The organism is Kitasatospora sp. NPDC005748 (assembly GCF_040630735.1).
Taxonomy (GTDB): Bacteria; Actinomycetota; Actinomycetes; order Streptomycetales; family Streptomycetaceae; genus Kitasatospora.
Map to the genome: position 1 here is coordinate 56,865 of NZ_JBEXYD010000002.1, position 113,322 is coordinate 170,186.

Consider the following 113,322-nt stretch of genomic DNA (forward strand, 5'->3'; position numbering starts at 1 on the left):
TACCGCCGGGCGGTTCGGTACGGGCCGCCGGCTCGTCGGCCGCGCAGCCCGGCTGCCCGGCCGGTCCGGCGGGGGGCGTGGGGAAGCCCGGATGGTCGAGCACCGAGAGCCCGCGGGGGCGACGGGGATCGCCCGGCTCGGAGGCTGTCGACGACGGGTGGGACTCAGTCATGCCGCCACTCCTGACGCGGTGGTACGTGTCATGCGGATCCCCCAGGTACGGCCGATGGGAGCGAGCACGGCCAAAGGGCGTGATTCGCCTCGATTCGCTACTACTCGTCATTGATCGACAGCAATGCCACCACTTCTACACAGGCCATTCGGGGCATGTCCAGATCCATGACGACGCGGGTGGCCGGTTCTCCGTCCCGCCGGGCCCGGCCGGGGCCCGCTCCGTTCGTGCGCGCCCCTGCCGGGCCCGCGGGCATGGAGCGCCGGAGAACGGGCAGAACCGTCAGGACGGCTCTCGCGGCCGTCCGGATCGTATGCTTTCGCCGCCCGTCGGCCGGGTCGGCCGGAAGTCACTCACTCGTACGGTGGAACCAACCGCGCCCGGGCGGCGTCCATCCGGTCGCATACGGGATTCTCGTTCCAAGGGCTGTTCGCATCGCGGCTCTTTCATGTCGTGCTCCACACCGTGCTCCATCCCCGCCACGCCGTTCGCCAAGCCCACCGGCCCGGTACGGGCCCGTGCGGCGTTTCCCCGGCCGCCGGCCGGCGGGGCCGGAGCGACCCGAGCGGTCACGGAAAGGAACGAGCGCCATGCGCGAGAACTCAAGGAGCCGGTCGACAGTCCGTTCCGTCCGGTTGGCCGCGGCCCTGGCCGCCGCGGTCGACCACCGCTGGCCGGTGGTGCCCGGCACGCTGCTGGTCGGCGGCCACTGTTCGTGCGGGGACGCGGACTGCTCCGTCCCCGGAGCCCACCCGCACGACCCGTCGCTGCTGGCGGCCACCACCGACGCCCGGATGGTGCGGTGGTGGTGGGAGCGGCAGAGTCCGGACGCGCCGGTGCTCGCGGCGACCGGCGGGACGGTCTCGGCGGTCAGCCTGCCCGCGGCGGCCGGTGCCCGGGCGCTCGCCTACCTCGCGGCGCTGCGGCTGCCGCTGGGGCCGGTCCTGTCGATGCCCGGCCGCTACGCGATGCTCGTCGCCCCCTACTCGCTGGAGGCGCTCGGCGAGATGCTCGCCCAACTTCCTTGGGTTCCGGGGTCGTTGCGCTACCACGGCTCGGGCGGCTTCCTGGCGCTGCCGCCGGGCGGCGGCTCGGGCGGCGGGGTGCGCTGGGTGCTGCCGCCGCGTCCGGCGGCCGACGGCGGCGTGTGGCTGCCCGAGGTCGGGCCGCTGCTGGGGGAGTTGGTCGACGCGACGGTCCAGCTGGACAGCGGGCGCTCGGCGTACTGACGGGGCTTCCGCGCCTCGTCCGGCCCCTGTCGTTCGGCCCCCGTGGCCGGTGCGGCGGGGGCCGGTGCGTCGGTCGCGGCCGGGCCGGCGGGCCGATCGGCCGGGGTACTGATCGGGCACGGTCCATCCGTCGGAGCGGGTCGGGGCCGGAAAACAAAAGATCCGGCCGCTGGCGACGGGGGATGCACCAGCGACCGGACTCTTTAGACAGTAACAAGGATCCGCGCCCGCGCCAATTTCCAAGAGCCCCTGCCCGCCCGGAAATTGCCGTACCGGCGGCCAATGTGACGCGTATCACCCGGATCCGAGTCCCCTTTAGTTCAAAGTGACCTGACGGTTCACCAGGTTGGCGCGGGCCCGCCGCTCCTCGCCGGTCAGCGGCGCCGGGTCGGCCAGCGTCGCGGCGAGCCGCTCGGCGAACTCCGCGGCCGGCTTCTCGCAGTCGGTGGCGGTCATGGCGAGCGGCAGGTCCCAGACCGGGACGGTCAGGCCGTGCGCACGGAAGGAGCCGACCAGCCGGGTGTCCGGGCCGAGCGAGGACAGGTCGGCGGCGGTGAGCCGGGCCAGCGCGTCCAGCAGCTCCTCCTCCGGCACGGTCATCACCCAGCGCAGGTGGTTCTTGTCCGGGGTGCCGCACCAGTACGCGGAGTCCACGCCGGTGAGCTTCTCGGTCGGGATCGCCGAGGCGTTGGCGCGCTCCAGGGAGGCGGCCACCTCGCCGGTGGCGGTCTCGGCGTCCTCCAGCCAGAACTCGAAGCCGGTGTGCACGGCGGGCGTGAACTCGGCCGTGGCGTCCAGCAGGTCCTGCAGGCGGCGGCCGCCCGGCACGGTCCGGCGGGCCGGGACGGGCGAGCCGGGCTCGGCGGCCAGCGCCAGCTCCAGGGCGTCCGCCAGGTCACGGCTCAGGTCACCGGAGGCGGACTGGGTCTGCAGGCCGAGCAGGATCGAACCGTCCTGGCGGCGCAGCGCCGGCCAGGCCAGCGGCAGCACGGTGGCCAGGGTCACGGACGGGACGTCACCGTTGGCGGCCTCGGCCACCCCGGCGGCCAGCGTCAACGGCACGGTCGCGGCCGGGACCAGCTCGCGCAGCGCCACCCAGTCGGCCTCGCCGGACAGCCCCTCGAACGGGCGGTGCACCAGCTCCTGCACGGCGTGCGAGGCCTCCCGGCCGTGGCAGGCCTTGTACCGGCGGCCCGAACCGCAGGGGCAGTTCTCGCGGGCCCCGACCACGGGGATCTCGCCCGTGACGGCGGTGGTGGACTGGCTGCGCTGCGGCGCCTTCTTGGCGGCCTTCTTGCCCATGGTGCGGCTCTCCCGGTGGCGGTTTCGGTGTGCTCCGGGCAGCCTACTGACGTTCCCCCGGCCCGTGGGCACGCGCCGGGGCGGGGAGTACCCCGTGGGGGCGACGCCCGGACCGCCGTGGGCGGCGCCCCGCGGAGGCCCCACCGGGCCCCGCTCCGACGGCCGCGGGCGACGCTCAGGCGCTCCGGGCGTCACCGCCGGTGCGCCGGGCGTGCCGGGCCCGGGCGGGCAGGGCGGCCCAGACCGTGACCTCGCCGGGCGCGTCGCGCACGCCCCAGTCGCTGGACAGCTGGTCGACGATGCTCAGCCCGCGGCCGCCGCGCGAGGTCAGCGACGGACTGGCGGGGGACGGCCGGGTCTGCGCGCCGCCGTCCGTCACCTCCAGGGTGAGGACCCCGTCCGCGTGCAGCTGCCAGCGGACCAGCACCCCGCCGTTGCCCTCGCCCTCGTCCGGGTGGGCCTGCGGCCGGGCCTGTCCCGCGTCCCGGCTCCTGGCGTGGACGGCCGGGCCGCCCGTCACGGGAGCGCCGGCCGGCTCGGCCGGACCGGAGGGAACGCCGACGAGGATCTGGTCGACGATCTCGGCCCGGGCGCTGCGTCCGAGCACGGGCAGCGGGCCGAGCGGCCGTGCGTAACGACATGCATTGCTCAGCAGTTCGGAAAGGATCAGAACAACATCATCGATGACCGGTTCCGGAATCTCCCGGTCACGTAGATCTCGACGCAGTCGGCGCCGTGCGACCCCGACACTCGATGGGCCGTGCGGCACTGCCATGGTCGATGAAGTCGGCACTTCACGCGCCACCATCAACGCCACCCCCGGACCTCCTTCAGCGTATGCCGAGGGATGGATGCCCCTTGGTAATGGGTCGGAAACGACCGTACGGCGATCCCGCGCGGACATTTCAAGCCGGGCGACGCACGGTGCGCTGCAGGTGATTCCCCGCTCACCCTCTGTTGTGAGAACGCATGATTTCCGTCAGAAAACGGCGGATGAAGGTTTGAGCCCTACCCAAGCGATCGCGGTCCGCCGGGGCGGAAGTGCCGGGTGATTCCGGAGCGGGGCGCGCGGCCACCGGGTCTCGGGGGGCCGGAAATAGCCGGAGAAACCCGTGGGGCGCGAGGGACGGCGTTCCGCGGCGGACCGGTTCAGCGGCCGAGCTGGGCCAGGACCTCCGCCGGGCGGTTGGTGATGATCCCCGAGACCCCGAGCTCCAGGCAGAGCTCGACGTCGGCCGGCTCGTCCACGGTCCAGACGTGCACCTGGTGGCCGAGCTCCCGCAGCCGGGTCACCAGCCGGGGCCGGGCCCGCACCAGGTCGATGCCCGGGCCGGCGATCCGGGCCCCGCCGGGCAGCGAGGCGCCCGGGCGCAGCCGGCCCTGCAGGGGCAGCGTCCGCTCGAACAGGAAGACCCGCGGGTACTCCGGCGCGGCGGCGGCCACCCTGGTCAGCGCCAGCGAGGAGAAGCTCATGATCCGGGCCTGCGGGCGGTCGCCCTCCGGCGCCCCGCCGATCTTGAACCGGTCGAGCATCCGCAGCAGCTCGGACTCCACCCGGCCCCGGAAACGGACCGGGTGCTTGGTCTCGATCGCCAGGTCCACCGGGCGCCCGCAGTCGGTGACCAGCTCCAGCAGGCTCTCCAGCCGCAGGACGCCGCGCAGGTCCGGGTCCGCGCTCGGCTCCCCCGTCTTCCAGGCGCCGAAGTCGTGCGCCTCCAGCTCGGCCAGCGTCATCGAGGAGACCGTGCCGCGGCCGTCCGAGACCCGGCCGATCCGGCGGTCGTGCACGCAGACCAGATGCCCGTCGGCCGTCACCCGGACGTCGCACTCGACCGCGTCCGCGCCCTCGTCGAGCGCCCGGCGGTAGGCCGCGAGCGTGTGCTCGGGCAGGGCGTGCGAGGAACCGCGGTGGGCGATCACCTGGACGGGCCGCGTGGTGCGCGCCGCCGCCGGGGAGAGGTCAGGGCTGGTCACGCCGTCCACGATAGGCGGCGGAAGTGACACCCGGGCGAAGACGGCCCCAACCTGCGGGGCCGTCTTCGCCCGCGCGCCTCGTCGTCCGCCCTTCCCGGCGGGCGGTCGCGGGCCCGACCGGGCCCGCGGGCGTCAGGCGGCGGGGGTCCGGCGGGTGAGCGGGGTGAGCGCCCAGGTGACCAGGGCCGGCACCAGGAAGCCGAACAGGGACGCCGAGGTCCACTCCTGGGGCGTGAAGTGCAGGGCCTCCTGCACGGAGGTCCAGAAGTCCGTCCACCAGCCGGCGATCGCGGTCGGCGCGATCAGCTGGTAGACGGCGAAGCCGAGCGCCCAGGGCAGCAGCATCAGCCAGCGGGACGGGGCGTCGGCGGCGAGGTTCCAGCCGCGCCGGCCGGCGCCGAGGAAGTAGTCGACCGCCAGTACCGCGAACATCGGCACGAACACCGAGCCGATCAGACCGAGGAAGGCGTAGTAGGAGTCGGTGAACTCGGTGATCTGCAGCGCCAGCACGGTGATCAGCAGGCCGGTCGCGCCGGTCAGTACCCGGCGGTCCACCTTCGGCAGCAGGTTGTGGACCGACATCGCGGTCGAGTACACGTTGGCGAAGGACTGGTCGGTCTCGCGCAGCACCAGCACCAGCAGGAAGAACCAGCCGGCCCAGACGCCCAGGAACGAGTCGAAGATCCGGGAGGCGTCGCCGTCGGCCTGCAGCAGCGCGAACAGGCCGAGCACGTAGCACCAGACCTGGGCGACGGTGTAGCCGGAGAAGCTGCCCCAGAACGCGGAGCGGGCGGTGCGGGAGTGCCGGGTGTAGTCGGCGGCCAGCGGGACGAAGGAGATCGACACCGCGATCATCGCGTCGGTGGCCCGGAGGAAGCCGTGCCAGTTGCCCGCGCCCGGGTCGGACACGCCGCCCCGGCCCAGCTGGACGGTGAAGTAGACCATCGCCACCGCGACCGCCGCGGCGACGAAGCGGCGCAGCACCGCGATCGCGCCGAGCGGCCAGATGGTCAGCGCGGTGGTCACCGCGCCCGCCAGGACGACGAAGAGCCAGCGGTAGCCGTCGGTGTGCGCCACCGTCTGCGCGCCCATCGCGATGACCAGCAGCTCGTACACGCCCCAGCCGATGCACTGGACGATGTTCAGCACCGTCGGCACGTAGGAGAGCTTCGTCCCGAACAGTCCGCGCAGGTTGGCCATCGCCGGCGCGCCGGTCCGGGCCCCGATCAGCGCGGCCACGCCGAGCATCGCGGTGCCGACCACGGTGCCGACCACGATCGCGGTGACCGCGGCGGCCAGCGACAGCTCGCTGCCGGGTGCGCCGAGCACGGTGGCGGCGGTGGTGAAGCCGATCAGGCTGACGCCGAGGTTCATCCAGAGCGCGAAGTGGTCCCGGAAGCGGAGCGTGCGCGGCGGCTCGGTGTCGAGGACGAACGGGGCCTCGACCCGGTCCGCCCGGTCCGGACGGTCCAGGACGGCGGTGCCCGCTCCGGTGGAACCGGCCGCCCCGCCGGTGGCGTCGCAGGGATCGGTCGCGGACGATTCGGGGAAACCCTTGGACGCGGGCGCGCCCGAAGAAGAGGATGGCGAAGCAGGCGGCATGGCCGATACTCCCTACGCCGGCATTACCCGGACAGGTTCCGGCGGTCTGCGCCCCCTCGACGGTCCGTCCACGGAGCTCGTGGCGTACGGTCGACCGGCGCACTCTCAGCCTGGTGGGTCCAAGCTCCCGCGTGTCAGTTTGGAGCGACAGGCTAACCGGCGCGGGAGTGAACGCCAAGGCCAGGCGTCCGGCGGTCCGCATCGCGGGACGCCGCGGGGCGGCCTCGCACGGGGTCCCGGGGGGCCGTCGCGGGGGCCTGCCTGGGGGCCGTTGTCGGGCCGGGCTAAGGATTCTTATGACTTCTTCAGAGGGGTCCTTACGGCAATCGAATCGAGTGTGCGAAAAACTATGGTTGTTGGTCCTGTCAGCTATGGAGGTCGTCCGTGAGCACCGAGCGCGAGGTTGGGCCCACCGGGCCACAGGGGGAGCAGCCCTCCGACGGCCAGGGGGTAGTGGGTCCCGCTCCTGACGGTCGGGCGCAGGTGGCGCCCGGTCCCGTCCAGGCGGCGCCCGAGGCGGACCGGACCGTGACGGACACCGGCGCCGGGGCGCCCGCCGCTCCGGCCGCGCCCGCGTCCGGCGGGTTCACGCCGACGCTGGCGTTCAGCAAGGTCGGCGCCCCGGACCCGGCGCCCGCCGTGCCCGCCGAGCCGGTGGCGGCTCCGGCCGCCGAGGCCCGGTACATCGACGCACCTCCGCCCGTCCTGCCGCCGGCCCCGGCCGCGCCGGCCGCCCCGGTGGCCGCGCCGGTCACCAACCCGTACGCCACACCGGGCGCCCCGGTCGCGGCGGCGTCCCACGACCCGTACGGGGCTCCGGCCGCGCCGGCGCCGCACCACCCGTTCGGCGCCGGCCAGCCGCTCGGCGGCTGGGGCGGCCACGAGGCCCCGCCCGGTGGCCCCGCCGCCCCCGGCGGCCCGGGCTACCCCGGCGGGCCGCTCGGCTACCCGGCCGAGTACCCCGGCACCCCCGGGCCCGGCGGCCCGCGCAAGAAGCGCGGCGGGCTGATCGCGCTGATCGCCGCCGTCGCCCTGGTCGCCGGTGTGGCGGGCGGGGCGCTCGGCGTCGCCGTCGCGGACCGCAACGACAACGGCATCAGCGCGGCGGACGACCACCGGAGCACCACCGTCCAGGCCAGCACCCAGAAGAACGAGCCCGCCCCCGGCTCGGTGGCCGGCATCGCGCAGAAGGCGCTGCCCAGCGTCGTCACCATCAAGGCGCAGGGCAACGGCGAGTCCGGCACCGGTACCGGTTTCGTCTTCGACACCGAGGGCCACATCCTCACCAACAACCACGTCGTCGCGCCCGCCTCCAACGGCGGCAAACTGACCGTCAAGTTCGCCGACGGCACCTCCTACAGCGCCTCGGTGCTCGGCCGCGCCGAGGGCTACGACGTCGCCGTGGTGAAGCTCGACAACCCGCCCAAGGACAAGCTGACGCCGCTTCCGCTGGCCGACTCCGACAAGGTCAACGTCGGTGACTCCACGATCGCCATCGGCGCGCCGTACGGCCTGGAGTCCACCGTCACCACCGGCATCATCAGCGCCAAGGACCGCCCGGTCGCCTCCGGCGACGAGACCGGCGCGCAGTCCTCGTACATGAACGCGCTGCAGACCGACGCCTCCATCAACCCCGGCAACTCCGGCGGCCCGCTGCTGGACGCCGGCGGCGCGGTGATGGGCATCAACTCCGCGATCCAGTCCAACGCCTCGGCCAACGGCCGGGCCGGCAGCATCGGCCTGGGCTTCGCCATCCCGATCAACCAGGCCAAGTGGGTCGCCGAGACGCTGATCAAGACCGGCAAGCCGGTCTACGCCAAGCTGGACGTCCTGCGCAACGACGACTACAAGGGCGACGGCGCGCAGATCCAGACCCGCGACATCCAGGGCACCCCGGCCGTCACCCCCGGCGGCGCCGCCGACAAGGCCGGCCTCAAGCCCGGCGACGTCATCACCAAGCTCGGCGGCAGCCCGATCGAGAACGGCCCGGCCCTGGTCAGCAAGATCTGGACGCACAAGCCCGGCGAGACCGTCGACGTCGAGTACACCCGCAACGGCCAGACCAGCACCACCAAGGTCACCCTCGCCGAGCGCGTGGGCGACTGACCCCCACCCCGAAACCGGTGCACCGAACCCCGCCGGACCCGTTAGGCTGACCTCCGCCTGGAGAGCTGCCCGAGCGGCCTAAGGGAACAGTCTTGAAAACTGTCGTGCGGTGACCCCGCACCGTGGGTTCGAATCCCACGCTCTCCGCTGGTTGGAGAACCACCTGCTCAGGGCGGGTGCCGACGTCGAGTCGGCACCCGCCTTCTGCGTTTCCGGGGGTGGAATTCACCTGAACGGGGGGTTTGGGGTGGGGGTGTGCTCGTGAGGGGGTGAGGGGTTCGTGTGTCGGGCGTAAGGGGCGGACTGCCCTGGGCCCGGCGAGGAGAGACTGATGGCCTGGTACCCCGGCGCTGAGAAGCTGGAGCTTCAGCCCGAGTCGGACGACCAGCCGGCGATCGTGCCGACGCAGGTGATCTTCCACAGCATCGCGGCGCCGTGGGCGCCGCGCCGAATCTACGAGTACTGGCGGGACTCGACCAATCTGGAGTCGCACTTCGGGGTCGGATACGACGGCAGTGTGGGTCAGTTCATCGGGACGGAGACCCGGGCGGACGCCAACATGAGGGCCAACCGCAGGGCGGACGGCACGGGGGCGGTGAGCGTCGAGTCGGCCAGCAACGACCAGAACACCGATCCGTGGACGGACGCGCAGGTCGCCGCCCTCGTCGCGCTCGGAGTCTGGCTGCACGGGCGGCACGGGATCCCAGTGCGGGCCTGCCGGAGCGCGAAGGACCCGGGCTTCGGCTTCCACCGGCTCTTCCCGGAGTGGTCGGACGGCGGTACGTCGTGCCCCGGGGACGCCCGGGTGCGGCAGTTCTACGACGTCGTGCTGCCCGGGATCGCCGCCGCCGCGGGCGGCGGTCCGTTGCCGCCGCCGCCCCGGTCCGACACCGCGCCGGTCCGCCGGCGGGTGACGATCAACGGCCTGGAGTACGGCTACGGCGCGCACGGGCCGCAGGTCCGCGAGGTGGGCGAGGCGCTGGTGGCGGCCGGGCACGGTGCGCACTACACGACCGGTCCGGACGAGGACTGGCGGGACGCAGACACCCTCAACTACCAGGACTACCAGCGCAGTCTGGGGTACTCGGGCAGTGACGCGGACGGCGTCCCGGGCGAGCAGTCGCTGCGCCGGCTGCTCGGCCGGCTGCCCTCGCCGCGCCGCGTCTCGCTGGCCCACGTCGTCGCGGCGGCCCGGACCGACCCGGGCGCCGAGCAGGGCCACCAGACCTACGGCGGCGAGGTCCGGATCGTCGAACAGGCGCTGGTCGACGAAGGGTTCCTGGAGCAGCGCTGGGTGGACGGCTCGCTGGGCAGCACGACGGTGCAGGCGTACGCGGCCTTCCAGCGCAGCCTCGGCTACGCGGGCTCGGACGCCAACGGCATCCCCGGTCAGCGGAGTCTGCGGGAGCTGGGGCAGCGGCGGGGGTTCGACGTGACGGACTGACGGGCGGACGGACTGTCGCGCGGACGGCCGGACGGCCGGGCCGGGGTGCCCGACCCGGCCGTGGGCGCCGGTGCTTGACCATGACACGGTGTGAGGCTCTGCACTGGAGGCATCATGTTCAACATCGGAGACTTCGCCAAGCACGGCCGGGTGTCGGTCCGGATGCTGCGCCACTACGACGCGATCGGGTTGCTGCACCCGGCCCGGGTCGACCCGGTCAGCGGCTACCGCTCCTACGAGGCCGCCCAGCTCGCCCGGCTCAACCGCGTCATCGCCCTCAAGGACCTCGGCTTCACCCTGCAGCAGGTGCGGGCTGTCCTGGACGAGCGGGTGGACGCGGCCGAGCTGCGCGGGATGCTGCGTCTGCGGCAGGCCGAACTGGCCGCCGCGATGGCGGCGGACGCCCAGCGGCTGGCCCGGGTCGAGGCGAGGCTCCGGACGATCGAGAGCGAGGGAACCATGCCTGCACAGGACGTCGTGGTGAAGCGGGTGCCGTCGGTCCGGGTGGCGGAGCTGAGCGCCGTCGCGGCCGGCTACGAGCCGGAGGACATCGGACCGGTGATCGGGCCGCTGTTCCAGGAGCTCTGCCGACGGCTGGCGGAGGCCGGGGTGGCGGAGGCCGGGCCGTCCGTGGCCCGCTACGAGGACATCCCGGAGGGGGACGGCGCGGTGCTGATCCGGGTGGCGGTGCCGGTCGGGGCGACGGTCTCAGGCGCTGCGGAGCACGGCTTCGAGGTGGTCGACCTGCCGGAGATCCCGGAGGCGGCGACCATCGTGCACCGGGGGTCGATGGACGACGCGCTGGGCGCCTTCCAGACGCTGGCCCGGTTCATCGACGAGAACGGCTACCGCTCCACGGGCTACGCGAGGGAGCTGTACCTGGAGTGTCCGGACGCGCCGGCGGACTGGGTGACGGAGTTCCAGGAGCCGGTGGTCCGCCTGTAGCCAGGCGAGGAGGGGAGGGGAGGGGAGGGGAGCGGGCGCGGCGGGGCCGTCGGCGGCCTTGCCCTCGACCTGGTCGAGGCCCCTACGGTCGGCGGCCATGGCCACCGACACCGGCACCACGCCCGCCGACCCACCCGCGACGGACACCGGCACCACGCCCGCCGACCCACCCGCCCGGGCCGCGCTCCCGGGCCCGTACCTGCTCTGGCTGGCCGGCACCCAGGCCGGTCTGCTCGGCGACGCCGCGCTGTACCTCGCCCTGGGCTGGGCGGCCTCCGCGCACGGCGGGGGCGCGGCAGGCCTGGTGCTGACCGCGATCACGCTGCCCCGCACCGTCCTGGTCCTGCTGGGCGGCGCGGTGGCGGACCGGTTCGGTGCCCGCCGGGTGATGCTCGCCGGGGACGCGGTGATGCTGGTCGCCGCCCTGGCCCTCGCGGCCGCCGCGGCTGTCTGGGGCACGCCGCTCCGGCTGCTGCTCCTGGCGGCTGCCGTGATCGGCACCGTCGACGCGTTCTACCTCCCGGCGAGCGGATCGATGCCCTGCCGTCTGGTGGGCGCGGCGCAGCTGCCGCGGGCCCTCGCGCTGCGGCAGGCCGGCGGGCAGACCGCCGCCCTGCTGGGCGCACCGCTCGGCGGTGTCCTGGTCGCGGCGGGCGGCCTGCCGGGGGCGGCCCTGGGGGACGCGGCGAGTTTCGGGGTGCTCCTCCTGGTGCTACTGAGGATCCGGCCGGTGGAGCCGGCGGCGGCGCGGCCGACCGACCGGGAGGCGGCGGGGTGCGGACCGTCCGCGCCGGGGCTGCTGCGCGAGGCGGCGGCCGGGGTCCGGCTGGCCCTGGCGGATCCGCTGCTGCGCGCCGCGCTGCTGCTCACCGGTGCCGCGGCCGGGGCGCTGCTGCCGGTGGTCCCGCTCCTCGCGCCGCTGCTCGCCCGGGCCCACGGCTGGGGCGCCTGGTCGGCCGGGCTGTCGGCCGGTGGACAGGGGGCCGGGGTGCTCGCGGTGGCGGGGCTGGTCTCCTGGCGGGGCGGCCTGCGCAGGGCAGGAGCCGGGGCGGCGGCCGGGCTCTGCGTGGCCTCGGTGGGGACCGCGGTGCTGGCCTGGGCGTCCGCACCGGCCACGGCGGTGGCGGGCAGCGTGCTGGCCGGGGCGGGGTCGGGGCTGTTCGCCTGCCACCTCGGACCGCTGGTGCTCCGCGGTGCCCCGGTCGGCCATCTCGCCCGGGTCCAGGCTCTGTTGACGCTGGTCCAGAGTGCGGCGCTGGTGCTGTCCACCGGACTGCTCGGTCTCCTCGCCGAGGTGGCCGGCGCCAGGTGGCCGACGACGCTCTGCGCGCTCGCCGCCGGCGGGGCGGGGCTGGCGGCCTGGGCGTCCCCCGCACTGCGCCGGGTCTGAGCCGCGGCCCGCGCCGTCGCTTCGTGGACCGAGGGCCGAGAACCGGACAGGGGTGGGCCGGAGCGGCGTACTTGCCGGTCGTGCGGTGGCGGGGCAGAGTGCGGGCAGAGGCGATGGGCGGCGTACGGCTCGATCTCCTACGACTCGGCGGCGTGCGGCGCGACCGCGTACGACCGGCGGCGTGAGGCCGGGGCGGCGTGTGCCGGGCGGCGATCGGAGGCGGCGATGAGTGATCTGACGGACCGACTGGCGACGGGGCTCCCGGGTGGGGCCCTGGTGGTGGACCCGGACGTGATGGCCGCCTACAGCCACGACATGGCGGGCTTCTGCGCGGCCGGCAACCCCGCTGTGGTGGTCTTCCCGGAGACGGTCGAGCAGGTGCAGCACGTCCTGCGGACCGCCACCGAGCTGCGCGTACCGGTGGTGCCGCAGGGCGCCCGGACCGGGCTCTCCGGCGCGGCCAACGCGGTGGACGGCTGCATCGTGCTGTCGATGGTGAAGATGAACCGCATCCTGGAGGTCGATCCGGTGAACCGGATCGCGGTGGTGGAGCCGGGCGTGGTGAACGCGGAACTTTCCAGGGCGGCCGGAGAGGTGGGGCTGGCCTACCCGCCGGACCCGTCCAGCTGGGAGTCCTGCACCATCGGGGGCAACATCGGTACCGGCGCGGGCGGGCTCTGCTGCGTCAAGTACGGCGTGACCAGTGAGTACGTGCTGGGCCTCGACGTGGTGCTGGCGGACGGGCGGCTGCTGTCCACCGGTCGTCGGACGGCCAAGGGGGTGGCGGGCTACGACCTGACCAGGCTGCTGGTCGGTTCGGAGGGCACGCTGGGCGTGGTGGTGGGCGCCGTGGTGGCGTTGCGGCCCGCTCCGGCACCGCAGTTGGCGCTGGCCGCGGAGTTCCCGAGCGCGGACACGGCGGGCGCGGCGGTCTGCGAGGTGATGGCGCGCGGCCTCACGCCGTCGTTGATGGAGCTGATGGACATGGTCTCCGTGCGGGCGGTCAACGAGCTGGGGCAGATGGGGCTGCCGGAGTCGACCCAGGCCCTGCTGCTGGTGGCCTTCGACGGGCCGGACCCGGCGGCCGAGCTCGCGGTGGTGGGCGCGATCTGCCGGGCGGCGGGCGCGACCGAGGTGGTGCCGGCCGAGGACCAGGCGGAGTCCGAACTGCTGCTGCAGGCACGCCGGCTGGCCCTGCCCGCGATGGACCGGCTGGGGACCACGATGATCGACGACGTGGCGGTGCCGCGCTCGCGGCTGGCCGAGATGCTGAACGGCGTCGCCGCGATCGCCGAGCGGCACGCGCTGACCATCGGGGTGGTCAGCCACGCGGGCGACGGCAACACCCATCCGATCGTCATCTTCGACGCGGACGATCCGGAGGAGTCGGCCCGGGCGCAGCGTTCCTTCGACGAGATCATGGCGCTGGGGCTGGAGTTGGGCGGCACGATCACCGGGGAGCACGGGGTCGGGCTGCTGAAGCGGGAGTGGCTGGCACGCGAGCTGGGGCCGGTGGCGCTGGAACTGCAGCAGCAGCTGAAGGCGGTCTTCGATCCGCTGGGCATTCTCAACCCCGGCAAGGCGGTCTGATAATCAGCCCTGAGCGTCTTTCCAGGGCCTTCGGCCGCCGCATTCCCATGAGCTAAGTAGGATGGTGGGATAGTCGCAGGATGGCTGGATATATCGACAAGGTCGAATGGCCCTCCGCAAAGGGGGCGCGTTCGCCTATGTCGTGCGCCAGGGTGGTGCGCCTGGTTCTTCGTGTGCTCCCTGCGCGCCGCTCCCAAACGTCGCGCCAGGCGCCACCGTTCGGGCGAAATGCCAGGTGAGTGCCGGTGTGTCGGCGCACTGTCCGCTGGAGCGCTCGTTATTCACTGTCGCCCTGGATATCACGCTAACGGGCGAAAACGGGGGCGCTAGGTGGTGCTTTGTCGATTTGTTGCGGAAGTCTGTCTCTCGGCGTCGCAGCCCGCAGGGGTTCGTCTGGCCGACGAACTCCCGCACACAATGCACGATTTACAGCTTTCTTGGAGGCTCTCATGGTTCGCACTCGCCACCGCCGGCTGGCCGGTCTGCTGGTCGCGGCCCCGCTTGCGGCCGGTCTGCTGCTGGCGGGCGCCGGCGCCGCCGCCGCCGACAACGGCGCGCTGGCCAACGACGGTTCCAACAGTGGGGTGGTGTCCAACGTCGGCACGGGCAACGTCTTCGGCTCCGTCGACGGCAACTACGTGTCCACCCAGCAGACGGCCACCGGGTCCGGTGCCTCGAACCAGGCCAACACCCTCGCGGTGAAGGACAACTCGGGCACCATCCTGGCCGGTCAGTCCAACAAGAACGTCAACATCGTCTTTGCACCGGTCTTCAACTGACGGGAACGGGTGCCACCGCCGGCGGGGGCGCCGGAGGTGGGTGACCGCGAGTGGGTCGAGCGCTCGCGGTGGGGCTCGAAGTGAGACAACTCGATGCAGGGAACCGGGTAGCGGAAAGGGTCACCGCAAGCCGGCCTCGTGGGCGGTGCCGTCGATCGGCACCGCCCACGAGTGCGTTCACGCACCCAGCCCGGAAGGCGCGGCCCCGGAGCGCCGTGCCCCGGAGCGCCGTGCCCCGGAGCGCCGGACGGAGCGCGGCCGCCACCCATGCGCGCCGGAAGCCGCCTGCGGCCGGCTCGCGCCGGTCCCTACGCCCGCTCCCGACGAGGGCGCGCACCGAGCGGTCACCCGTCGGCGGTACGGTTGCGCTCCGACAGCGCACCGCGCGCCCGGGGCCCCGACGGCCCCGCCGGCGAGGGGCTGCGTCCGCGGCAACCGGAAGGAAGGGCGCGATGGCAGCGGAGGAGGAGGGCCTGAGCGGCCCGGGCGAGGCCAGGCCTGCCCCGGGATCGGAATCGAGGCCCGAGCCGAGGCCCGCGCCCAGGTCCGTACCCGAGCTGTTGCTCGGCCGCCCGCCGATGGCCCGCCCGCTGCCGTCCTTCGACGCCGAGTCGGCACCGGCCGAGCCCGGCCTGCTCTTCGCCGAGTGGCTGGCGACCGCGCTCGCGGCCGGTGTGCTGGACCCGCAGGTGGCCACGCTCTCCACGGTGGACGCCGACGGTCTGCCGGACGCCCGGGTGCTGGTGCTGCGCGATGTCGACGCCTCCGGCACCGGCTGGGTCTTCTCGGCCGCCGCGGACAGCCCCAAGGGCCGCCAGCTCGCCGATCACCCGGCCGCCGCGCTCACCCTCTACTGGCCGCCGCTGGGCCGTCAGGTCCGGGTCCGCGGCACGGTCGAGCGGGCCGCCGACCAGGTCGCGGCCGCCGAGTTCGCCACCCGCTCCCCGGCCGCCCGGGTCGGTGCGCTGGTCGGCCGGCAGAGTGAGCCGCTGGCCTCGCTGGCCGAGTACGACGAGGCGGAGGCGGTCGCCCGCCGCCGGCTGGAGACGACTCCGGACACCGTCGCGGCCGGGCACGCCGTCTACACGCTCTGGGCGCACGAGGTGGAGTACTGGCAGGGCGACGCCAACCGCCGCCACGTCCGGCTGCGCTACACCCGGACGGGCCCGGTCCGCACCCCGGAGTGGTCGCGGACCCTGCTCTGGCCGTAACGGACGCCCGACGGGGCCCCTCCGTGCAGGAGGCTGCCCCGTCACTCCGCCCCCCGTCATCGCCGCCCGGTGAGCGTGGCCCCCACGCTGGCGGCCACCACGCAGCCGATACCGGCCAGCTGCACCGCGCCGAGCAGCTGGCCCAGCACCACCAGGCCGACCAGCGCGCTGACCGCCGGCTCCAGGCTGACCAGGACGCTGAACACCCGCTGCGGCATCCGTCGCAGCGCGGTCATCTCCAGCGCGTACGGGATCACCGGCAGCAGCAGCGAGACCCCGGCCACCGCGAGCAGCAGGGTCAGCGGCGAGGCACCGGGCGCGGTCAGCCCGTTCCAGGCCTGGCCGAGTCCGAACGGCGCCAGGGTCAGGGCGCCGACCGTCATCGACACCGCCAGCCCCTGGAACCCCTGGAACGCGGCGCCGACCTTGTCCGTGAACAGGATGTACGCCGCGTAGCAGGCGGCCGCGCCGAAGGCGTAGGCCAGGCCGACCGGGTCGAGCGACGATCCGCCGCCGCCCTCGCCGAGCAGCGTCAGCAGGGCCACTCCGCCGGCCGCGAGCAGCGCCCAGACCAGATGGCTGGTCCGGCGGGCGAAGATCAGCGCGACCGCGAGCGGGCCGAGGAACTCGATCGTCGCGGCGGTGCCCATCGGCAGCCGGTCGATCGCTCCGGCGAAGAGGAGCGTCATCCCGGCGGACGCCACCCCGAGCAGACCGGCGGCGGCGAGGTCGCGCGGCCGCCGGCCCCGCAGCCTGGGGCGGGTGACGGCGAGCAGGATCACCGCCGCGAACCCGAGCCGCAGGAAGGTCGTGCCGCTCACCCCGAGCGGGTCGAAGAGCGGCTTGGACAGCGCGATGCCGAGCTGCACCAGGAACATCGCGGCCAGACACAGGAACGGCGCCGGGATTCGCTCCGGGCGCCGCACGAGCTTCGAGTACCGCCGGCCGGACGGCTCGGCGGGTCGCCTGCCCGGTGACAGCCCTTGGCCCGGGGCCCCGCCTCGTCGCCAACCACCGCGCTCGCCGGCGGGCTCGCCCTTGGGGGCGGGCGGCATGGCAAGGGCCTCGGCGACGGCGGCGGCCGGCGTCGGGGAGGTGGTTTGGCCGGTGTGGGACGTGGGCATAGTCGCGAGTTTGCCGTAAGGAGTGACTTGGGGGCAAGCTCGTTACCAAAATGCGGACGGATGCGGACGGGTGCGTCCGAAAGGGTGAGCTTCGCGAGAGCGTGCGGCGCGGTTGCCGTATTCGCCCGATGGCCCGTCAGTATCAAGGCGGGGTGCGCTATCTCCGCCCCGCGGCCCTGGCCGCCGCCTCCCTCGTGCTCCTGCTCGCGATCGACGGGGCAGGCGTGAGCGCCGGGGCGACCGCTCCGGTGGCCGCCGCGGCACCCCGCATCCGGGCCACCGTCCTGCCCGACCGGTCCGGCCCGCCCGCCCAGCGGGTCCGCGACCTCTACAGCGGCGCGGCCTTCGACGCCTGCACCGCACCCCCGCTCGACACCCTCCGGGCCTGGCGCGGCACCTCGCCCTACGGCGCGGTCGGCATCTACACCAGCGGGTCCCAGCGCGGCTGCGCGCAGCCGGGGCTCACCGCCGACTGGGTCCGCCAGGCGCGGGCGATGGGCTGGCGATTCCTCCCCGTCCACGTCGGGCTGCAGGCGCCGTGCAGCGAACTCAAGGGCAAGCCGCAGCGGATCGACCCGGCCCGCGCGGCCCAGCAGGGGCGGGCCGAAGCGGCCGAGGCGGTCCGCGGCCTCACGGCCGTCGGACTCGGCAAGGGCAGCCCGGTGTTCCTGGACATCGAGTCGTACCCGATGCAGGACCCGGCCTGTGGCCAGGCCGTCGTCGACTTCGCGCTCGGCTGGACCCAGGGGCTGCACGCGGTCGGCTACCGGTCCGGCTTCTACTCCAGCCTCGACTCCGGCGTCGCCGACCTCGCCGCGGCCGCCCGCGCGGGCAGCTCCCCGCTGCCCGACACGCTCTGGTACGCCCGCTGGGACGACCACGCGGACACCGCCGACAGTGGCGCCCTCACCTCCGACCTCTGGGCCGACCGCCAGCGCGTCCACCAGTACCGGGGCAACGTGACGGAGACGTACGGCGGCGCCACGCTCACCGTCGACCGCAACCAGGTGGACGCGCCGCTGGCGGGCTGACGGGCCGGGCACCCGGGCCGGATAGGGTGTCCCGTCGATCGGCCGCACGGAGGGGGACGGGCATGTCGGAGGGTCAGGGGCACTACGCCGGAGCGGGTGGGCAGGGCGCGATCCCACCGCCCGGGCCGTACCCGCAGAGCGGCCCGAACCCGTACGCCCAGCCGCAGCCGCAGCCGCAGCCGCAGCCGTACCCGCAGCCGCAGCCGTACCCGCAGCCGTACAGCCCGGCCGCCGGCCCGTACGGGCACCCCCAGTCGTACCCCCAGCCCCAGCCCCAGCCGTACGCCGGGCCGAACCCGTACGCCCAGCCGCTCCCACCGCAACCAGCGCCCGCCGGGCTCGCCGCACCCGCCGCCGCGTCCTTCGACGGCGGCTTCCCCGGCCCCCGGCCGCGCCGCAGCCGGATCGCCGTGCTGCTGCAGTTCACCCTCCAGTGGATCTACGCACCGGTCTGGATCGCCGCCCTGGTCGCCCTGTTCGCGATCCTGCTCTGGACCGGTGCCAGCGGCCCGTCCGGCCCCGAGTCCGACTCCTGGCTGAAGGTCAACCGCACCTTCGTCCCGCCGCGCCGCCTCAAGGCCGAGCTCACCGGCCGCCCGGAGGACTGGGAGCGGTACGTCGGCCCGATCCTGGAGCGCCGGATCCGGCTCGCCGAGGCGGGGTACGCCGCCGGTGACGGCGACGTCGAGGCCGACTTCGGCCGCACCGTCGGGGTCAAGCTGGCGGTCCGCCTCTACCGGGGGCTGGGCGCGGCCGGGGTGGTCCGGCTCGCGGAGCGCTACGGCTGGCAGGGCGTGCCCGCCGGCGGCGACCTGGCGCGTGTCCGGCTGAGCCGCCGGTACCCCGCCCCGCCCCGGGTGTCCGCACCCGGCCCGCAGGATCCGCCGGCCGCCCCGGGCACGCCGTGGGGCGCCCGGCCGGGCCGGTCCGCGTTCCTGCTGCCGTTCATGCTCGTGCTGCAGATCGCCTACGTCCCCGTCTGCGGGGTGCTCAGCCTGCTGGCCTTCTGGGTGAAGCACCCCGAGCCCGACTACTGGGACCGCTGGGGCGCCCGCTGGGCGGTCGGGCCGCGCGCCTTCCGGGCGGAGTTCACGGGCAGCGCCGCCGCCTGGGACCGCCACGTCCGCCGCATCGTCGCGCGCGAGGTCCGCCCGGGCAACGGCAAGGGCGCCGAGGCGCCCCGGCGGATCCGGGTCAACCTCGCGACCTATCGCGGCGCGGGCGCCCAGCACGTCCTGCGGGTCGCCGCCGAGCAGGGGTACGTCCTGGACCCGGCCTACCTGCCGGACCCCGGGGTCTGCGTCCGCCTGTACCGCCCCGACCGGCAGGTCTGACCGGTCGCTGCCCTCGCCCCCCCCGCGCGGGTACGGCTCACCCGCCGGCCCCGCCCGGCCACCCGGTGCGGTTCCGCGGCTCGGGCCGGCGGGCGCGCCTCAGTCCCGGAGGCCGAGGGAGAGCCAGCCGCGCCCGTCGCAGTCCCGGCAGGTCTCCGGGATGTGCCCGGTACCCGAGCGGTCGGCCCGGACGCCCAGCCGCGCCCGTGTCCGCACCCCGTCGGAACAGCACGGGCACGGCACGCGGAACCCGGCCGGCTCGGGCTGTACCCGGCGATCGTCATGACTGTCGCTCATGCCGCCCAGTATCGCGTGCCGCTGTCGGTGCGACCGGCCGCGGCAGTGTCAGTGCGGCCCGCTACAACAGGGCTGACCGATCGACCCGATCACGGAGGACTCATGGGCACCTGGGGCAGCGGCAACTTCGACAGCGACGCGGCCGCCGATCACCTCGGCGAGTTCACGGCCCGGCTGATCGGCGAGGTCGAGCAGGCGATGGCCGGTGACCGGGTCGAGCTGGAGGCGGACGAGTACTGGGGCACGGCCGTCCCGTGCAACCTCGAACTGCTCCACCTGATCGCCTCCCGCCACTACGTCGGCGCCGGTCTGCCCGCCGCGGCCACGATCGAGGGCTGGAAGGCGGACTTCATGGCGGTCTGGGAGCAGAGCATCGACGGGCTGGAGCCCGCCCCCGGGCACAAGGAGGAGCGGCGGGCCGTCCTGCTGCGGACCTTCGACGACCTGGCGGCCCTGGCCCGCGAGCGCGAGCGGGACGGACTGGCCCCGTAGCGTCACGGGCGGCGGGCACGGCCCGAGGACCCCGCCCACGGCCGACGCGGCCCGAGGACGCCGCCCCCGGCCGACGCGGCGAATCCGTGACCCGTGCAACGGTGCCGGAATGCTGACAGCGGGCAGGTGGAGAGGCACAATCGGGCTCGACTGCCGCTATTACCGCCCAGTAGCCGTCCGGTGACCGTCGCAGTCGCCGCCGCAGTGCCGCCCGGTCAAGGAGGACCCGTGTTCAGCACGATGCAGGACGTCCCGCTCACCGTCGCCAGGATCCTGGAGCACGGGTCGACCATCCACGGGCGGTCGACCGTCACGACCTGGGACGGCACCGGCCCGGTCGTCCGGACGTACGCGGAGGTCGGCGCGCGCGCCGCGCGGCTCGCCCACGCGCTGCGGGACGAGCTCGGGGTGACCGGGGACGACCGGGTGGCCACGCTGATGTGGAACAACGCCGAGCACCTGGAGGCGTACCTCGCGGCGCCGTCCATGGGAGCGGTGCTGCACACGCTCAACCTGCGGCTCCCGCCGGGCCAGCTGTCGTTCATCGTCAACCACGCCGCCGACCGCGTGATCATCGTCAACGGCACCGTGCTCCCGCTGTTGGCGGCCGTCCTGCCGGAACTCGCCCCCACCCTCAAGCACATCGTGGTCAGCGGCCCCGGGGACCGGTCCGTGCTGGCCGGTTTCACCGGCGCCGTGCACGACTACGAGGACCTGATCGCCGGACGGCCCACCACGTTCCCGTGGCGGACCGACATCGACGAGCGCCAGGCCGCCGTGCTCTGCTACACCTCCGGCACCACCGGTGACCCGAAGGGCGTGCTCTACAGCCACCGCTCGGTCTACCTGCACGCCCTCCAGGTCAACACCGGCGACAACTTCGCCTTCACCCCGCGCGACATCGCGCTGCCGGTCGTCCCGATGTTCCACGTCAACGCCTGGGGCATCCCGCACGGCGCCTTCATGTCCGGTGCCGGCATGCTGATGCCGGACCGCTTCCTCCAGCCGAAGCCGCTGGCCGAGATGATCGCCCGGGTGCGGCCCACGGTGAGCGCCGCGGTGCCGACGATCTGGAGCGGTCTGCTCGACGAGCTGGACGCGGGCGACTACGACACCTCCAGCCTGCGCATGGTGGTCATCGGCGGCTCCGCCTGCCCGCCCGCCCTGATGAAGGCCTTCGACGAGCGGCACGGCATCCGGGTCGTGCACGCCTGGGGGATGACCGAGACCTCGCCGCTCGGCGCCTTCGCCCAGGCCCCCGGCGGCCTCACCCCCGAGGAGGAGTGGCCGTACCGGGTCACCCAGGGCGTCTTCCCGGCCTCCGTCGAGGCCCGGCTGACCGGTCCGGGCGGCGAGCGGATGCCGCACGACGGCGTCTCGGCGGGCGAGTTGGAGGTGCGCGGGCCGTGGATCGCCGGCGCGTACTACGGCGGCGCCGGCCACGACCCGGAGCGCCCCGACGACAAGTTCTCCGAGGACGGCTGGCTGCGCACCGGCGATGTGGGCACCATCACCCCGGACGGCTACCTGACCCTGACCGACCGCGCCAAGGACGTCATCAAGTCCGGCGGCGAGTGGATCTCCTCGGTGGACCTGGAGAACCACCTGATGGCCCACCCGGAGGTGGCCGAAGCCGCCGTGGTCGCCGTCCCGGACGAGAAGTGGGGTGAGCGCCCGCTGGCCACCGTGGTGCTGCGGCCGGGCGCCACGGCCGGACTGCGGGAGCTGCGCGCGTTCCTGGCCGAGCGGATCGCCTCCTGGCAGCTGCCGGAGCGCTGGGCGATCGTCGACGCGGTGCCGAAGACCTCGGTCGGCAAGTTCGACAAGAAGGTCATCCGGGCCGGCTACGCGGCCGACGAGCTGGACGTCACGGTGCTCGGCAAGGAGTAGCGGACAGCGGCGGGAACAGCCGGGTCCGGGGGCCGGCCACCACGGGTGGCCGGCCCCCGGTCGTGTCAGCCGGCGGCCGCGACGCCCGCCTCGCCCATCGCGCCGATCCGCCCGAGCAGGTCGACGATCCGGGACTGGACGTCGGCGCTGGTGGAGCGCTCGGCGAGGAACAGCACCGTCTCGCCGGTGCGCAGCCGGGGCAGTTCCCGCGGGTCGAGGTCGACCGAGGTGTAGACGACCAGCGGGGTGCGGTGCAGCCGGTCGTTGGTGCGCAGCCAGTCCAGCAGGCCGACCCGGCGGCGGCGGATCTGGAAGAGGTCCATCACCACCAGGTTCGGCTGCACGCTGCTGGCGCGGGCGACGGCGTCGGTCTCGTCCACCGCGTGCTCGACGTGCATGCCGCGCCGCTCCAGGCTGCTGATCATGGCGGCGGCGATGTCCGGATCGCCCTCGACCAGCAGCACCCGGGGGGCGTGGTTCTCGCCGTCGCGGGGGGCGAGGGCGCGCAGCAGCACGGCGGGGTCGGCGCCGTACGCGGCGTCCCGGGTGGCCTGGCCGAGGCCCGCGGTGACCAGGACCGGGACCCTGCTGTTGAGGGCGGCGGTGCGCAGCGACTGCAGGGCGGTCCGGGTGATCGGGCCGGTCAGCGGGTCGACGAAGAGCGCGGCGGGGAAACCGGCGATCTGGGCGTCCACCTCTTCGCGGGAGCGGACGATCACCGGCCGGTAGCCGCGGTCCTGCAGGGCCTGCCGGGTGGCCGGGTCCGGCTCGGGCCAGACCAGCAGCCGGCGCGGGCCGCCGTCCCCGGCCGGGACGGGGCGTGCGGGGTGCTCGACGGGGTCGTCGTGACCGGCGGCGGGCAGTTCGGCCATCGGACGCGGCGCCGTCCTGGCCTCGGGCGCGGCGGGCAGCTGCGGTGCGGCGGCCGGGGCGGCCTGGAAGGCCTCGGCCGGTCCGGCCGGAACGCCCGTACCGGAGCCGCCCGGAGCACCGGGGGCGCCGAGCGGGCGCGGCGGAGCGAGCTCGGCCAGGCCGGTGCCGACCGGCTGCGGGCCGTCCGGGCCGGTCGTGGCCGGTCCGTCCGAGCCGGCGGCGGGCAGCGCGGGCCGGGCGAGCTCCAGGGCGCCGGGAGCGCCCTCGGCCGATCCGTGCGCCGACGGCGGCTGCGCGGCGGCCTCCCGGGCCTCGGTGTCGGGGCCGGGCGGAACGGCCAGCCGGCGGCGCCGGCCGGTGGGCGGGGCGGCGGGCGGCTGGGGCGGGGCCGGCGCGGGACCGGCGGGCAGCGCGTGCTCCAGGCCGGGGTAGACCGGGGCGGACTCGGGCATGCCGGGCAGCGCGAACCCGCCGGACGAGTCCTCGTTGGCCGGCAGCGCGCGGCGCCGCCGGGGCGGCTTCGGATCCTCCGCGCCGTCGCCCTCCGCGCCTGGCCGGCCGAAGGCCTCGGCACCGGCCGGAACGCCCGCGGCCGGGCCGACCGGTACGCCGGTCGCCGGGGTGCCGCCGGCCGGCGTACCGGCGGCGGGGGTGTCGGCCGGAGCCGGTGGGGCGGGGTCGGCGGGTGCGGTGCCGGGCCCGAGCGCGAACGGGCCGCGCGGCGCCGCCGGAGCGGCCGCGGCGGGCTCCTCCGGGAGGCCGTCGACCGGCACCGCGTACGCCGTGCCGGACCGGCCGTCGTCCTTGCCCCACGGGTCGCTCGGCTGGGCGGTGGTGGCGCCCACGCCCTGGCGCCCGTACGCGGGGTCGTTGCCGGTGCCGTTCCACTGCTCGGGGACGGCCCGCTCGACCCGTGCCGGGGCGTTCGGCCAACGGTCGGCGGCGGCCGCCGCGTCGGCCTCGGGCACGGCCTCGGGTTCGGCCGCCGGCCGGCCCCGGCGCCCGCGCCGCTCGGCCACCGGCGGCTGCGCCGGCTCCTCGTTCACGGCCTGCTCCGGTCCGGGCGCCGGGTCGGACGCCCCGGCGGGTGCCGGGCCGTCGGCCGGTGCCTTCTCGGTGTCGTCCTCGGGGCGCCGGGCCGCGGGCAGCTGCGGGATGCCCGGCAGGTCGGGCAGCACCGCGCTGTCGCTCTCCTTGGGCCGGTCCGACCGGCCCTCGGCCGAGGCGCGTTCGGCGGCGGCCTTCGCCGCGACCGGGTCCAGCGGCAGCTCGACGACGTACGTGGTGCCGGCCTTGCCGGGCAGCTCGTGCGGCTGGAGCACGCCGCCGTGGCGCTCGACCACCGTGCGGGCTATCGGCAGGTGGACGGGGCTGCCGCCGCGTCCGGGGCCGCGGATCTCCACCCGGGCGACGTCGCCGCGCTGGGCGGCCGCGAGCACCACCATCGGGGCGTCGCCCTCGGCCGGGGCCGGCGCGGCCGTCCCGGCGGGGTTCAGCCCGGGGGAGCCGACGGCGGGCGGGGCGTCGAGCGAGAGCGCCACCCCGCTGACGTCGGCGACCAGGTGGGCCAGCGCCTGGGCGAGCCGCTCCCGGTCGGCGATCACCTCGACGGCGGCGGCGTGCACGGAGAACCGCACCCGACCCGCGCCGACCAGCTCGCCCGCGTGCTCGACGGCCTTGCGGATCACCTTGTCCAGGCCGACCGGCACCCGGTCGGCGGCGGGCCTCGCGCCGTCCTTGTCGTCGGCCGGGCCGCCGGCCGCGTTCTCGGCCTCGGAACGCTGGTGGGCCAGGACGCCGTCGATCAGCTTGCCGAACCGCCGGCACTCGTCGGCCAGCCGTCGCAGCGTCCAGTTGGCCTCCGGCCAGAGCTGGCCGGCCGGGTCGGCGGCGAGCGCGTCGATCCGCCGGTGCAGCGCGGTCAGGGCGCCGCCCAGCTCGCTCTCCAGGACGGCGGTGAGGTGTTCGTTGCGGGCGACGAGGGCCAGCTCGCGGCTGCGGTCGGTGAAGGTCATCACCGCGCCGACGAGCTGGTCGCCGTCGCGCACCGGGGCGGTGGTGAGGTCGACGGTGACCGGACGGCCGTCCTTGCGCCAGAGCACGGTGCCGCGCACCCGGTGCTTGCGCCCGGAGGTCAGGGTGTCCAGCAGCGCGGACTCCTCCAGCGCCAGCGGGGTGCCGTCGGCCCGGGAGTGCTGGATCAGCGGGTGCAGCTCACGCCCGCCCAGCTCGCTCGCCCGGTACTCCAGGATGTGCGCGGCGGCCGGGTTGACCAGCACGCAGCGGCCTTCGAGGTCCACGCCCAGCACGCCCTCGGCGGCGGCCCGCAGGATCATCTCGGTCTGCTTGTGTTGACGGCGCAGCTCCGCCTCGACGCCGAGCCGGCTGGAGAGGTCGCGGACCAGCAGCAGGAGCAGGTCGCTGCCGGAGGGCCGGGAGCCCTCGTGGTACGGGTCGTAGGGGACGAGCGGGGAGAGCGCGTAGCCCCGCCCCTCGCTCGCGCCGTCGTCGGCGAAGTCGTTGCCCGAGACCTCGACCGGGAACGTGCTGCCGTCGGTACGGCGGGCGGTCATCCGGACCGGGCGGTCGAGGGCGTCGTCCTCGCGCGGTTTCGGCCGCATCGAGCCGGGGATCCGGCTCGGGTCGAACTCCGGCAGCAGGTCCAGTACGCCCATGCCGACCAGTGAGGTGCCGGGTGTCTGGAGCGCCTGGACCGCTGCGCTGTTGGCATCGACGACCGTGCCGTTGCTGTTCACCAGCAACAACGCGTCGGGCAGGGCGTCGAGTATGGCGGCGAGGCGAGCAGCGCCTCGGATCGGCCTGCTGCTCACGTCGACAGGTCTCCTCGGCTCAGGGCAGCTCCTCCGGAGAAGGCAGTATCTCATTCTTCTTTGCGGCGGGGACGACCCGCCTAGTAACGTTGGCGGTGGTTGGTGCCGGGCCCTCGGGTTGTGGCATCATCACTGGCACACGGAGCGAGTCCGCCACGCGGGCGCGATCCATGTGGGGAGGCTTCGCCTAGTCCGGTCTATGGCGCCGCACTGCTAATGCGGTTTGGGTCTTAAAGCCCATCGAGGGTTCAAATCCCTCAGCCTCCGCCAGCCGGGAGCCCCGTCGACGATCACGTCGGCGGGGCTTCTCGCATGTCCGGGGCCCGGTCGGGGCCGGGCCGGACGCCGAGCGCGCCCGGTCGCGGAGGGCCGGGGGATCGGGCCGCCGCCCGGTCGTTCCGGGGCCCGGATCAATCGATTTCGCCCCGCGTCGCAGGTCATGTAATGTTGTCCCCGCAACGCCCCGCTGGCACGTTCACCAGGGCGAGCGCTCATAGCTCAACGGATAGAGCACTTGACTACGGATCAAGAGGTTGCAGGTTCGAATCCTGCTGAGCGCACCAAACCTTCGCAAGACCGGGTTCCGCCCGGCACTTGCGCTCATAGCTCAACGGATAGAGCACTTGACTACGGATCAAGAGGTTGCAGGTTCGAATCCTGCTGAGCGCACCAGCGAGAAGCCCCCGGCCACCGGCCGGGGGCTTCTCCGTTTTCCGGGCGCGTGTCGGCCGTCGGTCCCCGCGCGGCCCGGGCGCTCGGCCCGGCTCCGAATCGCCCGGCCGTCCGCCGCGGCCGGACTGCGGGCTCCGGGCTCCGGGTTCCGGTTTCCGGGTTCCGGGCGGCCGGGCCGAGGGCGCCACGGCCGGGCTCGGACGGCTGCCGGTGGAGCCCCCCGGCGAAGCCGGCCCCGTGGTCGAACGGTCGCGAAGTCGCTGGCGGCGTGGATAGGTGCGGGCGCCGGCTCCGCCGAGCGCACCGATCGTTCGCGCTGATCGTTCGCGCTGATCGTTCGCACCGGTGATGCGCAACGGGAGCGCTCGACGCACGGTCAGGTACCGGTCCGCGGCGCCCGATCGGAATCCCCCGGATTCCCCGCGATTCGCCGCTAATGGATGAAATCCACTCCCTTCGGGTACATCCTTTCCTGTCGGTCGGATGACCGCCGAACGGGTGGGACCCGGCCGATAGCGCAGGTGTCGCAGTATGACCGGCCCAGGATCGTGATTCCGTTTTGTCAGATCTTGTGCCCAGACTGCCCGGCCACCCCGGCAGCCGATACCGAAGGAGAGCCGGATGAGCCGACAGTCCCCCCGCGATGCCGCCCTGTCCGCCCCGGCCCCGGCCCGGCCCGCGTACCGGACGGGAGGAATGCGGCGGCCGCGTCTGGTGGCGGCCGGTGCCTCGGCGGCTCTGGCGGCCGCGCTGCTGATCGGCTGGAACCCGCCCACCTCCGCCGCCCAGCAGTCCCCCGACACCTGGTCGGGGGACCGGGGTGCCGTCCTTCCCTCCGGCCTCACCGTCCACATCGATTTCTCCGCCGCCCCGGGATTCGACGTCGCGGCCGAGCCGGGGGAATTGGCCGAGCGGTTCGGCGGCGGTCGGGCGGCCGCCCTCTATGCGGACGGACTGCGGCCCGGAGATCCCGCGCAGACCTTCCGGATCACCGACAACCGTCCGCAGACGGACGGTTCCTGGCGCACGGTCGGAACACTCGGCATCGCCTTTTCCCGGCCGGTCCGCAATCCCCGCCTGCACGTCAGTGGACTCTCCGCCGTCGCCACCGGAAAGGGCGGGGCCACCGGCACCGTCTCGCGTCTGTCGCTCACCGGTGGCTCACCAGGCGCACCCGCCCTGGTCAACCGGACCGACTGGCCGGGCTGGACGGTCGACGGCAACAGCCTGGCCCCCGCCGGCGCGGGCGGCGCCGCCGACGCCGGATCCGCCGCCGAGGGCAGCCTGGAGCTGGCCGGGACCTTCCGCACCGCCGTCTTCCGGGTCGAGCAGCGCTCCACCGCCCGGGCCGGCTCCACCGCCGCGCCCGCGCCGGCGCCGCTCCTCCAGGCCTACACCGTCACCCTGGACGAGGGCGTCGGCACCGCCCCGCAGGGCTACGACAACGCCTCCCACCTGCTCTCCGACCTCTTCCTCGGAGCGGACGCCGGCGGCGCCGCCCGGCTCGGCCGGCGGGCCGCCACCACCGGCACGACCCCGCTGGTGCCGCCCGCCACCCCGGCCGGGGGCACGGACGCGGCCGGCGAGCCGCTGGTCCAGCTCGACCACGGCGCCGGCCGGCGCAGCGTCTTCTCCAGCCCGGCACCGCCCCGGCTCCAGCCCGGGCGCGGCGAGTACCAGGGCGGCGACCCGGCCGTCGGCTATCCGGCCGAGGCCGCGATCGGCCGGTACTACCGGGTCACCGTCCCGGTCGCGGTGGGTGGCGCCCCCGCCACCCTGGCCGGCTGGGTCGACTTCGACCGCAATGGCCGGTTCGACCCCGCCGAGCGGGTGCAGACCGAGGTCCCGGCCACGGCGGACAGCGCGACCCTGGAGTGGACCGTCCCCGCGAACGCGTCGTCGGGGGAGACCTGGGCCCGGCTGCGGATCGGCCGCGACGCGGCCCAGTTGGTGTCGGCCGGCGGCTTCGCCGACTCAGGCCAGGTCTCGGACCAGCGGATCAGGTTGACGGTCGGCGCCGCCCGGCCGGAGATCGCCACCCCGATCGACGGCACCGTCGTCGCGGACGCCCGCCCGCAGGTGCGCGGTGAGGGGGCGGTGGCCGGAGCGACGGTCGAGGTGCGCGACGGGGAGGCGGTGGTCTGCAAGACCCGGGTCGAGAAGGGCGGTGACTGGTCCTGCCGGCCGAGCGGGCCGCTGACCGCGGGCGCGCACACCCTCACCCCGGTCGAGACCACCAGTGGCGGGCTGGTGCTGCGCGGCGATCCGGTCCGGGTCACCGTGAAGACCGCTCCGCCCACGGCTCCCGTGCTCACCCTCCCCGAATACACCAACGACCCCGGCCTCCAGCTGACCGGCACGGGGGAGCCGGGCAGCACCGTCTCGGTCACCGACCGGCCGCCCGGGGCACGAGGCGCCGCCGGCGGCGGTGCGGGCGGCGAGCTGTGCAGCACGGCGGTGCGGTCCGACGGCGGGTGGTCCTGCCTGCCGGTGGAGAACCTGCCGGACGGGCGCCACCAGCTGACGCCGAACGCCGTCGACGCCGCCGGGAACCGGACGCCGGGCCAGGTCTTCACGCTGTTCGTCGACACCGTGCCGCCGGACCGGCCGGTGCTGACCACGCCGACGGCGGGCGAGACGGTCCGGGTGGCGCGCCCGAAGCTGGGCGGCCGGGCCGAGCCTGGGGCCCGGGTGATCGTCACCGCCCGGGCCGGCAGCTCGGCCTCGGCGGAGCGGATCGTGGCCTGCGGTGCCACCGCCGCCGTCGACGGCAGCTGGACCTGCGCGGCCAACCGTGACCTGACGGACGGCGAGCAGTGGCTGGTCGTCACGGCGACCGACCTGGCGGGCAACGGGACGGCGGCGGACGCGGTCACCGTCCGGGTCGCGGCGGCCGTCCCGCCCGCGCCGGGGACGCCGTCCCCTTCGGTGGCCTCGCCGTCGCCCTCGGCACCGGCGTCCACCCCTGCGGCGGCGTCGACCGCCCCGGCGGTTCCGGTGCCCGGCGCGCCGTCACCGTCCGCGCCGTCACCGTCCGCTCCCTCACCATCCGCTCCCTCGCCGTCCGTTCCCTTGGCGTCGGGGCCGGCGGTCGCGGTGCCGTCGCCGGTGGTGCCGTCCTCCGCGCCCGCCGTGGTGGCGCCGTCCGCGTCCGCGGCGGCTCCGGCTCCGGCGGCGGCTCCCACACCGCCCGGGCCCGCCGTCTCGCCGTCGGCCGACCGGCCTGCGGCGACGGCCCCCGCCGTGCCCGTGCCGACGGTCTCGCCGTCGGTGCCCGCCCCGCCGAGCCCGTCCGTCCCCGCTGCCCCGACCGCCTCCGCCACCGAGGCCGTCCCGGAGCCCGTCCTGCCCGGGTTGCTGCCGATCGTCGTCCCGCCCGCCGCCGGGACGGTGCCCCCGGCCAGTGCGAGTGCGAGCCCGAGCGCCGGACCGGCCCCGAGCCCGAGTGCCGGGGCGTCCGCCTCCGGTGCGACCGGCACGGCCATCCCGGCAGCCCCGGCGCCGCCGACCTCACCGGCCGCTTCGGCAACTCCAGCCACGCCGGCCGCCCCGTCGACCGCCCCCACCGCGGCCGTCCCCACAGCCGCCGCCACCGCCACCCCGACCGCCGGGGTCGCGCCGGCGGTGCACGCCGGGCAGGTCTCGCCCGAGACCTCCCGGGCTCTGGCCGCACCCCCGGCCGAGCAGTCCGCGGAGCCCTCCCCGGAGAGCGGGGCGACGCAGGCGCAACCCGCGTCCGACCACTCCCGGTCGGAGGGCTGGCGCGCTGGGCTCGCAGGTCTCCTGCTGCTGCTCACCGGGGTCGGCCTGATCACCCGCCGGGTCTTCGCCCGAGGCCCCGGCGCCCGACGACGCTGAACCGCTCCGACCATCCGCTCATGTGCCTGCGCGTCAGATCGGCTACGGATGATTCGTCAGTAAATGTCGACACGCTCTATCGCAAATGTCGCATTTGATGACGTATGAACTTAGCCTGACTCTGGCACTGCCCGTCAGATCCGGGCCGCCCGTTGCGCGACACACCGAACCCGAGGATCCGTGCATGGACGTCACCCGCGATTCTTCGCCGCGACCCGACAATCTGCCCAAGGCGTTGCCGCCGACCCTGCGGGAACGTTCCGCCTCCGGCTCCAGCCCGATGGCGAGGGCGCCCAAGACGGGCAAACCCGTCGACAACGGGCCGGCGACCACACCGCTGGCGGTCGTCCCCGGTCCGGCGGTCACGCCGGTCGACCTGCGCGACCCGCTGGAGACGGCGGTCCTGGAGGCGGTGGAGCTGCCGGAGGCCACCCCGCCCGGCGCAGTCACCGCGACCACCTCCCGCCGGCCCCCGCGCGCCGACCAGGCGCTGCGCGAGCACGGAGCCGCGGTGCTGCCCGGCTGGATCGCGCTGCTGGCGCTGCTGGCGGGGGTGACCGCCGTCGTGCTGGTCCTGCTGAACGACGGCGTCATCCCGTCCTGGGAGGCGCTGCCCGATCTGCGCGGTGCCGCCGCCCGGGCCAGCGGCGGGGCGGAGGTGACGGTGCGGTCCGGCATCGCGGTCAGCGCGGCCGGTCTGCTGATCGTCCTCGCGCTGGCCGGGCTGCTGGCCAACGCGGGCGGTGAGACCCGGGTGCTCAGCCGCTGGGGCCGCTACCGCGGCACCGTCCGGCGCACCGGTCTGGTCTGGGTCAACCCGCTGCTGCGCCGGCGCCGGGTGGACGTGCGGCTGCGGCACTGGCGCAGCGAGCCGGTCAAGGTGGTCGACCGGACCGGTACGCCGATCGTCGTGCGGCTGCTGATCGTCTGGCGGGTCAAGGACACCGCCCGGGCGCTGCTGGCGATCGAGGACCACGAGCACTACCTGCGCGAGCAGGTGCAGGCGGTGCTGACCCGGACGGCGTCCATGCTGCCGTGCGACAGCAACGCGGCCCCCGGCCCGGCGCTGCGCGACGGCCAGTGGTTCGCCGACGAGCTGACCAGGGCGCTGGCCGCCGAGGTCGCCCCGGCCGGGCTGGAGGTCTACTCGGCGCAGCCGCTCGCGCTGGACTACGCGCCCGAGGTCGCCGAGTCGATGCGCCGGCGCCGGCTGGCCGACCTGGACGCGGGCCTGCGCACGGTGCTGGTGGACGACGCGGTCGAGGCGGCGGCGCTCGCCGTCCGCCGGCTGGAGCGCGCGACCGCGCACGAGCTGGACGAGGCCGCCCGCAGCGCTCTGATGGAGCAGTTGCTGGTCGCCTTCGTCGCCCCGGCCGGAGTGGCCGCTTCGGTACCGTCCCCGGCCGCCCGGGCCGGGCGGAAGGAAGGACGACCGGCATGAGGATAGCCATCGGCACGGAGAGCGGTTTCGAGACCGACGTCGAGGCCGAGTTCGAAGCCGACTTCGAAGCCGAGTTCGAGGCGGAGTTCGCCGGTGCCGGCGCCGCGCTGATCGGTTTCGAGGAGACGCTCGGCAGCATCCCCGCCGTGGCGGGCTGCGGCTGCCCGAACTGCGCGGCCCGGCCGCGCACCGCCCGCCCGGCGGCCGGGACGTCCGGTGGCGCGCGAATACACCGCGCCGTGCGGACCACTTGCCTGGCCACCACCGTGCTGGCGGGAGCCGGCGTGGTCGGTCTGACGGCCGGTGCCGGGTCCGCGCACGCCGCGCCCGGCAAGCAGGGCTGGGACGGCTCGAAGTACTGGTTCAAGGCCGCGAACGGCACCTGGCGCTGGACCGGCCACTACGACGTCTACGCCGCCCGTACCGGCGCGTCCGGCGCGTCCGGCGCGTCCGGGGGATCCGGGGGATCCGGCAAGGCGGCCGTCTCCAACGGCGCCGCGTCCACGCCGGCGCCCACCTCGTCGAGCGGGTCGTCCTCGGGTCCGCGGCAGGGCTGGGACGGCTCGAAGTACTGGTTCAAGAACGGCAGCGGCGAGTGGCGGTACACCAGCCACTACGACATCTACCTCAGCCGCACCAGCGGGACCGGCGGCGGGTCGGACCCGGCGCCCGACCGGCCGGCCGCCGGGAGCGGGCCGTCCTCCCGCAGCACGCAGTCGGCGATCGACTACGCACTCGCCCAGCTCGGCAAGCCCTACGTCTGGGGCGGTGACGGCCCGTCGGGCTTCGACTGCTCGGGGCTGGTCCAGCAGGCCTTTCGGCGCAGCGGCATCAGCCTGCCGCGGGTGGCGGACGACCAGTACGCGGCCACCACCCCGATCACCGCCGGACAGCTGCACCGCGGTGACCTGCTGTTCTGGTCGGACAGCGGCCGGGCCTCCGGGATCCACCACGTGGGGATCTACCTCGGCGGCGGGAAGTTCGTCGAGGCGCCCCGGCCGGGGAGGACGGTGCGGGTCTCCACCCTCAGCAGCGGCTTCTACCCGACCCATTTCGGGCGCCCGTAACGGCGCGTCCGGCGCGGCGGCCCCCGAGCGGATCGATTCCGCCGGGGGCCGCCGCGCGCCGGGGTCAGGCGGAGGCGGCGTCCAGCAGGGCGAGCTGCTCCGCAGTGAGGCGCAGCGAGGCGGCGGCGAGCAGCGGCGGCAGCTGCTCGACCCGGCGGGCGCTGGCGATCGGCGCGGCGACCGTCGGGCGGGTGGTCAGCCAGGCCAGGGCCACCGTGGCGATCTCCGCCTCGTGCTCGGCGGCGACGGTGTCCAGCGCCTCCAGCACCTTGGGGCCGCGTGGGTCGGCCAGGTAGCGGGAGGCGCCCTCGGAGCGGGCGCTGGCCACCTCGCCGCCGCCGAGCCGGTACTTGCCGGTCAGGAAGCCGGAGGCGAGGGCGTAGTAGGGCACCGTGGCCAGGCCGTGCGCGGCGACCACGTCGGCGAGCGGGCCCTCGAAGGTGGCGCGGGAGACCAGGTTGTAGTGCGGCTGGACGGCGACGTACGCGGCCAGGCCCTCGCGCTCGGAGAAGGCCAGCGCCTCGGCGAGCCGCTCGGCGCCGATGTTGGAGGCGGCGATCTCGCGGACCTTGCCCTCCTTCACCAGCTCGTCCAGGGCGGTGATGAACTCCTCCACCGGGGTGTCGTCGTCCTGGTGGGTGTAGTAGAGGTCGATGTGCTCGATGCCGAGCCGGCGCAGTGAGCCCTCGACCGAGGACTTGATGGTGGCCGCGCCCAGGCCGCGCGCCTCGGGGTGGAGGCCGACCTTGGTGGCGATCACCAGGTCGTCGCGGTTGCCGCGGCTGCGCAGCCAGTCGCCGATGATGCTCTCGGACTCGCCGCCGGTGTTGCCGGGCACCCAGGAGGAGTAGGTGTCGGCGGTGTCGACGAAGTTGCCGCCGGCGGCGGTGTAGGCGTCCAGGACGGCGAACGACTGCTGTTCGTCGGCCGTCCAGCCGAAGACGTTGCCACCCAGGGAGAGGGGGTGGACGGCGAGGTCGGAGGTGCCGAGCCGGACCCGGCCGGGGGCGTCACTGTGGATTCCGGTCATGACCCGAGTCAACCGGATCGCCCGGACCGGCATTCCGTGGTCGCGGCAGAGTTCACGTACCTGTCGTACTCGCCCCGCCCCGCCCCGCCCGGGCCGGCGGGCGGGGCGGGGCGCCGGAGGAGGGTCCGGGGTGTCGGCGGGGTCGGCGGATTCGTTAGAGTCCGTGCCATGGCTGACAACGACTACGACCCCGCCGGCAACACCCAGATGTTCCGGGCGTTCGTCGACGAGACCCCGGCACCCCAGGCTCCGGGCTCCGTCTCCACCTATGGCAGCAGCAGCGGCGGCAACCGGACCGGTCTGATCGCCGTGATCGCCGTCGTCGCGCTGGTCGTGGTGGGCGCCGTCATCTGGCTGGCTGTCAAGTAATCCGTCCGACGGAGTGCCTGGCGGGCCGGTACGCCCTGCTGCCCCGACGGGGCCTCAGCAGGGCTTCCGCCAGGCGTCCAGCTCCAACTTCTTCTGCATAGAGCTGAGGCCCAGCGACTTGGTCCGGGCACAGAACTTCTCCGTGCCGAGCTTGTACTCGACGTGGAAGACCGCCTTGCCCGCCTGGATGAAGGGTGAGAGCCGGGCGCACTCGTCGAACTGCGCGCACTCCTCGTTCACGGCGAAGTCGAAGTCGGGCAGCAGGGCGGGGATCTGGTCCAGGTCGTTCTTCAGGCCGATCGCCATGCCGCGCTCATGGGCGAGCGAGGCCAGCATGCGGTTGTACCGCAGCTGGTCCTCGGCGGTCAGCGGGAAGCCGCTGTTCTGGTTGTAGGCCTCGATGGTGTCCGGTTCGACGGCGTCGAAGCCCTTGCTCCGGCACATGTCGAATCGGGCCGCCATCAGCGGCTTCAGCTGGTCCAGCTTGCGGATGTCGAACCACTTCTCGCCCTTCCAGCCGTTGCCGGAGCCCTGGAGGGCCTTGGTGAAGGCGGCGGCGTCGGGGCGGAAGTCCTCCCAGGAGCCGGCGTTGATGTAGCAGATCACCTTCCGGCCCTTGGCGTGCAGGGCGGCGACCACGGCGGCGTCGGTCTCGAAGCCGTCCACGTCGTAGACCGGGACGTCCACCGACTGGTCGACCGCGCCGCCGAGTTGCCACTGCCAGGCGAGGCCGGGGGTGGGCTGCCAGCGGGCGCCGGCGGGCTGCGCCGGCGTGCCCGGGGTGCCGGGCACCGAGGGGGTGCCCGGGGCCGGCGGCGTGCCCGGTGTTCCCGGGTCGCTCGGCGTGCCCGGGGTGGTCGCGGGCGCCGGGGTGCCGGGGGCGCTCGGTGTCCCGGGGTCGGTCGTCGCGGGTGCGGACGGGGTGCCCGGGACGGGTGCGGCGGTGGCCGCGGGCGGCTGGGAGCCGGTGGCGTCGGCCGAGGTGTCGTCCTCGTCCTCCTGGCCCGAGCTGCTGCACGAGGTCAGCACCAGGGCGGTGGTCAGGGCGAGGGCGGCCAGCAGGGGCCGGGTGGGACGGGTCACGGTACTCGAACTCCGGGTGGGGTCAGGTCGGTTCGGTGACAGCCAGGGCGTGCGGCAGGGTGCTCCAGGGGTTCTCCCCGGCGCCCGGGACCGCGCAGCCGACGCCGGCCCGGCGGGCGGTGATCAGCGCGGCGGCCTCCCCGGCCTCCTCGGCGGGGACGTCGTACACCAGGTGGCAGAACCGGGCGGCGGCGTGCCGGCCGGTCCAGACCGGCAGGGTCATCGCGCGGTACGCCTCCCAGTCCCCCTCGAAGGTGACGAGCAGGTCGGCGAGTCCGACCTCGGCGTAGCCGGGATCGGGGTGGTCGCCGTGGCCGAACACCACGGTCGCGCAACCGGCGGCGCGGGCCGCGGTGGCGAGCCGCCGGTAGTGCGCCAGCGCACCCGGGTGGGTGGCGACCTGGTCGAGGTAGACGCCGGTGATGCCGTGCCGCTGACGGTACGTCAGGATGTCGTCGACCACGGCGGCGTGGGGTCGTCGGCCGTAGTCGGTGTCGGCGTAGCCGAGCAGCGGGAGGCCCGCCTTGCGCAGCTCGTCGGCGGCCTCGGCGAAGACGTTGTCGGGGACGGCGCCGGGGCCGTCGGCCAGGTTCAGCACGACGGCGGCGATCCGGCCCGGGTCGGCGGCGGCGACCGCCTGCCAGGCCGCCGGGTCCACCGCGGGGTGGACGTACAGCGGCACCAGCAGGCGGCCGTCGACAGGGCTCGCGCCGGTCATCCGGTGACCAGGGGATCGGTGCTGAGCCAGAGGTCGCGCAGGGTGTCGGCGAGGTCCGTCTCCGGGTGCCAGCCGAGCTCCCGGGCGGCGGCCGAGACCTCGGCCTGCTGCCAGGAGACGGCGGCCGAGCGCTCGGAGCCGGCGCCGCTCTCGTCGATCCGGCCGGTGAACCCGGCCGCGGCGGCCAGGCCGTCCGCGATCGCCCGGACCGGCTTCGCCCGCCCGGAGGCGAGGTTGAGCACCCGGGGCAGCGGGTGCTCGGCGGCGACGGCCAGGCCGACCGCGCGGGCGACGTCCCGGGCGTCGACGAAGTCGCGGTGGGCCGAGAGGTCCCCGACCTCCACCACGCCGTCGGCGCCCTGCGGCGCGGCCCGGCGCAGCTCGGCGGCGAGCCGGCCGGGCAGCGAGCCGGCCGGTGCGCCCGGTCCGACCGGGTTGAACACCCGCAGCACCACGGCGTCCAGCGGCGAGCCGGCCACCGCGAGGGAGCCGGCCAGCTTGGTCGCGCCGTAGACGCCGACCGGGCGGGCGTCGGCGTCCTCGGCGAGGGAGCTGCCGGGCTCGCAGACGCCGTACTCGCCGGCCGAGCCGATGTGCACCAGCCGGGCCTTCGGCGCGCCCTGGGCCAGGGCCTCGCAGAGCACGGCCGGGCCGCGCGCGTTGACCTCGGCGAGCGTGACCGCGCTGCCGGACACCGCGCCGGCGAAGTTCACCACCGCGTCCGGGGCGAGCGCGGCCAGCTCCTCGCCGAGCGGACCGGCCTGCGCGGTGGCGAGGTCCAGGCGCAGGTCGTGGTCGGGCCGCCGCCCGGCGGTCAGCACGGTGGCTCCGGGCAGTGACCGCAGGACGGTGGCGGCGTGCCGGCCGAGGAAGCCGTCCACGCCGAGCAGCAGGATTCTCACGCGGCCCGTCCGTCGTTCTCGGGGCCCGTCGCGGCGGAGGCCGTCGGCTGCCCGTCGGCGGCGTCCGCCGCGGTGCGGGCGGCCGGGACCGCCGCTCCCGGGCCGTTCGGCACGGCGTACAGGCCCTCGGGCTCGCCCGGGAGCAGCACCGAGCGGTTGAGCGCGAACTCGGCGTTGGCCCGGTCGTAGTCGTCCGGGCGGCCGATGTCGAGCCAGTAGCCGCCGAACTCGTAGGCGGCCGGCGGGGTCTGCGCGGCGAGCAGGTCGAGCACCAGCTCGTCGAAGCCCAGCGGCAGGCCCGGGGTGTAGGCGGCGAGCGCCGAGCGCGACACGCCGTAGACACCCATCGAGACCCGGTAGTCGATGGTCGGCTTCTCCTGGAAGCCGGTGATCGAGCCGGACTCGGTGGTCAGCACACCGAAGTCGATCCTGACCTGGCGGGCGTAGGTGGCGATGGTGAGCGGCGCCCCGGAGGACTCGTGGTGCTTGAGCACCCCGGCGAAGTCCAGGTCGGTGAGGATGTCGCCGTTCATCACCAGGAAGTGCTCGGGCAGCCGGTCCTGCATGGTGAGCAGCGGGCCCATGGTGCCGAGCGGGCTGTCCTCGACGGCGTAGCCGACCCGGAGCCCCCACTGGGAGCCGTTGCCGACGTAGGCGCGGATGATGTGGCCGAGGTGGCCGATGGCCAGGGTGACGGAGGTGAAGCCCGCCGCGGCGAGCTGGCGCATCACGATCTCCAGGATCGCGTGCTGGTCGCCGATCGGGACGAGCGGCTTGGGGAGGGCGGTGGTGTAGGGACGAAGGCGAACGCCCTTGCCACCGGCCAGGATCACTGCGTGCATGGTGTTTCCCCCACGGAAGTATGGTGCGACAGGAGCCTTGTGGTTGCCGGTGCTGCCAGTGAGGTGCGGCAGGTCAGACGTTGTAGATGTCGGTCTTGTAGCGCGCCAGGTTGGCGGGGTCACGGAAGAACTCGATGGTCTGCTCAAGGCCCTGCTCCAGGGAGAACTCCGGGGCCCAGCCGGTGGCCGTGCGCAGCCGGGTCGCGTCGGCGACCAGGCGCATCACCTCGGAGTTGGCCGGACGGATGCGCTGCTCGTCCTCCTTCACCGTGAGGTCGGCGCCCATCAGCTTGCCGATCAGGACGACCAGGTCGCCGACCGAGATCTCGCCGCCGGTGCCGGCGTTGAAGGTCCTGCCGACCACGGTCTCGGCCGGGGCGGTGCCGACCGTGCGGAAGGCGTTGGCGGTGTCCTTCACGAAGGTGAAGTCACGGGTCGGGCGCAGGTCGCCCAGGGTGATCTCGCGCTCGCCGGCGGCCACCTGGGCGATCACGGTGGGGATGACAGCGCGCATCGACTGGCGCGGGCCGAAGGTGTTGAACGGGCGCAGCGTGACGACCGGGGTCTCGAAGCTCGCGTAGTAGCTGTCGGCGAGCCGGTCCCCGCCGGCCTTGGAGGCGGCGTACGGGGACTGGGTGTTGATCGGGTGGTCCTCGGTGATCGGCACGGTCTGCGCGGTCCCGTAGGTCTCGCTGGTGGAGGTGTGCACCAGGCGCGGCACGTCGAGGTGGCGCACCGCCTCCAGCACGTTGAGGGTGCCGGTGACGTTGGTGTCGACGTAGGAGTGCGGAGCCCGGTAGGAGTACGGGATCGCGATCAGGGCGGCCAGGTGGTAGACCGCCTCGGTGCCCTTGACCAGGCCGGTGACGGAGCCCGGGTCCCGGACGTCGCCGAGGACGATCTCGACGGAGTCCAGCACCTCCTTGGGGAGGGTCTCCAGCCATCCGAAGGAGGAGAAGGAGTTGTACTGCACCATGGCGCGGACCTGATGGCCGTCCGCGACCAGGGTCTCGACGAGGTGGGAGCCGATGAAGCCCTCGGCTCCGGTAACGGCGACGTTGCTCATCCGGTAGATCGCTTTCTGCTCTGGTACGGGTGGGGACGGCTGGGCGCGGAACGGTGGTGACCCAGCACTGGTGGTTCAGCGGTGCCTGGTGGTGCGGCCGAGCACGGGCCCGGCGATGGCGGTGAGGACCGCGGCCGCGGCCCCGCAGCCGATCAGCTGCAGGACGGTCGGGTCGACACCGGTCAGCAGTCCGGCGCACTCGGCGCCCGCGGCTGCCAGACAGATCAGGGCGGTGCTCCAGCTGAACCCGAAGGCGTTCAGCAGCAGCGCCAGCCAGAGGGAGCCGCCGAGCAGCAGCAGCGCACCGAGCTCCGGGACCCCGAGCGCCGGGGCGCCGGGCCAGAGCACGGTGGCGGCGGCGTCCAGCGCGGCCACGGTGGTGAGGTAGATGAACAGGCAGCCGAGCAGCACGCCGGCGGTGCGGCGGGCGAACGCGGCCGGGGTGTGGCTGGTCCGCAGCCCGGCCACGGCCATCGCCCGGTAGCGGAACAGCAGCCACTCGGCGAGCCCGAGGCTGAGCGTCAGCGCGATCATGGCCGGCCCCGTCGGGCTGGCGGACGCGCCTTCCGCGGCCCCGGTGCGGACCGCCTGGTGGACGGTCGTGCCGAGGCCGGCGATCATGGTGAGGGTGCCGACGGCCAGGCCGAACAGCAGGTGCGGCACCTCCTTGCGGAGCGGGAGCCTGAGCACCGTGGTGTCCTGCTCGCTGCGCAGACAGCGGACGACCTCCCGGCCGGCCAGGCCCACCGCGAGCGCGAGCGAGGCCAGCAGCACGACCGTCCGGACGAGTTGCGGCACGTCCACGGCCAGCACCACGCCGGCCCCGATCGCCGACGGTGCCAGTGCCACCAGCAGGAACTTCTCCCGCCCGAGCACCAGCAGGACGGTGGCCGCCGCCAGGTAGCCGGACTGCCCGGCGGCGAAGCAGAGCGCACCGAGCGGACCGCCGATCACGTACCCGGCAACGGCGGCGACCAGTGCGCCCAGCGGTGCGCCGACCGCCAGGCAGACGCCGGCCGCACGCCGCCGGCCGCGGCCCAGCCAGGCGTACGAGCGGTGCGCCAGCGCCTGGTTCCACGACCAGCTGACCAGGGTGGCGACGGAGAGCGCGAGCATCCCCGAGGGGAGGCCGAAGCGCATCCGGGTGGCCGCGAACAGGTTGGCGCCGAGCAGGTAGCCGAGGCCGGGCAGGGCGAACACCAGGCCGCGCACGACGCACCGCCAGGGGTCGGCCCGCCAGGGGTTGGCGAACTCGGAGCTCGGGCCCGGGTAGCGGCGCTCGACCTTCTCGAACAGCTCCTCGGCGACGGTGAACGCGTCGGGGCGGCCGTACAGCAGCCCGGCCTGCTCGTCGGAGAGGCCGTCGGACTCCAGGAAGGCCGCGATCTCGTAGGGGTGGACGGCGTCGGCGCAGACGTCGGCGAGCCGCTCGGCGAGCTCGTCCAGCGGGTCCGGGGAGAGCTCCAGCTGCTCCTCGGGCTCGGGGACGGGCCGCTGCGCGGGCAGTACGGGCCGGCGGCGCCCCCTCGGGAGGGTGCGCAGCTGTACGGTCTGCTCGGGCCAGTCGGGGCCGGCCTCGTCGGGCACCAGGCGGAGCGGGCCGCTCATGCGCCCACCTCGCTTCGCTCGGCAGCCGCTTCGCGGGACGCGCAGCTTGTGATGGTTCGCTCCCTGCGGTCGTTCACGCGCCCACCTCGCTTCGCTCGGCAGCCGCTTCGCGGGACGCGCAGCTTGTGATGGTTCGCTCCCTGCGGTCGTTCACGCGCCGACCTCGCTGCGTTCGGCGGCCGCTTCGAGGGGCACCGGGTCGTCCCAGTCCGCGTCGGACGCGCCGTCGGTGACGGCGACGACGCCGTTCGGCAGCCAGCGGGAGGTGCCCAGCAGCTCGGTGTAGATGCCGCGGAAGCCGTCGATGTTCTGGCGGAGCGTGAACTGCTCGATCACCCGCAGCCGGGCCTGCTCGCCGAGCCGGGCCCGGCGCTCCGGGTCGCGCAGCAGCTCGACGGCGGCGGCCGCCATCGGTTCGGGTTCGCGCGGCGGGACGACCAGACCGGTGTCGCCGACGGCCTCGCGCACGCCGCCCACGTCGGTCGAGACCGTGGAGCGGCCGCAGGACATCGCTTCGATCAGGGTGAACGGGAAGCCCTCGCTGATGCTGGAGAGCATCACCACGTTCCCCGCCGCGTACGCGTCGGTGATGTCCGCGACGCGGCCTTCGAAGGCCACCGAGTCGGCGACGCCGAGCTCGGCGGCCAGGGCTATGCAGCGGTCGCGGTAGGCCTCGCCGCCCTTGGGCGTGCCGCCGAACAGCCGCAGCCGCGCGTCGGGTATCTCGTCGCGGACGATGGCGAAGGCGCGGATCAGCGTCTCCAGGTCCTTGATCGGGTCGACCCGGCCGGCCCAGCTGAGGGTGGGCGTCTCGGGCTCCGGCCCGGCGGGCGGGAAGGCCGCCGGGTCCACGCCGTTGTAGACGGTCCGGATGTGCGCGGACGGCGTGCCGCCGCGCTCCTCCCAGCGCCGGTTGTACCGGTTGCCGGGGGTGACCAGCGCGGCCCGCCGGTAGCTCTCCTCGGCGAGCATCCGGTAGAAGCCCAGCAGCAGCGCCTTGACCGGCCAGCGGTAGGGGCCGGTGCGGTAGCCGAGGTAGCGCTCGCGCAGGTAGATGCCGTGCTCGGTGAGGAGAAACGGTACGCCGTACTGCTGCGAGGCGATCAGCCCGGGCAGGGTGGCGAGGCCGCCGCTCGCCGCGTGCGCGACGCCGTCCTGGGGCGGCTCGACCGACAGCGGGCGCAGCGCGTGCTCCAGCAGGTCGGTGGCGTTGAGCGCGTCGTGCAGGGTGGGCCGGGAGACGCCGGTGGAGAGGTAGTCGCGGGTCCAGACGTGCTGGAGGGTGCGCAGGGCGCGCTCGCTGCGCAGCGCCGGGCTGAGCAGCCCGCGCCGGGCGAGGTCGGCGAAGCCGTACAGCTCGGTGCCGAAGTGGGTGGTGTAGACGGGGTCCAGGATGGAGTGCAGGAAGCGCTCGTACGCGTTGAGGAAGCGGCGCATCTCGCGGCCGCGGGGTGCTCTGCCGTCGGCGGCAGGGCCCCAGAGCGGTGCGGTCGTGACGGACCGCACGTTGGCGGGCAGCTCCCAGGCCAGCGGTTCGTGGCCGGTCCCGGTGACGGCGATGACGTCGAAGTCGACGTCCGGCATGCCCTGGACGAGCTGGTCGCACCAGACGCTCACGCCGCCGTGCTGGTGCGGGTACGTCCCCTCGGTGAGCAGGGTGACGCGCATTCCTGTCCCCCCTCCTGTCCTTGCGTCAAGCGGCCGGCCTGGACGGCCGGGCCCGGTGGCCGGTGGTGGGGCGGGCCGTCGCCCGTCCCACCACCGGTGTCACCTGTTAGCGGGTGCCGGACTGGCCGGCGGTCTTCTTGGTCGGGTCGGCCTTCCCCCCGGAGGCCTTGCCGGTCTGGGCGCCGCCCTTGGCGTTGCCCTTGGTGCTGCTCTTGCCGGCCGTGACGCCCTTGCCCGGCACCGGGACCCCGCTACCGGGGACCAGCGTCGGGGCGTCGGTCCGGGCGGTGTCGCCCGGACCGGCCGGGACGGCGTCGGCGGTGCCCTGGGGCACGACCTTCTTGTCGGCCGGCGCCGGAGCGGTCAGCGTCTTGGCGGTGTTCGGCGCGGCGGCCGGAGCCGCCGGGGTGACCGCCGCGGCCAGCTTGAGCTGGACGCTGCTCTGGAGCGCTCCGGGCTTCACCCAGCCGGACAGCGTACCGGCGTAGGCGGTGCCGAACGCACCCGAGCCGATCGCGAGCTTCTGGGTGGTGCCGGTCGGCATGGTGGCCTGCACCTGGACGCCGGCCGGAGCGCTCACCGTGACGGTGTCGCCGACCCGGTAGGCGGTGACCTGGCCGGCGGTGAGCGCCGCGTTCCAGGCCGCGCGGCGCTGGAACTCGGCGCCGAGGTCCTTCTGCGCCAGGTTCACGATCGGCGCGTTGTCGGCGTGCAGCGCGCGGTAGGTGGAGAGGACCTTCTCCAGCACCGGGTAGACGATCCGGTCCTCGGACAGGTTCGACTGGTGGATGAAGTGCGGTCGCGGGTCGTTGCTCAGCACGTGGCCGAGGTCGATCCGGGCCTCCAGCGGCACGATGTACGACTGGTAGCCGGTGTTCACGTCCAGCGGCGTCGGCAGGCAGGTGGAGTTGGCGTTGTTCTCGCAGACCCCGCTGCCGCCGTTGGCCACGCTGGTGTAGATCCAGTTGTACTCGTCCGTCTCCTCCTTCGCCGTGGCGGCGTTGTAGAAGACGTTCATCGGGTACCGCGGCACGGTCAGCACCGACGAGCCGACGGCCCGCTGGCCGGTCTCGCGGGAGGCGTCGCTGGCCGTCCACTTCACGCCGTTGGCGACCAGCGAGGGAGCCAGGTACGGGTTGTCGCTGGTCTCCTGCGGAGCGGTCAGCAGGCCCGAGTGCTCACCGGTGACCAGCTCGGTCTTGTCGATGTGCAGGTTGCGCGCCGCGGCCCAGTCGATGTTGTTCTTGATCTGGGACGTGATGGTGGCCTGGTCGACCCAGACGGTGTTTCCGGCGGTGTCCTTGGTGCACTTCCACGGCACCACCGAGACGTCCTGGAGGCAGCCCAGGTACGGGTGGGTGTAGGTGTGGTTGACCCACCGGTAGCTGGTCTGGTCGGCGACCATCTGGTCCACCACCGGGTCGGTGGTGACGGAGTGGTCGGCCTTCCAGTCCTCGCTGCCGCCGCCGTTGAACACCATGTCCATGGTGAAGTTGTTGGCGGTCTGCCACTGCTTGGCGTACTGCGCGTCGGCGACCGTCATCCGGATCGGGTCGGCCGTCTCCGGGGTGCCGGGCGGGCAGGTGACGTCACCGGGGGTGCACTTCAGCACGGTGTCCCAGCGGTCGTCCGCCAGGAAGACGTCGTCCACGTGGGCCGCGAAGTAGTTGCGGTCGTAGCCGAGGTGGACGCCCTGGGTTATCCAGTCGACTATGCCGCGCGCCAGCAGGCGGTACTGCTGCTGGTACTGGTTGTAGACGAAGGTGACGACCAGCTCCTTGCGGCCGTCGTGGCTGTACTCGCCGACCAGCGAGCCCTTGGTGGTGGTGCCCGGGATGGTCGTCTCGACCAGCGGGGTGAAGCTCGCACCGGCCGGCAGGGTGGTCAGCGGGGTGGCGAGGAAGCCGTAGCTCTCGCCGACCGCCGGGTCGTTGTCCTCGAACGGGACGCTGCCCTTGAGGTAGCCGAACGGACCCGCGAGACCGGCCGTGGAGACCTGGCCCTGGAAGCCGTCGAGGCTGCCCATGTAACCCGGGTCGGCGGCGTAGTTCAGGCCGACCTCCGGCCTGGCGTAGGTGTACGCGTCGACCTGGCGCACGCCGAACGCCGCCTCGTAGGCGGCGATCGCGGCCATCTCGGCGGAGCCGGCCGCGAACGGGTTGTCGTTGGGCAGCACGATGCCCTGGAACTTGCCGCGCGGCTGGCCGTTGAGGCTGTCGCTGAGGAAGGCCGCATTGATCACCGGGCGTCCGGCGTCGTTGAGGTCGACCAACTTGTACGGGGTGCCCTGGCTCTTCAGCTCGGCCGCGATGGCCGCCGAGGCGGGGCCGCCGTCGCTGATCACCAGGACCGTGAGGTCGATCCTGGGTGCTGCGGTGGCACCGTGTGCGAGGGATGACTGCAGGCCGCCGGCCAGCAGGACTGCTGCCGCGCAGGCGGCAACTCTTCGGGTCGCTCGACCCATGTGTGTTCCTCCCCTGGGCAGGGCGCTTTCGCTGCTCGACGCTCGCCTGCCCGGTCGCTGTTCGCGGGCAGCAGGCTGCCCGGCGCCCATCCTGGTGGAGACTCCGCACCGATTGGGACCAAATGGGCAGGAGTGCAGCGAATCTGTTACCAACGTTCATGGCGATGCCATGAAGGCGCTGATTGTGACCGGAAGAGCGCCTGTTGCGCAAATAATGAATTGAGAATTAAAAACGGCGCCGGAGCGTTACCGCTGGTCACCGACCGTGCGGTGATGACATGTATGCCGCGCCCTACACTGGCGGCGTTGCGCATGACACTCTTGCACATCCCCCTGTTCCGTCGGGCAGGTTCATGCAATATCGCGTCGGGTTGTGCCACGGCACCGCTCGAATATCCAATGGAGGCCGCCGCGTGACCGAGCAGCAGACCGAGACCGCCGCAATCGAGGCCCTGCGGAATGCCGTGGGGACGTCGGTGGAGGGCGACCGGGACGGTGCCCGGGAAGAGGTCCCGGAGCCCGCTCCGGAAGCCGCCCAGCAGGCCCGGAGCCTCGGCCTGCGGGGCGCCGTCAACGCCCGCGATCTCGGTGGCTACCGGACGGCCGACGGACGGGTGCTGAAGCACGGCGCCGTGCTGCGCAGCGACGGCCTCAACCGCCTCACCGACGAGGACCTCGACCTGCTCGCGGCGCTCGGCCTGCGCCAGGTCGTCGACCTGCGCAGCCTCGACGAGGTCCGCGAGGCCGGCCCCGACCGGGTCCGCGGCCTGCCGGTGGCCGTGATCGCGGCCGCCGAACTGTCCGCCGCGCCCATCACCGTCGAGCGCACCGCCCCGGACGGCGTGACCCTGCACCACCTGCCGGTCTTCGCCGCGGATTTCGACATCTACGTCGCGCTGCGCGACGCCCTGGCCGACCGCAGCCCGGAGAAGCAGCGCGCCCTGCTCGGTGACGGCCGGGCCGCCGCGATGATGACCGGCCTCTACCGGTGGTTCGTGACCGACCCGGTGGCCCGCGAGCGGTTCGCCACCGTGCTGCGCCTGCTGGCCGCGCCGGACGGCGCACCGCTGCTGTTCCACTGTTCGGCCGGCAAGGACCGCACCGGGTGGACGGCGGCCGTCCTGCTCACCGCCCTCGGGGTGGACCGCGAGACGGTCTTCGCCGACTACCTGCTGACCAACGAGCGCTCCGCCGCGATCGTCGAGACCATCGTGGACAGCTTCGGCACCCGCGGCCTGATGCAGGAGCCGGAGCTGCTGCTCCCGGTGTTCCGGGCGGAGCGCGACTACCTGGAGGCGGCCTTCGAGGAGGTCGAGGCCGGCTGGCCCGACTTCGCGTCGTTCTGGCGGGACGGCCTGGGCCTGGACGACGCCGTGCTGGCGGGCCTGCGGGCCAACCTGCTCGTACCCTGAGTCGCCCCGGCCCGGCCCGGGCCCCGGCTCACCCCTCGCTGATCAGGCCCTCGCGCAGCTGTGTGAGGGTCCTGGTCAGCAGTCGGGAGACATGCATCTGGGAGATGCCGATCTCCTCGCCGATCTGCGACTGGGTGAGGTTGCCGAAGAACCGCAGCATGATGATCCGGCGCTCGCGCGGCGGGAGCTTGGCCAGCAGCGGCTTCAGCGACTCGCGGTACTCCACGCCCTCCAGCGCGAGGTCCTCGTAGCCGAGCCGCTCGGCCAGCGGGCCGTCGCCGTCCTCCTCGCCGGGGCTGGAGTCCAGGGAGCTGGCGGTGTAGGCGTTGCCCACCGCGAGCCCCTCGACCACGTCCTCCTCGCTGACGCCGAGGCAGACGGCCAGCTCGGCGACGGTGGGGGAGCGGTCCAGCTTCTGGGCCAGGTCGTCACCGGCCTTGGTGAGCGCCAGCCGCAGCTCCTGCAGTCGCCGGGGCACCCGGACCGACCAGCTGGTGTCCCGGAAGAAGCGCTTGATCTCGCCGACCACCGTCGGCATCGCGAAGGTGGGGAACTCCACCCCGCGGTTCGGGTCGAACCGGTCGATCGCCTTGATCAGGCCGATCGTGCCGACCTGGACGATGTCCTCCATCGGCTCGTTGCGGCTGCGGAAGCGCGCGGAGGCGTACCGCACCAGCGGCAGGTTGAGCTCGATCAGGGTGTCACGGACGTAGGTGTGCTCGGCGCTGTCGGCCTCCAGGGCGGCGAGCCGCTGGAAGAGCGAGCGCGAGAGCGTCCGGGTGTCCAGCCCGGGGCCCGGCGGCGCCTGCGGCGCGACGACGGCCGTCGCGGCCGGCGCGGGGTCGATCTCGGCGACGGACGGTGCGTCCGGGCCCCGCTGGAGCGGGATCCGGTCGACGGCGACCGCGGTGCCATGGGCCTGACCAGCGTGGATCTCCGCAGTGCCCAGGTCTCCGGACATGCACCCACCCCCTTGTGACTGACAGTTGAACGGATTCCGTCGCGCGGTGGTTCCCGAGGACGCCCTCCCCCTGCATACCGGAACACAGTCCCCGGCAAACCCGAAGGTCGCAAGACGTCACGCGGCGGTAACGCGCAGCAATCCCGGGCGGGCCCAGTGGTTCGCGGTGTTCTGTCCGTGATTGTGACGGTCAGTCTTCCCAGGAATTGCCGGTCCGAAGCCTGGTCAGGATCCGCGAGAGCAGGCGGCTGACGTGCATCTGCGACATCCCCAGCTCGGTGCTGATCTGGGACTGCGTCAGGTTGGCGAAGAACCGCAGCATGACGATCCGCCGCTCCCGCTCGGGCAGCTGGACCAGCAGGTGGCGGACCATGTCCCGGTGTTCGACCTCCGCCAGCGCCGAGTCCTCGTAGCCGAGCCGGTCCAGCAGGGCGAGCCCGCCCTCGTGCTCCTGGGCCGCCTCCAGGGAGGCCGCGTTGTAGGCCCGGCCGGCGTCCAGGCAGGCCCGGACGTCCTCCTCCGGGATGCGCAGGCTGGCGGCGATCTCGGGCACCTTGGGGGCCCGTCCGTGCACCACCGTCAGCTCCTCCATCGCGCCGCTGACCTGGACCCAGAGCTCCTGGAGCCGGCGCGGGACGTGCATGGTGCGGACGTTGTCGCGGAAGTAGCGCTTGATCTCGCCCAGGATGGTCGGCAGCGCGTAGGTCGGGAACTGCACGCCGCGGTTCGGGTCGAACCGGTCGATCGCGTTGATCAGGCCGATCGTGCCGACCTGGACGACGTCCTCCATCGGCTCGCTGCGGCTGCGGAAGCGGGTGGCCGCGTAGCGCACCAGCGGGATGTTGACCTCGATCAGCGCCGCCCGGACCCGCTCCCGCTCGGGGGCGTCCGGGGGCAGTTCGGCGAGCCGCTCGAACAGCACCCGGGTGAGCGTCCGGACGTCCACCACCGGGCGGCCGCCGGGGCCGCGCAGGCCGTCCGGGCGGAGCTCGCCGGCCGGGCCGATGACGGTGGCCAGGACCTCGTCCCCGGGCGGGGGCGCCGGGCGACCGGCGTCCGGTGCGGCGGCCTGGGCCTGGGCCTGGGCCGGGGCCTGCGCCTGGGTCGGGGCCTGGGTCTGCACCTGGGTCGGGGCCTGGGCCTGCGCCGGGGCCTGGGCCTGCGTCGGGGCCTGGGCCTGCGTCGGGGCCTGGGCGGTGGTCGGTCCGGCGGTCTGGACGACGGACTGGACGACGGTCTCCGCGGTGATCTGCCCGGCGGCTTGACCGGTGCCGGTGTCCGGCGCACTCCCTGGTGTCCGCACGGACACGTCACCCCTCCCAAAGTCGACAAACGGTGGGACTTGCGGATCGGGTGTCGCGGCTCGATTCACCACCTCGCCGTGTCCGGCAAAACCGGTCATAGCATCACAAGCCGGGCGCAGGTCGGGCAAGTACCGAGGGGAGGTGTGTTGGTGCGGCGCCGGTGCGCCACCCGGCCCCCCGGGTGGCGCGGCGCCGGGGGCGGTTTCCGGACAGCGCAAGGCGCCCCGCCCGGGACCCGGGCGGGGCGCCTGCGGCCGTCCGGGGGACGGTCCGGGGTCAGACCTCGATGTCGGCGATCACCCAGGTGGCGAACTCCCGCCACTGACCGGCCGCGGCCTGGTGGGCCGGGTGGGTGAGGTAGGCCTGCAGCGCCGCACGGTCCTCGACCAGGCTGTTGATCGCGTAGTCGTGGGCGATGTCGCGCTCGGTGGTGTTCCAGCCGCACTCCCACTCGCGCAGCTCGGGGATGACCGGGCCGAGCGCCTCGAAGGCCTCGGCGCCGGCGAGCGCCCGCTCGTCGTCCTTGCTGACGCCTTCGTTGAGCTTGAACAGGACCAGGTGCCGGATCACGATGCCGCTCCTCGCGGACGGGGGACTGAGGGTCCCGCACACCGTAGCCGGAGCCGCCGGGGCCGGAGGACCACCCCCTGGTCCGCTACTTCACCAGCCCGGTCATGAAGGTGCCGACCGCTTTGGCGGCGTTCGAGATGCCCTCGAACCCCAGCTGGACCAGCTCGGCCGCGCGGGCGGGCGAGGTGATGATCGTGTAGAGCACGAAGATGAGCAGGAGGACCATGCCGATCTTCTTCGCCTGCGCCATCCGGTGACCTTCCTCCCTGCTGTGGGCCGCCGCCATTCGGTCCCCGAGCGGCCCTCTGCAGAGCGCAGCTTATCCACCGGACGGCCCATCAAGTGTGCGACGCGTTCACCCGGCGGGACGAAGGTCCCCGGGAGTGGGGCCTTTCTCCGGGTGCCCGGGCGCGGACCGTCGCGCAGGATGGGTGGTGTGCCGCGGATCTGGCAGGAATCCCCCGGCACGTGGATCCGGAGCTCCCCGCTGTGGGACCGGTCGCCGCGACTTCCCCCCGACGCGGCGCCGGTTGTGGGAACTCCGCCGGGGGAGCGGTTGGTCCCCCGAGCCGCTCCCCCTCCAGGCTCCGTACTCGCCGGGCGTTGGTGGTCATCGGCCCCGGGTGCGGAGCCCTTCCGCGCCCGAGGGTGCGCGGGAACGACGAGGGCCCCGACCGTCTCCGGTCGGGGCCCTCGTGCTGCTGGCGGTAGCGGTGGGATTCGAACCCACGGTGAAGTTGCCCCCACACACGCTGAGCACCCCCGTTCGGCGGGGTCCACCAGGGTTCCGACCCCAGGTGGGAGAGCCGTCGTTGGGGTGCGGTGAACCTCGGTGAACGGGGGTGAATGAGAGCAGAACTGAGACCAATTAGCCGACCTCGATGCGCCCGGCGACGGCATAGCCTGCCGGACTGTGCCGAATATTGCCGGAGTCTGCCGGATGGCGTAGCGTCAGCTTCGGCCGCCGACGCTCAGTGGGCGGATAGTCACAGCATCGAGGGGTGGGCAAATGGGTACCCAGGGCCCTTCCCGGCACCTGCGCTGGGACGATCGGGGGCTCGGCACAAAGAAGCGTGTCGCACTCTGGCTCTCCCGCGAGGTCGGCGAGGGGAACGTGTTCAGCACGGCTCAGCTGCGTGAAGCGTTTCCTGGCGTGGCTCAGGTTGACCGGAGGATCCGCGACCTTCGCAACGACGGGTGGGTGCTCGACACCAACCGCTCGGACCCGTCACTGCATGTCAACGAGATGCGATTTGTCGCTGCCGGGCTGCCGGTATGGGAGTCGGCTGGACGACTCCCGAGGCGTGGATCAGAGATGCGCGACGAGGTGCTCAAGCGTGATGGTTTCGCGTGTACGCACTGTGGCCTATCGGCCGCCGAAGCCCCTTCCAGCGCGCCTGTCGAAGTGATGCTTGAGGTTGCCCACATCACGTCCTTGGCGGATGGGGGAGGGGTCGGCGTCGAGAACATGATCACGCTCTGCGCCAACTGCCACCGACTCCTTGATAGCGCCGAGTCGCTGGCCGCTGATGCTGTCTTGCAGCGCGTCGATGATCTTTCTGCTGCTGAGCGCTCGCTTCTGCTGGCCTGGATGGTGTTGGACCAGCGACCGTTCTCGCCAGTCGAACGAGTATGGGCCACGTATCGCCGGCTTCAGCCTGCCGAACGCGAGGCCGTTGCAAGACGTGTCGCCGAGACCGTACGCGACCAGGTCCCGCTCTACGGCGCCTGACGCGATCAAGAGACTCCGCCGGGCCCCGCGCGCCTTCCACAGCTACAGCGGGGACCGACGGTTGCCACCCAATCCCTAACAAGAAAGGTGACGTCCCCATGATGACTCACCGCCCTGCCGTGTGGCAGGACCGGGGCTGGCCTGTGCCCCAGATCCTCGTCATCATCGTGGTGTTGGGGCTGCAGTCCGGCCTCAGCGCGACCCAGATCCAGGGCCTCGTTAGTACCGTCGTCACTGCCCTGGTCGCGCTTGGAGCGGCATCTGCCCTCCGCCGGCAGGTGATCTAGGGAAGCTCTCCAACGCGCCCCGCAGGTGCTCCAGCCTGCGGGGCGCATCTCCGTTGCGTCGAGCTATTGGGTGAGAGCCTCGCCGATCGACTGCGTCGAGTCCACGATGACCATGGCACCGGCTGCGGATGGCTTGGCATCCTTCCCTGGCTTGTTGGCGTAGCCGATCGTGGGGACACCGGCCGCGTTCCCGGCCTTGACGTCGCGGGCCGCACCGCAGATGAGGACGCAGTGTTCCGAAAGGAACTGCTCGTGGCCGTGGATATCTGGGATGGGCGCCTGCATGACGCTCGTCATACTGCTGGAACGATCCTCCTCCTGCTCGGCGTCCCTAAGCGCATGGCGATGGACATCATGGGGTGGTCCAGCACCGCGATATCGCATCGGTACCAGCACGTGACGGCCCGGACCCGGGCGGGACGTGGCGATGCAGATCGGCGGCCTCATCTGGAGGGTGGCTCGGGACTCGACTGGTTGGGCGAAGTACACCCCTGGTAGCCGCAGCTCCGGTCACACTGTGCCCACGAGTAGAGAGGGGGTAGAGGGCGGTTGTGGCAACGTACATCATCAGGGGGACGTCGGAGGGCGAGGCAGACTGTGACAGGTGCCAGAAGCCTGTTCGGCGTCCCATCGTCTTGGAGGCTGCGGATCGCGCCGGCAACTCGCTGGGTCACCGATCGCATGTAGGCCCAGACTGTGCGGCCAGGTGGACCGGGAAGGCCCGGAAGGCCGTCGAGGCGGCAGCCGAGTGGGCCGATGAGAAACGCCGTGAAGAGCACCGTCGTGCCGCCCAAGCCGATGCAGATCGGCGCCGCAGTGACCGTCTCGAACGTCAGTGGTCGGAGAGGTACGGTGCCGAAGATACGTTCGAAGTAGCTGAGCTGATCGGACGGGATTGGTCAGTGGTCTGGGGTGAGTTCAATGCCTGGGCAGAAGAACAGCCTTAGACGCGCTGCCGTGGCCCCGGCTCGCGGTGGCTGCCTCCCGGCTGAATGAGACCAAAACTGAGACCGGCACGACGAAGGGCCCCGACCGTCTCCGGTCGGGGCCCTCGTGCTGCTGGCGGTAGCGGTGGGATTCGAACCCACGGTGAAGTTGCCCCCACACACGCTTTCGAGGCGTGCTCCTTTGGCCGCTCGGACACGCTACCGAGGGGAACTCTACCGGACGGGTGGCGAGGTCACGAAATCCGTATCCGGCCGGCGGCCGGCGGCCGCGTTCAGCGGTGGTTCTCGAAGAACGCGCGGAGCTGCTCGCCGCACTCGTCGGCGAGGACGCCCGGGATCACCTCGGGGCGGTGGTTGAGCCGGCGGTCGCGCATCACGTCGAAGAGCGAGCCGGCGGCGCCGGCCTTCTCGTCGAGGGCGCCGTAGACCACCCGGTCGATCCGGGAGAGCACGAGGGCGCCCGCGCACATGGTGCAGGGCTCCAGGGTGACGACGAGGGTGCAGCCGACGAGCCGCCACTCCCCGAGCGCGGCGGCGGCCTCCCGGACGGCGACCACCTCGGCGTGGGCGGTCGGGTCGCCGACCGCCTCGCGCGCGTTGTGGCCGCGTCCGATCACCTCGCCGTCCGGGCCCAGGACGAGCGCCCCGACCGGGACGTCCCCGGTGGCCGGCGCCAGGGCGGCCTCGGCGATGGCGAGGCGCATCGGCGCCGCCCAGCGGTCGCGGACCGGGTCGGGGCGGACGGGGGCGGGGAGCGGGGCTATCTGGCGGGTGGACGCGGACTGCATGGCATCCAGTGTCCGGCATCCGGCGAGGGGCACCGGCCCGTTACCGGACGGCCTCCAGGACCTCGCCGCAGCCGAGGGCCTCGGCGATCTCCTCCAGGGCGTCGCCCGGCACCGCGCCCTCGCCGCTGAGGGCGAGCAGCTCCTCGGCCGGCAGCCCGAACTCGGTGAGCAGGTGGGCGTCGCCGAGCGGGCCGACCGGGACGCCGCCGCGGGCGTCCGCGTCGCCGTCCTCGTCCTCCTGCCCGGTTGAGGCCTGCGCCTCCTCGTCCTCCAGCTCGGCGACCAGGTTGTCGAGGTCGCCGAACTCGCTCTCGCCGGCCTGGTCGACCAGCTCGTCGGTGAGGACGGAGCCGTAGCTGCTGCGGGCGGCGGCGGCGCCGTCCGACACGAAGATCCGCGGGTCCTCCTCACCGTCGACCCGGACGATGGCGAACCAGACGTCCTCCTGTTCGATGAAGACCAGGACGCTGTCGTCGTCCTGGGCGGCTTCGCGGGCCAGATCGGCCAGGTCCGCCAGGGTTTCGACGTCGTCGAGCTCCGTCTCGCTCACATCCCACCCGTCCTCGGTGCGAGCAAGCACTGCAGCGAAGTACGCCACCAGGGACACTCCCAAGATCATCGGTCTCGGCTCGGCGCTCCGGGCAACGCGGAATCTGGCCGCCCCCGCGCCAGAGGCGGCCCGCTGTTCGGACCGTCCCCTCGGAATCGTGACAGAAAGCCCGGCTTTGCGGGGAGTGTTCGGCAGCGCGTCTTTGCAGGTCGTGTCGGAAGGGCCGGCCCGGAGCCGGTGAACGGGCGCCGGGTGCGCCGGGTGCGCGCCGTCGGATCCCCGTGGGCGCGCCGCGGGCCCGTCAGAACCGGAAGGTTCGCATCCGCATCGCTTCGCGCATCCGGCGCTCCTTGGTGCGCCGGGGCTGGACCCGCTCCCGCAGTTCGCGCGCCTCGGCCAGTTCGCGCAGGAACACCGTCCGCCGTTTGCGGCGCTCCGCCTCGGTCTCCGGGTGGTCCGGGGGCAGGCCCGAGCGCCCGCCCGACGGGCCCGTGGACCCGTCCGCCGAGCCGTCCCCGTTCTTCGGGTTGCTCGTCATAGGACCTGACTTTCCCAGATCGGCCGGATTGATACCACAGGAGGACGTTCCGCCCCGACATTCGCGGTGCGTCACGGCGCGTCATCGCTGGGTGACCGCGGTCGGCTCCGCGCCGGGACGCGGCGCCGGCCCGGTGGGCCACCGGGTGGCGTACGGGCGTCCGGGGCCGGGCTAACCTCGACGTATGCGGATCCACGTCGTCGACCACCCCCTGGTCGCCCACAAGCTCTCCACCCTGCGCGACGAGCGCACCGACTCGCCGACCTTCCGTCGCCTGACCGACGAGCTGGTGACCCTCCTCGCGTACGAGGCGACGAGGGACGTCCGCACCGAGGAGGTGGAGATCACCACCCCCGTGGCGGTCACCACCGGAACCCGGCTGAGCTACCCCCGGCCGCTGGTCGTCCCGATCCTGCGGGCCGGCCTGGGCATGCTGGACGGGATGACCCGGCTGCTGCCGACCGCCGAGGTGGGCTTCCTCGGCATGGTGCGCAACGAGGAGACCCTGGAGGCCTCCACCTACGCCACCCGGATGCCGGACGACCTCTCCGGCCGCCAGGTCTACGTGCTCGACCCGATGCTGGCCACCGGCGGCACGCTGGTCGCCGCGATCAGGATGCTGATCGAGCGGGGCGCCACCGACGTCACCGCCGTGGTGCTGCTGGCCGCGCCCGAGGGCGTCGCGGTGATGGAGAAGGAACTGGCCGGGCTGCCCGTCACCGTGGTGACCGCCGCCGTCGACGAGCGGCTGAACGAGAACGGCTACATCGTCCCGGGCCTCGGCGACGCGGGCGACCGCCTGTACGGCACCGCGGGCTGAGCCCGCGCGCGCCACGAATGGACGAACGGAGCCCCCCGGCGGTGCCGGGGGGCTCCGTTGTGCCCGGGGGCCGGCTCAGCAGCTGCCGGTGGTGCTCGGGGTCGGGGTGGGTTTGGTCGCCAGGGCCAGCGCGGCGGCGGCCTGGGTCTCGTCCAGCAGGGCGTTGTAGCTGTCGCCGATCACGAAGTCGACGGTGGTGTCGGTCCGGGCGTCCGCCGTGGTGAGGGCCCCGGCGATCTGGGAGCCGAGCAGGGTGGACGCCCCGGCGCCGGCCGGGCCGGCGACCACCTGGGCGGTGCCGGGCACCTTCTTGTCCAGCTCGGCGGGCGCGTTGCCGACCTTGCCGATGGTGAAGCCGCGCTTCTTCAGCTCCTCGGCGGTCCGCGCGGCCAGCCCGGACTTGGCGGTGGCGTTGTAGACGTTCACCGTGATCGAGGCCGGCTGCGGGATGGCGTTCGGATCGGTGGGGGCGCCGGAGGGCGGGGCCGAGCCGTCCGGGGTGGGGGCGGCCAGCGGTTTGCCCGAGGGCGACGCGCAGGCCTGGGCGGAGGCGTTCTTGCCCTTGCCGGTGAAGATGTCCCAGAGCTGCACGCCGCCGAGGCCGATCAGGGCCAGGGCGAGCAGTGAGCCGATCAGGGCGAGGACCTTGCGGCTCTTCTTCGGCGGCCGGCCCAGCCGTGGATAGCTGTTGCCGGTGACGCGGTACTGCTTCCCCTTCAGGCCTTGGGGAGTCAACATGCTCACGGTTTGTCTCCCCCTCGTGCCAGGGCGGGGATCGGGTGACGGAAACGGCCTGGGTGGGCGGCGTACGCCACGGACTGCGGCCGTAGTCAGCAGATTAGTGCCGGACGGCTGCGAAGGTACTAAATGATCATCATCTGGAGTACGCCGGCACCCGAACGGGGGTACCGGTGCATGCGCGGACCGCCCTCCGGAGGTGGCCGGAGGGCGGTGTCCACACGGGTCGCGGGGTGCGGGACGGGCCCGTCACTCCATTTCGAGGACGCGGGCGTGCAGCACCTGGCGCTGCTGGAGCGCGGCGCGTACGGCGCGGTGCAGCCCGTCCTCCAGGTAGAGGTCGCCGTGCCACTTCACGACGTGGGCGAAGAGATCGCCGTAGAAGGTGGAGTCCTCCGCGAGGAGGGTCTCCAGGTCGAGTTGGCCCTTGGTGGTCACCAGCTGGTCCAGCCGCACCGGACGCGGGGCGACGTCCGCCCACTGGCGGGTGCTGGTCCGGCCGTGATCCGGGTACGGCCGCCCATTGCCGATGCGCTTGAAGATCACACGGAAAGCCTACCGTTTGGGCGGCGGATGGCGCAGCAGCCGCGACCGCGCCACGCGCACCGGCACGAGCTGCGGGCGGACGATTGCGGCTGTTTCATGGGAAATGTCGTGAACGTCGCCCCTCAGTCGTGCCCTGGAGTGTGCACCGATGTCCACCGCCGAGCCGCCGTCCGCCCCCTCCGGCACCGAGGTCGTCCCGGAAGTCGTCCCGCCCGCGGTGCGGGAGATCGCCGAGGGGTACGCCTTCGCCGGGCCCGCCCTCGACCTCGGGGCGGTGCTGCTGAACGGCACCGCCTACCGGGACGCCCAGGTGCGCATCCCGCTCGGGGTGCTCAACCGGCACGGACTGGTCGCGGGCGCCACCGGCACCGGCAAGACCAAGACCCTCCAGCTGATCGCCGAACAGCTCTCCGCCCAGGGGGTGCCGGTGTTCCTGGCCGACATCAAGGGCGACGTCTCCGGGATCTCCGCGCCCGGCGCACCGGGCGAGCGGACCGCCGCCCGGGCCGCCGAGGTCGGCCAGGACTGGTCGGCGCAGGGCTGCCCGACCGAGTTCTACGCCCTGGGCGGCCTGGGCACGGGCATCCCGATCCGAGCCACCGTCACCAGCTTCGGCCCGCTGCTGCTGGCCAAGGTGCTCGACCTGAACGAGACCCAGGAGTCCTCGCTCGGGCTGGTCTTCCACTACGCCGACCGCAACGGACTGGAGCTGTACGACCTCAAGGACCTCACCGCCGTCATCACCTTCCTCACCTCGCCCGAGGGCAAGGAGGAGCTGAAGGGCATCGGCGGGCTGTCGGCCGCCACCGCGGGAGTGATCCTGCGCTCGCTCACCATGCTGGAGAACGAAGGCGCCGGGGCGTTCTTCGGAGAGCCGGAGTTCGACACCGCCGAGCTGCTGCGCACCGCCCCGGACGGGCGGGGCCTCGTCTCGGCGCTGGAACTGCCCGCGGTGCAGGACCGGCCGCGGCTCTTCTCCACCTTCCTGATGTGGCTGCTGGCCGACCTCTACCAGGAGCTGCCCGAGGTGGGGGACCTCGACAAGCCCAAGCTGGTGTTCTTCTTCGACGAGGCGCACCTGCTCTTCAGCGGCGCCTCCAAGGCGTTCCGGGAGGCGATCACCCAGACCGTCCGGCTGATCCGCTCCAAGGGCGTCGGGATCTTCTTCGTCACCCAGACGCCGAAGGACGTCCCGGCCGAGGTGCTCGCCCAGCTGGGCAACCGGGTGCAGCACGCGCTGCGCGCCTTCACCCCGGACGACGCCAAGGCGCTCAAGGCGACGGTCTCGACCTTCCCCCGGTCCTCGTACGACCTGAGCGAGGTGCTGACCTCGCTCGGCACCGGCGAGGCGGTGGTCACGGTGCTCTCCGAGCGGGGCGCGCCGACGCCGGTGGCGGCGACCAGGCTGCGGGCGCCGCGGTCGCTGATGGGTCCGGTCGAACCGGCCGCGCTGCGGGCGGCGGTGGACGCGTCGCCGCTGGCGGCCCGCTACCGGGACGCGATCGACCGGGAGTCGGCCTACGAGAAGCTGGCCGCCCGGGCGGCGCGGCCGGAGCCGGCACCGGTGCCCGAGCCGGTCCCGGAGTCGGTGCCGGCCGGGGAGCCCGCCGCGCCGCGGCCGGCGCCCGAACCGCGTCGGAGGTCCGAGGCGGGGTCGGGGGAAGGGGCCGGGGACGGTGGTGGGCTGCTCGGGTCGCTGCTGAGCAACCCGACGCTCAAGTCCTTCGCCCGCTCGGCCGGGACGCAGCTCGGGCGGGAGATCTCGCGCAGCCTGTTCGGGACGTCCCGGCGGCGGCGGTGAGCCGGGCCGTGGTGCCGGGAGTGTGGTCGGTCGGTCGGCCCGGCCCGGCCCGGCTCAGCTGGGCTCGGCCCGGCTCCGCTCAGCCGGTGAGCGCGGTGCCGATCCGGTCCAGCGAGGAGAGCCGCATCAGGCCGTAGTGGTAGAACTCGACCTCCGGCACGCCGAGCTCACGGAGTGTGGCGATCTTGGCGGCGAGGTTGGCCGGGCCGTCGCAGTCCGAGGCCATCGGGCGCAGGATCACCGCCATGTCGCGCGGGCGGACGCCGTGCAGGGCGAACGCGGCGACCTTCTCCCGGACGGCCTCCGGGGTCCGCGCGTAGCCGAGCGTCTCGATCTGGTCGGCGACCCCGGCGAGCGCGGGCAGGTCGATGCCGGCGAGCCAGCCCCGGCCCGGGCCGCCGCCGTCCATGAAGCTCAGCCGCATGCCGTGCCGTCGCGCCTCCTCGGCCACCTCGGCGGCGAGTGAGGTCACGGTCGCGGCGGAGGCGTCGACGTAGGCCGCCAGGGCGCCGTCGGCCAGCTCGTCGAGGGCGGCGGGCTCGGCGGCGGCCGTGTCGTCGGCCAGCCGGCGGCGCAGCTCGGCGCGGACGGTCGCCGCCACCTCGTCGGCCGGGACGCCCGCCCGGACGGCGGCGGCGCGGCAGTGGTCGCAGAAGCAGATCCCGAGCAGCGCCTCGGCGACCGGGCCCAGCTCCTCGAAGTAGCGCTCGTGGTGGTAGCCGTGGCGCAGCCCGTGGAAGTGCAGCGACTCGGCGCGGATCGCGTCCACGCCGTACCGGGCCAGCTCGGCGACCAGCGTCACCGCGTACTCGCGGACCTCCGGAGCGGCCGGGCAGAGTTCGGTGAGGTGGCGGTCGCCGAAGGCGTTGGCGGGGGCGCAGTCGGGATGTTCGAAGCCGAGCCGGTCGTTGTGGCAGAACACCGTCCAGGCGTGCAGCTTCATCCCGCGGCGCCGCGCCTCGGCGGCGGCCTCGGCGAAGGGGTCGCGGTCGCCGATCGCGGTGGAGGGGGTGGGCCGCAGCCGCCGCCCGGCCCAGCGCGCCGGGTCGGGGCGGAAGTAGGCGGCGCCCGGCTCCAGGTAGCGGATCACCCGGCGCGGGTTGTGCGGGAAGACGTCCCGGGCCTCGTGGTAGACCGAGGCGAGGGTGACGCCGCCGACCCCGGCCCGGTCGGCGAGGTTGCCGAAGAAGGTGTCGGTGCCCTCGTCCAGCAGGTCGGTGGCGAAGGCGAGGACGGACGACTCCACGGTGCGGCTCCGGAGCAGGGGGGCAGGGGGGAGAGGGCAGAGGGCAGAGGGCAGAGGGCAGAGGGCAGAGGGCAGGGCTCTCCCACGCTAGTCGCAGGTCCGGGATTGGTCTATACCTGGCCGGCGGCGCGCTCGCGGGGCCCCTCGCCGTGCTCCTGGCGTGCTCCTGGCGTGCTCCTCCGGCGCTCAGAGGCCGAGGTCGTCCAGCTCCTTGTGCAGGGCGGACCGGGGGCCGGCGGCGGGCTCGGACGCCGGGGCGGCGGCCGTCTTCGGTCCGCGGTTGCGGAGCAGCCAGGCGGCGGTGAGCCCGCCGATCAGACCGCCGAGGTGGCCCAGCCAGCTGACCCCCTGGGTCACCGGCAGGACGCCGATCAGGAGGTAGGAGTACACCGCCGCGACGACGACGGCGATCACCGCGTCCAGCAGGTTGCGGTCGAGCACGCCGCGCAGCACCAGGTAGCCGAAGTAGCCGTAGACCAGGCCGCTGGCCCCGGCGGTGACCGTCTCGGGGCGCTCGCACAGCCAGACGGTGAGGCCGCCGACCACGACGATCATCAGGGTCGCCCAGAGGAACCGCTTCATGCCCCGGTAGGCGGAGAGGAAGCCGAAGGCGAACAGCGGCCAGGAGTTGGCCTCGATGTGCTCCCAACTGAAGTGCAGCAGCGGCATGGCGAACACGTCCGGCAGCTCGTCGAGCCGGCGCGGCATCAGGCCGTGTTCGTAGGTGAGGCCGTAGTCGTCCATCCAGTTCACCAACTGCACCAGCCAGATGACGGCGAGCAGGCCGACCATGGTGAGGAGGGCTCGTCGGGAGTCGGCCAGCAGTCGGGCGGGTGTGGAAGCCATGACCCGACTGTAGAGGGGCCCCGTGAACGGTGGCACCCCACTACAGTGAATCGCGTCATTCAGCCTGGTCCGGGCTGTCCTGGCTTGTCGAGAGGTGACCGTTTCATGAGCGTTCGTCCGCCGCTGCCCTACGAGTTCCTGCCGCAGGTGCCGTCCTTCGAGCTGACCAGTGATGACCTCGCCGAAGGCGGCAAGCTGGCCGAGGAGTTCGTCCACGCGGGCGGCAACCTGTCGCCGCAGCTGGCCTGGTCGGGCCTGCCGGAGGGCACCCGGTCCGTCGCCGTCACCTGCTACGACCCGGACGCCCCGACCGGCTCCGGCTGGTGGCACTGGCTCGCCCTCAACCTGCCCGGTGACACCGCCGGCCTGGCGCGCGGCGCCGGTTCGTCCGACGCGGACCTGCCCGGGGCGGCCTCGTTCCACGGCCGCAACGACTTCCCCGGCAACAAGTACGACGGCGCGGCCCCGCCGCCCGGCGCCCCGCACCGGTACGCCTTCGCCGTGCACGCGCTGGACGTGGACGCGCTGGACGTCACCCCGGAGACGCCGGCGGCCCAGATCGGCTTCCACATCACCTTCCACACGCTGGCCCGTGCGGTGATCACCGCCGAGTACGGGGTCTGAGACCCTCGTCGGATGAACGAACCGGTGGAGGTCTGGCGGCTGCCCGAGCACGATGCCGGGGCGGGCCGCCGGGCCTCCGGCTGGACGGTCGGACCGGACGGCGAACTGGTCGTGCTGCTGGTGCCCGGGGAGAAGCCGTCCGGCGCCTCCGGCCGGACGTGCCCCGACCCGCCCCCGGACGCCGAGTTGGTGACGGTGACACCGGAGGGGGAGCGGCGGACGGCGCTGCGCGGGCTCGCCGTCGACCCGGACCACCTGGCGCTGCTGCCCGGTGGCCGGCTGCTGGTGGCGAGCTACCGGGCCGACGAGGAGCCGGGCGGATGGGCGCCCAACGCGGTCGTGTTCGGGCCCGACGGCGAGCCCTCCCATGAGCTGGTGCTCGGCGACGACATCCGGACGCTGGTCGCCGACCGGGACGGCCGGATCTGGATGGCCTTCGGGGACGAGGGCATCTACGGGGACCACCCGATGGCCCACCCCGGTCTGGTCGGGGCGGACCCGGCCGGGCGGATGGTCTGGCGACCGGGGCGGGACGAACTGCCCGGCTACCCGCTGGAGGGCCTGGCCGGGGCGACCGAGGGCCGCGCCGTCTGGCTGGCCTGGTACCCGGGCAGTACGGCGAGCTACCTGACCCGGATCGACCCGGCCGGGGGGTCCGTGAGTCGGCGGTCCCCGGTCCGGCTGCCGCTCGGCTTCGCCGTCGGTGGCCGGCAGGGGATCTTCCTGACGCACGCGGGTGAGCTGGTCCGGTGCCTGCTGGTCGGCAAGGAGTGGAAGGAGACCGGGCGGCGCCGGCTCCGGCTGCCCGGAGAGCTGGACCGGGAGCGGGCCTACGGGCGGGACGGCGTGCTCCGGTTCCGCTCGGGGGACGCCTGGTACCGGGTGGCGGCGTAGCGCGGGCGGCTCAGGGGCGGACCGGACCCCCGCTGTCGGCGGCGGGGTGGACCGGACCCCCACTGTCGGCGGCGTGTACCGGACCCCCGCTGTCCGCGGCCCGGGCGGCGCGGGCGGCGAGGGCGCGCAGGTGGGCGTTCATCTCCGGGGGCTCGTGGACCTCGAACTCGCAGCCCAGCATGAGGAGCCGCATCGCCAGGTACCCCAGCGAGTCGGACCGCGAGCGGAGCCGGCAGCTCCGGTCGTCGACCGGCTCGACCGTGGTGTCGGCGGCGCGGCTGATCCAGCTCTCCACCTCGGAGGCGGGCATGTGCAGCGTCGCCACCAGGGTGTGGGTGGCCGCCGGCCGGCGGAGCTTGCTCGCCACGTACGCGGCCGCGTCCTCGGCGGGGAGTTCGCGCGGGGTGAAGCGGGCGCCGGTCGGGAAGGGCTCGCTGATCCGGTCCACCCGGAAGAGCCGCCAGTCGTCGCGGTCGAGGTCGTAGCCGACCAGGTACCAGCGCCGACCGGTCGAGACCAGGCGGTTGGGCTCGACCTGGCGCCGGGTCTCGGCGCCGTCACCCGCCCGGTAGTGGAAGCGCAGCCGCTCCCGGTTGGTGACGGCGCCCGCGAGCACGGTGAGGTCCTCGGGGTCGACGGTCGGTCCGTCGCCGGTGAGCAGCGGCACGGTGGCCGTGTTCAGCGCGCCGACCCGGTGGCGCAGGCGCCCCGGCAGCACCTGGAGCAGTTTGCCGAGCGCCCGGACGGACGCCTCCTCGATGCCGACCACGGCGTGCCCGGCGGCCGCCCGCAGGCCCACCGCGATGGCCACCGCCTCCTCGTCGTCCAGCAGCAGCGGCGGCATCGCCGTCCCGGCCACCAGCCGGTAGCCGCCGATCGCGCCCATCGTCGCCTCGACCGGGTACCCCAGGGCGCGCAGCCGGTCGATGTCGCGGCGGATCGTCCGGGAGCTGACCTGGAGGCGTTCGGCCAGTTCGCTGCCCGGCCACTCGCGCGGGGTCTGGAGGAGGGAGAGCAGGTTCAGCAGCCGCGCCGGAGTGTCCGTCATGGCACCCAGGATGCCGGACAACGAGGACAAGAGCTGACCTACATCCCCTCTACTGTCGCAGACGTGCCGAAGAGCGAGGTAGAGGAGAAGACGATGACAGCGGATTCCGGGGAGGGCTCCGGAGCGGGCTCCGGTGTGGTGTCCGACCGGCGGAGGTGGATCGCGCTGGCGATCGTGATGACGGCCTCGTTCATGGACCTGGTGGACGTCACCATCGTGAACATCGCCATCCCCAGCATCCAGGAGGACACCGGCGCCTCGTTCAGTGCCGTCCAGTGGGTGACCGGCGGCTACGCCCTGGCCTTCGCGATCGGGCTGATCACCGGCGGTCGGCTGGGCGACATCTACGGCCGGAAGCGACTGTTCCTGATCGGAATCGGCGGCTTCACCGTCGCCTCGGCGCTCTGCGGTCTGGCGACCGGCGCCGAGATGCTGGTCGCGACCCGGATCCTCCAGGGCGGGACGGCGGCGCTGATGGTGCCGCAGGTGCTGTCGATCATCCACGCCTCCTTCCCGGCGGAGGAGCGCGGCAAGGTGTTCGGCCTGTTCGGCGCGGTGGTCGGTCTGGGCGCCGTCTCCGGGCCGCTGATCGGCGCGCTGCTGACGGAGTGGGACCTCTTCGGGCTGGCCTGGCGGCCGATCTTCCTGATCAACCTGCCGGTCGGCATCGCCGGGCTGCTGCTGGGCCGGGCGTTCATCGGCGAGTCGCGGGCGGAGAAGGCGCTCAAGCTGGACCTCGTGGGCGTGCTGCTGGCCAGCGTCGGCCTGCTGATGCTGCTCTACCCGCTCACCCACGGCCGGGAGGCCGGCTGGCCGCTCTGGGGCCACCTCTCGATGGCCGGCAGCCTGCCGGTGTTCGCCCTGTTCGTCGCGTACGAGAAGGTGAAGACGCGGCGGGACGGTTCGCCGCTGGTCGAGCTGTCGCTGTTCCGGGTGAAGAGCTTCGCGGCCGGCATCGGCGTCCAGCTGACCTTCGGCGTGGTCACCGGGATCTTCTTCCTGGTCTGGACGCTCTACATGCAGATCGGGCTGGGCTGGAGCCCGCTCAAGGCCGGGACTACGGGTATCCCCTTCTCGATCGCGGTCTCGGTGGCGGCCGGACTCTCGGTCCAGCAGCTGGTGCCGCGCTTCGGACGCAAGGTGCTCCAGGCCGGCGCGCTGGTGATGGCGGTCGGCGCGCTGACCTACATCTGGGAGGCCGACCGGTACGGCACGGCGATCACGTCCTGGCAGATGGCGCTGCCGCTGGTGGTGATGGGCCTGGGGATGGGCCTGATCGTGGCGCCGATCACCGACGCGGTGCTGGCCGAGGTGCCGCGTGAGCACGCCGGTTCGGCGTCGGGCCTGATCAACACGGTGAACCAGCTCGGGACGGCGCTGGGGCTGGGGCTGGTGTCGGTGGCGTTCTTCGGGGCGATGGACGACGTGGTCGCCCCCGAGGCGGTCGGGACGGCGTTCGGCGGGGCCTTCGTCCACGCGATGTGGTGGGTCGTCGCGGTGCTGGCGGCGGTGTTCCTGCTGATGTTCGCGCTGCCGAGGCGGAAGGCGGCGGTCGCCGCCGGTACCTCCTCCGCGTCCTCTGCCGACGAGCCCGAGCGGGAGCAGGAGCCCGTGCTCGTCTGACGGTGGGTGGAGGGCCCCGGCCGCGATGCGCGGCCGGGGCCCTCGCGCGCACACTGGGAGCATGGAGCGGCTGGCGGTGGACTCCTCGGCGCTGCGCTCGGTCGGGTACGACGCGGCGCGGCGGGTACTGGAGCTGGAGTTCACCGGCGGGAGCGTCTACCGGTACGACGCGGTCCCCGGGCGGGTGCACCGGGAGCTGATGGCGGCGGAGAGCCACGGACGGTACTTCGCCCGGAGGATCCGCGGGCGGTACGCGTACCGGCGGGTGCGCTGAGGCCCTCGCCTCCCCGGGGGCGGGGTTCAGGCGGCGCGGCGGTAGCTGCTGCCGTCCTGGGGACGCGCCAGGTGGCCGGCCTCGACCAGGAAGCGGCGCAGGGCCGGGTAGTCGTCGTGCACCGCCCGCAGCGTCTCGTTGACCTCGCGCTCGCTGTAGGAGCGGCCCGGTTCGAAGAGGGTGCCGGCGAGGTGGGCGAGCAGCTGCTCGCGGCGGGCCGCCTTGCGGGGGATCGTGGTCAGCCGGCCGTCGCCGGAGAAGAGGGAACGCACGCCGGGGCTGTCCTGGCTGTCGGTGTCGGTCATCCGTCGAGCCTCACCCGGCGGCGCTGGGCGGGCAACCGGTTTTCGGGGCGGGCGCCGGGGCGGGCGCCACGCGCCGCTGCCCGGCACTCCTCGGGAGTGCCGGGCAGCCGGAGTGATTGGTCATCAGACCTTGGCGGTCTTGGCCTCCTTGGCGGCGCGCTTCACCTCCTGCTTGTGGGCGCGCACCTTTTCCAGCGACTCCGGGCCGGTGATGTCCGCGACCGACCGGTAGGCCCCCTCCTCGCCGTACAGGCCCGCCGCCTCGCGCCAGCCCTCGGGCCGCACGCCGTACTGCTTGCCGAGCAGCGCGAGGAAGATCTGCGACTTCTGCTTCCCGAAGCCGGGCAGGGCGTTGAGGCGGCTGAGCAGCTCCCGGCCGGTCGCGACATCGCGCCAGAGCGCCGCCGCGTCGCCGTCGTACTGCGCCACCACGAACTGGCAGAGCTGCTGCACCCGCTTGGCCATCGCGGCCGGGTAGCGGTGCACGGCCGGCTTCTCGGAGAGCAGGGCGACGAACGCCTCGGGGTTGTGGACGGCGATCTCGTGCGCGTCCAGGTCGTCCCGGCCCAGACGCTGCGCGATGGTGAGCGGGCCGGTGAACGCCCACTCCATGGGCACCTGCTGGTCGAGAAGCATCCCGACGAGCGCGGCGAGCGCGCTGCGCCCGAGCAGGTCGTCGGCCTCGGGCTGCTGCGCGAGCCGGACGGTGACGTTCATGGGCAGGCCCTCCTCGGATCGTGGAGACTCGGATCGTCGCCCAGTCTGGTGGACGGGGGATGAGGGGAGCGGGTCAACACGCCCGTCGGAACGGATTGCTTGAGTTGGCCGCCCTTGGCCCGCCTGGGTAGTTCGTTGGCGTATCGTCGAGCGGTCGGAATGGCCCGGGTAATCCGTCCGGATCGGTGACCCGCCGCCAACATCCTTTTCCGCAGGACGGATCGCCCCCGAGGGTGGAAGCCGGGTTGTTCCGTCCGCACAGGTGAACGAGAAGCGGGCGTTCTATCGGGCGGGTGTTCGGGGGAAGTGGGTTATCTCATACGACTGTTGCGGTTGTCCGGTGGAGATCGTCGGCGAGGGGTAATGCTGAGCCGACCGGGTCGTGGGGCAGCGGACCGACCGGCTCCGCTCCGCCGGGCCGGTCGGCCTCCTCGACGCGTCCAGAAAGGCTCGCCCGGTGACTCAGCCGTTCGAACTGCCCTCCTTCTACGTGCCGCACCCGGCGCGCCTGAACCCCCATCTCGAAGGCGCCCGGGCCCACTCCACCGCGTGGGCCCGGGAGATGGGGATGCTGGAGGGGTCGGGCATCTGGGACCAGGCCGATCTGGAGGCGCACGACTACGGCCTGCTCTGCGCGTACACCCACCCGGACGCCTCCGCCGAGGCGTTGTCGCTGGTCACCGACTGGTACGTGTGGGTCTTCTTCTTCGACGACCACTTCCTGGAGACCTTCAAGCGCAGCAACGACCGCGCGGGCGGCAAGGCCTATCTGGACCGGCTGCCGCTGTTCATGCCGGCCGACCCGGCGACCCCGGTGCCCGAGCCCACCAACCCGGTCGAGGCGGGCCTGGCCGATCTGTGGCGGCGCACGGTGCCCTCGATGGGGGAGGACTGGCGGATCCGGTTCGCCGAGAGCACCCGGAACCTGCTCAACGAGTCGCTCTGGGAACTCGCCAACATCAACGCCGGTCGGATCGCCAACCCGGTCGAGTACATCGAGATGCGCCGCAAGGTCGGCGGCGCGCCCTGGTCGGCCGGTCTGATCGAGTACGCCGCCAACGCCGAAGTGCCGAAGGAGGTTTCGGGTTCGCGACCGCTTCGGGTGCTGATGGACGCCTTCTCGGACGGCGTCCACCTGCGCAACGACATCTTCTCCTACCAGCGGGAGGTCGAGGACGAGGGCGAGCTGAGCAACGGCATCCTCGTGCTGGAGACCTTCCTGGGCTGCACGACGCAGGAGGCCGCGGACGCCGTCAACGACCTGCTCACCTCGCGGCTCCAGCAGTTCGAGAACACCGTGTTCACCGAGCTGCCCTGGCTGTTCACCGAGACCGGGCTGGACCCGGCGGGCGTCGCGCGGGTGATGGCGTACGTCAAGGGCCTGCAGGACTGGCAGTCGGGCGGCCACGAGTGGCACATGCGGTCCAGCCGGTACATGAACGGCGGCGGCGCGGCCGCCGCGCCGGCCCGTTGGTGGGACCAGTACGCGATCGGCGGGATCGGGACGTCGGCGCTGGACGTGCTGCGGGCCGGGTCGGGGCGCGGACTTCCCGGCGGCTCGGGTGAGTTGGGCTCGCTGAGTGGGGTGAACACGCTGAACGGGACGCCCGGCTCGCCCGGTGGCGTCGACCCGGCGGTGCGGCGGGCGCGCTCGCACGGCCATGTGCCGTTCCAGCGGGTCGGGGCCTCCAGGCTGCCGGAGTTCAGGCTCCCGTACACCGTCGAACTCAGCCCGCACCTGGACGCCTCCCGGCTCAACACCGTGGCGTGGGCCGCCCGGATGGGCATGCTGGAGGCGCAGCCGGGCGTACCGGGCTCGGGCATCTGGACGGCCGAGAAGCTCGCCGACTACGACTTCCCGCTCTGCTCGGCCGGCATCCACCCGGACGCCACCCCCGAGCAACTCGACCTCACCTCGGCGTGGTTGACGTGGGGGACCTACGGCGACGACTACTACCCGGTGGTCTACGGGCGGACCCGCGACCTGGTCGGCGCCAAGCTGCTCACCGAGCGCTTCTCGACGTTCATGCCCGTCGACGACAGCCCGGCGCCGGTGCCGGTCAACGCCCTGGAGCGGGGCCTGGCCGACCTCTGGGAGCGGACCAGCGCCCCGATGACGCCGGACGCCCGGCGGAAGTTCCGCGCCGCGATCGAGGACATGACCCTGAGCTGGGTCTGGGAGCTCAACAACCAGGCGCAGCACCGGATCCCCGACCCGGTGGACTACATCGAGATGCGCCGGAAGACCTTCGGCTCCGACCTCACCATGAGCCTGTGCCGGCTGGCGCACGGCCAGGCCGTCCCGCCGGAGATCTACGAGAGCGGGCCGATGCGCTCGCTGGAGAGCGCGGCCGCCGACTACGCGTGCATGATGAACGACCTCTTCTCGTACCAGAAGGAGGTCGAGTACGAGGGCGAGGTGCACAACGCCGTCCTGGTGGTGCAGAACTTCTTCAACTGCGACTACCCCTCGGCCGTCGGCATCGTCGACGACCTGATGCACTCGCGGTTGCGGCAGTTCGCGCACGTGGCGCAGAACGAGTTCCCGGTGCTGTACGACGACTTCGGGCTGGAGCCGGAGGCCCGGGAGCTGCTGGACGGGTACGTCAAGGAGCTGGAGAACTGGCTCGCGGGCATCCACGTCTGGCACCGGGACTGCCACCGGTACGGCGAGGCGGACCTTCGGCGGCACTTCGGGCGCGGGTCGGGGGCGGACGGCAGGGCGGCCGAGCTCCCGGCCGGGCCGGCGGCCGATGAGGTGCCGAAGGCGGACGGGGTGCCGGCGGCGGAGGTGCCGGCCGACGGCGTGGGTGCCCCGGCCACGGCCGTGCCGGAGGGCGTCCCGGTCGGTGCCGGGGGCGCGCTCCCGTTCGGCGCGCCCGGACTGGGGACGGCGGCGTCGCGGTTCGCCTTCGCGGCGGCCCTTCCGGTGACCCTCCCGGCGGGTGCGGCCGACGTGTAGCGGTGACCGGGCCTCGCGACGGCCCGCCGGGGTGCTCCGGCGGGCCGTCGCCGTGTCCGGCCGGGGAGGCCGGGGATGCCGGGAAGGGCAGGGGCCGGGAAGGGCGGGTGCGGAGGGCGCGGGCGGCGCGGTACGGGCGGCGCGGTGCGGGTACTCGGGGCGCGGTCCGACGGGGGACTGGCTACTGTGACGAATCGGGGCATACCGTTACATGGAGGGCAGGATCATGACCGTGCTACCTGAGGGCACCCCCTGTTGGGCCGACGCCATGTTCAAGGATCTGGACGGCGCCAAGGCCTTCTACGGGGCGGTGCTGGGCTGGACCTTCGGCGAGAGCGCGTCGGAGTTCGGCAACTACACGACGGCGTACTCGGACGGCAAGGCGGTGGCCGCCGTCGTCCCGCCGATGCCCGGGGACGACGTGCCGTCGGCCTGGTGCCTGTACCTCGCCTCGCCGGACACCGCCGCGACCGTCGAGAAGATCCGCGCCGCGGGCGGCGAGGTGCTGATGGGGCCGATGCAGGTCGGCGACTTCGGTTCGATGGCGATCGCCAAGGACCCGGGCGGCGTCACCTTCGGCGTCTGGCAGGCCGGTAGCCACGAGGGCTTCGAGAAGCAGAACGAGCCGGGTTCGTACACCTGGGCCGAGGTGCTCACGCGTGAGCCGGGCAAGGCCGACGCCTTCTTTCCCGCGGTCTTCCCCTACAGCACCAAGCGGATGGACACCGACCAGGTCGACTACAAGATCTTCCAGGTCGCCGACCGGCCCGCGCTCGGCCGGATGAAGGTCGGACCGGACGACATGCCGCCCGAGGCGCCCTCGTACGTGAGCGTCTACTTCTCGGTGGACGACTGCGACGCCGCCATCGCCAAGGTGACCGAGCACGGCGGACAGCTATTCTTCGGGCCGATGGACAGCCCGTTCGGCCGGTTCGCCGCCGTCGGTGACCCGCAGGGCGCGGCCTTCGGCGTCATCGACCTGGGCACGACCTCCGGGCCCATGCCGACCATGGCGGACGCCTGATGGCTGCCGGCGCACCGGCGGGCGGCGAGCGTGCCGACCTGCTCCAGACGCTGGACAAGCACCGCGGCTTCCTCCGCTACACCGTGCGTGACCTCGACGACGAGCAGGCCGCCCGGCGTACCACGGCGAGCGAGCTGTGCCTGGGCGGTCTGATCAAGCACGTCATGGGCGTCGAGGAACGCTGGTCGCGGTTCGCGGTCGGCGGTGCGGAGGCGATGGAACGGGGCTCGATCGACTGGGAGGGCCAGTTCCGGATGACGGACGGCGAGACGCTGGCGGGCCTGCTCGCCGCGTACGAGCGGGTGGCGCGCCAGACGGACGAGCTGGTCTCGACGCTGCCCGATCTGGACCTCGTCCACCCGCTGCCGGAGGCGCCGTGGTTCGAGCCGGGCGCCGGCTGGTCGGTGCGCCGGGTGCTGCTGCACATCATCGCGGAGACCGCGCAGCACGCCGGGCACGCGGACATCATCCGGGAGTCGCTGGACGGGGCGAAGACGATGGGGTGAGGGCCTCGGCCCTGAGGGCCGCGCCGGAAGCGGGGGCTGCGAGGGCGGCGGGCGCTCATGCGGCTTCGGGGCGTCGGACGTCCGGGATGGAGGCGCCCGGCGCGGTGGTGCCCGGCGCGATGGTGCCCAGCGCGGTGGTGCCCAGGGCGGTGGTGCCCGGCGCGGTGGTGCCCAGGGCGGTGGTGCCCAGCGCGGTGGTGCCCAGCCCGGTGCGGAGCCATTCGTGGGCGGAGCCGGCCGTGACGGCGGGCGGGCCGCCGACCGGGGTGGCGAGTTCCGCGGCGAGCTGCCAGTAGCGGAGGATCACCGGGTCGGCGGTCTGGTCGAGGACGTACCCGAGCCGGCGGCGGAACTCCGGGGTGTCGCGCAGCCCGCGCGAATCGGCGTGCGCGGCGACGAAGCAGTCCAGCGCCTCGCCGGGCCGCCCCGCCCCGTCCGCCATCTCCGCCGCCGCCAGCTCGTACGCCGTACCGAGGCCCTGGTAGAGCACCGCCGGCCGGTAGTCCTCGTCGGGCTCGCGGAGGTCGGGCCGGCAGACGTCGATGCTGAGCCGGCCGGGGGCGGTGAGCGCGTGCAGCCGGGCGAAGGTCAGCACCTGGGCCGGGGTCGGATCGTCGGGGAGCTGCGGGACGGCCGCGTCGACGACCGCCGTGAGCAGCGGGGCGGGCAGCCGCGGGGGCAGCACCCGGCGCCAGAAGCGGGCCAGCACGGTGGTGTCGGGCGGACTGGTCACCGCGCCGATCAGACGCAGCCGGTCGGCGCGCTCGGCGGGGGTGCAGTCCTGGAGCAGCTGGAGGGCGGCCTCGCGCCAGCGCAGGGCGGCCAGCTGGGACCCGAGCTCGCGCAACTGCCGGGCGACGGCGCCCTCCAGTGCCGACTCGTCCTCCAGGGCCCGGCCGACCTCCGGGACGGGCAGGTCGAGCGCGCGCAGGGAGCGGATCAGCCGGAGCCGGTCGAGCGCCTCCGGGCCGTACCGGCGGTGGCCGCCGGAGCTGCGGCCGGCTTCGGGCAGCAGGCCGCGGTCCGAGTAGTACCGGACGGTCTTGACCGTGACGCTCGCCTGCTCGGCGAGTTCGCCGATGCTCCACATGACGTCTGACGACAGCAAGGCTTGAACCTCCCTCAGGGGGAGTTCCTACCGTACCGGTGTGCGCAGGCGGCCGGCGGGCCGCCTGCGGGGACGATCCGCGCAAGGAGACGATCATGACGGCGTTCGTGCTGGTGTCGGGGCCCTTCACCGGTGGAGAGGTGTGGCGGGAGGTGGCCGCCAGGCTGGAGGAGTCCGGGGCCGAGGTGTACCCGGCGACGCTCACCGGGCTGGGGGAGCGCCGCGAGGAGGCCGGTCCGGACACCGGGCTGGAGACGCACATCGAGGACGTGGTGCGGCTGATCGACGGGGTGGCGGCGACGGAGCTGGTGATCGTCGGCCACGACTACGGCATCCACCCCGTGCTGGGCGCGGCCGACCGGCGCCCGGAGCGGATCGCCCGGATCGTCTACCTGGACGCCGGCCTGCCCCAGGACGGTGACGCCGCCGTTCAGCTGGTCCCGGACGAGGAGGTCCGCCGGCAGCTGCTCGACCCGGCGGACCGGGACGGCGGGACCGGGTGGATCGACCCGCCGGCCGCCGACGGGTGGCAGCGCTGGGGCAGCACCGCCGGGCTCTCGGAGGAGGCGCTGGCCCGGCTGACCGGTCTCGCCTCGCCGCAGCCGAGCGCCACCTTCACCCAGCCGCTCAGGCTCTCGGGGGCCCTCGCCACCGTGCCGACCTCCGGCATCTTCTGCACGGAGAGCGGGATGAGCATCGCCAAGCTGGAGGGCCTGATGACGCTGGGCATGCCGCAGTTCAAGGCCCTCGCCGACTCCCGGGTGAGCTTCTTCGACCTGGACACCGGCCACTGGCCGATGCTCTCCCGTCCGGACGAGCTGGCCGAGCTCCTGCTCGGCGCCGCGGCCGGCGAGGGGCACCGGCTGGCGGCGGCGCCCGCCCAGGAACTGCCGGGCTACCTGCGCCCGTTCGTGCTGGACGTGCCCGAGCAGACCCGCGAGCGGATCGGCCGGGTCGACCTCTACCTGCCGGCGGACCCGAACGGCGCCGGTGCGGCCGGCGCCGACCTGGCCAGTGCGGCCGGTGCGACCGACACGGCCGCCGCGCCGCGTCCGGCGGTGCTGTTCGTCCACGGCGGCCCCGTCCCCGAGACCGTGCGGCCCACCCCACGGGACTGGACGACCTACGTCGGCTATGGCCGGTACGCGGCGAGCCAGGGCGTGATCGGCGCGACCCTGGACCACCGCCTGCACTCGCTCGCCGACTACCCGCTCGCCGCGGCGGACGTCGCCGAGGCCGTCGAACTGCTCCGCGCCGACCCGCGCGTCGACGGCGACCGCATCGCCCTCTGGTTCTTCTCCGGCGGCGGCCCGCTCTCGGCGGACTGGCTCTCCGCGCCCCCGTCCTGGCTGCGCTGCCTCGCCGTGACCTACCCGATCCTCGCGCCGCTGCCCGGCTGGCAGGGCGTGGACAGCCGGTTCCGCCCGGTGGACGCGCTGGCCGGGGCCGGGCGGCTGCCCGTCGTCCTGACGCGGGTGGGCCTGGAGGTCACGGAGATCGCCGCGACGGTCGAGGAGTTCGTGGCCGCCGCCGAGGCACGGGACACGGACCTCCAGGTGATCGACGTCCCGCACGGTCACCACGGGTTCGACACCGTCGACCCGACGGACGAGTCGCGCGCGGCCGTCGAGCAGGCCGTCCGCTCCGTCCTCGGGCACCTCTGAGCCAGGTGCCGCCCGTTCCGCCCGGTCACCGGACCGGGTGCGGCCGAGGGCCCGGCCCCGACGGGGGTGGGGCCGGGCCCTCGGGTCGACGGCGGCTCGCCGCGACGGGGCGGTCAGTGCGCCGCCCGCTCGTCGGTACCGGGGACCTTGGCGGTGCTGAGCGCGATCCGGTTCCAGGTGTTGATGGTGAGGACCAGGGCCAGCAGCCGGGCCAGCTCCTCCTCGGTGAACTGCGCGGCGGCCCGGGCGTAGACGTCGTCGGGCAGGCCGGCCTGGCCGATCAGCGTGACGGCCTCGGTCAGCGCGAGGGCGGCCTGCTCCTGCGCGGTGAAGAAGTGCGCGGCGTCCCGCCACACGGCGACCAGGTGCAGCCGCTCCTCGGTCTCGCCGGCCTTGCGGGCGTCCGAGGTGTGCAGGTGCAGGCAGTACGCGCAGCCGTTGAGCTGCGAGGCGCGGATCTGGGCCAGCTCGACGAGCGCCGGGTCGAGGCCCTCGCGGGCGGCGGCGTCGAAGCCGATCAGGGCCTTGAAGGCGGCCGGGGCGGCCTTGGCGAAGTTGATCCGGGGAGACCGGGCGGCGGCGGGGGTGCCGGGGGTGTCGGGGGCGGCGGCGGGCGTGGTGGTCGGCGCGGCTGCGGCGGCGTTCATCATGACCATGAATCTAGCGATTCGGAAGACCGGTGGAGCAGTGCATTCCAGGGGCATGATGCTAGGTCAATTGCCTTGGTTTCACCCGTCGCGGGCTGGTCCGGGCGCCGTGGAGCGGAGCGCCCGCCGCGCGAGACGCTGGGACATCTTCCGAAGACTGAAGGATATTCATCGGCTCGTCGGACCTTCCTAGGGTTGGGGACAACGAGAACCGGTCCGCACGAGGGCCGGGCGAGCCAGGAAGGCAGTCCTCCCATGCGCGCAGTCACCCAGCAGTCCTTCGGCGGCCCCGAGGTCCTGGAGACCGTCGAGATCGACCGCCCCACCCCGCTCGGCGGCGAGGTCCTCGTCCGGGTCCACGCGAGCGGGGTCAACCCGGTCGACGTGGCCGTCCGGTCGGGGGCCTACCCGCTGCTGGGCGAGCCGCCGTTCGGTGTCGGCTGGGACATCTCGGGCGTCGTCGAGGAGGCCGGCCCGGGCGCCCGGTTCAAGGCGGGCGACGAGGTGTACGGCATGCCGTTCTTCCCCCGCGCCGCCACCGGGTACGCCGAGTACATCGCCGTCCCCTCGCGTCAGGTGGCCCGCAAGCCCGCCACGATCGACCACGTGCACGCCGCCGCCCTCCCGCTCGCCGCCCTGACCGCCTGGCAGGGCCTGGTGGACGCGGCCGGGGTGACCGAAGGTCAGCGGGTGCTGATCCACCGCGCGGCCGGCGGCGTCGGCCACTTCGCCGTGCAGATCGCCAAGGCCCGGGGAGCCCATGTGGTCGCCCTGGCGAGCGAGGCCAAGCACGCGTTCGTTCGCGGCCTGGGCGCCGACGAGGTGATCGACTACCGGACCACCGACTACACCGAGGCGGTCCGCGACGTCGACGTCGTCTTCGACTCCTCCTCCGAGGGCGACCGCGCCCTGGCCGTCCTGCGCCCCGGCGGCACCCTGGTCAGCATCATGGAGCACTGGAACCAGGAGCTCGCCGCCCGGATCGAGGCTGCCGGCCGGCACTTCGCGGGCATCTCGGTCGAGCCCGACTACGCCTCGCTGGAGGCCATCGCCGCACTCGTCGACGCGGGCCGCGTCCGCCCGCACGTCAGCGAGACCTTTCCGCTCGACGAGGCCGCCAAGGCCCACGAGCTGGTCGGGTCCGGCCGGGTGCAGGGCAAGGTCGTCCTCACCGTCGCCTGAGCGCGGTCCTACAGTGGAGGGCCGGACGTGCCGGATATTCGGGATGGGCCGGATGGGCCGGACACGTCGGACGAACGGAGAAGCGGGGGGAAGGCGTTGGACATCCTGACCGAGGCGCTGAGCTCGATGCGGACGGGGCAGCCCACGTCCGTACGCACCGAGGGCCGTGCCCCCTGGGGCCTGCGCCTCCCCCCGGTCGCCGGGGCCGGGTTCCACGTGGTGCTGTACGGGACGTGCTGGCTGGTCCCGCTGGAGGACGCGCCCGACGCGGAGCCGATCGCGCTCAGCCCCGGCGACGTGGTCTTCCTGCGCGACGGCCGCGGCCACATCCTCGCCGACCACCCCGCCACCCCGGCCGAGACCGAGCGGCCCGACCAGTACCGGCCGGGTTCACCGATCGGCATGGTCACCCTGGGCGGCGACGGCCCCCGCACCAGTCTGCTGTGCGGCAACTACCACCTCGACCAGGGGCGTCCGCACCCGCTGGTCCGCCAGCTGCCGGCGGTCATCCACCTGCCCACCCGGCACGGCCGCCACCCCGAGCTCAGCGCGGCGGTCCAACTCCTCGGCACCGAACTGGAGAAGCCGCGGATCGGTTCGGCCGGGATCGTCCCCGCCCTGATCGACTCGCTGCTCCTCTACATCCTGCGCGCCTGGTTCGAGGACCAGCCCCCCGCGGCGGCCGCCGGCTGGGCCGCCGCGCTCGGCGACTCCGCCGTCGCCCCGGCGCTGACCGCCATCCACGAGGCCCCCGCGGCGCCGTGGACCGTCGAGTCGCTGGCCGGCCGGGCCGGACTCTCGCGCGCGGCCTTCGCCCGCCGCTTCAGCACGCTCGTCGGCGAACCGCCGATGGCTTATCTGACACGCTGGCGCCTGACCACCGCGGCGACCCTGCTGCGCGAGTCCGAGGCCCCGCTGACCACCGTCGCCGCCCGGACCGGCTACGGCTCCGAGTACGCCTTCGCCAAGGCCTTCAAGCGCGAGTACGGTCAGCCGCCCGGCAGTTACCGCCGCACCGCCCGCGCCGCGTGAGGGCGGTGGCCGCCACGGCCGTGCCCGCCGCCCGCTGTGGCGCAGGCGGCGGGCATGGGACATGACTGGACGTCAGCTCAGCGTCGCCAGGGCCGACGCGTCGTACGGCTTCAGCTCGTCGAAGCGGCCGGCGAGGACCTTCGCCGCCCACTGCGGGTCCTGGAGCAGCGCCCGGCCGACGGCGACCAGGTCGAACTCGTCGCGCTCCAGCCGGTCGAGGAGGTTGTCGATGCCTTGCACGGTGGCACCCTCGCCCGCGAAGCTGCGGATGACGTCGCCGTCGAGGCCGACCGAGCCGACGGTGATCGCGGGCCGCCCAGTGAGCTTCCTGGTCCAGCCCGCCAGGTTCAGGTCCGAGCCCTCGAACTCCGGCAGCCAGTAGCGGCGGGTGGAGGCGTGGAAGACGTCGACGCCGGCCTCGGCGAGCGGGGTCAGGATGTCCGCCAGCTCCTCCGGGCTCTCCGCGAGCCTGGCCTCGTAGGCCTCCTGCTTCCACTGCGAGTAGCGGAAGACCACCGGGAACTCCGGCGACACCACCTCCCGGACGGCGGCCACGATCTCGGCCGCGAACTTCGTCCGGGCGACCGGGTCGCCGCCGTAGGCGTCCGTCCGCCGGTTCGTCCCCGCCCAGAGGAACTGGTCGAGCAGGTAGCCGTGGGCGCCGTGCAGCTCGATACCGTCGAAGCCGATCCGCTCGGCGGCCGCGGCGGCCTCGGCGAAGGCGCCGATGACATCGTCCAGGTCGCTCCTGGTCATCGCCCTGCCGGTGCCCTCGGTACCGTCGATCCGCAGGCCGGAGGGGCCTATGGCGGGGGCGTCGGCGAACGGCGGCTCGCCCTGCTTGCGCACCATGCCGATGTGCCACAGCTGCGGCATGATCGTGCCGCCCGCCGCGTGCACGGCCGCGGCGACCTCGGCCCACCCCGCCAGCTGCTCCTCCCCGTGGAACCGCGGCACCCGGTCGCTCTGCCCGGCCGACTCGTGGCCGATGTACGTCCCCTCGGTGAGGATCAGCCCCACCCCGGCGGCGGCCCGCCGGGCGTAGTACGCCCGTACGTCCTCGCCGGGCACGCCGCCCGGCGAGAACTGGCGCGTCATCGGCGCCATCACGATGCGGTTAGGGACGGTCAGCCCGTTCAGCTCGACGGGCCGCGCGAGCAGCTCGGCCGCACGGGAGGCGGAGGACGCGGTGCTGGTCATGGGGTTCCCTCGTGATCGGACGGCGGGTGCGATGTTCAGGTGTCAACCACTTCGCGGGTCCCTCCATTTCGCCCACCCGGCAAGCGGGCCTGTGATCCGGGCCACTGCGGCGCCCGGCGTGCCCGGCGTGCCCGGCTTGTCGGGCCCGAGGGCGGAAACACGCGGTGCCGCCCCCGGAAGGGCGGCACCGCGCGAACTCGTACCGGGGCGTCCGTCAGACGTGTCAGAGGTGTCAGAGGTGTCAGACGTGCACGACGGGGGCCGGGTCGGTGGCCGTTGCCCCGGTAGCCCCGGTTGCCTTCGGTGCCGTCGCCGGCTTCTCCAGCCGCAGCGCCACGAGCGCGGTGAGCGCGATCCCGGCCGCGGCCAGGTACACCGCGGTACGCAGCCCGTCGGCGCTGGCGGCGCGCAGTGCGTCGCCCGAAAGTCCCTCGGCGACGGGGGAGTTGGCGACGGCCACCAGGAGCGCGAGGCCGACCGCTCCGCCGACCTGCTGGCTCGTGGAGGCGACACCCGAGGCGATGCCCTGCTCCCGCGCCGGGACCCCGAGCGCGGCGGCGCCGAACATCAGGGTGTACCCGGCACCCTGGCCGAGGCCCAGAACGACCAGCCCGGGGACGAGTGTCCCGTACGAGCCGTCGGTGGACATGGTGGCCCCGACGAGCACGGCACCCCCACCGCCGAGGAGCAGGGCCGCGACGAGGACGGGACGGATGCCGAACCGGGTCGCCAGCCGCCCGGCGGTCTGCGACCCCACGGCGATGGCGGCCATCGGGACGAGGAAGGCGAGGCCGGTGCTCAGCGCGTCGTAGCCGTGCACGCTCTGGAAGTACACGGTGAGGAAGTACAGCAGGGCGCCGAAGGTCGCCATGTAGAGGAAGGTCACCAGGGTGCCGGTCGCGAGGTTCCGGTTGCCGAACAGGCGCAGCGGCAGCAGCGGATCGGCGCTGCGGCGCTCGATCGCGACGAAGGCCGCGAGCAGGGCGGCGCCCACCGCCGTGGCGGTCAGCACGACCGCGGAGGTCCAGCCGGCCTCCGGGCCCTGGACGAGCGCGAAGACCAGGGCGGTACTGCCGACGGTCGAGGTGGCCGCACCGGCCAGGTCGAACGAGCGGCCGGCGGCGCGGGGCAGGTCGGGAGCGATCAGCACGAAGGCCAGCAGCGCGGCGGCGCCCGCCAGCGGGACGTTGACGAAGAACACCGAGGCCCAGCCGAACGACTCCGTCAGGACGCCCCCGAGCAGCGACCCGAGGATCATCCCGCTGCCGCCGGCGGTGCCCCAGACGGCGAACGCCCGGTTGCGGTCCCTGCCTTCGGCGAAGCCCGTGGACACCAGGGTGAGCGTGGCGGGGAAGAGGAACGCGCCCCCGGCCCCCTGGACCGCCCGCGCGGCGACGAGCAGGCCGGGCCCGGTCGCGAGCCCGCCGAGCAGGGATGCCCCGGCGTACAGTGCGAGCCCGAGCGCGAACATCCGGCGCGGCCCGAACAGGTCGCTAGCCCGCCCGCCGAGCAGCAGGAACCCGCCGAACGCGACGGCGTATCCGCTGACCACCCACTGCAGGCTCTGCGGCGAGAAGCCGAGCGAGGAGCCGATGTCCGGCAGGGCGACGTACACGATGTTGTAGTCAATCGAGATGATCAGCTGGGCGAACGCGAGCAGCGCCAGCGTGAGACCGAGACGCGCGGACGTGGACGCGGGGCTGGACGAAGGCATGGCGAAGCCTGCTTTCGAGTAGGGAGCCGGAAGAACGACAGCACGGCCGCCACCCACACCTCCGGGCGCCTCGTGCTGCTCACACCCATGAATCTAGGACCCCCAGAGACCGCTCATATGGTGCACTCCACCACCCATTCCATGGGTCAATTCCCGGGCCGGTCCACCGGTGGACGACGGTAACCGCGACATGACGAGGGCCCCGACCGCACAGCGGTCGGGGCCCGTCGTCCCCCCTCGCAGAGGACACGATGAACGACGAAGGCCCGGACCGCTGAGCGGTCCGGGCCTTCTGCCGGCGGAGGATACGAGATTCGAACTCGTGAGGGGTTGCCCTAACACGCTTTCCAATTCTGTGCGGGGCTGTCCGGCGGCGTCCGTATGGGTCCTGACCTGCGGCGGATCGGGTGACACAGCGCCGGTTGAATGGCGTTGAACCCCGATGAATGAGACCAAAACTGAGACCAGGATCGATTTCTCAACGCTGTGCTGGCCCGGTTCGCATATAGGAGGTATGTGACCGACGTTCGACCGCGAGACTTCCACGGATAAAATTCGGCCCCTTGCCCCTAGAGCGTCGAGCATCCACGTGCGGGGTCGAATCTCGTCCGACACACGTCTTACGGTGCTGCCGGTCCGAGTGATGCGCTCTTCAGGACCCTTCGATGCTCGCCACAGTCGTGGTGATCACATCGCAGACCTGGGTGATCCCTTCGACGTTGAACCGGACGCCTGAGATCGTCACAAAGACTTGGTAGGCGCCCTTGCTGCCAGGATGTCGCTTCACGGCGTTGCCGTACCTCTTCTGCAGGGCTCGGTCGAGCCGTGCGTTTATCGAGTCTCTCGCGGCCTTTCCCGACTTGAGGGACGCAACGGGGAGGCTGCCCATCACTGAGAACTCGACCTCGACCGTCGCGGCCAGCTTGTTCGGGCTGCCCTTGAGACGCGCGATCACCTCCACCTGTCCAGAGGCGCTGTTCATGCGGACCTGGCCGCCGGTCGAGTCATATCTGCCCATGCCCGCGTAGAGCTGCCCGATACGGCGGCACAGGTCGTCTTCTTCGACGTCCTCGGTCCCGCTCGCGATCTGAATGATCGCCTCAGCGGCGCGTAGGGGTGCGACAAAATCCACTACCGTCTGTGGTCGATCGTCGGGCGCCTTTGAGGTTGCCTGCTTATACAATTCCATGAGCGCTTCAGAGGCGCGGTCATCAACCCAACTGGCTAGCTTGCGTTGAAGAACTTCTTGATTCTTTGCGAAGTTCTCTGCATTCGGATCCCTACCGGTCACGAGGAAGAACATGAGTTGAGCCAGGCTGAAGACATCGACGGTCTCGCTCCGTGCGGACCTGGCGTTTGGCTCGTAAAGCTGCTCGGGTGCCGCATAGTTAATTACGCCGCCGACTCCAAGATTTGTGGTAACCGTCCTATTGGTCTCGTGATAGGCGAGGTCGAAGTCGGTCAGGTAGGGCTCAAGCTGCCCGTCTGAACCCATGGAAATGACGATATTCTCTGGTTTGATGTCGCGATGCCGAACCTTCTTTGAGTGAGCATGCTGGACAGTCTCGCATATGTCGATCATTAGGCGTACCGCGACGGCGGCGTCCCCATCTCGATCAATATAGGTCCTTCGAAGATTATCGCCAGGTATCAAGTCCATAGCAAACCCGAACGGCGCAACCATTACTTCGTGGACGCGAACAATGTGAGGATGCTCCAGTTTCCTCATGTTGAGGTAGCCATTAGTAAAGCGCTGGACTTTTACTGCATCGTCTAGTTCGTTTCCGTGGAAAATCTTCAGGGCCAACACCCGGCCATCGGTGTTCTGGACTTCCCACACGTGCCCGTAGCCGCCGTGGCCGATATGCCGTGCGATCCGCCCGAATCGCGTTTCTTCACCCACGCTTACCTCGGACAAGTTCTTGCGAAACTCGCGCACCCGTCGGCTAAGGTCAACCCAATCCGGGTCCCGGCGAACGTCCGGCAGCTCCCTCTCGGTCGACTCGAACCATGCCACCACCGATTCGAGCTCCAATGCACATTGCCTCGCCCCCCTGTCGAGTCGGACGCCGCGATCAGTGAGCTCCCGAAGCTGCAGGTAGTAATACTGATCAACTAATGTCTGCGCCTTTGACATGACACGTGAGCGCTCACTCCGCTCGATTGGCCGTCCCTGGCGAGGCTCGAAGCCCTTGCCCAGGATTACCGTGCCAGCGATGTCTCCCTTGAAAACCGGGGTCTGCATTTCTCCGGGAATAGCACTGACCACATACTCGTATATGCCCATCAGAGTGACTTCGCCGTCCCAGTTCACTGCCGCGCCCAGGAGGGCGTCGGTAAGTGTGTCGGTGAAGACTCCGCGCTGGTCGATCTCTTTTGCGGTTTCTTCGGGGCGACATGCGGCGAGGATGCAGCGACTTTCATTAACTGCCGGCACCTCGCGTTCGACGTCTGACGGAGCCAATGGTCGGCTATTGGACCACGTGAATGCGGAGCCGGAGTGGCAGCAGTCGAGAATAGATATGACGTGGTCGTAGACCATGCTCGCGGACTCCATGAGTTGCGCGAGATGGGCCAGAGAAATACCTGGATCGAAGTCCTGTGCATCATAGGTAACAAGGTGTCCAGCCTGGCCTATGACTTGGCCGTGGCCGGCGAAGTACAGGAGTAGCGTGTTTCCTTTGTCCTGATCCTCGGCACCGTAGGCGAGTTTCGACAGCTCTCGCAAGATGTTACTCCGAGTTGCTTGGCTGTTAAGCAGTACAGTGCTGTCGAAGTCGTACTGCTCCAGGGAAAGGCAGGAGGCCACATCTTTCGCATCATTCACGCAGCCGTAGAGTGGCGCGTCCGGGTAGCTATCGATACCAATAATTATGGCTTTATTCAAGATGCTCTCCGCTCGCTCACCCCCGCCAAGTTGATCAAGACGAGGAGGCATCGAAAGGTGCTAGGACCTTAGCGCGTCGACGAGTTGGGCGCCAGTGGTTCCCGCAGATGTCGGCTGGTGGCCGGGGCTGTTCACTGGGGACTGTATGTCACGCGTTGAGCGACGGATCCGGCAGGATTACAGGTCAGCCCATAAAGCGTCCTTCGAATCATTTGGTACGGAGTGGATGCTCTCGCGCTAGTTGCTGGGAGTGAGGCCGTGAGCCGCTATCGGAGTTGACGCTCTGAGCCGACTGCGGTCTTGCTGAAGATCGGGCGCGAGAGCCGTGGCTGAGGCCGCTGTGTTCCCCCGCCCGCCGGGTGACCATCCGGGGTGGCGTGCGCAGATTGTCATTGGTTGTAGACCCACGCCCGCCCAGTCTGTCGGTACTCCTCGACAGGGATGGGGCTGACGCCGGTTGGCATTTCGGGCGGTGTAGAGCAGGCCGTCGAGGTGGTCGATCTCGTGGTGGATCAGGCGGGCGAGTCCGCGTTCGTAGGTGGTGGTGACCGGTTGACCGTCCAGGTTGGTGGCCTCCACGGTAATCCGCAGCGGGCGGGGGACCATGCCACGGACGTCGAAGAAGGAGAGGCAGCCTTCGAACTGCTCGTCCGTTTCACTGGCGTGGTCGGTGATGCGGGGGTTCAGCAGGACGATCGCCGGGGCGCTCGGCTCAGCTGGCTGGACGATGGCAGAGGCGCGACGCGCGGTGCCGCTGCCCGAGCAGCTCGTCGTGATCTTCCGGCTACACAAAGAGGAGCAGGACCCCGAGCGGGCCCTCGCCCGCGACCTTTGGGCGGACAAGGGCTACGTCTTCACCTCGGGGACCGGAGCACCGCTCAACCCCAGCACCGACTACCACCGCTGGAAGCGGCTCCTGCGCGAGGCCAGCATCCGCGACAGCCGCCTCCACGACGCCCGCCACACCGCCTCGACCGTTCTCCTCCTGCTCGGCGTGCCGGAACAGATCGTGACGGCGATCATGGGCTGGTCCTCGACCTCGATGGCCCAGCGCTACCAGCACGTCACCGAGCCGATGCTGAACGACGTCAGTAGGAAGATCGGCGCGGCTCTGTGGGGTGATGGCGAGCCAACGGGGCCGACTGACAGCAGCTGACGTGTGACGGTGTGCCGGGTCCTACCAGAACAGGACCCGGCGCAACCGTGGTTGTCCGACGCGGATCTTAGGCTTGGGTGCTGTGACTGAGATTCTCACGCTCGCACTTTCGGCTGTTGCCGTGCTAGTCAGCGTCGTGGCTGTTCTCTACAGCCGAAACCAGACTCGTGTGGCCGCTGCACAGCTTCAGCTTGCTCAGCAGATTCGCCGAGAGGGTTCGGAGCCATGCGTGATGGCGGACATCGTCCCCCAACGCGGGGGTTCGGGCCTGCTCATGTTCCGAATCGAGAACGTAGGCCCCTCCCTTGCTCGGGACGTGCAGTTCACTGTCTCACCGCCGCTTCAAGGCGGAGAATCGGAGGAATGGGATCAAAGACTGGCCAGGGTCGTGGCACGCAAGATCCCTGCCCTCCCTCCCCAACGGCACATCGAGTGGCACTTCGCTTTCGGGCCGCGCCTGTTCGAAAATTCGAGCCTTCCACGGCAGTACACCGTGACGGTTACGGCGGCCGGGCCCTTCGGGCCCATGGAGCCTCTGACCTACGACATCGACCTGGACGCCATCGATGCGTCGGCAATCGAGAGCGGAACGATCGAAGCCTCCCTGGCGAAGATCGCCGACCACGCCAAGGTGTTGGGGAACATCCCGCGTGAGATCAGATCGGTGGCAGATGCACTTCGCGAGCGCGATGACACCTGACGTACGGCGTACTCGCCCTTCTGGTGAACCGGTGAGTCCAGTGACAGCTTGGGTGTCTACTGCCTGATCTGAGGCTAGGGTGACCGCCCACTACCATCACCACGATTCCCCAGGAGCCTCATGGAATCGATAGTCCCCATCCCCGACGGTGTCAGCTGGCAGGACTGGCTGGTCCGGCAAACCGAGCGTTCGGATGACGTCGGCGGTCTCGCACGCCTGCTTCTCGATGACATCCGGGGAGGCCAGAACGCCCTCGACTTTGGGGCGCGACGGACCCAGGACACGCTTCAGCAGGCGTTCGCGGACTTCAACGCGGACACCGAAGGTCAAACGATCCTCGACAGGCCGGCCAGCTTCGTGATGGCGCCGCAGAACGGACTGATCGCGCTGGTGGAGAACTGGATCGCGACGGGCCAGGCGCCTCCGTTCGAGGTCGAGTCCCTGCTGGAGCACTTGCGCCTGGCCAAGGAGCTGATGCGCAGGATCGACGAGAAGCCTGATGCGGATGGGATCGCCCAGCTCGCTCGTCGCCTTGAGGACCTGCTCTGAGCGTGGCAGTTCTTCGCCTGAACTGAGACCAGGGCACGAAGAAGGCCCCGACCGGAACCCGGTCGGGGCCTTTCGTTTGCCCTGGCGGGCGGGTGCGGAGGATACGAGATTCGAACTCGTGAGGGGTTGCCCCCAACACGCTTTCCAAGCGTGCGCCCTAGGCCTCTAGGCGAATCCTCCGTGGGAGAGCTTAGTACATGTTCGGGGGTGGTTGCGACCACGTATGTCGAGGGTGGTCCGGGGGTGTGGCCTGCGGATCGCGGAGCGGGGGTGGGGAGGGTGGGTGGTGGAGGACGGGGGCCGGGATCCGGTACTGTGGGTGTCAGCCCCTCGTGTGGCGTTATCTCTCTGAACCCCCCCAGGGCCGGAAGGCAGCAAGGGTAGGAGGGCTCTGGCGGGTGCGCGGGGGGTCTTTGCGTTCCCGGGGGCGGGCGGGGGCCGTTGAGGGGCGACGCGTTTGTCGGCTCGTCCCGATATCGTCGGTGGTGTGTCCCTAGCCCTGTACCGCCGCTATCGCCCCGAGACTTTCGCCGAGGTCATCGGGCAGGAGCACGTGACCGCTCCGCTCCAGCAGGCCCTGCGCAACAACAGGGTCAACCACGCCTACCTGTTCAGCGGCCCGCGCGGTTGCGGGAAGACGACGAGCGCGCGCATCCTGGCCCGCTGCCTGAACTGCGCGCAGGGGCCGACGCCGACGCCGTGCGGTGAGTGCCAGTCCTGCCGTGACCTGGCAACGGGCGGGCCCGGTTCGATCGACGTCATCGAGATCGACGCCGCCTCGCACGGTGGTGTGGACGATGCCCGTGAGCTGCGGGAGCGCGCGTTCTTCGCGCCGGTGCACAGCAGGTACAAGATCTTCATCCTGGACGAGGCGCACATGGTGACCTCGGCCGGCTTCAACGCGCTGCTGAAGGTGGTGGAGGAGCCGCCGGAGCACCTCAAGTTCATCTTCGCGACCACGGAGCCGGAGAAGGTGATCGGGACGATCCGCTCCCGGACGCACCACTACCCGTTCCGGCTGGTGCCGCCCGGCACGCTGCGCGACTACCTGGCGGAGGTCTGCGGCCGGGAGCAGATCCAGGTGGAGGACTCCGTCTTCCCGCTGGTGGTCCGGGCCGGGGCCGGGTCGGTGCGTGACTCGATGTCGGTGATGGACCAGCTGCTCGCGGGTGCGACCGAGGGCGGTGTGACCTACCAGATGGCCACCGCGCTGCTCGGGTACACGGACTCCGCGCTGCTGGACGAGGTGGTGGACGCCTTCGCGGGGCAGGACGGCGCGACGGTGTTCCAGGTGATCGACCGGGTGGTCGAGGGCGGGCACGATCCGCGCCGGTTCGTGACGGACCTGCTGGAGCGGCTCCGGGACCTGGTGATCCTGGCCACGGTGCCGGACGCCGGGGAGAAGGGGCTGATCGACGCCCCGGCGGACCGGGTCGCGGTGATGCAGGCGCAGGCGGACGCGTTCGGCGCGGCCGAGCTCAGCCGGGCCGCGGACATCGTCAACACCGGGCTGACCGAGATGCGCGGGAACGCGGCGCCCCGGCTGCAGCTGGAGCTGATCTGCGCCCGGGTGATGCTGCCGGGCGCGTACAGCGACGAGCTGTCGTTGCAGGCGCGGCTGGACAAGCTGGAGCGCCGGGCGGCCACCGGGGGCTTCGCGGCCCCTATGCAGGCTCCCGCCATGCAGACCCCGGCGCAGACCCCTGTGATGCACGCGCCTGCCCTGCAGGCTCCCGCCGTACAGGCCCCCCAGGCGGAGGCCGTCCCGGTGCAGGCGCCGGCAGCGCCCGCGGCCCCGGCGCAGGAGGCCCCGGCAGCGCCCGCGCCGGGTGCGTGGCCGATCCCGCGCAGCTTCTCCCCGGGCGGGGGTGCGCCCGCCCCGGTGGCGGCGCCGCCCGTGCAGCAGGCTCCCGCGCCCGTCCAGGCCGCCCCGGTGGCCGCGCCCGCCCCCGCTCCGGCCGCCGCGGCCGGCGGCGGGCAGCCGTCGGGCGCCGCCCAGCAGGGGGCCGGGCAAGTCCGGCAGATGTGGCCGCAGATCCTGGAGGCGGTGAAGAACCGCCGCCGCTTCACCTGGATCCTGCTCAGCCAGAACGGCCAGGTGGCCGGGTTCGACGGCAGCGTGCTCCAGGTGTCCTTCATCAACGCGGGCGCGCGGGACAGCTTCGTCAGCAGCAACAGCGACGACGTACTGCGCCAGGCGCTGGCGGACGCGCTCGGTGTGGACTGGCGGATCGAGTGCATCATCGACCCGTCGGGCGGCTCCGGCGGGACCGGCGGCGCCGGGGGCGGGAATCCCGGCGGCAGCGGCTCCGGCAATCCGGGCAGCCCCGGTGGTTCCACCGGCGGCTGGGGCGCCCCACCGGCGCGTCCGGCGGCGCCCGCGCCTGCGGTTCAGGCCGCCGCCCCGGCGCCCGTACCGGCGCCCGCGCCGATGGCCACGCCCCCCGCGATGCCGCCCGCGCCGGTACCTCCGCCGGTGCAGGCCCCGTCGGCTCCGCCGGCCGGGCGCCCGGCGCAGTCGGTCGCGCTGGAGGACGACATCCCGGAGGAGGACGACCCGGAGCTCAAGGAGGAGACGTTCTCCGGCCAGGAGCTGATCATCCGCGAGCTGGGCGCGACGGTGCTGCAGGAGATCCGCCACGGCGGGAACTGACCGGCGGGTGGGCGGCGCGCCGGCAGGGGCGGCCGGCGAGTCCGCGGCCCGAGCGGGACCAGGCCGGTGACCGATCGGACGCCCGGCACCGGTAGCACGTAGGCTCGGTGCGACGACGCGGCGACGTCCGCGCGACGCCGGGCCGGCACGGCCGGCGGCGCGGTCGGCGCAGGCGTGCCAGGACGAAGCGAAGCACGACGGACGCAGAACGCAAGGAGTGAGCCGTGTTCCCCGGTGGTGGCCAGCCCAACATGCAGCAGCTGCTCAAGCAGGCGCAGAAGATGCAGCAGGACCTCGCCCAGGCGCAGCAGGAGCTGGCCGAGACGAAGGTGAACGGTTCGGCGGGCGGTGGCCTGGTCGAGGCCACCGTGACCGGTGCCGGTGAGCTGGTGGCCCTGGCCATCGCGCCGGCCGCCGTCGACCCGGAGGACACCGAGACCCTGGCCGACCTGATCCTCGCGGCCGTCCGGGACGCCAACCAGGCGGCGCAGAAGCTGCAGGCCGAGCGGATGGGCCCGCTGACCCAGGGCTTGGGCGGCGGCGGAATCCCCGGTCTGCCGTTCTGACCTGGTCGGATGGCCGAATCGGGGCGGAAAGACCGAAGTCATGAAGGTCTGAAGTTCGGATAACAGACCTGTGTGATTTATGCGGGAGTAGGGCGTCGGGCGGTGTGCCCGGCGCCCGATTCGTTGGATGATGGCACCGGGACATCGGGCAACCGGTGCACCACAGACCCCTGAGGGAAGGCGCGACGTGTACGAGGGCGTGGTTCAGGACCTGATCGACGAACTGGGCAGGCTGCCCGGCGTCGGGCCCAAGAGCGCGCAGCGGATCGCCTTCCACATCCTGCAGGCAGACCCCACCGACGTCCGCCGGCTGGCGCACTCGTTGCTGGAGGTCAAGGACAAGGTCCGGTTCTGCGCGACCTGCGGCAATGTCGCGGAGGCCGAGCAGTGCCGGGTCTGTCTCGACCCGCGCCGCGACCTCGCGGTGATCTGCGTGGTCGAGGAGCCCAAGGACGTCGTCGCGATCGAGCGCACCCGCGAGTTCCGCGGCCGGTACCACGTACTGGGCGGCGCGATCAGCCCGATCGAGGGCGTCGGCCCGGACGACCTGCGGATCCGCGAGCTGCTGGCGCGCCTCGCGGACGGCACGGTCACCGAGCTGATCCTGGCCACCGACCCCAACCTGGAGGGGGAGGCGACCGCCACCTATCTGGCCCGGCTCTGCAAGCCGATGGGCCTGAAGGTGACCCGGCTGGCGAGCGGTCTGCCCGTCGGCGGGGATCTGGAGTACGCGGACGAAGTGACCCTCGGCCGCGCCTTCGAAGGGAGACGACTGCTCGATGTCTGACCGGACGATCAACCAGCAGCCCCACACGCCCCACCAGGCAGGCCCGCAGCAGGACCGGCCCGCCCCGCACGTCCATGCGCACGGCTCGGAGCCGGACGACTTCGCGGTGCAGATCGCGGACTCGGTGGAGAGCTTCGTGCTCGCCGTCACCGAGGTCGCCAAGGGCGACGAGCCCGGCAGCGCCGTCTCGCTGCTCCTCCTGGAGGTCTCGCAGCTGCTGCTGGCCGGCGGTCGGCTCGGCGCGATCGAGGACGTCGTCCCGGAGGACCGCTTCGAGCCCGACACCGGTCCGGAGCCGGACAGCGAGCAGCTGCGCGAGCGGCTGGCCGTGCTCCTCGCGCCGATCGACGTCTACCACGAGGTCTTCGACCCGTACGGGCCGCCGGAGAAGCCGAACGCCTTCCGGATCTCGGACGACCTGGCCGGCGTGGTCAGCGAGCTCCAGCACGGGCTCACCCACTACCGCGAGGGGCGGGTCAGCGAGGCGCTCTGGTGGTGGCAGTTCTCGTACCTCTCCAACTGGGGCACGACCTGCTCGGCGGTGCTGCGGGCGCTGCAGTCGCTGATCGCCCACGTCCGGCTGGACAGCCCGATCGGGGCGGTGCCGGACGGGGCGGACACCGACGACGACGGGCTCACCGACGAGCAGCTGGAGCAGCAGGCCGGCGACCTGATGGCGGCCGAGCTGGGCCTGGGCCGGTAGCAGACCGGGCCGCCGTACGACGGGCGGCACGAGCAGTGCGGGCGGCACAGGCAGCACAGGCGGCACGGTGACGGGCAGCCCCGGAGGCGGGGAACGGGCGGGGAACGGGCGGGGAACGGACTGTGACGGACGCCTCAGGGATTCCGGTGGAAGGGAAAACCCCGGGGCCGCCGTCCGTTCGTCCGCCGATTCTCCGGAGCCGCACCGGAAAGCCCGCAGACCTGCCGGTCGCCACCCCCGAACCGCCGCCCACCTGCTGAAACGGGCGTCTCATCATATGGAAAGCGGCAGTCGCGGCACCCCCGCTCGGTAGACTGGCGCGGACCGCACAACCCCCGCCACCCGGGGGTGCGGGGGCCCAGAGCCCCCGGAAACGACACAAGTCGAGGAGCGCACGTGGGCCTTGTCGTGCAGAAGTACGGCGGCTCATCCGTTGCGGATGCCGAAGGCATCAAGCGCGTGGCCCGTCGAATCGTTGACGCCAAGAAGGCCGGCCATGAGGTCGTCGTCGTGGTGTCCGCGATGGGCGACACGACGGACGAGCTCATCGAACTCGCGGAGCAGGTGTCACCCCTCCCTGCCGGCCGTGAGTTCGACATGCTGCTGACCGCTGGAGAGCGCATCTCCATGGCGCTGCTGGCCATGGCGATCAAATCCCTGGGTCACGAGGCCCAGTCCTTCACGGGCAGCCAGGCCGGTGTCATCACCGACTCCGTCCACAACAAGGCGCGCATCATCGACGTGACGCCGGGCCGCATCCGCACCGCCCTGGACGAGGGCAACATCGCGATCGTGGCCGGTTTCCAGGGCGTCTCGCAGACCGGCAAGGACATCACCACGCTCGGTCGCGGCGGCTCGGACACCACCGCCGTCGCCCTCGCCGCGGCCCTCCGGGCCGAGGTCTGCGAGATCTACACCGACGTGGACGGCGTGTTCACCGCCGACCCGCGCGTGGTGAAGAAGGCCCGCAAGATCGACTGGATCGCCTACGAGGACATGCTGGAGCTGGCCTCGTCCGGCTCCAAGGTGCTGCTCGACCGCTGCGTGGAGTACGCCCGGCGCTACAACATCCCGATTCACGTACGCTCGTCCTTCTCGGGTCTTCCCGGGACGATCGTCAGCAACGACAACCCGAACCAGCCCGAAGGGGGCGAGATGGAGCAGGCCATCATCTCCGGAGTCGCCCACGACACTTCCGAGGCCAAGGTCACGGTCGTCGGCGTGCCGGACAAGCCGGGCGAGGCGGCGCGCATCTTCCGCGCCATCGCCGACGCCGAGGTCAACATCGACATGGTGGTGCAGAACGTCTCGGCCGCCGCGACCGGGCTGACCGACATCTCCTTCACGCTGCCGAAGACCGAGGGCCAGAAGGCCATCGACGCGCTCGGCCGGGTCAAGGAGGGCATCGGCTACGAGTCGCTGCGCTACGACGACGCGATCGGCAAGATCTCCCTGGTCGGCGCCGGCATGCGCTCCAACCCGGGGGTCACCGCGACCTTCTTCGAGGCGCTCTCCGAGGCCGGCGTCAACATCGAGCTGATCTCCACCTCGGAGATCCGCATCTCGGTCGTCACCCGGGCCGACGACGTCAACGAGGCCGTGCGCGCCGTCCACAGCGCCTTCGGGCTGGACAGCGAGTCGGACGAGGCGGTCGTCTACGGAGGCACCGGGCGATGACCCGCCGGCCGAACCTCGCCGTCGTCGGCGCCACCGGCGCGGTCGGCGAGGTGCTGCTCGGCCTGCTCTCCCTCCGCCAGGACATCTGGGGCGAGGTGCGCCTCGTCGCCTCCCCGCGCTCGGCCGGCCGCAAGCTGACCGTGCGCGGGGAGTCCGTCGAGGTGCTCCCGCTCACCGAGGAGGCCTTCGAGGGGATCGACGTCGCGCTGTTCGACGTGCCCGACGAGGTCTCCGCCCGGTGGGCGCCGATCGCCGCCGCCAAGGGCGTGGTGGTGGTCGACAACTCCGGCGCGTTCCGGATGGACGGGGACGTCCCGCTGGTCGTCCCCGAGGTCAACGCGGCGGCGGCCCGGATGCGGCCGCGCGGCATCGTGGCCGGTCCCAACTGCTCCACATTGGCGATGATCGCCGCGATCGGCGCGCTGCACGCCGAGTACGGGCTCAGCGAACTGGTGGTCGCCTCCTACCAGGCGGCCTCCGGCGAGGGCCGCTCCGGGGTGGACGCGCTGCGCGCCCAGGTCGCGCTGGTGGCGGGCACCGAGGTCGGCGAGCAGACCGGCGACCTGCGTGCCGTGATCGCCGACAACGGCCCGTTCGCCGCCCCGCTGGCGTTCAACGCGGTGCCCTGGGCGGGCGCGCTGATGGACGGCGGCTGGTCGTCCGAGGAGCTGAAGCTCCGCGACGAGTCGCGCAAGATCCTCGGCCTGCCGGCCCTGCGGGTCTCCGCGACCTGCGTCCGCATCCCGGTGGTGCGCACCCACGCGCTGGCCGTGCACGCGGTCTTCGAGCGCGAGGTCACCCAGGAGCACGCGCAGCAGATCCTCCGGGACGCCCCCGGCGTGGTGCTGTACGACGACCCGGCGGCCGGGGAGTTCCCCACTCCGAACGACGTGGTCGGCACCGATCCGGTCTGGGTCGGGCGGGTGCGGCGGGCGCTGGACGATCCGGCGGCGCTGGACCTGTTCCTCTGCGGTGACAACCTGCGCAAGGGCGCGGCGCTCAACGCCCTGCAGATCGCCGAGCTGGTGGCGGGCGAACTCCTCGTCTGACGCGCCGTGGGCCGGGGCGGGGCCGCGAGGCCCCGGACGGCCGGGTGGAGGCGGGTGACGCCGGACGACGCGGGGGCCGGATGAACCGTCGGAACGGAACCGACCGTGAGACCGGTAGGGGCCGGGGACGGGAATGGATCGTGTGCCTCCGTAAGGCTCCAAGGGTCGGAGCGGGACTGGGGCGGGACCGGACGGGCTCCGAAAGCGGCGAGAACCGTGAGACGTCGTGAGATTCCGTGCGCCTTCTGCGGTCCTTCGGAGATCACTTGCCCAATCCGCCGGAATCCCCTGGAGCGGGCCGCCGCCCGTACGCGAGAATGTTCCGTGGGCTGGGGCAACCATGACAGGGGATCGAGTGTCCAACGGGCGTGGCGAACGTGATGGTGGGGGCAGGGGCGGGCATCTCGGCAGCGGCCGTGGTGACGTTCTCGCCGCGTGCCCAGCGGCCTGCGGATAGGCCGGAAGACAGCCAGATGACGGCGGTCGCACCCGGCACGGCGGGCTCCGGCGCCGGTACCGGCGCGGGTACCAGCGAGGACCTGCTCACCGAGACGTACCAGGCCCACTACCGCTCCCTGTTGCGGCTGGCGGCGCTGCTCCTCGACGACCTCTCGACCTGCGAGGATGTGGTCCAGGAGGCGTTCATCCGGGTGCATTCGGCACGCCGCCGGGTACGCGAGCCGGAGAAGACGCTCGCCTACCTGCGGCAGACCGTGGTCAACCTGTCCCGCTCCACGCTGCGACGGCGGATCCTCGGCCTGCGGCTGCTGCCGAAGCCGATGCCTGACATGGCCAGTGCAGAAGAAGGAGCCTACGATGCGCTGGAGCGCGACCAGTTGAAGGCCGCGCTGCGTGGTCTGCAACGTCGTCAGCGGGAGGTTCTGGTGCTCCGTTACTTCGTGGACATGACGGAGGCACAGGTCGCGGATACCTTGGGCATCTCGCTCGGCTCGGTGAAGGCCTACGGCTCGCGAGGGATCGCCGCGCTGCGGGTCCAGATGGAGGCCGGGCATGGCTGACGACCGGATCGGTACGGGCGGTGGCCCGGACGGGAACGGCCCGACGGCGCAGGGCCCGAGAGCGGACGGTCCTGACATGCGCGGGCCGAAGGCGCCCGGTCCGAAGACGCTCGGCCCGACGCCCGGTCCTGACGCACCCGGTCCTGACGCACCCGGTCCTGACGCATTCGGTCCGAAGGCGCTGGGCCCCGACGCGCTCGCCCCGAAGCCCGACGGGCCGCCCACCGACGGGCTCGACACCGACGAGCTGCTGGTCCGCGTGCTGCTGCAGCGCGCCGTGGCCGAGGTGCAGCCCGACCCCGCCGGACTGCACCGGATCCGCCGCGCGGTACCCCGGCGGCGGGCCGCCCGGCGCGGCGCCTGGACCGCGGCCGCCGCACTGGCCGTCGCGGTGGCGATCGGCCTGCCGGCCCTGCACGACGACGACCACCTCGGACTCTCCGGCGGCCCCGGCACCCCCGGCGCGTCCGGCGCGACGCCCTCGGCCACCGTCGAGGGTACGGCCGGCACCGACGCCGCGGGCCCGAACGCGCTGCCGCACCCCGAGGCCAGTGGTTCACCGGGCGCCGGCAGCCCGTCCGGCTCGGCGAGCACCCCGCCGCGCCCGGGAGCCAGCAGCGCCGACGCCGGGGCGGGCGCGTCCGCCCGGCCCAGCGCCTCCAGCACCGGCGGGGGCGACGACGCGCCCGTACCGCTCTGTCTCCGGGGCGACCTCGGGCAGGGGACGGCCAGGGTCGGCGCGGCCGACGGGGACGGGCGGATCTACGGGTACTTCACGGTGGTCAACACCTCCGCGCACACCTGCCGGCTCGGCGGGCCGGGCTCGGTCGCGGTGACCGGTGCCACCGGGACGGACCAGTCCCGGATCCGGGTGACCGACCACACGGCGGACGATCCGGCGACCGACCTGCCCGCCCCGCGACCGGGCGGCGGCGACGGCCCCGGGCTGCTCCTTGCACCGCAGGCCGCCTACCGGGTGGACTTCGGCTGGGTGCCGGACGGCGGCGGCTGCCGGACCGCGGGCGGCGTCTCGCCCAGTGCGACGGCCGGCCAGAGCGGTCCGGGCAGCTCCGGTTCGGGCGGCGCCCAGGCGTTGCGGTCCGGCGGACCGGGCGGCTCGGCCGCGGGCTCCGGCACGGGCGCCGTCGCCCCGGCGATCGGAGCCTCGGCGGCACCGACCGGGGCGCCCCCGGCATCCGCCACCCCGACGGCGGGCCCGACCACGGCGCCGAGCCCCTCGGCCACCCCGACCTCCGGCCCCACCGCGCCGCCGGCCGGCGTCACCCTCGCGCACACCCCGGCGCCGGGCAGCCCGAGCGCCGCCTCCGTCGTCCTGCCGGGGGCCTGCTCGGGCACGGTCTACCGCACGGTGCCGCAGGCCGTCGTGGCGCCCACCCCGACCGGGACCTCGGCGCCGTCCACCTCGCCGTCCTCCGACTGACCCCGCCGCCGGGTGCCGGCCCGCTCGTGCGGGCCCCGGCCGCGGTGCCCGGCCCCGGTCCGGGCGGGCGTGGCGGGGGCCCCTGTGGTCGGGCGGGGTGTGAGGACTGGTTACCGTGGGGGGTGTGTACCGGTTCCTCCTCACTCCGCGCTGGCTGAGCGGCACCGCGCTGGCCGTCGCGGCCGTGGCGGTGTGCGTCTGGCTCGGCTCCTGGCAGCTCGGCCGGTTCGAGGACAAGGTCTCCTCGCATCAGGAGATCAGCAAGGCGGTGGACGACGCCGGCACGGCCGCGCCGCTCGGCGAACTGCTCGGCCCCGACCGGCCGCAGGTCACCACCGACACCGTCGGCCGGGCCGTGACGGTGTCCGGGACCTTCGACCAGGAACACCAGCTGCTCGTGCCCAACCGGGTGCTGGACGGCAAGCAGGGCTACTACGTGCTCACCCCGCTGCGCACCGACGACGGCCGGATCGTCGCGGTGGTTCGCGGCTGGGCGCCGGGCACGCCCGCCGAGGGCGCGGCCGCCACGGCGCTGCCGCCGGCCGGCGAGGTCACGGTGGCCGGGCGGTTGCAGGCCGGCGAGAGCAGCGGCAGCGGCGGCGCCGTGGCCGGCGGGCTCCCGGCCGGACAGCTCGGCACGATCAACAAGGCCTCGCTCGTCAACAAGCTCTCCTACGAGGGCTGGTACGACGGCTGGGTGTCCTCGGACACCGTGCCGGCGGGGCTGACCCCGGTGCCGACCGTGCAGCCGCAGGGCGGCGACGGCCTCAGCCTGCGGGCGTTCCAGAACCTCGGGTACACCCTGGAGTGGTTCGTCTTCGGCGGCTTCGTCGTCTTCATGTGGTTCCGCCTGGTGCGACGCGAGGCGGAGGCCGAGCAGGACCGGGCCCTCGGGCTGGACCCGGTCCTGGAGTAGCCCCGGCCGGGGTGCGAGCGGCCGCCCGGGGCGGGTTCGGCGCTCCGGACGCCGGGCTCAGCCCTCCGGACCCAGCTCGCCGGACGCGGGGCTGATCGCTCCGGACGCCGGGCTCAGCGTGAGGGCTTCGCCGGCGGGACGGCCGGCTTGGACGGCAGAACGGGCGCCGTCGGCACGGCCGGCGTCGGGTGCGGAGTCGCCGCGGGCGGGGACCAGGGTGTGCCGGACGGGGTCGAGGACGGCGAGACCGTCGGGGGCGGGTTGCCGCACCGGCCGCTCCCGCTCCCGCTGCCGCTGTCGTCGTCCGAGTCGTAGTGGTCGGTGTGGTGGCGGGTGCTGCGCCCGCTCTTGGAGCTCTTCGACCCCTTGGACCCGGACGACTTGGACGAGGCGAGCACGACCGCCCCGTCACCGGCGTCGGCCCGCGTGACGTCCGTGACGGCCGTGACGTTTGTGACGGCCGCACCTGACGCACCTGACGCACCTGACACGCCCACCGCGACGTCGGCCGCGCGGAAGACCGCCCGGACGGCCGGGCCCCCCGCCGCCCCGGCCGCGGCCGTCGTCGCGGTGGCCGTCGCCGTGGCGGTCGCCGTCGGCCGGCTGGACGGCGGCAGCGGCGGCGGGCAGGCCGCGTCGCTGCCGTCCTGACCCGAGCAGCCGGTGAGCGCGAGCGCCCCGGCCACCCCCACCCCCATGAGCGTCAGCCGACGTCTCACCCCTTGCCCCCGTCGCTCGGCTCGCCCTGACCCGCCCCGGCGCTCCCCGCGCCCAGGTGCCGCCGGACGAAGTCGATCTCCAGCCGCAGCTGCTTGATCCGCTCCTCCACCACCAGCGAGCCGTGCCCGGCGTCGTACCGGTAGACCTCGTGCGGCCGGCCCAGCTGCTCCAGCCGCTCCACGTAGTTCTCGATCTGCCGGATCGGGCAGCGCGGGTCGTTCACCCCGGCGCTGATGTAGACCGGCACCCGGACCCGCTCGACGTAGGTCAGCGGCGAGGAGGCGGTCCAGCGCTCGGGCACCTCGGTCGGTGTGCCGCCGAAGAGCGTGCGGTCCAGGGACTTCAGCGCCTCCATCTCGTCGTCGTACGCCGTCAGGTAGTCGGCGACCGGGACGGCGGCGACGCCGAGGGTCCAGTTCTCCGGCTGCACGCCGAGGCCGAGCAGGGTGAGGTAGCCGCCCCACGAGCCGCCGGTGAGCACCAGCCGCTCCGGGTCGGCGAGCCCGCTCGCTACCGCCCAGGCGCGGACGGCGGCGATGTCCTCCAGCTCGATCAGGCCGACCCGCTCGTGCAGCGCGTCCGTCCAGGCCTGGCCGTAGCCGGTGGAGCCGCGGTAGTTGACCCGGACCACCGCGAAGCCGTGGTCCAGCCAGGCGGCCGGGCCGGCGGCGAAGGAGTCGCTGTCGTGGTGGGTCGGTCCGCCGTGGACGTCGAAGACGGTCGGGAACGGGCCGTCGCCGACCGGGCGCTGGACCAGTGCGTGCACCCGGCCGCCCGGGCCGTCCACCCAGACGTCCTCGACCGGTACCGAGCCCGGCGGCACCGGGCCCGGCGCCCGCAGGACGACCGTGCCGGCGGTGGACCGGACGGCGGACGGCTCGGCGGCGGAGGACCAGAGGAACTCCACCGTGCCGTCCGGGCGGGCGGTCGCGCCGCCGACGGTGCCGCGCGGGGTCTCCAGCCGGGTCAGTACCCCGGTGTCGAGGGCGTACGAGAACAGCTCGCTGCGCGCCTCGTACTCGTGCTCGACCAGCAGCGCGCGGGCGTCGGGGCGCCACTGGGCGGAGACGTCGCCGGGCAGCTCGCGGCCCTGCTCGTCGCGGAGCGCCAGCGCGGTCTCGGCCCCCGTGGCCACGTCCCAGATCATCGGCTCCCAGCGGCCGGTGCGCTGGTGGGCGACCAGCAGCCGGGTGTCGCCGTCGACCGGTGCGAAGCCGAGGCAGGCGATGCCGCGCGGCTCCGGGTGCCCGGTGACCTCGTCCAGCTCGGCGACGGTCGCGCCGTCGGCGAGCCGGACGACCCGCAGCGCCGAGTGCATCGCGTCGCCGTGCTCGGTGTGGTCGATGGCGAGCAGCGCGCTGTCGTAGCTGAGGTCGCCGATGCCGCCGTACTCCTCGTGGCGGTAGATCTCCACCGCCTCGGCCGCGCCCGGGCGGCGCAGGTGGAGGGTGGTGCCGTGCTCGTCGGTGGAGCGGCCTACCACGACCGTGCCGTCCCGGCCGAGGGCGAGGCCCGCGGAGTAGGAGGCGGCCAGGCCGGGCACGGCCTCCTCGTCGGGAGAGCCGGCGCCGTCCTCCGGGCGGCCGGCGAACGGCTGGCGGCGCCAGATCCCGAACTCGTCCCCGTCGTTGTCGTCGAACCACCAGATCCACGCGCCGTCGGGCGACAGCTCGGCGTCGGTGGTGCCGTTCGGCCGGTCGGTGACCTGCCGGTGGGTGTCGGTGGCGCGGTCCCAGGCGTACACCTCGTAGGTACCGGTCGCGTTGGACACGTACAGCGACCGGTCGGGGGCGTCCTCCGCCCAGTCCGGGAGGGAAACCCTGGCTGCCCTGAACCGCTGCTCCCACGCCGGTACGGCGCTCTTCTCCTCGCTCATCCACCCATCCAACCCGATCGGGGGGAGTGAACGGAACGGGCGGGTGGACCGGGACCGGTCCACCCGCCCTGCCGCGCTCCCCTCAGGGCGTCCGGCGGGGCAGCAGCTGCACCAGGCCCACCAGCAGCAACTCCAGCACCGCCAGCGCGGCGACGCTGCGCTCCAGGGCGGTGACCGGGTCGCCGGCGCCGTAGTGGACGATCCCGATCAGCGCGATCCCGAGCGCCCCGGCGACCTGCTGCACGGTGGCCAACAGCCCCGCGGCCGACCCGACCAGCCGGGGCTCGACCGAGGCCAGCACGACGCTGGTCACCGGGGCGATCACCAGCCCCATCCCGAGACCGTCCACGAACAGGCCCGGCGCCAGCCACCAGACGCCGCCGGTCGTCCCACCGGCGTGGACGGCGAGGCCGAGCAGGCCCAGCCCGCCGGCCATCAGCAGCCCGCCGAGCGCGATCGCCTGGCGGCCGAGGCGGGCGGCGACGCGGTGCGCCGTGGTGGAGGTGAGCAGGTAGCCGGCGCCGATCGCGGTGAAGACCAGGCCGGAGCCGAGGGCGTCCAGGCCGCGGCCCTGCTGCAGGTGCAGGGCGAGCACCAGGAAGAACGACGCCTGGCCGAGCCAGAAGGCGAGTTGGGCGAGCAGCCCGGCGGCGAAGGCCCGGCTCCGGAAGAGACCGGTGTCGACCAGCGGCGTCCCGGTGTGCCGGTGCTGGTGGACGGCGAAGCCGACGAGCAGGGCGAGGGCGGCGCCCAGGCAGAGCCAGGTCCAGAGCGGCCAGCCGGCCTCGCGGCCCTGGATCAGCGGCAGCACCAGGCCGGTCAGCGCGACGGTGACGAGCAGGACGCCCACCGGGTCCAGCCCGGGGCGGTGCGGGGCGCGGGACTCCGGCAAGCAGCGGCGGACCAGGCCCAGCGCGGCCAGGCCGACCGGCAGGTTGAGCAGGAAGCAGCTGCGCCAGTCCAGGCCGAAGAGGTCCGCGCGGATCAGCGCGCCGCCGATCAGCTGGCCGAACACCGCGCCCACGCCCATCGTCAGCCCGTACATCGCGAACGCCCGGGCCTGCGCCGCACCGCTGAACGCGGTGCGCAGGATGGCCAGCACCTGCGGGCCCATCAGCGCCGCCGCCAGCCCCTGCGCGATCCGGGCGCCGACCAGGGCGGCGGCGGTCGGGGCCAGGCCGCAGCCGGCCGAGGCGAGCGTGAACAGGGCCAGGCCGAGGGCGAACACCCGGCGCCGCCCGTAGCGGTCGCCCAGCCGGCCGGCGGTGATCAGCCCGGCGGCCAGCGCCAGGGCGAAACCGGCGATCACCCACTGGACGGCGGCCGGGCCGGCGCCCAGGTCGGCCTGGACGGACGGGACGGCGACGTTCACCACGAAGACGTCGAGGGCGGTCATGAAGGTGGCGGTCAGGACGACCGGCAGCAGGCCCCGGGTGGCGGGCGCCGTGGCCCGGGCCGCAGCCCCGGCCGCGACCGGGCTCGTGGGCAGGGCGGTGCGGGTGGGCGGGGCGGTGCTCGTGGGCAGGCCGGTAGGCGCGGGCGGGGCGGTGTTCATCGCGGGCTCTCCTCGGCGGTTTCGGGAGCGGTTTCGGGAGCGGGGCGGGGGCCGGGCGTGGGTGCGCACGGCGTCGGCCGGGCGAGGGTCGGCCGGGCGAGGGGCGGCCGGGTGCGGGCGCGGGGGCGGGTGCGTCGCCCGCCCCCGTTGCCTCCTCCGGCGGCTCAGGCGCCCGGGACGCGGTCCAGGAAGCCGTACACCGAGGCGATCCGGCCGTCCGGACCGGCGACCAGCACGTCGAACCCGACCACCAGGGCCTCCCCGCCCGCCGGTCCGAGGTTCCAGGTGAACCGGGCGATGTCGTGGTGCGCGTCGACCGGACCGAGGGTGAACTCCAGGCCGGGGAACTGCGCCTGGGCCGCGCCGATCAGGGCGTCGACGCCGTCCCGGCCGGTGACGGCGGCCAGCGGGTCGGTGTAGCTGCCGTCCTCGGCCCACGCCTCGTCGACCAGCTTGCGGCGGGCGGCCGGGTCGGTCTCGTTCCAGGCGGCGAGGTAGCGCTCGGCGAGCCGGTGGAGGTCGGTCACCTGAATGTCGTTCATCGTCTTCTCCCGTGTCCTGCTGGGTGGTTCGGCGGGTCGTTCCCGCTGCTCATGAAGGTACGGACGACGCCCGGTCGGCGAATCCGTCACGGATAGGTAGAGGAGCGGGCGCACCGCCGGGGCCGTAGGTAGGCCACGCCAGTAGGGTCGGAGGATGGGGATGCTCTACGGGCGGGAACAGGAGCAGGCCGTCGTCGACGCGCTGCTCGACGGCGCGAAGGCGGGCCGCAGCGGGGTGCTGGTGCTGCGCGGCGAGCCGGGGATCGGCAAGACCGCGCTGCTGGAGTACGCGGTGGCGGCGGGCGGCGGCGCGTTCCGGGTGATCCGGGCGACCGGCGTCGAGTACGAGGCCGAACTCCCTTTCGCCGGGCTCAGTCTGCTGCTCGCCTCCGGGCTGGACCGGCTCGCCGCCCTGCCTGGTCCGCAACGGCGTTCCCTGGAGGGCGCGTTCGGACTGGGGGACGCCGCCGTACCGGCGCAGCCGGGCGGCGACCGGCTGCTCACCGGTCTCGCGACGCTCGGCCTGCTCGCCGAACTCGCCTCCGACCAGCCCCTGTTGTGTGTCGTCGACGATGTGCAGTGGCTGGACCGGGCCTCGCTGGACGCCCTGCTGCTCGCCGCCCGCAGGCTCCAGGCGGAGGGCGTCGCCCTCCTGCTCGCCACCCGGGACGCGGGCGCCTCCGGCACCTCCGGCGACGGTCTGCCGCCGACCGGCCTGCCCGAACTCCGGCTGGCCGGGCTCGCCGAGCCCGCCGCCGCCCTGCTGCTCGACTCCCGCACCGCGTCGGCGCTGACCGGCGACGTCCGCCGCAGGATGCTCGCCGAGTCCGCGGGCAACCCGCTGGCGCTCACCGAACTGCCCGTCCCGGTCGAGGGATCCGCCCCCGACCGGGCGGGGGCGGCCTCCGGCGGGCTGGCGCTCACCAGCCGTCTGCAGATCGCCTTCCACGGCCAGGTCACCGGTCTGCCGCCGGCCACCCAGACCCTACTTCTGGTCGCCGCCGCCGAGGAGAACGGTGACCTCGACGTCGTGCTGGCGGCCGCGGCCGCCCTCGGCGTGAGCGCCGACCACCTCGCCCCCGCCGAGGAGGCGGGTCTGGTCGCCCTGGGCGCCGACCGCCGCCTCGCGTTCCGGCACCCGCTGCTGCGCGCCGCGATCCTGCAACGCGCCCCGGTACAACAGCGTCTGACGGTCCACCGGGCCATCGGCGGAGCCCTGGAGAACGGCGACCGCCGGACCTGGCACCTGGCCCTCGCCGCCACCGCGCCCGACGCCGACCTCGCCGACGCCCTGGAGCGCACCGCCGTCAGCGCGGAGACCAGGGGCGCGCACGGCGGCGCCGCCGCCGCGTACGAGCGCGCCGCCCGGCTCACCCCCGACCGCGACGGCGCCACCCGGCGCCTGGTGCTGGCGGCCGAGGCCGCCACCGAGGAGGGCAAGCTGGCACAGGCCGAGGCGCTCGCCGATCAGGCCGGAGCCCGGACGGACAGCGTCTTCGCGCACGCCCTGCTGGACCAGGTCCGGGCCACCGCGCACTTCTGGCGCGGCTCCTACCCGGCGGCCTACCGGCTGCTGCTGGACGCGGCCGGTACGGACATCGAGGCGCCGCACGCCGCCCGGATGCTGCTCCAGGCCTTCCACGCGGCCTGGTACGCCGGCGAGGAGCCGGTGGTCGCCGTGCTCGACCGGCTCGCCGCGCTCCCGCTGGCCGAGGGGGATCCGCTCACCCCGCTCGCCCGCCACCTGTCGGCGGCCGTCCTGCCCGCGCTGGGCCGCCCGGCCCCGCCGCTGCCGGCCGCCCGCGACACCGCGGCGGCGGCCCGTCGGGCGGGCGCCGAGACGCCGAGCGACCTGGTCCAGCTCTGCGGGGTGACGCTGGTCCTCGGCCGGGACGCCGAAACGGTGGAACTCGGCGCCGAACTCGTCGCCGAGGCCCGGGCCAAGGGCACCGTCGGGGTGCTGCCCACGCTGCAGTTCTTCCTCGCCGAGGCGGAGCTGTTCCACGGGCGGCACCGCGACGCCGAGGTCACCGCCACCGAGGCCCTGGCCCTGGCCCGGGACACCGGCCAGCACCAGTGGGTCAGCCAACTCAGCGCCCTGCTCGGCTTCCTGGCCGCGCTGCGCGGCGCGGAGCAGGAGTGCGCCGCGCTCACCGCGACCGCGCGGACGGCGACGGCGCTCACCCATACCGACACGGGGGCGGGGCCCGGCGGCGGCGAACCCGCGCCCGCGCCCGGGGAGCCCTGGGCCCAGTGGGCGCTCGCCCTGCTCGACCTCGGCCGGGGCCGCGCCGCCGACGCCGCCGAGCGCCTTCAGGCGCTCACCACCGGCCCCTACCGCCACCACGTGGGCGCCACCCGGGCCGTCCCCGACCTGGTCGAGGCCGCCGTCCGGCTGGGCGCCCCGGAGCGGGCCGCCGAACCGTACGAGCGCTTCGCCCGCTGGGCGGGCGCCACCGCCGTGCCGTGGGCCGAGGCGCTGCGGCTGCGCTGCCAGGCACTGCTCGGGCCGGACGAACTCGCCGAGTCCGCCTACCGCGCGGCCCTCGACCTCCACGACGGCACCCACCGCCCCTTCGAGCAGGCCCGCACCGCGCTGCTCTACGGCGAGTGGCTGCGCCGCGAACGCCGACGCACGGACGCCCGCCCGCACCTGCGCGCCGCCCTGGAGACCTTCGAACTGCTCGCCGCCCACCCGTGGGCCGACCGCGCCCGCACCGAACTCACCGCCACCGGAGCCGGCGCCCCGGCCCCCGCCGACGCCCCGGTGGGGCCCCTGGCCACCCTCACCCCGCAGGAACTGCAGATCGTCCGGCTGGCGGCGCGGGGGCTCACCAACCGCGACATCGCGGCCCAGCTCTTCCTCAGCCCGCGCACGGTCGGCCACCACCTCTACAAGGCCTACCCCAAGCTCGGCGTCACCGCCCGCACCGACCTCCCGGACCTCCTCTGACGCTGCCCCCGCGGACCGGCGACGGCCGACGTGCCGGCAACTCGTCGGCGCCGCCGCTCCCGGCTCGGCAGCGCGGAGCAGGTGGGGATCTTCCGCCCCAGCAGCCGGACCTTCGCGCTGAGCAACGCGTACGCGGGGCAGCCGGATTCGGCGTTCCGGATCCTCGGCTGACGGATCGGCGCAGGCGCGAACGGTGGGCCGGGCGACCGGGACGGAGAGCGGTGCCCGTCCCGGCCACCCGGCTCTCTCCGCTGTCCGGCCGCCGCTTTCCCATGGGCCCGACGGGCCGTCAAATCACGTGTACTGCACCTGAGTCGGTGACTCGCTCCGCACGCGATCGGGTGTTCCCTTCGGCGTTACAATCACCGTCGGTGGGCGATGCGCGGCCGCGCGTTCGGAGGGTCACATGCGGATCGGTGAACTGTCGGCGCAGACCGGGGTCAGCGTCCGCCTGCTGCGGTACTACGAGGAGCAGGGGCTGCTGGAGACCCGCCGGCGCGACGGCGGCCACCGCCGGTACGGCGCCGACGCGCCGGTGGTCGTGCGCCGGATCCGGGCCCTGCTGGGCGCGGGGCTCTCGACCAGTGCCATCCGCGATGTGCTGCCCTGTGTGAGCGGTGAGAACACGGTGGACTCGTGCGTGCTGGAGGTGCTCGAAGACCGGCTGGCGGCGCTCGACCGGCAGTTGCTGGTCCTCGGGGCGAGCCGGGCCGCCCTGGCGGGCATGGTCGCGGCGGCCCGGGAGGCGGAGGCCGCGGCCCGGGAGGCGGAGGCCGCGGCGCTGGTGGCGTAGGGCGCCGGCGCTCCCGGAGCCGGCCCGCTGCCGCGCGGGCGGCCGGCCCCGGGTGGGCGGCGGTCGGGAGGGGGTCAGGCGGAGGTGCGGAACACCTCGCGAGCCGGCGTCCCGGTCAGGTCCGGCCGGTCGTGGCCGAGCGCGTACGCGGCCGAGACCATCGTCATGTGGTGGTGCCAGCCGAGGTAGGAACGGCCCGAGAAGTCCAGCAGGCCGAAGTCGGCGCCCAGCCGGTCCACGGCGTCCCGGGTGGTCGCCGCGGTGCCGAGCAGGGCGAGCACGGCGGGAGCGTCCTCGCTGAGGTTGGTCAGCCAGTACCGCCGGTCCCTGCCGCCGCGGGCGTCCTGCACCCAGAGCCGGTGGACGGGCGCGCCCTGGACGCCGGGGGTCAGGACCGGGACGCAGCGCAGCGTCGGCTGCGGGGTGCCGGGCGTGCGCGGCCGCTGGCGCGGGAGGAGCGACTCGACCGGCACGGCGTCCTGCTGGATCCGGCCGAACCGCCCGGTGGTGGCCTGCAGGACGGGGCGGACGGCCTGGTGCGGCCGGGCCTCCAGCAGGTACGGGACGCCCCGGCGGGCGAGCGCCGACATCAGCGGCGGCAGGTCGTCGACCACCGTGAGGTCCGCGACCAGCGGGGCGACGGGGAGGTGGGCGGCCAGCCGGTCGACCATGTCGAGCACCGTCCGGTCGGCCGGGCGCGGGGTGACGGAGTCCGGGATCCGGGCGCGGACCCGGCGGTCCCGGTCCTCCGTCCAGTCGGCGTCGAGCAGCAGCGACCAGTCGACCGGTACGGCGTGCCGGTCGGTGGCGATGAACATCCCGGCCGCGGCCTGGCACTTGATGGTGCGGCCGAACTCCGGGACGAAGCGGCGGTGGACGCCGACCGCCTGGTCGCCCCGCTTGGGGATGACCGCCAGGGTGGCCGTCCAGGCCCGTACCGGGCGCGGGCCGGTGGTGGTGAGGCGGGCCAGGGTGCGGCGGGCCGGCCGCCAGTCCCACGGGCTGCCGTTGATGAACTGCTGCAGCGAGAGCGCGGCGGTCCGGCTCGTGGTCAGGCTGGTGGCCATGTTCGACAACGACTTGCGGCCCGGTGCGGCGAGCAGGCCGCGTAGATAGGCGTGGGCCCAGCGGCGTTGGTCTATCCGGGGCAGGTGGGCGAAGACCTGCTCGGCGAACCGGGAGACCGATGCTTCGCCGGCCGGCGGCAGGTGTTGCGCGTCCATGTGAGCTCCCCGGGATCGTGAGGTGCCGTGAGTGCCGTCCCGGGAAGAATAGCGAACGATCGCTTTGTTTTGGGGGTCGAGGTGAGCGCTGGCACGATTCTGACAAGTTCGTATGCCGGGGTGTGTGCGCCCCGGCGCACACCTGCCATCGCAGGGCGCGGAGCATGGGGGTGCGCTGCTCCTGCGCCGGTACCGCGCCGGTGTCCGGCCCGGCCGCGGGGCGCGTACGGAGGGACGGCGTCAGGCCGAGGGGCCGGCCAGCGTGCGGTGCCAGAGCCTGCGGAGCCGCTGCCGGAGCTCGTCCCCGGTGGGGGCGGTCGCCCCGCCCACCGGCACGACGCCGCGCCGCAGGGCCTCCGAGCCCACCACGAGGCAGTGCACCAGGATTTCGAGGTCCTGCGCATCGGCGGCCACCGCCGTCGGGGCCATCCGGTCCCCGGGACCCTGCCCGTGGGGGGTGCGCTGTGCTGCGGTGTGCTGTCCGTCGGGGTCGCACTGTGCTGCGGGGCCCTGGGCTTCGAGGTCGTGCCGGGCCGCAGGGCCCTGCGGCCCGGGGCCGTTCGACCCGCCGGCCCGCGGCCTGGGGACGCCCGGCTGGTGCCGCGTCAGGTGCCCTCGCAGGACGGGGATCCAGCTGGCGTACCAGTTGTCGGCCGAGCCGGGCTGCTCCCAGGCCAGTCTGGCCGCCGCGCTGACGCTGGGCTCGTCCTGGAGCAGCCGGGTGAGCACGTCGGTCAGCCGCGCCACCTCGCCGGTGCCGCAGCCCGACGGGGCGCTGTCGGCCCCGCCGGGGCTGTCGCGGGCCGGAGGCCCGCCGTCCGCTCTCGCGTCACCCGCCGGGGCCCTGTCGCCCGCCGTGGCCCCGCCCTCCGCCGGGCCCCCGTCCTCCGCCGTTCTGCCGCCCTCCGCCGGGCCCCCGAGGGCGGCCCGGGTGAGCTCGACGGCGTCCGCGCGGACGGCGTCCGCCAGGCTGGCCTTGGTGGGGAAGTGGAAGGTCAGCGCGCCCATCGTGACCCCGGCCGCCCGGCTGACCCGGGAGAGCGAGGTGCCGGCGTAGCCGTGCTGGTCGAACTCGCCCGCGGCGGCCCGCAGCAGGGCCCGTCGGGTGTGCTGGGCGCGTTCCTGTTTCATCGCCCACCGCCGTCGGGGAGGGCTGCTCTGGCGCACCGGCCGAGCGTCGGCACCGGCTCCGCGGCCTGGAGCGGGGGACTGACGAACCGCATGAGCGGGAGTGGCTCCTTCGAGCAGACGGAGCGGGGCGGGCGGAAGGCCGGGACCCCTGCGTCGGTCCGAGCCGATCCGACGGAGTCCCGACGCTACGCGGAGCGGGCCGCATACGCACCGCTCGGCCGTCATCCGCTTGCAGCTTTGGCAACTCCCTCGGAACTCCGTTCGGTGGCCGTGGCGTCCGTCCGCGCGAGGTGGTCCCGGTACCAGGGCGCGGCCGCGGCGAGCCGGTGCAGCGGTCCCGGCCCGGGATCGGTGCCGGTCGACCGCCAGATCTCCGTGCTGCGGTACCAGTGGTCCTGGGCCAGCAGCGCGAACTGCCGCTCGCTGAACACCCCGGGCGCCCGCCGCAGTTCGGCCAGGCAGCGCTCCCAGGGCCAGTCCTGGCCGGGGGTCGGCGGCAGTACCCCGTGCTCGGCCAGGGCGTCCAACAGGGCGGCGCTGCGGACGGGTTCGGGGTGGCCGGCGTGGTGGACCCCGCTCGGTGGCCGTTCCGGCCCGAGGGCCAGCCCGGCGACGAGCCGGGCCAGGTCCTCCACCGCGACCAGCGAGAGCAGGGCCGCGCCGCCGTCCCACCGGGCCGGCACCCGCCGGGTGAGTTCGGCCAGGCAGGGCACGACCCAGCGGTCCCCGGCACCCAGCACCAGCGGCGCGCGCAGCACCACCGCGCCGGCGTCGAGCGCCGCGCGCTCCCCGATCAGCCTGGTCCGGCTGGCCGCCGAGACGGGCGCCGGCGTCACCCCGTCCACGTCGATGCCCCGGTGCGGGCCGGGGCCGTACACGGCGGTGGTGGAGAGGTGGACGATCCGCCCCACGCCCGCCCGGGCGGCCTCCGCGAGCAGCGCCCGGGTGCCGAGCACGTTGACCGCCGCGCAGGCGTCTTCGTCACCGGAGACGGCGGCGGCGAGGTGGACCAGGACGTCGGCGCCGTCGGCCGCGCCGCGCAGGGTCGCCGGGTCGGTGAGGTCCGCCGCGACCCGGACCGTCCCGGGCGGCGCGGCGGAGCGGGCGACGGCCCGGATCACGCCGGTCTCCGGCCGGGCGCGCAGCGCGGCGAGCACCGCGGAGCCGATGAAGCCGCCGGCCCCGGTCAGCAGGATGCGCGTCACGCCCGGTGCCCGCGCTCCGCGAGGACGCCCCGCAGGGTCTTCACGACCGGCGCGGTCGCGATCCCGGGCAGCAGGTACCACCAGAGCCGGGCGATCCGCTCCGGCAGGTCGGCGCGGTTGCTGCGCAGGTGGGACATGACCTGGGTGCCGGTGTAGGCCCCGACCAGGACCTGGGAGAACTCCGCCGAGTCGACGTCGGGCAGCAGCTCACCGGCCTTGCGGGCCTCCTCCAGCTCGGCGCAGAACTGCTCGGCCCACATCTCGTACGGCCGGACGTCCCGCAGGCCGAGCTGGCCCTGCTCGACGGCGAGCGTGACGCCCGCGCGCAGCAGCACGTTCTCCCGCAGCTCGTCGGCCAGGTACAGGTTGAGGTCGAGGAGCTGACGCAGACCGGCCGGCCGGTCCGGCAGTTCCAGGTCGGCGGCCTGCTCGTCCATCACCGCCTTGGCCAGTTCCTCCTTCGACCGGAAGTGGAAGTACATTGCGCCTTGGGTGGTGCCCGCCTGTGTGATGATCTTGTTGACGCTTGAGCCGCTGAACCCGTACTCGTCGAAGACCTGTGCGGCGGCCCTCAGGATCGTCCCGCGGGTGCGTACGGCTCGGTCCTGCTTCGCTCGCGTCACAGTGACTCCAAACTCCTCGACAAACAAAAAGAACGACCTCTACGTTATTTGCAGCGGGGCCCGGCGTACACAACGGAGGCTCCACCAACCACGCCAGTGGCCATTCTGGGGGAGTGCACACATGTATCGCACAGACCACGGCAGCACCATGACTGCTGCGACCACCGTGCCCAAGGAACTCGTCCACAAGCGCGCGGCCGAAGAAGTGCTGCTGACCGGCTGGGAGACCACCGGTCCGGACGCCTACCGGGTAACCGCCCGCTGGCCCCGCGATCGCGCCGACAGCGGGCTCTACGACCCGATGCTGCTGGTCGAGACGGTCCGGCAGAGCTTCCCGCTGCTCTCCCACGCCGCCTTCGACGTCCCGCTCGGGCACCACCTCGTCTGGGACCGGTTCAGCTTCGCACTGGTCCCCGAGCTGCTCCTGGCCGACCGCCCCGCCGAGCGGGACGGCGACGAGGTCCAGCTGGACGTGGTCTGCCAGGACGTGGTCCGCCGCGGCAACCGGGTCTGCGCCCTCACCCTCTCCTACATGGTGAGCCGGGCCGGCGAGCCGCTCGCCACCGCCCAGACCCGCTTCACCGTCCAGGCCCCGGCCATCTACCGGCGGCTGCGCGGGGACCACGCCGACGCCGCCACGGCGATGGCACGCGCCGTGCCGCCCGGGCCCCCGATACGCACCGCGAGACCCGATGCCACCACCTCGCAGGACGTCGCCCTCTCCGCCACCGACCACGCCCGGCGCTGGCAGCTGCGGGTCGACACCTCCCACCCGGTCTACTTCGACCACCCCGTCGACCACGCGCCCGGCGCCCTGCTCCTCGACGCCTGCCGCCAGGCCGCCCAGGCCCTCTGCTCCCCGGCCCCCGTCCTGGCGGTCGCCATGGAGTGCGTCTTCACCAGCTACGTCGAACTCGACGAGCCCTGCCTGGTCGAGGCCGCCCGCCTGGCCCGCGACCCGGCCGGCCGCGACCGCATCGGCGTGACCCTCCACCAGGGCCCCGACGACGCCACCTCCTGCTCCACCGTCGTCACCGTCGTCCCCCACCCCGACGCCCCCACCCACTGACCCGCGCGGCCGGCGCCGTCGAGCAGATCACCACCGCCACGGAGAACGAACGGGCCCACCCGGCCCGTACCCCCGGCGACGATCCACTCGACGGCCACCCCGCCCGTGGCGCACGTCACGGGAGTCCCGCCCCCGATTCCACTCCTGAGGACGGGTCAGCCACCGCCCACCGGGAGCCGCCCCGGCCGGCGGCCTCTCCCGGATTCCCGAGCCCCCCGGGAAAAGCAGTCAGGGCCGGTGACCCTTACGGGTCACCGGCCCTGAGCTGGTGTTACTGGGTCGGGGTGGCGGGATTTGAACCCACGGCCTCTTCGTCCCGAACGAAGCGCGCTACCAAGCTGCGCCACACCCCGGTCCTGCGGTTTGTTGCTCCGTCTCCTTCGCAACGAGTAGAACTCTACCGGACGCTTGCCGAGAGACGAAATCCGATTCCCCGGGGGGCTCCGCCGCAGGTCAGCGGGAGGGGGTGAGGGTGAGGAGGGTGGCCTCGGGCGGGCAGGCGAAGCGGACGGGGGTGTAGCGGTTGGTGCCGCAGCCGGCCGAGACGTGGAGGAAGGCGCGGCGGCCGCCGGCCTGGTGGGTGGAGAGGCCCTTGACCCGCTTGGAGTCGATGTCGCAGTTGGTGACCAGGGCGCCGTAGAAGGGGACGCAGAGCTGGCCGCCGTGGGTGTGGCCGGCCAGGATCAGCGGGTAGCGGTCGGCGGTGAAGGCGTCCAGGACGCGCAGGTAGGGCGCGTGCACGATGCCCAGCGAGAGGTCGGCGTCGGCGGACGGGCCGCCGGTGACCTCGCTGTAGCGGTCGCGGCGGATGTGCGGGTCGTCCAGGCCGGTGAACTCGAGGTCGAGGCCGCCGATGTTCAGCCGGCCGCGGGTGTTGGTGAGGTCGAGCCAGCCGGCCGCGTCGAAGCCGTCGCGCAGCTTCTCCCACGGGTTGTGCACGGCGCCGGTGATGCCGCGCCGCGCGGTGCCGTCGGGGTTGTTCATCCCGTGGGCGCCGCTGCGCATCGCCTGGAGGTAGCGGGCCGGGTTCTTGCGGGCCGGGCCGTAGTAGTCGTTCGAGCCGAAGACGTAGACCCCGGGGAAGTCCATCAGTGGCCCGAGCGCGTCGAGCGTGGCGGGGACGCCGAGCGGGTCGGAGAGGTTGTCGCCGGTGTTGACCACCAGGTCGGGCCGGAGTCCGGCGAGGCTCTGCAGCCAGCGCTGCTTCTTGCCCTGGCCGCTCACCATGTGGATGTCCGAGACCTGCAGTACCCGGAGGGGGCGGGCGCCCTTGGGCAGGACGGGGACCTCGACCCGGCGGAGCCGGAAGGAACGGACCTCGTACCCGGCGGAGTAGGCGAGGCAGGCGGCGCCGGTGGCGGCGATTCCGAGGGGGACGGAGTACAGCGGTCGCATCGCTCCATGCTCTCAGACGGTGGATCAGCCGGTGAACGTCCGGTGGGCCGGGAAGGACACGCCGCTGTGGTCCGAATGCCTGTGCCGCCACCTGCGCCGGACCGTGCCGCCGCCCCGGTCGGCCCGGCCGGTCAGGCCGACCCGGTGGCGGGGTCCGTCCGCTCGGCCTCGTCGCGTCGGGCCCGGAGGGCGCGGACCTTGTGCAGGTTGCCGCAGTGCTCCATCGAGCACCAGCGCCGCCGGCCGGGCCGCGAGGTGTCGACGAAGATCAGGCGGCAGTTGTGGCCGCCGCACTCCCGGACCCGGTCCGCGTAGGGGCCGGTGAGCAGGGTGATGGCGTCACGGGCGAGGGCGGAGAGGACCTGGTCGCCGTCGGCCGGCAGCGGGGCGGCGGCCGCGCCGTCCGGGCCGATCTGCGGGACGAGCGGCGGGTGGGCGGCGGCGCGGTTGAGTACGGCGTAGTCCGCCCCGGCCCCCGCCTCGCCGTGTGCCCGGGCCGCCGCGAGGCGCCAGAGCGCGTCCCGCAGGGTCCGGGTGGCGGTCAGCTGCCCCACGTCGACGCGGACGCCCTCCTCGGGGAGTTCCAGCCGGGACAGCTCCAGCCACCGGGTGAGGTCCTCGGGGTGGTGCAGCACCTCGTACCGGGCGTAGTCGCCGGGGCCGCCGGTGGTGAGGAGCTCCAGGCAGAGCGCGCCGGGGTCGAAGAGGTAGCGCGCACCTCCGGGAGTGTGCAGCACCAGTCCGGTCGCCCGTTCGTCAGTCATGTAACCACTATAAAGAGTTACCAGGCGGGTGCGAGGAGCCTCCCGCGACCGCGGCCCGTGCGCGCTCCACCGCCGATGCTCCGGCGTTAATGGCGGGCAGCCGATCGCCGCAGGTGGGAGACTCTGGGCCATGACCACGCTCAAGGAGCAGTTGCACCAGGACCTCACGGCCGCGATCCGGGACCGGGACGAGCTGCGCTCGGCCACCATCCGGCTGACGCTCTCCGCCATCACCAGCGAGGAGGTGGCCGGCAAGGAGAAGCGGGAGCTCTCGGACGCCGAGGTGCTGAAGGTGCTGGCTCGCGAGGCGAAGAAGCGCCGGGAGGCGGCCGAGGCGTTCGACGCCGCCGACCGGACGGAGCAGGCCGCGCGGGAGCGGGCCGAGGGGGAGTTGCTGGCGGGGTACCTGCCCAAGCAGCTGTCCGACGAGGAGCTGACGGCGATCGTGGCCGCCGCCGTCGCGGAGAGCGGCGCGACCGGCCCGCAGGGCATGGGCGCCGTGATGAAGCTGGTGAAGCCGAAGGTGGACGGCCTGGCCGAGGGCGGCCGCGTCGCCGCCGCGGTCAAGGCCGCGCTCACCGGCTGACGGCCTCGACGGCCTCGACGGCCTCGACGGCCCCGACGGCCCCGACGGCCGACCGGCCGGGCGGGCGCCGGCGACACGGCCCCCGCGACGCGCCGCACGGACGCGCCGCGCGAAGACGCCGCCGCACCACCCCGCACAACAAGAGGGGCGCCCTCCGAGCAGATCGCTCGGAGGGCGCCCCTCTCGGTGCCCCAGGCTGTCGGCCGGTCAGGGCGGGTCGGTCAGGGCGGGCCGGTCAGTGCCGACCGCCGTTCCCATTCCCGTTGCCATTGCCGTTCCCGCCGCCGATGATCCCCGGCGGGAAGGTGAAGCCGCCGCCGATCATCCCGCCGGCGTTGGTGGCGCCGCCGGGGTTGCCGCCCGGCTGGCCGCCGGGGTTCCCGCCCGGGGTGCCGCCACCGGCCGCGGCGGCGTCGCCCGCCGGCGGCGTGGCCGGCGCGGTCGCGTTCGGGTCGGGCTTGGGCGCCGGGTCCGGGATGTTGATGGTCTGGATCTGGTCCTTCGGCGAGCCCTTGAGCGCCTGGTTCATCGCCAGCTGCCAGATCGGGCCGGGGCCGTCGGCGCCGAAGACCTCGGGGAAGTACTTGCCGCCGATGGTGATGTTCTTCATCTTCACGCCGCCGGCCGGGCCGCCGAGCCAGACCGAGGTGGCGAGGGACGGGGTGTAGCCGCTGAACCAGGCGGCCTTCTTCTCGTCGGTGGTACCGGTCTTGCCGGCGATCTGGCGGCCGTCCTCCAGGCCGAGGGCGGCCGCGGTGCCCTTCTCGGTCACGTTGAGCAGGACGGTGTTGAGGGCGTCCGCGGTCTGCTCGGAGAAGGCCTGGCTGCAGGTGGACTGCGGGACCTTGACGTCCTTGCCGTCGACCGTGCTGATCTTGTTGATCGCGATCGGGGTGCAGTACTTGCCGCGCGCGGCGAAGGTCGCGTAGACGTTCGCCATGGTCAGCGGCGAGAGCTCCTGGGTGCCGAGGACCATCGAGGGCACCTCCTGGAACGCGTCGCCCTTCGCGGACTGGGTGATGCCGAGCTTGTTGGCCATCTGCTTCATCGCGCAGAGGCCGACCTGCTGCTCCATCTGCACGAAGTAGGTGTTCACCGACAGTGCCATGGCCTGCTTGAGCTCGTACGGGCCGACCTCGGAGGTGGACTCGTTCTTCACCGTCGCCTTGGGCTTGTCGGTGTTCTTCCAGGTGCCCGCGCAGGTGGACATCGACGGGTAGTCGATCTTGTTCTCGGACGGGAACGGCTGGGTGGGGGACATCCCCGACTCCAGCGCGGCCGCGGCCAGGATCGGCTTGAAGGTCGATCCGGTCTGGAAGCCGTTGCCGCCGCCCATCGCCGCGTCGACGTTGAGGTTGACGACGGTCTGGTTCTTGTTGGGGTCCAGGCCGTAGGGGCGGGTCTGGGCCATCGCCAGGATCTTGCCGCTGCCCGGCTCCATCATGGTCGCGGCGGCCGACACCGAGTCGGTGACCTTGACCTTGGAGGTCACCGCGTTCTGGGCGGCGGCCTGCTTGTCCGGGTCCAGGGTGGTGTAGATGTTGAGTCCGCCCTGGTCCCAGAACTTCTTCCGGTCCGCGACGCTCTTGCCGAACGCCGGGTCCTGCTTGACCACGTGCCGGACGTAGTCGCAGAAGAAGCCCATGCCCGCCTGGGCGGTGATGCAGCCGTTCTGCGGGTCCTTGTACTTCAGACCCAGCGGCGCGGCCTTGGCCTCCTTGGCCTGGTCCGCAGTGATGTGCTTGTTCTCGACCATCTTGTCGAGCACCACGTTCCGGCGCTTCACCGTGTTCTCGGGGTAGCGCACCGGGTCGTACTGCGACGGGTTCTGCACCATGCCGGCCAGCGTGGCGGCCTCGGCGACGGTGAGGTCCTTGTTGTTCTTGCTGAAGTAGCGCTGGGCCGCGGCCTCGACCCCGTAGGCCTGGTGGCCGTAGAAGGTGATGTTGAGGTAGTTGGTGAGGATCTGGTCCTTGGTCAGGTCCTCCTCCAACTTGATCGCGACCTTCAGCTCCTGGACCTTGCGCCCGAGCGTCTTGCGCTGCGCGTCCAGGACGGCGGCCTGGTCGTCGCCGGCCTTCTCCACGTTGACGTTCTTCACGTACTGCTGGGTCAGCGTCGAGGCGCCCTGGGAGGCGGTGCCGCTCTCCGCGTTCTTGCTGACCGCGCGCAGCACGCCCTTGAGGTCGACGGCGCCGTGCTCGTAGAAGCGCGCGTCCTCGATGTCGACCTGCGCCTGGCGCATGTAGGGGGACATCTGGTCCGCCGTGAGCACCGTGCGGTCGCGCTCGTAGACCTTGGCGATCAGCCCGCCCTTGGCGTCGAAGATCTGCGTGGCCTGCGTCAGCGGCGGGGTCTTGAAGTCGTCGGGGATGTCGTCGAAGCTCTCCGCCGTGCTCTTGGCGGTCAGCCCGAGCGCGCCGACGGCGGGCAGGGCCATGCCGGCCAGCAGTACTCCGGAGAGCACGCTGACCCCCAGGAACTTCACTCCGTGTCCCGCGAAGTCGAGCGGTGACCCGCGGCGCCGGCCGCTCGGAGCTCCGGGGTTGCCTGGGGGCTGGGGTGCCTGGGGGCGCTTCGGTGCCATGGGGAGAACCCTACGTCGCCGAATCCCGTACATAGGGGCAGGTGTTCGCCTAGGCTTGTCACAAGCTTGCGACAGCTTCGGTGCGTCAACGTCACTCACTCTTGTGAGTGATGAGGATTGCCCGAATTGCCCCTCTCTGGCCGGTTTTTGAGGCAGCTGTTGGCAGCTGTCCACCCCCTTTTG

96 protein-coding genes, 7 tRNA genes, 1 other RNA gene, 1 pseudogene and 1 riboswitch (1 of these 106 cut by a window edge) are annotated in these 113,322 nt (G+C 73.3%); of the genes and pseudogenes, 53 read left to right on the forward strand and 52 right to left on the reverse strand.

The window, feature by feature from the left end:
• On the reverse strand, positions 1-172 hold the start of the coding sequence (locus tag ABZ495_RS01675; protein WP_359833927.1) for a PP2C family protein-serine/threonine phosphatase. Its footprint begins 1,331 nt before the window's first position; only the first 172 of its 1,503 coding nucleotides appear in the window; the start codon lies at positions 170-172; its stop codon lies beyond the left edge, outside the window.
• A 590-nt stretch (positions 173-762) separates the two neighbouring features.
• Between ABZ495_RS01675 and ABZ495_RS01680 the strand changes: the two genes are divergently transcribed.
• Positions 763-1,401, forward strand: a complete 639-nt coding sequence (locus ABZ495_RS01680; protein WP_359833929.1) for a bifunctional DNA primase/polymerase — start codon at positions 763-765, stop codon at positions 1,399-1,401.
• Between the two features lie 315 nt (positions 1,402-1,716).
• On the opposite strand, the gene ABZ495_RS01685 is transcribed toward ABZ495_RS01680, so the two are convergent.
• The 4 genes from ABZ495_RS01685 to ABZ495_RS01700 all read right to left on the reverse strand — a co-directional run bounded on the left by ABZ495_RS01685 (position 1,717) and on the right by ABZ495_RS01700 (position 6,279).
• Positions 1,717-2,703 (reverse strand): DUF5926 family protein, encoded by a 987-nt coding sequence (locus tag ABZ495_RS01685; RefSeq protein WP_359833931.1) that lies wholly within the window; start codon positions 2,701-2,703, stop codon positions 1,717-1,719.
• A 175-nt stretch (positions 2,704-2,878) separates the two neighbouring features.
• Positions 2,879-3,607: an ATP-binding protein gene (locus ABZ495_RS01690; protein ID WP_359833933.1), complete on the reverse strand. Its 729-nt coding sequence runs from the start codon at positions 3,605-3,607 to the stop codon at positions 2,879-2,881.
• A gap of 245 nt (positions 3,608-3,852) precedes the next feature.
• A complete protein-coding gene (locus tag ABZ495_RS01695) occupies positions 3,853-4,677 on the reverse strand; it encodes a glycerophosphodiester phosphodiesterase family protein (protein WP_359833934.1) in 825 nt (274 codons plus the stop codon).
• 132 nt (positions 4,678-4,809) lie between these two features.
• Entirely contained in the window at positions 4,810-6,279 is a 1,470-nt protein-coding gene (locus ABZ495_RS01700; protein WP_329488672.1) for a cytosine permease, read from the reverse strand.
• Positions 6,272-6,420, reverse strand: a riboswitch (TPP riboswitch). It overlaps the preceding gene by 8 nt.
• Before the next feature lie 387 nt (positions 6,421-6,807).
• Between ABZ495_RS01700 and ABZ495_RS01705 the strand changes: the two genes are divergently transcribed.
• The 8 genes from ABZ495_RS01705 (at position 6,808) to ABZ495_RS01740 (ending at position 15,744) form a co-directional block, all read left to right on the forward strand.
• The gene (locus tag ABZ495_RS01705) at positions 6,808-8,385 is read left to right on the forward strand and encodes a trypsin-like peptidase domain-containing protein (protein WP_359833936.1); all 1,578 of its coding nucleotides are present in this window, start codon (positions 6,808-6,810) and stop codon (positions 8,383-8,385) included.
• A 59-nt stretch (positions 8,386-8,444) separates the two neighbouring features.
• A tRNA-Ser gene (locus ABZ495_RS01710) sits at positions 8,445-8,532 on the forward strand.
• 184 nt (positions 8,533-8,716) lie between these two features.
• Positions 8,717-9,829, forward strand: a complete 1,113-nt coding sequence (locus ABZ495_RS01715; protein WP_359833938.1) for a peptidoglycan-binding protein — start codon at positions 8,717-8,719, stop codon at positions 9,827-9,829.
• A gap of 114 nt (positions 9,830-9,943) precedes the next feature.
• Entirely contained in the window at positions 9,944-10,774 is an 831-nt protein-coding gene (locus ABZ495_RS01720; RefSeq protein WP_359833939.1) for a MerR family transcriptional regulator, read from the forward strand.
• A 97-nt stretch (positions 10,775-10,871) separates the two neighbouring features.
• A complete protein-coding gene (locus ABZ495_RS01725) occupies positions 10,872-12,164 on the forward strand; it encodes an MFS transporter (RefSeq protein WP_359833940.1) in 1,293 nt (430 codons plus the stop codon).
• 225 nt (positions 12,165-12,389) lie between these two features.
• The gene (locus ABZ495_RS01730) at positions 12,390-13,754 is read left to right on the forward strand and encodes an FAD-linked oxidase C-terminal domain-containing protein (RefSeq protein WP_359833941.1); all 1,365 of its coding nucleotides are present in this window, start codon (positions 12,390-12,392) and stop codon (positions 13,752-13,754) included.
• 449 nt (positions 13,755-14,203) lie between these two features.
• Positions 14,204-14,533: a hypothetical protein gene (locus ABZ495_RS01735; protein ID WP_359833943.1), complete on the forward strand. Its 330-nt coding sequence runs from the start codon at positions 14,204-14,206 to the stop codon at positions 14,531-14,533.
• A 452-nt stretch (positions 14,534-14,985) separates the two neighbouring features.
• The gene (locus ABZ495_RS01740) at positions 14,986-15,744 is read left to right on the forward strand and encodes a pyridoxal 5'-phosphate synthase (protein ID WP_359833945.1); all 759 of its coding nucleotides are present in this window, start codon (positions 14,986-14,988) and stop codon (positions 15,742-15,744) included.
• Between the two features lie 56 nt (positions 15,745-15,800).
• Here the strand turns inward: ABZ495_RS01740 and ABZ495_RS01745 are convergent, their stop codons facing one another.
• Complete coding sequence (locus ABZ495_RS01745; RefSeq protein WP_359833946.1) at positions 15,801-16,868, reverse strand: EamA family transporter; 1,068 nt, start codon at positions 16,866-16,868, stop codon at positions 15,801-15,803.
• A 152-nt stretch (positions 16,869-17,020) separates the two neighbouring features.
• On the opposite strand from ABZ495_RS01745, the gene ABZ495_RS01750 reads away from it, so the two are divergent.
• Positions 17,021-17,899: a DUF1906 domain-containing protein gene (locus ABZ495_RS01750; RefSeq protein ID WP_359833947.1), complete on the forward strand. Its 879-nt coding sequence runs from the start codon at positions 17,021-17,023 to the stop codon at positions 17,897-17,899.
• Positions 17,900-17,961: 62 nt separating this feature from the next.
• On the forward strand, positions 17,962-19,233 hold the full coding sequence (locus ABZ495_RS01755; RefSeq protein ID WP_359833948.1) for a hypothetical protein: 1,272 nt from the start codon (positions 17,962-17,964) through the stop codon (positions 19,231-19,233).
• Positions 19,234-19,332: 99 nt separating this feature from the next.
• Here ABZ495_RS01755 and ABZ495_RS01760 read toward each other — a convergent pair whose 3' ends face one another.
• Entirely contained in the window at positions 19,333-19,530 is a 198-nt protein-coding gene (locus ABZ495_RS01760) for a hypothetical protein (RefSeq protein ID WP_329488661.1), read from the reverse strand.
• Between the two features lie 102 nt (positions 19,531-19,632).
• Here ABZ495_RS01760 and ABZ495_RS01765 point away from each other — a divergent pair, with 102 nt between their 5' ends.
• Together ABZ495_RS01765 and ABZ495_RS01770 are read left to right on the forward strand one after the other, a co-directional pair.
• Entirely contained in the window at positions 19,633-20,022 is a 390-nt protein-coding gene (locus tag ABZ495_RS01765) for a DUF4259 domain-containing protein (RefSeq protein ID WP_359804068.1), read from the forward strand.
• Positions 20,023-20,250: 228 nt separating this feature from the next.
• On the forward strand, positions 20,251-21,912 hold the full coding sequence (locus ABZ495_RS01770) for a long-chain fatty acid--CoA ligase (protein WP_359804069.1): 1,662 nt from the start codon (positions 20,251-20,253) through the stop codon (positions 21,910-21,912).
• 65 nt (positions 21,913-21,977) lie between these two features.
• Here the strand turns inward: ABZ495_RS01770 and ABZ495_RS01775 are convergent, their stop codons facing one another.
• Entirely contained in the window at positions 21,978-25,616 is a 3,639-nt protein-coding gene (locus ABZ495_RS01775; RefSeq protein ID WP_359833949.1) for a PAS domain-containing protein, read from the reverse strand.
• A 176-nt stretch (positions 25,617-25,792) separates the two neighbouring features.
• Between ABZ495_RS01775 and ABZ495_RS01780 the strand changes: the two genes are divergently transcribed.
• From ABZ495_RS01780 to ABZ495_RS01805, 6 genes are all read left to right on the forward strand, one after another.
• A tRNA-Ser gene (locus ABZ495_RS01780) sits at positions 25,793-25,886 on the forward strand.
• Positions 25,887-26,103: 217 nt separating this feature from the next.
• Positions 26,104-26,179, forward strand: a tRNA-Arg gene (locus tag ABZ495_RS01785).
• A gap of 33 nt (positions 26,180-26,212) precedes the next feature.
• A tRNA-Arg gene (locus tag ABZ495_RS01790) sits at positions 26,213-26,288 on the forward strand.
• 621 nt (positions 26,289-26,909) lie between these two features.
• Positions 26,910-30,146, forward strand: coding sequence for an Ig-like domain-containing protein (locus ABZ495_RS01795; RefSeq protein ID WP_359833950.1), 3,237 nt, complete (start codon positions 26,910-26,912; stop codon positions 30,144-30,146).
• A 184-nt stretch (positions 30,147-30,330) separates the two neighbouring features.
• Complete coding sequence (locus tag ABZ495_RS01800) at positions 30,331-31,587, forward strand: SPFH domain-containing protein (RefSeq protein ID WP_359833951.1); 1,257 nt, start codon at positions 30,331-30,333, stop codon at positions 31,585-31,587.
• Complete coding sequence (locus ABZ495_RS01805) at positions 31,584-32,654, forward strand: C40 family peptidase (protein ID WP_359833952.1); 1,071 nt, start codon at positions 31,584-31,586, stop codon at positions 32,652-32,654. Before ABZ495_RS01800 ends, ABZ495_RS01805 begins: the two co-directional genes overlap by 4 nt.
• Positions 32,655-32,718: 64 nt before the next feature.
• On the opposite strand, the gene ABZ495_RS01810 is transcribed toward ABZ495_RS01805, so the two are convergent.
• Positions 32,719-33,684, reverse strand: coding sequence for an aldo/keto reductase (locus ABZ495_RS01810; RefSeq protein ID WP_359833953.1), 966 nt, complete (start codon positions 33,682-33,684; stop codon positions 32,719-32,721).
• A gap of 168 nt (positions 33,685-33,852) precedes the next feature.
• Here ABZ495_RS01810 and ABZ495_RS01815 point away from each other — a divergent pair, with 168 nt between their 5' ends.
• Positions 33,853-34,053, forward strand: a complete 201-nt coding sequence (locus ABZ495_RS01815) for a hypothetical protein (RefSeq protein ID WP_329488653.1) — start codon at positions 33,853-33,855, stop codon at positions 34,051-34,053.
• A gap of 54 nt (positions 34,054-34,107) precedes the next feature.
• On the opposite strand, the gene ABZ495_RS01820 is transcribed toward ABZ495_RS01815, so the two are convergent.
• The 8 genes and pseudogenes from ABZ495_RS01820 to ABZ495_RS01855 form a co-directional block, all read right to left on the reverse strand.
• The gene (locus tag ABZ495_RS01820) at positions 34,108-34,845 is read right to left on the reverse strand and encodes an endo alpha-1,4 polygalactosaminidase (RefSeq protein WP_359834189.1); all 738 of its coding nucleotides are present in this window, start codon (positions 34,843-34,845) and stop codon (positions 34,108-34,110) included.
• Positions 34,846-35,158: 313 nt separating this feature from the next.
• The gene (locus ABZ495_RS01825) at positions 35,159-35,854 is read right to left on the reverse strand and encodes a spherulation-specific family 4 protein (RefSeq protein ID WP_329488652.1); all 696 of its coding nucleotides are present in this window, start codon (positions 35,852-35,854) and stop codon (positions 35,159-35,161) included.
• Positions 35,851-36,756, reverse strand: a complete 906-nt coding sequence (locus tag ABZ495_RS01830; RefSeq protein ID WP_359804075.1) for an NAD(P)-dependent oxidoreductase — start codon at positions 36,754-36,756, stop codon at positions 35,851-35,853. Before ABZ495_RS01830 ends, ABZ495_RS01825 begins: the two co-directional genes overlap by 4 nt.
• A 134-nt stretch (positions 36,757-36,890) precedes the next feature.
• Positions 36,891-37,598 (reverse strand): annotated as a pseudogene (locus ABZ495_RS01835) (nucleotidyltransferase family protein); the annotation flags it as partial.
• A gap of 73 nt (positions 37,599-37,671) precedes the next feature.
• The gene (locus ABZ495_RS01840) at positions 37,672-38,664 is read right to left on the reverse strand and encodes an SDR family NAD(P)-dependent oxidoreductase (protein WP_329488650.1); all 993 of its coding nucleotides are present in this window, start codon (positions 38,662-38,664) and stop codon (positions 37,672-37,674) included.
• Positions 38,665-38,739: 75 nt separating this feature from the next.
• Entirely contained in the window at positions 38,740-40,272 is a 1,533-nt protein-coding gene (locus ABZ495_RS01845) for a hypothetical protein (protein ID WP_359833954.1), read from the reverse strand.
• Positions 40,273-40,422: 150 nt separating this feature from the next.
• Positions 40,423-41,940, reverse strand: a complete 1,518-nt coding sequence (pelF, locus tag ABZ495_RS01850) for a GT4 family glycosyltransferase PelF (protein ID WP_329488648.1) — start codon at positions 41,938-41,940, stop codon at positions 40,423-40,425.
• 106 nt (positions 41,941-42,046) lie between these two features.
• Positions 42,047-44,404, reverse strand: a complete 2,358-nt coding sequence (locus ABZ495_RS01855; protein ID WP_359804077.1) for a hypothetical protein — start codon at positions 44,402-44,404, stop codon at positions 42,047-42,049.
• Positions 44,405-44,817: 413 nt separating this feature from the next.
• On the opposite strand from ABZ495_RS01855, the gene ABZ495_RS01860 reads away from it, so the two are divergent.
• A complete protein-coding gene (locus ABZ495_RS01860) occupies positions 44,818-45,816 on the forward strand; it encodes a tyrosine-protein phosphatase (RefSeq protein ID WP_359804078.1) in 999 nt (332 codons plus the stop codon).
• 28 nt (positions 45,817-45,844) lie between these two features.
• Here the strand turns inward: ABZ495_RS01860 and ABZ495_RS01865 are convergent, their stop codons facing one another.
• From ABZ495_RS01865 to ABZ495_RS01880, 4 genes are all read right to left on the reverse strand, one after another.
• On the reverse strand, positions 45,845-46,777 hold the full coding sequence (locus ABZ495_RS01865; RefSeq protein WP_359804079.1) for an RNA polymerase sigma factor SigF: 933 nt from the start codon (positions 46,775-46,777) through the stop codon (positions 45,845-45,847).
• 190 nt (positions 46,778-46,967) lie between these two features.
• On the reverse strand, positions 46,968-47,900 hold the full coding sequence (locus ABZ495_RS01870) for an RNA polymerase sigma factor SigF (RefSeq protein ID WP_359804179.1): 933 nt from the start codon (positions 47,898-47,900) through the stop codon (positions 46,968-46,970).
• A gap of 457 nt (positions 47,901-48,357) precedes the next feature.
• Positions 48,358-48,651 carry a Dabb family protein gene (locus tag ABZ495_RS01875; protein WP_329488644.1) on the reverse strand — a complete coding sequence of 98 codons (294 nt, stop codon included), beginning with the start codon at positions 48,649-48,651 and terminating at the stop codon, positions 48,358-48,360.
• Between the two features lie 85 nt (positions 48,652-48,736).
• A complete protein-coding gene (locus tag ABZ495_RS01880) occupies positions 48,737-48,901 on the reverse strand; it encodes a hypothetical protein (RefSeq protein ID WP_199926184.1) in 165 nt (54 codons plus the stop codon).
• Between the two features lie 759 nt (positions 48,902-49,660).
• Between ABZ495_RS01880 and ABZ495_RS01885 the strand changes: the two genes are divergently transcribed.
• The gene (locus ABZ495_RS01885) at positions 49,661-50,383 is read left to right on the forward strand and encodes an HNH endonuclease (RefSeq protein WP_359833955.1); all 723 of its coding nucleotides are present in this window, start codon (positions 49,661-49,663) and stop codon (positions 50,381-50,383) included.
• Positions 50,384-50,733: 350 nt separating this feature from the next.
• Here ABZ495_RS01885 and ABZ495_RS01890 read toward each other — a convergent pair whose 3' ends face one another.
• Positions 50,734-50,955 carry a hypothetical protein gene (locus ABZ495_RS01890; protein WP_359834197.1) on the reverse strand — a complete coding sequence of 74 codons (222 nt, stop codon included), beginning with the start codon at positions 50,953-50,955 and terminating at the stop codon, positions 50,734-50,736.
• Between ABZ495_RS01890 and ABZ495_RS01895 the strand changes: the two genes are divergently transcribed.
• Positions 50,929-51,168: a tyrosine-type recombinase/integrase gene (locus ABZ495_RS01895; RefSeq protein ID WP_359834191.1), complete on the forward strand. Its 240-nt coding sequence runs from the start codon at positions 50,929-50,931 to the stop codon at positions 51,166-51,168. The genes ABZ495_RS01890 and ABZ495_RS01895 overlap by 27 nt on opposite strands.
• Positions 51,169-51,730: 562 nt before the next feature.
• Here ABZ495_RS01895 and ABZ495_RS01900 read toward each other — a convergent pair.
• The 4 genes from ABZ495_RS01900 to ABZ495_RS01915 form a co-directional block, all read right to left on the reverse strand.
• Positions 51,731-51,820 (reverse strand) — tRNA-Ser (locus ABZ495_RS01900).
• 69 nt (positions 51,821-51,889) lie between these two features.
• Positions 51,890-52,405: a tRNA adenosine(34) deaminase TadA gene (gene tadA / locus ABZ495_RS01905; RefSeq protein WP_352290499.1), complete on the reverse strand. Its 516-nt coding sequence runs from the start codon at positions 52,403-52,405 to the stop codon at positions 51,890-51,892.
• Positions 52,406-52,445: 40 nt separating this feature from the next.
• Positions 52,446-53,024, reverse strand: coding sequence for a tRNA adenosine deaminase-associated protein (locus ABZ495_RS01910; RefSeq protein ID WP_359804080.1), 579 nt, complete (start codon positions 53,022-53,024; stop codon positions 52,446-52,448).
• 232 nt (positions 53,025-53,256) lie between these two features.
• Positions 53,257-53,493, reverse strand: a complete 237-nt coding sequence (locus ABZ495_RS01915) for a hypothetical protein (RefSeq protein ID WP_329488641.1) — start codon at positions 53,491-53,493, stop codon at positions 53,257-53,259.
• A 184-nt stretch (positions 53,494-53,677) separates the two neighbouring features.
• On the opposite strand from ABZ495_RS01915, the gene upp reads away from it, so the two are divergent.
• Entirely contained in the window at positions 53,678-54,313 is a 636-nt protein-coding gene (gene upp, locus ABZ495_RS01920) for a uracil phosphoribosyltransferase (protein WP_329488640.1), read from the forward strand.
• A 75-nt stretch (positions 54,314-54,388) separates the two neighbouring features.
• Here upp and ABZ495_RS01925 read toward each other — a convergent pair whose 3' ends face one another.
• Both ABZ495_RS01925 and ABZ495_RS01930 read right to left on the reverse strand, forming a co-directional pair.
• Positions 54,389-55,051 (reverse strand): LytR C-terminal domain-containing protein, encoded by a 663-nt coding sequence (locus ABZ495_RS01925; protein WP_329488639.1) that lies wholly within the window; start codon positions 55,049-55,051, stop codon positions 54,389-54,391.
• A gap of 249 nt (positions 55,052-55,300) precedes the next feature.
• Complete coding sequence (locus tag ABZ495_RS01930; protein ID WP_030061387.1) at positions 55,301-55,597, reverse strand: type II toxin-antitoxin system VapB family antitoxin; 297 nt, start codon at positions 55,595-55,597, stop codon at positions 55,301-55,303.
• 148 nt (positions 55,598-55,745) lie between these two features.
• On the opposite strand from ABZ495_RS01930, the gene ABZ495_RS01935 reads away from it, so the two are divergent.
• Positions 55,746-57,398 carry a helicase HerA-like domain-containing protein gene (locus ABZ495_RS01935; protein WP_359833957.1) on the forward strand — a complete coding sequence of 551 codons (1,653 nt, stop codon included), beginning with the start codon at positions 55,746-55,748 and terminating at the stop codon, positions 57,396-57,398.
• A 79-nt stretch (positions 57,399-57,477) separates the two neighbouring features.
• Here the strand turns inward: ABZ495_RS01935 and ABZ495_RS01940 are convergent, their stop codons facing one another.
• Both ABZ495_RS01940 and ABZ495_RS01945 read right to left on the reverse strand, forming a co-directional pair.
• Positions 57,478-58,644, reverse strand: a complete 1,167-nt coding sequence (locus ABZ495_RS01940) for a hypothetical protein (RefSeq protein ID WP_359804083.1) — start codon at positions 58,642-58,644, stop codon at positions 57,478-57,480.
• Positions 58,645-58,830: 186 nt separating this feature from the next.
• Positions 58,831-59,490: a rhomboid family intramembrane serine protease gene (locus ABZ495_RS01945; protein ID WP_329488636.1), complete on the reverse strand. Its 660-nt coding sequence runs from the start codon at positions 59,488-59,490 to the stop codon at positions 58,831-58,833.
• A gap of 105 nt (positions 59,491-59,595) precedes the next feature.
• On the opposite strand from ABZ495_RS01945, the gene ABZ495_RS01950 reads away from it, so the two are divergent.
• Positions 59,596-60,114: a YbhB/YbcL family Raf kinase inhibitor-like protein gene (locus ABZ495_RS01950; protein WP_329488635.1), complete on the forward strand. Its 519-nt coding sequence runs from the start codon at positions 59,596-59,598 to the stop codon at positions 60,112-60,114.
• A 12-nt stretch (positions 60,115-60,126) separates the two neighbouring features.
• The gene (locus ABZ495_RS01955; protein WP_329488634.1) at positions 60,127-61,008 is read left to right on the forward strand and encodes a hypothetical protein; all 882 of its coding nucleotides are present in this window, start codon (positions 60,127-60,129) and stop codon (positions 61,006-61,008) included.
• A gap of 10 nt (positions 61,009-61,018) precedes the next feature.
• Here ABZ495_RS01955 and ABZ495_RS01960 read toward each other — a convergent pair whose 3' ends face one another.
• Positions 61,019-62,056 carry a YafY family protein gene (locus ABZ495_RS01960; RefSeq protein WP_359833960.1) on the reverse strand — a complete coding sequence of 346 codons (1,038 nt, stop codon included), beginning with the start codon at positions 62,054-62,056 and terminating at the stop codon, positions 61,019-61,021.
• 93 nt (positions 62,057-62,149) lie between these two features.
• Between ABZ495_RS01960 and ABZ495_RS01965 the strand changes: the two genes are divergently transcribed.
• Positions 62,150-63,679: an MFS transporter gene (locus ABZ495_RS01965; RefSeq protein ID WP_359833961.1), complete on the forward strand. Its 1,530-nt coding sequence runs from the start codon at positions 62,150-62,152 to the stop codon at positions 63,677-63,679.
• 61 nt (positions 63,680-63,740) lie between these two features.
• Positions 63,741-63,953, forward strand: a complete 213-nt coding sequence (locus tag ABZ495_RS01970; protein ID WP_329488631.1) for a KTSC domain-containing protein — start codon at positions 63,741-63,743, stop codon at positions 63,951-63,953.
• Between the two features lie 26 nt (positions 63,954-63,979).
• Here ABZ495_RS01970 and ABZ495_RS01975 read toward each other — a convergent pair whose 3' ends face one another.
• Positions 63,980-64,258 (reverse strand): DUF2087 domain-containing protein, encoded by a 279-nt coding sequence (locus ABZ495_RS01975; RefSeq protein WP_359804088.1) that lies wholly within the window; start codon positions 64,256-64,258, stop codon positions 63,980-63,982.
• Positions 64,259-64,381: 123 nt separating this feature from the next.
• Positions 64,382-64,975, reverse strand: coding sequence for an HhH-GPD-type base excision DNA repair protein (locus ABZ495_RS01980; RefSeq protein ID WP_329488629.1), 594 nt, complete (start codon positions 64,973-64,975; stop codon positions 64,382-64,384).
• Between the two features lie 457 nt (positions 64,976-65,432).
• Between ABZ495_RS01980 and ABZ495_RS01985 the strand changes: the two genes are divergently transcribed.
• The 3 genes from ABZ495_RS01985 to ABZ495_RS01995 all read left to right on the forward strand — a co-directional run bounded on the left by ABZ495_RS01985 (position 65,433) and on the right by ABZ495_RS01995 (position 69,467).
• On the forward strand, positions 65,433-67,937 hold the full coding sequence (locus ABZ495_RS01985; RefSeq protein ID WP_359833963.1) for a terpene synthase family protein: 2,505 nt from the start codon (positions 65,433-65,435) through the stop codon (positions 67,935-67,937).
• 226 nt (positions 67,938-68,163) lie between these two features.
• Complete coding sequence (locus tag ABZ495_RS01990) at positions 68,164-68,961, forward strand: VOC family protein (RefSeq protein ID WP_359804090.1); 798 nt, start codon at positions 68,164-68,166, stop codon at positions 68,959-68,961.
• Positions 68,961-69,467, forward strand: a complete 507-nt coding sequence (locus tag ABZ495_RS01995) for a DinB family protein (protein ID WP_359804091.1) — start codon at positions 68,961-68,963, stop codon at positions 69,465-69,467. Before ABZ495_RS01990 ends, ABZ495_RS01995 begins: the two co-directional genes overlap by 1 nt.
• A gap of 55 nt (positions 69,468-69,522) precedes the next feature.
• Here the strand turns inward: ABZ495_RS01995 and ABZ495_RS02000 are convergent, their stop codons facing one another.
• Positions 69,523-70,557 carry a MerR family transcriptional regulator gene (locus ABZ495_RS02000; RefSeq protein ID WP_359834192.1) on the reverse strand — a complete coding sequence of 345 codons (1,035 nt, stop codon included), beginning with the start codon at positions 70,555-70,557 and terminating at the stop codon, positions 69,523-69,525.
• Between the two features lie 113 nt (positions 70,558-70,670).
• On the opposite strand from ABZ495_RS02000, the gene ABZ495_RS02005 reads away from it, so the two are divergent.
• Positions 70,671-72,239: an alpha/beta hydrolase gene (locus ABZ495_RS02005; RefSeq protein ID WP_359833965.1), complete on the forward strand. Its 1,569-nt coding sequence runs from the start codon at positions 70,671-70,673 to the stop codon at positions 72,237-72,239.
• Between the two features lie 113 nt (positions 72,240-72,352).
• Here the strand turns inward: ABZ495_RS02005 and ABZ495_RS02010 are convergent, their stop codons facing one another.
• Positions 72,353-72,889, reverse strand: coding sequence for a carboxymuconolactone decarboxylase family protein (locus ABZ495_RS02010; RefSeq protein WP_359833967.1), 537 nt, complete (start codon positions 72,887-72,889; stop codon positions 72,353-72,355).
• A gap of 252 nt (positions 72,890-73,141) precedes the next feature.
• Between ABZ495_RS02010 and ABZ495_RS02015 the strand changes: the two genes are divergently transcribed.
• Together ABZ495_RS02015 and ABZ495_RS02020 are read left to right on the forward strand one after the other, a co-directional pair.
• Positions 73,142-74,068 carry an NADP-dependent oxidoreductase gene (locus ABZ495_RS02015; protein ID WP_359833969.1) on the forward strand — a complete coding sequence of 309 codons (927 nt, stop codon included), beginning with the start codon at positions 73,142-73,144 and terminating at the stop codon, positions 74,066-74,068.
• A 96-nt stretch (positions 74,069-74,164) separates the two neighbouring features.
• A complete protein-coding gene (locus tag ABZ495_RS02020) occupies positions 74,165-75,100 on the forward strand; it encodes an AraC family transcriptional regulator (RefSeq protein WP_359833970.1) in 936 nt (311 codons plus the stop codon).
• Between the two features lie 72 nt (positions 75,101-75,172).
• Here ABZ495_RS02020 and ABZ495_RS02025 read toward each other — a convergent pair whose 3' ends face one another.
• From ABZ495_RS02025 to ABZ495_RS02040, 4 genes are all read right to left on the reverse strand, one after another.
• Positions 75,173-76,300, reverse strand: coding sequence for an NADH:flavin oxidoreductase (locus ABZ495_RS02025; protein ID WP_359833972.1), 1,128 nt, complete (start codon positions 76,298-76,300; stop codon positions 75,173-75,175).
• A gap of 241 nt (positions 76,301-76,541) precedes the next feature.
• A complete protein-coding gene (locus ABZ495_RS02030) occupies positions 76,542-78,014 on the reverse strand; it encodes an MFS transporter (RefSeq protein ID WP_359833974.1) in 1,473 nt (490 codons plus the stop codon).
• Positions 78,015-78,666: 652 nt separating this feature from the next.
• The gene (locus ABZ495_RS02035) at positions 78,667-80,901 is read right to left on the reverse strand and encodes a caspase family protein (RefSeq protein ID WP_359833976.1); all 2,235 of its coding nucleotides are present in this window, start codon (positions 80,899-80,901) and stop codon (positions 78,667-78,669) included.
• 237 nt (positions 80,902-81,138) lie between these two features.
• Entirely contained in the window at positions 81,139-81,588 is a 450-nt protein-coding gene (locus ABZ495_RS02040) for a peptide deformylase (protein WP_359834193.1), read from the reverse strand.
• Here ABZ495_RS02040 and ABZ495_RS02045 point away from each other — a divergent pair.
• From ABZ495_RS02045 to ABZ495_RS02055, 3 genes are all read left to right on the forward strand, one after another.
• On the forward strand, positions 81,470-82,057 hold the full coding sequence (locus tag ABZ495_RS02045; protein WP_359833978.1) for a tyrosine-type recombinase/integrase: 588 nt from the start codon (positions 81,470-81,472) through the stop codon (positions 82,055-82,057). The genes ABZ495_RS02040 and ABZ495_RS02045 overlap by 119 nt on opposite strands.
• 82 nt (positions 82,058-82,139) lie before the next feature.
• A complete protein-coding gene (locus tag ABZ495_RS02050) occupies positions 82,140-82,757 on the forward strand; it encodes a hypothetical protein (protein ID WP_359833980.1) in 618 nt (205 codons plus the stop codon).
• A 120-nt stretch (positions 82,758-82,877) separates the two neighbouring features.
• A complete protein-coding gene (locus ABZ495_RS02055; protein ID WP_359833982.1) occupies positions 82,878-83,306 on the forward strand; it encodes a hypothetical protein in 429 nt (142 codons plus the stop codon).
• Between the two features lie 95 nt (positions 83,307-83,401).
• Here ABZ495_RS02055 and ABZ495_RS02060 read toward each other — a convergent pair.
• A tRNA-Ser gene (locus ABZ495_RS02060) sits at positions 83,402-83,486 on the reverse strand.
• Positions 83,487-83,630: 144 nt separating this feature from the next.
• Between ABZ495_RS02060 and ffs the strand changes: the two genes are divergently transcribed.
• The 10 genes from ffs to ABZ495_RS02110 all read left to right on the forward strand — a co-directional run bounded on the left by ffs (position 83,631) and on the right by ABZ495_RS02110 (position 94,117).
• An RNA gene (gene ffs / locus ABZ495_RS02065) (signal recognition particle sRNA small type) lies at positions 83,631-83,721 on the forward strand.
• Between the two features lie 72 nt (positions 83,722-83,793).
• Complete coding sequence (locus ABZ495_RS02070) at positions 83,794-85,959, forward strand: DNA polymerase III subunit gamma and tau (protein ID WP_359833984.1); 2,166 nt, start codon at positions 83,794-83,796, stop codon at positions 85,957-85,959.
• A gap of 224 nt (positions 85,960-86,183) precedes the next feature.
• The gene (locus ABZ495_RS02075; protein ID WP_329488611.1) at positions 86,184-86,525 is read left to right on the forward strand and encodes a YbaB/EbfC family nucleoid-associated protein; all 342 of its coding nucleotides are present in this window, start codon (positions 86,184-86,186) and stop codon (positions 86,523-86,525) included.
• A 187-nt stretch (positions 86,526-86,712) separates the two neighbouring features.
• Positions 86,713-87,312 (forward strand): recombination mediator RecR, encoded by a 600-nt coding sequence (gene recR / locus ABZ495_RS02080; protein WP_329488609.1) that lies wholly within the window; start codon positions 86,713-86,715, stop codon positions 87,310-87,312.
• Positions 87,305-88,015: a DUF5063 domain-containing protein gene (locus tag ABZ495_RS02085; RefSeq protein ID WP_329488607.1), complete on the forward strand. Its 711-nt coding sequence runs from the start codon at positions 87,305-87,307 to the stop codon at positions 88,013-88,015. Before recR ends, ABZ495_RS02085 begins: the two co-directional genes overlap by 8 nt.
• A gap of 396 nt (positions 88,016-88,411) precedes the next feature.
• Entirely contained in the window at positions 88,412-89,692 is a 1,281-nt protein-coding gene (locus tag ABZ495_RS02090; protein ID WP_329488605.1) for an aspartate kinase, read from the forward strand.
• Positions 89,689-90,741, forward strand: a complete 1,053-nt coding sequence (locus ABZ495_RS02095) for an aspartate-semialdehyde dehydrogenase (RefSeq protein WP_359833985.1) — start codon at positions 89,689-89,691, stop codon at positions 90,739-90,741. The genes ABZ495_RS02090 and ABZ495_RS02095 overlap by 4 nt, the downstream gene beginning before the upstream one ends.
• A 473-nt stretch (positions 90,742-91,214) precedes the next feature.
• Positions 91,215-91,760, forward strand: coding sequence for a SigE family RNA polymerase sigma factor (locus ABZ495_RS02100; RefSeq protein ID WP_329492163.1), 546 nt, complete (start codon positions 91,215-91,217; stop codon positions 91,758-91,760).
• Entirely contained in the window at positions 91,753-93,201 is a 1,449-nt protein-coding gene (locus ABZ495_RS02105) for a hypothetical protein (RefSeq protein WP_359833987.1), read from the forward strand. Before ABZ495_RS02100 ends, ABZ495_RS02105 begins: the two co-directional genes overlap by 8 nt.
• A gap of 124 nt (positions 93,202-93,325) precedes the next feature.
• On the forward strand, positions 93,326-94,117 hold the full coding sequence (locus tag ABZ495_RS02110) for an SURF1 family protein (RefSeq protein ID WP_359833989.1): 792 nt from the start codon (positions 93,326-93,328) through the stop codon (positions 94,115-94,117).
• Positions 94,118-94,230: 113 nt separating this feature from the next.
• On the opposite strand, the gene ABZ495_RS02115 is transcribed toward ABZ495_RS02110, so the two are convergent.
• From ABZ495_RS02115 to ABZ495_RS02130, 4 genes are all read right to left on the reverse strand, one after another.
• Positions 94,231-94,815, reverse strand: coding sequence for a hypothetical protein (locus tag ABZ495_RS02115; RefSeq protein WP_359833991.1), 585 nt, complete (start codon positions 94,813-94,815; stop codon positions 94,231-94,233).
• 17 nt (positions 94,816-94,832) lie between these two features.
• Complete coding sequence (locus ABZ495_RS02120; RefSeq protein ID WP_359804109.1) at positions 94,833-96,713, reverse strand: prolyl oligopeptidase family serine peptidase; 1,881 nt, start codon at positions 96,711-96,713, stop codon at positions 94,833-94,835.
• 82 nt (positions 96,714-96,795) lie between these two features.
• Positions 96,796-98,268, reverse strand: a complete 1,473-nt coding sequence (locus tag ABZ495_RS02125; RefSeq protein ID WP_359833993.1) for an MFS transporter — start codon at positions 98,266-98,268, stop codon at positions 96,796-96,798.
• A 164-nt stretch (positions 98,269-98,432) separates the two neighbouring features.
• Complete coding sequence (locus ABZ495_RS02130) at positions 98,433-98,810, reverse strand: nuclear transport factor 2 family protein (RefSeq protein WP_352290558.1); 378 nt, start codon at positions 98,808-98,810, stop codon at positions 98,433-98,435.
• Positions 98,811-98,964: 154 nt separating this feature from the next.
• On the opposite strand from ABZ495_RS02130, the gene ABZ495_RS02135 reads away from it, so the two are divergent.
• The 3 genes from ABZ495_RS02135 (at position 98,965) to ABZ495_RS02145 (ending at position 102,556) form a co-directional block, all read left to right on the forward strand.
• Positions 98,965-101,763, forward strand: a complete 2,799-nt coding sequence (locus ABZ495_RS02135; RefSeq protein ID WP_359833995.1) for an AAA family ATPase — start codon at positions 98,965-98,967, stop codon at positions 101,761-101,763.
• 30 nt (positions 101,764-101,793) lie between these two features.
• On the forward strand, positions 101,794-101,934 hold the full coding sequence (locus tag ABZ495_RS02140) for a hypothetical protein (protein WP_359833996.1): 141 nt from the start codon (positions 101,794-101,796) through the stop codon (positions 101,932-101,934).
• A 235-nt stretch (positions 101,935-102,169) separates the two neighbouring features.
• Positions 102,170-102,556 carry a MerR family transcriptional regulator gene (locus ABZ495_RS02145; protein ID WP_359833998.1) on the forward strand — a complete coding sequence of 129 codons (387 nt, stop codon included), beginning with the start codon at positions 102,170-102,172 and terminating at the stop codon, positions 102,554-102,556.
• A 74-nt stretch (positions 102,557-102,630) separates the two neighbouring features.
• On the opposite strand, the gene ABZ495_RS02150 is transcribed toward ABZ495_RS02145, so the two are convergent.
• The 4 genes from ABZ495_RS02150 to ABZ495_RS02165 form a co-directional block, all read right to left on the reverse strand.
• Positions 102,631-103,779, reverse strand: a complete 1,149-nt coding sequence (locus ABZ495_RS02150) for a transposase (protein ID WP_352290566.1) — start codon at positions 103,777-103,779, stop codon at positions 102,631-102,633.
• 240 nt (positions 103,780-104,019) lie between these two features.
• Positions 104,020-104,910, reverse strand: a complete 891-nt coding sequence (locus tag ABZ495_RS02155; RefSeq protein WP_359834000.1) for a TetR family transcriptional regulator — start codon at positions 104,908-104,910, stop codon at positions 104,020-104,022.
• A 221-nt stretch (positions 104,911-105,131) separates the two neighbouring features.
• Positions 105,132-106,115 (reverse strand): NAD-dependent epimerase/dehydratase family protein, encoded by a 984-nt coding sequence (locus ABZ495_RS02160; protein ID WP_359834002.1) that lies wholly within the window; start codon positions 106,113-106,115, stop codon positions 105,132-105,134.
• Positions 106,112-106,738 carry a ScbR family autoregulator-binding transcription factor gene (locus ABZ495_RS02165; RefSeq protein ID WP_329488588.1) on the reverse strand — a complete coding sequence of 209 codons (627 nt, stop codon included), beginning with the start codon at positions 106,736-106,738 and terminating at the stop codon, positions 106,112-106,114. The genes ABZ495_RS02160 and ABZ495_RS02165 overlap by 4 nt, the downstream gene beginning before the upstream one ends.
• Before the next feature lie 121 nt (positions 106,739-106,859).
• Here ABZ495_RS02165 and ABZ495_RS02170 point away from each other — a divergent pair, with 121 nt between their 5' ends.
• Positions 106,860-107,807 (forward strand): ScbA/BarX family gamma-butyrolactone biosynthesis protein, encoded by a 948-nt coding sequence (locus ABZ495_RS02170; RefSeq protein ID WP_359834004.1) that lies wholly within the window; start codon positions 106,860-106,862, stop codon positions 107,805-107,807.
• Positions 107,808-108,086: 279 nt separating this feature from the next.
• On the opposite strand, the gene ABZ495_RS02175 is transcribed toward ABZ495_RS02170, so the two are convergent.
• The 3 genes from ABZ495_RS02175 to ABZ495_RS02185 all read right to left on the reverse strand — a co-directional run bounded on the left by ABZ495_RS02175 (position 108,087) and on the right by ABZ495_RS02185 (position 109,966).
• Positions 108,087-108,160: transfer RNA gene (locus ABZ495_RS02175), tRNA-Pro, on the reverse strand.
• Between the two features lie 100 nt (positions 108,161-108,260).
• Positions 108,261-109,202 (reverse strand): metallophosphoesterase, encoded by a 942-nt coding sequence (locus ABZ495_RS02180; RefSeq protein WP_329488537.1) that lies wholly within the window; start codon positions 109,200-109,202, stop codon positions 108,261-108,263.
• A 131-nt stretch (positions 109,203-109,333) separates the two neighbouring features.
• The gene (locus ABZ495_RS02185; RefSeq protein WP_359834006.1) at positions 109,334-109,966 is read right to left on the reverse strand and encodes a CGNR zinc finger domain-containing protein; all 633 of its coding nucleotides are present in this window, start codon (positions 109,964-109,966) and stop codon (positions 109,334-109,336) included.
• 130 nt (positions 109,967-110,096) lie between these two features.
• On the opposite strand from ABZ495_RS02185, the gene ABZ495_RS02190 reads away from it, so the two are divergent.
• Complete coding sequence (locus tag ABZ495_RS02190; RefSeq protein ID WP_329488535.1) at positions 110,097-110,552, forward strand: GatB/YqeY domain-containing protein; 456 nt, start codon at positions 110,097-110,099, stop codon at positions 110,550-110,552.
• 235 nt (positions 110,553-110,787) lie between these two features.
• Here ABZ495_RS02190 and ABZ495_RS02195 read toward each other — a convergent pair whose 3' ends face one another.
• Entirely contained in the window at positions 110,788-113,040 is a 2,253-nt protein-coding gene (locus tag ABZ495_RS02195; protein ID WP_359804118.1) for a transglycosylase domain-containing protein, read from the reverse strand.
• Between the last annotated feature and the right edge of the window lie 282 nt (positions 113,041-113,322).

Coding starts and splice junctions, on each gene's coding strand:
- tadA (WP_352290499.1), bottom strand. CDS start 52,405: ATGCAGTCCGCGTCCACCCGCCAGATAGCCCCGCTCCCCGCCCCCGTC.
- ABZ495_RS02055 (WP_359833982.1), top strand. CDS start 82,878: ATGGAATCGATAGTCCCCATCCCCGACGGTGTCAGCTGGCAGGACTGG.
- ABZ495_RS01680 (WP_359833929.1), top strand. CDS start 763: ATGCGCGAGAACTCAAGGAGCCGGTCGACAGTCCGTTCCGTCCGGTTG.
- ABZ495_RS01740 (WP_359833945.1), top strand. CDS start 14,986: ATGGCAGCGGAGGAGGAGGGCCTGAGCGGCCCGGGCGAGGCCAGGCCT.
- ABZ495_RS01765 (WP_359804068.1), top strand. CDS start 19,633: ATGGGCACCTGGGGCAGCGGCAACTTCGACAGCGACGCGGCCGCCGAT.
- ABZ495_RS02000 (WP_359834192.1), bottom strand. CDS start 70,557: ATGTGGAGCATCGGCGAACTCGCCGAGCAGGCGAGCGTCACGGTCAAG.
- ABZ495_RS02100 (WP_329492163.1), top strand. CDS start 91,215: ATGACGGCGGTCGCACCCGGCACGGCGGGCTCCGGCGCCGGTACCGGC.
- pelF (WP_329488648.1), bottom strand. CDS start 41,940: ATGCGCGTCACCCTGCTCACCGAGGGGACGTACCCGCACCAGCACGGC.
- ABZ495_RS01980 (WP_329488629.1), bottom strand. CDS start 64,975: ATGAACGTCACCGTCCGGCTCGCGCAGCAGCCCGAGGCCGACGACCTG.
- ABZ495_RS01755 (WP_359833948.1), top strand. CDS start 17,962: ATGTCGGAGGGTCAGGGGCACTACGCCGGAGCGGGTGGGCAGGGCGCG.
- ABZ495_RS02150 (WP_352290566.1), bottom strand. CDS start 103,779: ATGGACGCGCAACACCTGCCGCCGGCCGGCGAAGCATCGGTCTCCCGG.
- ABZ495_RS01975 (WP_359804088.1), bottom strand. CDS start 64,258: ATGACCGACACCGACAGCCAGGACAGCCCCGGCGTGCGTTCCCTCTTC.
- ABZ495_RS01945 (WP_329488636.1), bottom strand. CDS start 59,490: ATGGCTTCCACACCCGCCCGACTGCTGGCCGACTCCCGACGAGCCCTC.
- ABZ495_RS02155 (WP_359834000.1), bottom strand. CDS start 104,910: ATGAAACAGGAACGCGCCCAGCACACCCGACGGGCCCTGCTGCGGGCC.
- ABZ495_RS01730 (WP_359833941.1), top strand. CDS start 12,390: ATGAGTGATCTGACGGACCGACTGGCGACGGGGCTCCCGGGTGGGGCC.
- ABZ495_RS01845 (WP_359833954.1), bottom strand. CDS start 40,272: ATGAGCGGCCCGCTCCGCCTGGTGCCCGACGAGGCCGGCCCCGACTGG.
- ABZ495_RS02095 (WP_359833985.1), top strand. CDS start 89,689: ATGACCCGCCGGCCGAACCTCGCCGTCGTCGGCGCCACCGGCGCGGTC.
- ABZ495_RS02015 (WP_359833969.1), top strand. CDS start 73,142: ATGCGCGCAGTCACCCAGCAGTCCTTCGGCGGCCCCGAGGTCCTGGAG.
- ABZ495_RS02030 (WP_359833974.1), bottom strand. CDS start 78,014: ATGCCTTCGTCCAGCCCCGCGTCCACGTCCGCGCGTCTCGGTCTCACG.
- ABZ495_RS01995 (WP_359804091.1), top strand. CDS start 68,961: ATGGCTGCCGGCGCACCGGCGGGCGGCGAGCGTGCCGACCTGCTCCAG.
- ABZ495_RS01745 (WP_359833946.1), bottom strand. CDS start 16,868: ATGCCCACGTCCCACACCGGCCAAACCACCTCCCCGACGCCGGCCGCC.
- ABZ495_RS01805 (WP_359833952.1), top strand. CDS start 31,584: ATGAGGATAGCCATCGGCACGGAGAGCGGTTTCGAGACCGACGTCGAG.
- ABZ495_RS01810 (WP_359833953.1), bottom strand. CDS start 33,684: ATGACCGGAATCCACAGTGACGCCCCCGGCCGGGTCCGGCTCGGCACC.
- ABZ495_RS02145 (WP_359833998.1), top strand. CDS start 102,170: ATGCGGATCGGTGAACTGTCGGCGCAGACCGGGGTCAGCGTCCGCCTG.
- ABZ495_RS01735 (WP_359833943.1), top strand. CDS start 14,204: ATGGTTCGCACTCGCCACCGCCGGCTGGCCGGTCTGCTGGTCGCGGCC.
- ABZ495_RS02005 (WP_359833965.1), top strand. CDS start 70,671: ATGACGGCGTTCGTGCTGGTGTCGGGGCCCTTCACCGGTGGAGAGGTG.
- ABZ495_RS02170 (WP_359834004.1), top strand. CDS start 106,860: ATGTATCGCACAGACCACGGCAGCACCATGACTGCTGCGACCACCGTG.
- ABZ495_RS01840 (WP_329488650.1), bottom strand. CDS start 38,664: ATGAGCAACGTCGCCGTTACCGGAGCCGAGGGCTTCATCGGCTCCCAC.
- ABZ495_RS01880 (WP_199926184.1), bottom strand. CDS start 48,901: ATGGCGCAGGCGAAGAAGATCGGCATGGTCCTCCTGCTCATCTTCGTG.
- ABZ495_RS01890 (WP_359834197.1), bottom strand. CDS start 50,955: ATGCAGGCGCCCATCCCAGATATCCACGGCCACGAGCAGTTCCTTTCG.
- ABZ495_RS01855 (WP_359804077.1), bottom strand. CDS start 44,404: ATGGGTCGAGCGACCCGAAGAGTTGCCGCCTGCGCGGCAGCAGTCCTG.
- ABZ495_RS02010 (WP_359833967.1), bottom strand. CDS start 72,889: ATGATGAACGCCGCCGCAGCCGCGCCGACCACCACGCCCGCCGCCGCC.
- ABZ495_RS01795 (WP_359833950.1), top strand. CDS start 26,910: ATGAGCCGACAGTCCCCCCGCGATGCCGCCCTGTCCGCCCCGGCCCCG.
- ABZ495_RS02025 (WP_359833972.1), bottom strand. CDS start 76,300: ATGACCAGCACCGCGTCCTCCGCCTCCCGTGCGGCCGAGCTGCTCGCG.
- ABZ495_RS02105 (WP_359833987.1), top strand. CDS start 91,753: ATGGCTGACGACCGGATCGGTACGGGCGGTGGCCCGGACGGGAACGGC.
- ABZ495_RS01935 (WP_359833957.1), top strand. CDS start 55,746: ATGTCCACCGCCGAGCCGCCGTCCGCCCCCTCCGGCACCGAGGTCGTC.
- ABZ495_RS02085 (WP_329488607.1), top strand. CDS start 87,305: ATGTCTGACCGGACGATCAACCAGCAGCCCCACACGCCCCACCAGGCA.
- ABZ495_RS02135 (WP_359833995.1), top strand. CDS start 98,965: ATGGGGATGCTCTACGGGCGGGAACAGGAGCAGGCCGTCGTCGACGCG.
- ABZ495_RS01865 (WP_359804079.1), bottom strand. CDS start 46,777: ATGTCCGGAGACCTGGGCACTGCGGAGATCCACGCTGGTCAGGCCCAT.
- ABZ495_RS02130 (WP_352290558.1), bottom strand. CDS start 98,810: ATGAACGACATTCAGGTGACCGACCTCCACCGGCTCGCCGAGCGCTAC.
- ABZ495_RS01915 (WP_329488641.1), bottom strand. CDS start 53,493: ATGACGAGCAACCCGAAGAACGGGGACGGCTCGGCGGACGGGTCCACG.
- upp (WP_329488640.1), top strand. CDS start 53,678: ATGCGGATCCACGTCGTCGACCACCCCCTGGTCGCCCACAAGCTCTCC.
- ABZ495_RS02185 (WP_359834006.1), bottom strand. CDS start 109,966: ATGACTGACGAACGGGCGACCGGACTGGTGCTGCACACTCCCGGAGGT.
- ABZ495_RS01760 (WP_329488661.1), bottom strand. CDS start 19,530: ATGAGCGACAGTCATGACGATCGCCGGGTACAGCCCGAGCCGGCCGGG.
- ABZ495_RS02120 (WP_359804109.1), bottom strand. CDS start 96,713: ATGAGCGAGGAGAAGAGCGCCGTACCGGCGTGGGAGCAGCGGTTCAGG.
- ABZ495_RS01725 (WP_359833940.1), top strand. CDS start 10,872: ATGGCCACCGACACCGGCACCACGCCCGCCGACCCACCCGCGACGGAC.
- ABZ495_RS01955 (WP_329488634.1), top strand. CDS start 60,127: ATGAACGAACCGGTGGAGGTCTGGCGGCTGCCCGAGCACGATGCCGGG.
- ABZ495_RS01700 (WP_329488672.1), bottom strand. CDS start 6,279: ATGCCGCCTGCTTCGCCATCCTCTTCTTCGGGCGCGCCCGCGTCCAAG.
- ABZ495_RS01925 (WP_329488639.1), bottom strand. CDS start 55,051: ATGTTGACTCCCCAAGGCCTGAAGGGGAAGCAGTACCGCGTCACCGGC.
- ABZ495_RS01965 (WP_359833961.1), top strand. CDS start 62,150: ATGACAGCGGATTCCGGGGAGGGCTCCGGAGCGGGCTCCGGTGTGGTG.
- ABZ495_RS01970 (WP_329488631.1), top strand. CDS start 63,741: ATGGAGCGGCTGGCGGTGGACTCCTCGGCGCTGCGCTCGGTCGGGTAC.
- ABZ495_RS01690 (WP_359833933.1), bottom strand. CDS start 3,607: ATGTCCGCGCGGGATCGCCGTACGGTCGTTTCCGACCCATTACCAAGG.
- ABZ495_RS01950 (WP_329488635.1), top strand. CDS start 59,596: ATGAGCGTTCGTCCGCCGCTGCCCTACGAGTTCCTGCCGCAGGTGCCG.
- ABZ495_RS01885 (WP_359833955.1), top strand. CDS start 49,661: ATGGGTACCCAGGGCCCTTCCCGGCACCTGCGCTGGGACGATCGGGGG.
- ABZ495_RS01720 (WP_359833939.1), top strand. CDS start 9,944: ATGTTCAACATCGGAGACTTCGCCAAGCACGGCCGGGTGTCGGTCCGG.
- ABZ495_RS01715 (WP_359833938.1), top strand. CDS start 8,717: ATGGCCTGGTACCCCGGCGCTGAGAAGCTGGAGCTTCAGCCCGAGTCG.
- ABZ495_RS02125 (WP_359833993.1), bottom strand. CDS start 98,268: ATGAACACCGCCCCGCCCGCGCCTACCGGCCTGCCCACGAGCACCGCC.
- ABZ495_RS02115 (WP_359833991.1), bottom strand. CDS start 94,815: ATGGGGGTGGGGGTGGCCGGGGCGCTCGCGCTCACCGGCTGCTCGGGT.
- ABZ495_RS02180 (WP_329488537.1), bottom strand. CDS start 109,202: ATGCGACCGCTGTACTCCGTCCCCCTCGGAATCGCCGCCACCGGCGCC.
- ABZ495_RS02190 (WP_329488535.1), top strand. CDS start 110,097: ATGACCACGCTCAAGGAGCAGTTGCACCAGGACCTCACGGCCGCGATC.
- ABZ495_RS01910 (WP_359804080.1), bottom strand. CDS start 53,024: ATGATCTTGGGAGTGTCCCTGGTGGCGTACTTCGCTGCAGTGCTTGCT.
- ABZ495_RS01990 (WP_359804090.1), top strand. CDS start 68,164: ATGACCGTGCTACCTGAGGGCACCCCCTGTTGGGCCGACGCCATGTTC.
- ABZ495_RS01960 (WP_359833960.1), bottom strand. CDS start 62,056: ATGACGGACACTCCGGCGCGGCTGCTGAACCTGCTCTCCCTCCTCCAG.
- ABZ495_RS01685 (WP_359833931.1), bottom strand. CDS start 2,703: ATGGGCAAGAAGGCCGCCAAGAAGGCGCCGCAGCGCAGCCAGTCCACC.
- ABZ495_RS01800 (WP_359833951.1), top strand. CDS start 30,331: ATGGACGTCACCCGCGATTCTTCGCCGCGACCCGACAATCTGCCCAAG.
- ABZ495_RS01815 (WP_329488653.1), top strand. CDS start 33,853: ATGGCTGACAACGACTACGACCCCGCCGGCAACACCCAGATGTTCCGG.
- ABZ495_RS01825 (WP_329488652.1), bottom strand. CDS start 35,854: ATGACCGGCGCGAGCCCTGTCGACGGCCGCCTGCTGGTGCCGCTGTAC.